The following is a 115,343-nucleotide window of genomic DNA, read 5'->3' as shown; positions in this document are numbered from 1 at the left end:
CCTCCCCTTTTTCGTTAATGTGACTCGATAGTAATTGTTAATATAAGGGGAGGCTAGGAGGGGTTGTAAATGATGAATTTGAATTTATCTGAATAGTGTAAATACAATATAACCAACCCCCCTCTAACTCCCCCTTAGATTGACTATATCGATCTCATAGCAATGGCGATAAAGGGGGAGAACCATTCTTTGTCGTTGTAATAACAACACCTACCTCTGAATTCTGCCAGCGAAGCGATCTGAACTCTGCACCACCCAAACATAAAAAAGACCGCAGACGATAATCATCTGCGGTCTTTTTTGTTTTTACTCGCTTTTAGATCTTCGCTTCTTCTTTTTCTTCTTCAAACACTTCACTGCTTGGAAGAATAATATTTAGAAGAATCGCTGTCACGCCACCTGCCGTTACACCAGATGAGAAAATGTTTTTAATCATCTCAGGCATAAATTGAAGGATTTCAGGTTGTTGCGCTAAACCAAGGCCCATAGAGAATGACATTGCCATGATAAGGATTGCACGACGATCTAATTCAACACGAGAGATGATACGCACACCAGCGGCAGCAATCGTGCCGAACATTACAATCGTAGCACCACCAAGTACAGGTTCTGGAATAACTTGAACCATGCTTGCTACACCAGGGAATAAACCAAGGATAACTAACATACCAGCAATGAAGTAACCGACGTAACGACTTGCAACACCAGTTAATAAGATTACTCCGTTGTTTTGACTAAACGTTGAGTTAGGGAAGCTGTTGAACGCTGCGGCAATAGCAGAGTTAAGGCCATCGGCTAATACGCCACCCTTGATGCGTTTGATGTATATCGGCCCTTTTACTGGCTGACCTGACACTTCTGACGTGGCAGTGATATCACCAATGGCCTCTAATGCTGTAATTAAGAAAATGAGAACTAGAGGAATAAATAAAGACCAATCAAAACCTAAGCCATATTGCATTGGAATTGGTAATGCGATTAAGGCTGCATCATGAGACATGTTTGTATTTAACATACCCAGAGCCCATGCGACCAATGTACCCACACCCATAGCAATCACGATAGATGCCATACGTAGGTAAGGGTTAGTCGCACGGTTAAGTACGACAATAATTAATAAAACAGTACCAGCAAGCGCTAACTTATCTAGGCTACCAAACGTGCCTTCCCCCATAGCTGAATAACCCCCCCCCATAGAAACTAAGCCTACTTGGATAAGCGTTAAACCAATTAAGGTAACAACAATACCTGAAACTAATGGAGTAATAATTTTTTGTGCGTATTCAAGAACGCGAGATAAGAATATTTCAGCAGTAGAGGCAACTAAGATAGTACCAAAAATCGCCGCCATCATCGTCGGAACATCAGCACCGCCAGCTTTAAGCGCCAGACCAGCACCAATGATTGGGCCTAAGAAGTTGAAACTTGTGCCTTGGACAGAAAGAAGGCCAGAACCAATAGGACCAAATGTTTTGATTTGAATAAAAGAAGAAATACCAGAAGCAAACAAAGACATACTAATGATGGTATTAGTTTCTGCTGCTGGAACACCAAGCGTCTGACAGATGATCAGAGAGGGAGTAATTATCGCAACAAACATCGCCAATAAGTGCTGAAGAGCAGCAAATAAAGTGTGCGGTAGCGGTGGACGATCATCTAACTGGTAAATAAGCTCAGATGGTTTTGTGGTGTTGTTTTTAACGGTCATGGCCGATATTCCTAATTGTATAACGTTGTCTTCATGGTTCGCTGAATGGGAGCATGAAGTGAGAAGGCGTCAATCTGTGATTGCTGTTAATCAGAACCTGTCTCGATAGGGTTGATCGATTAAAGAGTGTTTAATCAATTGGGACGGTATTCTATAGATAAAAAAACAAAAGGCAATCGTTTGCTAATTGTTTTTTAAAAGCAGAGGGAGAGCAGGGACGAGAGGCGAGGACGCTTCGCTCGAGATATGAGGAAGAGCAGATTTCAGAAGGGGGAGTTAGAGGGGGTTGTGATCTTATGTATTATCAACCCCTCCCAGCCTCCCCTTATATTAATCTTGGCAGCCAAGTAGCAATTTCGATAAAGGGGAGGAGCTAAAAGCCAGTACCTCTGAACTCTGCAAGCGAAGCGATCTGAATTCTAGTTCTTTAGCTCTTGCTCTTATAGAAGCGAAGCGTTCTAGTCTCTAGTTAGGCAGCCCCTAGCCCCTAACTCCGTCCTGTCCGGCAAACCGCATACACATCAATCCGTTCAACCCCCGCTTTCCTCAATTCCGCACACAGTAGATTAATTGTTGCGCCCGTAGTCACCACATCATCTACAATCGCAACATGCTTTTCATTAATTGGCTTCATAACTTTAAATGCACCAATAAGATTAGATCGGCGGAAAGAACGAGATAATCCTTGTTGAGGGCGAGTGGCTTTAATGCGCTTTAATATCTTAGTATCACATCGAACATGGTGTTCTCTACGGTTAAATTCTCTTTCTAATGTCCATCCTAAATGATCACTTTGGTTATAAGAACGCCACCAAAATCGTTTCCAATGCAAAGGGACAGGGAGAATGAGTGGTGCAGGATCTGGAATATAAGCACTTAGTAATACCCCCAAATCTTGAGCTAACCAAAATTGTTGAGCGTATTTAAGTTTGCCAACGTATTCTCTTAGTGGTTCAGAGTAATCACTGATGCAAAATAATCGATCCCATTGTGGTGGATGAATTAAGCAATCACCGCATACATCAGTTTCATGTTCGGTTTGTAAGCCGCATCTCTGGCAACGGGAAACATTCGCAATTAAATTCAAGCAAGGTTGGCACCAAATAGTATTAGACGGAGGCATTGCTAAGCCGCAATAATCACAGTGGCTGACGCCAAAATTTTGCATTGACCTTCTGAGTAACCTGATGAACACTTACTCCTCCATTATTAATTAAATACAAATAGGCAGTGTAGATGACAGCTCCTCTTTATTGGCAAACGGAAGGCGAAGGTTCCGATCTGGTTCTCATTCATGGATGGGGAATGAATGGAGCAGTATGGCAACCAATTGTTGAACAGCTACGTTCGCAATATCGAGTGCATACGGTTGATCTGTCAGGTTATGGGTACAGTGCTGACCTTGGTAGTGCCGATTTTGAGCAAATGGTGCAACAGGTATTAGCTCAAGCCCCAAAGAAAGCGGCGTGGTTAGGTTGGTCTTTAGGTGGGTTAATTGCGACTCAAGCTGCATTGGTTGCTCCTGAACGAGTGAGTCAACTCATTACGGTAGCGAGTTCACCGTGCTTTTCTGCTGGAAAAGGATGGCGTGGTATTAAACCTGCGGTATTGTCGTTATTTACAGAGCAACTGAAAGACGATTTCAAATTAACGGTTGAACGCTTTATGGCATTACAAGCCATGGGTAGCCCAAATGCGAAGCAAGATATCAAACAAGTCAAAAAAGCAGTTTTTTCAAGGCCTGCACCAAATCCTGCAGCTTTAGCTACAGGTTTAACTATTTTGGCCGATATAGACTTACGAGAGCATCTATCTCAATTAACCATGCCAGTATGCCGAATGTATGGTCGTTTAGATGGATTAGTGCCAATTAAAGTGGCTCATGATATGGATGAATTTATTCCACATTCAGTTAAAGTTGTTTTTGAACAAGCCTCTCATGCTCCATTTATTTCACATAGCGATGAATTCATTACAGAATTACATCGTTTTTTAGCTCGATAAGATTAACTTTTAATTTAACTCGCTTAGTTTTTCGATAAGGAAACGTTTTATGATCTTTTCACCTAACAGTGTCAGTGTGCCGCTTATCGCACCCTCTGTTAATTTGCCAACAGAACAAGTAGCACGTGAAAATCGTGTCAAAAAACCTGTTGTGCCAACGACAAAGATGAGTGAAACCACGTCAGAAAAAGCAATAAAAGGCGATGATAAACAGCATAAGCGTGATTCATGGGAGCCATCAGATCATCCCGGTTATGATGTAATGGAAGAGAAAGAAGACACAAAACCTCGTTTTGGAACCTTGTATGATATCGATGATGACTTGGCAAAATTGGCTAGATTGTTGTCGTTAGATACTTACGCTCAGGGTGAGGGTACGGGCTACACCATGCGTTTTAATTTGCCAAAAGAGCTATTAGAAAAATTAGCTGAGATGGGAAGAATGGTTCGCCGTCGAAGTGTGATCAGTTTTCATTATGATAAAGCGGTAGTGCCGAATAATCCGTCAGATATATTGGCGGTGCTTTGAAACTAGAAGCTATACGCTAGCGCTAACTAGACCGCTTCGCTTCTATAAGAGCAACAGCGAGGATTCAGGTCTCAGTGGTGATCGCTGTAATTGCAGCGATTATAATACTGTTCCCTCCCCTTAATAAGGGGAGGGTTAGGGAGGGGTTGTTGCGATATAGGTAGAGTTGAATACAAATCTACCTATATCATACGCTGTTAGTTCTTGACTCCCTCCCAGCCTCCCCCTTACTAAGGGGGAGGAGCTAAAAGCAAACGCCTCTGAACTCTGCAAGCGCAGCGCCCTTCAGCAACTTGTAGCGTCCTGCTCCTACTTCTTCGCCTTCGCAAATGCCGCAGCAAACGCTCCACCCATCGCCGCATTACCAACATCATTATTTGAATGCTGTTGTCTTGCAGAAGAGGAAGGTCTCGGTGCTTGAGTTCGCTCATTACGTTGTTGTGGTTTATTTGATTGGCGTTGAGGGCGATTATCTTCCCCAGGCTTATCATTCAAACGCATAGACAATGCAATACGCTTACGTTGAGCATCGACTTCCATTACTTTCACTTTCACGATATCACCTGCTTTAACCACTTCTCGCGGGTCAGAAACAAACGTATCACTTAATGCAGAGATATGAACTAAACCATCTTGGTGAACACCGATATCAACAAACGCACCAAAGTTTGCCACGTTAGATACTACACCTTCCAATATCATCCCTAATTCAAGATCAGATACCGTATTTACGCCATCAGCAAAGGTTGCTGTTTTAAATTCAGGACGTGGATCTCGTCCCGGCTTATCAAGCTCTGAAATAATATCAGTGACCGTTGGTAAGCCAAAATCAGCACTGATGTAGTCATTAGGCGCTACCGAGCGTAAGAACTCAGTGTTACCAATAATCGCATCAATTGCTTTGCCATTTTTCTCTGCCATCGCTTTGACTACAGGGTAGGCTTCAGGGTGAACCGCTGACGCATCCAGAGGGTTTTTACCATTCATTACACGTAAGAAACCAGCACACTGTTCAAATGCTTTTGGCCCTAAACGAGCGACTTTTTTCAAGGTAGTACGGTTTTCAAAGCGACCATTTTCGTCACGGTAATCTACAATATTTTGTGCAATCGTCGTCGATAAGCCAGCAACTCGCGTTAATAATGCAGAAGATGCTGTATTTACATCAACACCGACGGCATTTACACAGTCTTCAATTACAGCATCTAGCTTCTTCGCTAATTGGCTTTGGCTAACATCGTGTTGATATTGGCCCACACCGATCGCTTTAGGGTCAATTTTAACTAACTCAGCCAGTGGATCTTGTAGACGACGAGCGATAGACACCGCACCACGGATTGATACATCTAAATCTGGGAATTCTTTTGCCGCTAACTCAGACGCTGAATAGACAGAAGCACCAGCTTCACTCACGATAATCTTGGTTGCAGATAAACCTGATTTTTTAAGTAAATCACCCACAAAGGTATCGGTTTCACGTGAGGCAGTACCATTACCAATCGCAATCAAATCGACATTATGGCGCTTGATTAAGGTTTCAATAATCTGTGCAGATTGCGCTACTTTATTGTGAGGTTGGTTTTGATAAATAGTATCTGTAGCCAACACTTTACCAGTGGCATCGACTACTGCGACTTTAGTACCTGTACGTAAGCCGGGATCTAAGCCTAATGTCGTTTTCAGGCCAGCAGGAGCGGCCATTAATAGGTCTTTCAAGTTAGTCGCAAATACATCAATCGCTTCGTTTTCAGAGCGCTCTTTTAAGCCGCCCATTAATTCGGTCTCCATGTGCATTAAAATCTTAATACGCCATGTCCAGCTGATCACTTGCTTACGCCATAAATCGGCAGGTTGAGATCCTAGAGTGATACCGTAATGGTTAGCGATGATGATTTCACAATAAGAGCCACGAACGCCTTCTTCTTGATTTGGATCGGCATTAAGAGACAGTTGTAAAAAACCTTCATTACGGCCACGAAGCATCGCAAGAGCACGGTGAGAGGGAACGCGCGTTAGTTTTTCATTATGCTCAAAGTAATCTTTAAATTTCTCGCCAGCGTGTTCTTGGCCATCGACCATTTTAGAGCTTAGTTCTGCATTCGTAGTTAAGTAGTTACGTACTTTCTCTAATAAGTTAGCGTCTTCAGCCATACGCTCCATCAGGATGGCACGAGCACCATCAAGTACAGCTTTGGTATCAGCAAATCCATTATCCGCATTCACATATGATTGAGCTGCATCTTCAGGGTTATTCTCAGGTTGCGTCCACAGCAAATCAGCCAGTGGCTCAATACCTGCTTCAATTGCAATTTGGCCTTTAGTGCGGCGTTTACGTTTGAATGGTAAATATAGATCTTCAAGACGAGTTTTGCTGTCTGCACCTAAAATCTCACGCTCTAGTTCAGGCGTCAGTTTTTCTTGTTCATTGATCGACTTAAGAATAGTTTTACGGCGATCATCCAATTCTCGTAAGTAAGTTAAACGCGTATCAAGAGTACGAAGTTGAGTATCGTCGAGCCCTTCGGTTACTTCTTTACGGTAACGAGCAATAAATGGAATAGTGCTGCCTTCGTCAATCAATTGAACAGCAGCGGCAACTTGTTGAGGGCGAACGTTAAGTTCTTGGGCAATTATATTTATTATCATTTTGATTCTTTTATTTAATTAAAATTTATTGGATAGAAGTAAAGAGCAGGGTTCAGTTCGGTTGCAAGCTCCCTTGTAGGATCCAGAGGAGATCGTGGTAGTTCAAGCGATTACAATACCGTTCCTCCCCTTGTTCACAAATGCTGATTGATAGCAAATACCTATCTAAGGGGAGAGAACCTTCTTTGGTGCTGTTCTTCCTCGTCCCTGCCCCTAGTATCTAATCGAATTCACAAACCACTCTTTATCCCCCTCCGGTGTTCTTACTACCGCCTCTTCATCCACTTCTTTTTTGATGAGTGCGCGAGCCATTGGAGAATCTATGGAGATGTAATCATGGCGGCCAAAAATTTCATCTGGACCAACAATGCGAAAAGAGAGGGTGTCGCCTTGTTCGTTTTCAATTTCAACGAACGCACCGAAAAAGATTTTGCCATCTTGTTGAGGGGAATAATCGACCACTTTTACTTGGTCTAAACGCTTACGAAGGTAGCGTACACGGCGGTCGATTTCACGAAGACGCTTTTTGTTGTATTGATAATCTGCATTTTCACTGCGATCACCTAAGCTTGCCGCCCAAGTCACTTTTTTTGTGACTTCAGGGCGTTCTTCTTTCCATAGAAACGTGAGTTCATCTTGCAGCTTATTGAAGCCTTCACGTGTGATTAAATTGGTTTTCATTATTGCTGAATTAAACTCCGAATGACGATACGCTACTAATCATAGCGAATGCCTTTTTTAATGTTTGGATCTTCCATGGTTTTAAAACGTTTATGTAGCCACATCCATTGAGGAATACAGCGAAGAATAATACGTTCAACCGCTTGGTTCATGACAGTTGCAGAACCAACAGGGTCTTTCTGCGGGAATTGGTCACTAATATCATTATCAATTTGTAGGTGATAATTATTATAAGTCCTAAAGCCAGAAGCAGTGACAACAGCACATTTACTTGCACTGATTAAAATATCAGATCCGACGGTAGTACAAGCATCAGGAACGGCAAAGAAAGGCACAAAAACCGATTTATTACGGTTATAGTCATGGTCCGGCATGTACCAAAGACGTCCACCTTTACGTAGTACTCGGAGCATGCCTTTAATGTCTTTACGATCAATCATTTGATTTCCATTATTGGTACGACCCCAATATTGGATGAAATCATAAGCAGGGTTGTTATGTGGTCGATACACCCCATAACCAGGAGAGAAGAAGGTAAATGCACGAGCTGTTAATTCCAGATTAAGCGCATGCACACAAACAACAAGAACACCACGGCCTTCTTTTTCAAGATCTAACATGTGTTGTTTGTTTTCAAAGCTAAAATGCTTTTCGATACGCCAGTTTGGCCATACCCATGCCATTGCTGTTTCAAAGATAGCTAAGCCAGAGTTTTTGAAATTCTCAACGATGATGGCTTCGCGCTCTTTTGCTTCCATTTTAGGAAACGCCAACTCCAAGTTACGACGAGCAACATGAGAGCGAGATTTTCCCATTTTTAAACCCAGTAGACCAAGCCCTCTTCCGAGCTTATATGTCATTTTGTAAGGCAATAAAGTGACAGTAGCGAACAAAAGCCCAAAGCCAAACCATACCCCCCAATATTTAGGATGTAGAAGAGCGCTAGAGAACTGAGGGGCTTGGTATTTTGACATCGTAAACCTATTTAATTAAATGGATTTATTGGATCTGAGCACTAAGTAGCGCCCAATGTTCGTTGAAGTTTGCTGTTGGTTGATATTTAAAATCAGAACGCACAAAGCGACAGAAACATCCTTCTACTTGGCTAATAAGCTGTGCAGATAGAATGGCTTCATCAACGGGAAACGACTTTCCTTCACGTAACATACGCTCGCGTAGGATCTGCTTAAATTGAAGTTCAATACGTTCGAATATTTGGTTAATACGATTACGCAGACGCTCGTTTTCAAACATTAGTGCATGCCCGGTCATAATACGAGTAAGGCCCGGGTTACGTTCAGCAAATGCTAAAAGCAGTTTTAATAATAGCTCAATACGTTTTAAGGTATCTTTTTCTTCCTCGATAATGCGATTAATGCGCGAGAAAAGAGATTCTTCAATAAACTCAATCAAGCCTTCAAACATTTTTGCTTTACTTGGAAAATGGCGATATAACGCTGCTTCAGATACTCCCACCTGTTTCGCGAGTTTGGCTGTGGTAATGCGAGATGCACCTTCATTTGACTCTAGCATTTCGGCTAAAGCTTGTAATATTTCATCACGACGATTTGTTTTTTTTGTTGTCGTCATTGTTGTTCCTTTGTCTTTTTGATTTTTAAGTGCTGTTTTTATAAGAGTTCAGATCGCTTCGCTTGCAGAGTTCAGAGGAAAACGTTGGAATATCAGCGAATATAAAACAATTCCTCTCCTTGATAACAAATGCTAATTGATTGCATATGTTTATATAAGGGAAGGCTAGGAGGGGTTGTTTTTGAGATATTCAATACCAACCCATTCTAACTCCCCCTTGTATTTACTATATCACTTTCAATAGATGAGTGATGAAGGGGGAGAACTATCTTTATTGCTGTAATTTCTCCGATCGATCTGAATTCTGCTTCTATAGTTTCTAGTTAGCGCAGCGTATAGTCTCTAGTCTTTCAACTACTTCTAACATAATCGTTTTACCTAACTCCGATTTTGTCGTTAACGGTAAAGCTTTATCTCCATTTTTCCAATATAGGTGAAGAGCATTGTTATCGCTATTAAAACCTTGTCCCTTAATTGAGACATCATTAGCGCAGATCATATCTAGATTTTTACGCTCTAATTTACCACGTGAATACTTTTCAACATCTTGAGTTTCAGCCGCAAAACCAACGGTAAATGGGCGTTTTTCTGTCATTGCAGCAACAGAAGCAACAATGTCAGGGTTTTTAACCATGTGAATAGTCATACCATCATCATTTGATGTTTTCTTTAGCTTTTGTTCTGAAACTAAGCTTGGTCTGAAATCAGCTACTGCAGCACAGGCAATAAATATAGTGTGTGCTTTTGCCGTATCCATGACAGCGTTATGCATTTGGTCAGCACTTTCTATATCAATGCGTTCAACATTATCAGGTGTCGCTAAATTTACAGGGCCGCTAACAAGAGTGACTTTTGCCCCTAATTTTGCTGCGGCATCAGCAATCGCAAAGCCCATCTTTCCAGAACTATGATTCGAGATGTAGCGAACGGGATCAAGAGCTTCCCGAGTTGGTCCGGCAGTAATAAGTAAAGAGTGGCCTTGAAGTGGCTTCTTATCATTTGTGTGAAAGAAGTCCTCACATAAATGTACTAAATCCATTGGTTCAAGCATTCTGCCCATACCCACATCGCCACACGCTTGTTGACCTGCTGCTGGTCCCCAGATATTCATACCACGACGAGAAAGAGTCGCAATGTTCTCTTGTGTTGCAATGTTCGAATACATTTGTTGATTCATCGCAGGAGAAACCGCAATCGGAGAATCAGTCGCAAGTACTAGCGTCGATAACAAATCATTTCCCATCCCAGCGGCCATACGAGCAATTAAATCGGCAGTAGCAGGTGCTATTAGTACAATATCAGCCCATTTTGCTAATTCAATATGCCCCATTGAGGCTTCTGCAGCAGGATCTAATAAACTGTCAGCGACAGGGTGGCCAGAAACGGCTTGCATCGTTAAAGGGGTGATGAACTCTTTTGCTGCGGTTGTCATCACAACGCGAACTTCTGCGCCGCGTTCAATAAGTCGACGAGTTAGCTCTGCACATTTATATGCTGCAATGCCGCCACTAATACCAAGAAGGATTCGTTTCCCTGAGAGAGATGCCATGACACTAATAACCTTTAAGTGATTCATCGTAATGCGCTAACCATATCATAAATCTTTTTTATAGGGATGCACTTCAATCGGGAATTCACATGACAAAGCAAGTAAATGACGGAAAACATAATTGCAATCAAGGTTTGAACTAAGCCGAAGGGGAGGGAATGAAGAAGGCGGTCAATACATATTGATCGTAACCTGTATAAATATTATTCACAGTATGGGGCATTTATGTCTTTAATGAATTTACCAGAAGAATCCCGCCCCAGAGAGAAGTTACTCGCATTAGGGCCAAAATCATTAACCGACGCTGAGTTGTTAGCTATTTTTCTTCGCACCGGTATTAAGGGAATGAATGCGATTGAACTGGCTGACAAGTTATTAAAAGAGTTTGGATCCTTAAGAAAGTTATTAGGATCGAATGAAAGTGAATTTTGCAGTCATAAAGGATTGGGCTCTGCGAAATTTGCACAGCTACAAGCGGTAGTAGAAATGACCGAACGCTATTTGTTTGAAAAAATTGAAAAAGAAGATGCTTTGACAAGTCCTGAGCATACTAAGCGCTATTTAACTCGAATATTAAGAGATCGACATAGAGAAGCCTTTTATGTTCTTTTTCTCGATAATCAGCATCGAGTGCTTAAAGGAGAGGTATTATTTGAAGGAACAATTGATGCAGCAGCCGTTTATCCGAGAGAAGTTGTAAAAAGATCGATAGATTATAATGCAGCCGCCATCATTTTAGCGCATAATCACCCATCTGGTGTCGCAGAGCCAAGTCAAGCTGACAGAAGGATAACAAAACGTATCTCAGATGCAGTAGAATTGGTGGATATCCGAGTCCTCGATCATTTCGTGATTGGTGATGGAGAAATAGTCTCTTTTGCCGAAAGAGGATGGATTTGAGTGTTTTTTTAAGCAATTGAATAAAAAAAACACAAAAAACAGTAAAAATGACCCCTTAGGGTCTTGAGCAATGCGCATTCAGTTAGTATAATGCGCGACCTTTGATAGCCTTGAATTAGAACTTTCATATGAAATGCTCTAGTGGTTTTTTGCCACCAAGGTGATATCGAGCTGAAACGATTTGGAGAAGACAGCAATGTCCCGAGTATGCCAAGTAACTGGTAAGCGTCCTGCAGTTGGTAACAACCGCTCACACGCAAAAAATGCCACCAAGCGTCGTTTTCTGCCGAACCTACAAACTCATCGTTTCTGGGTAGAAAGCGAAAAACGCTTCGTTAAACTTCGTCTTACCGCTAAAGGTATGCGTATCATTGATAAGAAAGGCATCGATGCCGTTCTTTCTGACATGCGTGCTCGTGGCGAGAACGTTTAAGAGGAATCTGAAAAATGGCTAAAGGCGCACGTGAGAAAATCAAGTTAGTATCAACTGCTAACACTGGTCACTTCTACACAACTGATAAGAACAAACGTAACATGCCTGGCAAAATGGAGATCAAAAAATTTGATCCTGTTGTACGTCAGCACGTTCTTTACAAAGAAGCTAAAATCAAGTAATTCGATTACTGATTGCAACTTTGATATATTGAAAACCCAGCCTTGTTGCTGGGTTTTTTTTTGGTTTAAAATCAGGAAACGAGCAGGATTCAGGGCGCTGCACTTTCAAGTTTCAGAGGTATTTGCTTTTGATTTTACTGAAACCTGAAACCTCGCTCTAATCTTCATCGCACCTCGAGCGAAGCGTCCTAAACGCTAGTTACTGCTCTAAAAAAGGATTTAAAATGAAAAGACCATCACGTCGTAAATACAACAATATCCTCATGATTGCCGTTTTAGTTTTTATTGGCGTCCTACAAGCCCCTCAGTTAATTAAAACGTATCTATTAGAACCAGAGCAAGCAGTTACAGTTAATGCCGACGTACAGCCTTTATTTGAACGCATTAACCCGATTAAGAAAATGCACTTTGCGGACTATGATGTTGCTTCAAATACATCAGATCAAGATACTCAGTTTATTGAGCGTTGGTTTACTCTTGAGGGCACATTACTTACTGATGAATCAGTCAAAGTACTTAAAACTAAATTGCCTGCTCCAAGCTCTGTAGAGGTATGGTTTGAAAACCAAGAAGAGCCACAGCGTATAACTATCTATCAAGCTCCGAATTTTTGGATGATGCAGAATTGGCAAGGTGAGTGGATAGCGGTGAGTGCAGAGGAAGAGTATTTGTTTAGAAACTAGTTTCTAGTCTTGCAGCGATCACATCTGAGATCTGCAAGGGAGCTTGCGACCGAACTGAACCCTGAAAGCTTATTTATCAAAGGATCAAATATGCCAGAACTACCAGAAGTAGAAACCAGCCGCTTAGGAATAACACCGCACCTACAAGGTCAAATCATCAAAGCTATTATAGTTAGAACAGATAAACTGCGCTGGCTAATTCCTCAAGAATTACAATTACTCGTAGGACAACGAATTCAATCAATTCGTCGTCGTGCTAAATATCTAATGATAGATACCCCAAAAGGTACAGCCATTATTCATCTTGGTATGTCGGGTAGTTTACGGATACTTGATGAGGCGATCCCACCAGCGAAACACGATCATGTGGACCTTGTTTTAGATAGCGGTAAGCTTCTTCGTTATAACGATCCTCGTAAGTTTGGTGCTTGGCTATATTCTGAAGTAGGCGTATCACACGATGTGCTTGCTAAGCTTGGTCCAGAGCCACTTACTGATGTATTTAATACTAAATATCTAGCAGAAAAAGCAAAGAATAAAAAAGCTGTCGTAAAGCAGTTTATTATGAATAACGTCGTTGTGGTGGGAGTTGGTAACATCTACGCCAGTGAATCTCTTTTTATGGCAAAAATACACCCTAAAACACCAGTAGGCACATTGACGTTAGCCCAAATAGAACGATTAGTATCTGAAATTAAAAAAGTACTAGAAACGGCAATTAAGCAAGGCGGCACTACCTTAAAGGATTTTAATCAAGTTGATGGAAAGCCAGGATACTTTGCACAAGAATTGCATGTGTATGGACGTGCTGGAAAAGAGTGCTTAATTTGTCACTCACTCATTCAAGAAGAAAAAATTGGACAGAGAAATACATTTTGGTGTGAAAACTGCCAACCGTTTGACCTGTAAATTATTATCAAAATACAAATAACATAGAGAGTTAGATGAATTTTCAAGAAAATTATAAACAACTGAGTCGAGTCATTTGGTTATCTGTTTTTATCGCTGTGGCTATACTTTGTGTTGGGCGGTTGATCTTCTTATTTAATATTGCAGATAGTGCGGAGCTTGCTCAGCGAAGTACAGATCTGTGGCGTGCTTTGTTTATAGGCCTTCGTTTTGATTTGAAAGTTGTAGTTATCGGTTTTGCACCGTTATTACTTATTGGTTTAATTGTTGCCGCTTTTCCAAGACTCTATCGAATATTGGCAAAAATTTTCCCTTGGTATGCAGGGCTTATTTTCTTTTTAGTCACCGGTTTTTCAATTGGTAATTATTACTATTATCTTACTTATGGTAATCATATTGATGTCTTTATCTTTGGTTTAGCTGATGATGACACCAAAGCTGTATTAGCGAATGCATGGGCTGATTATCCTATTTTCTTATCTTTTATGAGTAGTGTCATTGTGGCTTTTCTTTCCGCGATTCTTGTTCGTTTCGCGATAAAGAAAATGGCGTTATGGTCGTGGAAGCCACAGCATAAAGGACTTACTGGCATCTCTGTTATTGCGATGATTGTAACTGTATTCTTTTTTGCTAGAGGTACATTAGGTTCTCATCCATTAAAACGTTACCACGCTCAAGTATCTGATTCTAAAATTTTAAATAGCATTACACCTAACGGCTTAGTTGCTCTTGAGTGGGCGAAAAGTGATTATAAAGAGCAAAATAAATTTCAGTCAGTCAGTAAAGACCTGCTTGAAGAGCAATTTAAAAAGGTGGTTGGTAATACTACAGGTCAATTTAGTACTCCTTATAATGCCTATTTAGCAGAGAATAAGCCTCATGTTGTCATGACTTTAATGGAAGGCATGGGAATGAACGTATTGGTTGAAGATAATTATCCAGAAAATGATCTTTTAGGTGCATTACGACCTGCTTTTGAATCTGATTTTGTGTTTACTCGATTTTTAGCTGAAACAACCGCAACCATTAACTCGTTAGTGAATATGTTAGGTCAAAGTAACGTTCCTACTATCAGTCATTCTTCTGCACAAAAAGTGCAAGTTGCAGCAGCAGCAGCTCGACCTTATAAAGAAGCGGGTTATAAAACTATTTTTATTACAGCAACTAATGGAATGTGGCGGAATGTGGCGAATTATTTACCATCTCAAGGGTTTGATGAAGTTCTTGATGAAAATGCGATATTAAAAGTATTTCCAGAAGCTGAAGAGTTTCGTGGAGAGTGGGGATTATCTGATGAATATACTTTTAAGTTAGCTGAGAAAGTATTAAAAGAAGCAAAACAACCATTAATGATTTATATCCTCACAATTACGAATCATACCCCTTACCAAGTACCTGCAAATTATGACGTAAAACCATTAAAAGTCAGTGATCGTTTGCTTAATCGAATGAAAAAGGGTGAGGAAGAAGCAACTCGATTATATGAGACTTATCAATATGCAAATAATGCATTAGGTCAGTTTGTGGCAGATATAAAAGCATCTTCATTAGGTAATTCAACATTAATAGCTGCTACTGGGGATCATAAGTTGCGAGGGTTTACGATGAAGTATCCTGAGGATCTTGCTGTTACTAATTCAGTGCCGTTTTATCTTTATATACCTGAAAAAATTAAAGAAAAAGTGGGGTACCAATACAATAAAGATCGTGTTGGCTCTCATAAAGATATTTTTCCTACGCTATATGCTTTTAGTTTATCTGGTGCTAATTATTACAGTTTAGGTGGTGCTAATTTACTAGGAGTGGATTCAACACCACGATTTGGTTATCACTCAGAAATGACATATACCGATAAAGGTGTGTATTTAAATGCATACCCTGAAAAATTATACTCTTGGGTATCTGAGCTTGAAGTGAAGAAAGCTTTTACATCTAATGAGAAAATACATATTGGGCCGGAGTACCATCAATTACAGACGTTGTATATTAATGGGCAGGTAAAAGGTACAAAGTAAAACAATAAAAATAAGACCACGCTCTTTATGCCGTTAAAGAGGTGGTCTTAATTTATTTAAATGGATTGTTGATCAAGTATACTATTTAGGGTGTATCTTACTCTGTAATGCATTATGGACAGTTTTTGGAACAAAACTTTCCACTGTTCCTCCATGTAGAGCCACTTCTCTCACTATCGTCGATGATAAAAATGCATACTCTTCAGAAGGCGTTAAAAATACACTTTCTAATTCAGGCATGAGTTTTCGGTACATATTAGTTAAACCGAATTCATATTCGAAATCCATCGTTGTTCGTAATCCACGAACTAATAAATTAGCCTGTTTTGCTTTTGCGAAATCTACCATTAACCCAGAAAACCCTTCAACAGAGACATTAGGTAGAGATTGAATAGAATCTCGAACTAACGCTACTCTTTCTTCAAGAGTAAATAAGGTTTTTTTACTTGGGCTTGCAGCAACGGCGACAATTATCTCATCAAACATAGCTGCTGAACGTTTAATTATGTCAAAGTGCCCATTTGTGATTGGATCAAAGGTACCTGGGTAAATTACACGAGTCGTCATGACGTTTTTCTTCCATCAATAATAGTTTGGTAAACATCACGATAAAGTGAGCTGGTATATTTGATATCAAACATCGCAAGCTTTTCTTGACCGCCTATAATTAACTTATTGCGTAAAGGCTTGTCTGTCGCTACTTGGTAAATTGCATCAGCAAGTGCTTGTGCATCTTTTGCTTCAACCAATAGGCCAGATTCCTGATCGTCAATAATATCAGGTATACCACCGGCATTACTGCCAATAACAGGGAGCTTAGCTCCCATCGCTTCTAAAATAACCGAACCTAAGCCCTCGCTATAAGAAGGGTGAATTAATAGATCCGCAGCAGCAAACCAATCACCCATGCGATTTTGTTTACCTAAAAAGCTGACATTATGTAAATCGTAGTCTTTTACTAAGCTTTCTAGTTTCTCACGCTCAGAGCCATCACCAAGTAGAGCAATATGAATATTAGAATCCATTTCTTGGAGTAATTTAGCGGCTTCAATAGTGGTCTCGTGCCCTTTATGATGCAATAAATTAGCCGCTTGAATAACTAGAAATTGATTAGAAAAACGTCGCCAAATTGTATCTACATTATCTTGTTCGACAGAGTAACTGACTGGAGAACTTGGGATTTTGTAAGTAACTTGATTTGGATGACGTTCTTTAATTTTATCGACGATTTCGTTACTTAAACCAATTAAAGCTGTTGCGTTTGAGTAAGCGAGGTTTGAAAGCCACTTATTTTTTAGTGGGTTATCAATTCGGCGAGTTACTATATAAGGAACGTTAAAGCGCTTAGATTGAATCAGAGCCCAGTAAATTGCACGGCCTTCATGTACATGAATAACATCACAATCTGCAGTAATCGTTTTCTTATGTTGTTTTGAAAAATGGCTAGCAAGTATTAACTTACAATTAAGCTTTTTGATTTCATCAACAAAAGGGCTTTTAGGATTAGCGACTACAGTTAGTTTATAGCCTTCTTTTAGCTGACGAGTGATCAGTTGTAAAGTTTGGCGTTCTCCACCACTAAAACCAGAAGCTAAATTCACATGACAAATATGCATAGTATTTACCAAACCTTATTAAAGTCTTCGTTTTCAAGAACTTTAGGATCACGTTGATACTCAAGTAATTTAGCATATTTTAAGTAGCTGTTAATCGCAGAGCTTAACGCTACCGTCATGCCATCAACGCCGCCTAAAAAACCTCTTTGGAAAATATATTTACGAATAAATGCATTTAAGCCATGAGTAAAAGGTGAGAAACTGTTTGCTCGTTTTCCTTTTTTATACATGATTTTTGCAGCTCGACCGCTGAAGTTACGTCCAGGTTTCGCAAATAATTGGCCTAAATTTTCAAAAGAATAATGAATAATATCAGCATTGATACGATCTGGATTTTTAGCTTGAACTGACGCATGTTGTTTTACATCAGCAAAGCGTGTTTTAGTTCGATCATAAAGGCGAATACAGAAGTCTGGGTACCAACCACACTGTTTAATCCAGCGACTACCAATGTAATTACGACGACGGAAAGCGAATGCGTCATGGGGGGTAGACGTTAAATCTAACGCTTCAATTGCTTTTACCATTTCGTCGGTTAAGCGCTCATCAGCATCTAGGCTTAATACCCAGTTATTAGTGGCGTAATCGAGTCCAACATTTTTTTGAATTCCATCGCCAAGGTAACTCTGAGTGACAACTTTCGCACCAAGTTGTTCTGCAAGTTCAACGGTATTATCCGTGCTGTTGGAATCCACAATAATCACTTCAGAACACACTTTCTGTAGCGATTGGATGCATTCAACAATATTTCTTGATTCGTTTAGAGTAATGACAATACCAGTGATCATAAGTGCGCCTTGTTTATTGTAATATGATGTAATTATTATAAATTAAGTAAGGATTTTAAGGGAGTTTTTACCATATCAAGACTAATATCTTGCATGATATGGTCGCCTTTAACGCGAGTACTCCACTTTAACTCATTAATTGATTTACTGTGTTGTGTAGCTGCGTGTTGTTCATACACACTAACGACATAAGATAAGCTATTATAAGGACCTGTTCGTTTGGGGTTACTGTGGCCATATAGTCCAACAACAGGTGTATTTTGTGTGGTAGCAATGTGAGCAGGCCCTGAATCTGGAGCAATCACAACTTGGGCTTTATTTAATATCGCAGTTAACTGTTTTAATGAGGTTTTACCGATTAAATTAATGATAGGTAACTGCGTTAAAGATTCAATATTCTCACCAAGTTGTTTTTCACGCTCACTAGGTGAACCACATAATACTACTTGGTAGTCATGTTCATTTAACCAATCTGCTAGTTGAGCATAACGCTCGGTTAACCAGTTACGCTCATCTTTACTTGCCGCAGGAGAAATAACAACATACGGTTTTTCTGCTGGAATATGTAAATCAATAAACGATAAATCATTGTTCGATAGGGGAATATGCCATACTGGTTTGCTTTTAGGTACGCCAAGATATTCAACAAAAGAATAGAAACTATCTAACACATGTGTTGAAGCAGTATCTTCAATTTTTCGATTAGTAAAAAGCCACTGACCTTCTTTAGCTCGCTTACGATTAAATCCCACTTTGTATTTAGCTTTAATGCCTGCGGTTAATACGCTCGCTCGTAGTGCCAATTGCATATGAACTAAAGCATCAAAATGTTGATCTTTTAATTGAGCCCAAATCGCTTTCATGCCTTTAAATCCCAATTTTTTATCAAAAGGGATGACTGTAATATTGGGTAAATCATGGATTAACTGTGCTTCTACTTTACCAACAATCCAAGTAATTTTAGTACTTGGCCATTCTTTTTGAATTGCTTGGACTGCGGCTATTGCATGGCAAACATCCCCAATTGCAGATAAGCGTAGGATACAGAGAGAGTTAGGGGCAGAAGTGAATAAAGCCATAGAGATGTTAACCCAAGAAGAATGAGTTAGAATTATGCTATTAACGGTCATAAATGTAAAATGACATAGAGCATAGGATTCAGATCGGTCGCAAGCTCCCTTAAAGGGTTCGGGGGAGCTGTTGTTATTTTTGTCATAACTGTGAATACCCCTGAATCCTGCAAGCGAAGCGACCTGACCCCTTGGTTTTTATATGAAAACAATTAGAAATAAAAAACAGATCATTTGGTACGATGACTCTATTCTTAGTGACTCACCAGAACAATGTTGTGAGCCCGAGTATTGGCTACAACAAGATAAAGTTATTGGTTCCGCGCAAGGGCGAGGAACTACATGGTTTGTTGCTCTTGATAAAATGGATGCGGCCTTGCGTCATTATCGCCGTGGTGGTTTATTTGGGAAACTAGTAAAAGATCATTATATTTTTACTGGTTGGGAAAAAACACGCAGCTATCAAGAGTTTCAGTTATTGAATACACTCATTGAAGCAGGCGTTAATGTACCAAAACCGATTGCAGCCAGAGCGGTAAAGCGAACGTTTTGTTACCAAGCCGATTTATTAAGCCAAAAGATCCCGAATGCGTGTGATTTAGTTGCTATTTTGCAAGAAAAATCTTTATCCAAAGAGATGTACCAGAAGATCGGTCGTGAAATTAGAAAAATGCATGCAGCTCAAGTCAATCATACAGATTTAAATATTCATAACATTTTGATTGATGATAAAGAGAATGTTTGGATTATTGATTTTGACAAATGCCATCAGCAAAAAGGCGATGATTGGAAACAAGGGAATTTAGAGAGACTAAAACGCTCATTTATAAAAGAGGCGGATAAAAGAAATATTCATTGGAGTGAAGATCAATGGGCCTCTTTAAATTAAATAGTAAAAAGACCCAATACTCTGTTGTTATCGCTTCAATTGAGCTAACGCTAATGAGCAAACTTTATCGACACTAATTGAATTAATGCATTTATCTTCTTCATTCGGAGTGATTGCCCAAGAGTTTTCATATGAATAAAACCATTCACGCATAGTACTATAAGGAGATGTTTTTTTATCTTTCCAGCCCCATAGTGTAATTAATGGTACGGTAAGCATTTGAAAGATATGAGTCGGGCCACAATCATTTGCTATAGATAATTTTGATGAAAGAGCTAAGTCTATTAATTCATAAACATTAGGACTGTGATGTAACTTTACAGGAACATTGACAATCTTGGTTGGTATAATCCCTTCATAATGCTTTTCATCAGGACCTAAAACCCAGTTGATAGCAGTTAAGTTAGGGTGCTCTATCGCAATTCTTTCTGCAGCGGCTAAATAATGCTCCAAAGACCATCTTTTATATTCACCAGCTCCGCCACCTGGTAATAAAGTGATTTCATTTCGATGAGTTGTTGATTGAACTAATGTACTAATAATACTTGGTTTATAACTGCAATCTTTAACTGTATTTAAGAGTGCTAAGTGGCTATTTGCAATGTATTGAACGCCTTTATTTATATGAAGATATTTGTGATAGCAGAATTTATGTAAGTTGTTACTACTGTGACCAAAAGATTGTCTAACATTAGCGAATTTTATTGCAGCGTGTACTTTGTCTGAACCTGAGTATAAATTATATACAACATCGTATTTTTGTTTTTTTAGTTCTTTCACTAAATGGATAAAGCTAAATTTTTTATAGTTTATGATTGAAGTTACAGCATCAACAGCAAGTAGAAGTTTACTTTGTTCAAACTTTGACCATACTTCAATTTTTGCTTCAGGGTACTCAGCTTTTAATGCGCAGAAAAAAGGTAATTGAGTTAGAATGTTACCAAAGTGTGGTCTACTTGGAACAAAGACCGCTATTTTCATTATGCTTTTCCTTTTATTTACACATATAAATCAACTCGATATTATATAACGTTTCCAATATTTACAGTACAGGCACTAGGGTTATACTGGTTAATTATGCTGAACACTTCTAATTTCAAACAAAAAATTCATAGCCATGGTTGGTTTATTTTAATTAATAGCCTTATTGCTATGGCTATTGCCACTCGTTATTTTGCTTTTCTACCTGAAATCCCAACCGATATTTTAGGACTGAGTTTCCTTCTGTCTGGCACATTTAGCCAGATGGTTTTACTCGCTAGCATTATTGGTTTGGTAACATTACCAGCGACTTTTATTAAGAATGCAAAAGTACGTAATGGCACTCAAGCGTTTGTAGCTTCGTTAGGTATTGCTGTACTGTTTATTGATACATTAGTGTTTGCTCAATACCGATTCCATATTAATGCAGTGGTACTTGAGTTAGTCTTATCTGGACAAGTCGTCAGTTTCCCATTAATCACTTGGATAACAGTTATTGGTGGCGTTATTGCACTGATTGTCGGTCAATATCTATTGATCTCATGGTTAGAAAAACCAGCAGCAGTAACACAACATAAATTGGGTCGTAAATTTGCCATCATTACCTTTTTTGCATTATTAGCAACGCATGGTATTCATATTTGGGCTGCAGCTAATGCCTACCAACCTGTGACAACGGTAAAGCGTTACTTACCGGTATTTTACCCAGCAACATCAACAAGTATGATGAAAAAATACGGTTGGGTTAATGAAGAAGCGATTGCTCGTCAAGATGCGATGAAAATGAACCGTAAGAGTGATTTAAATTATCCGCTAGCGCCATTACAAAAAGAGGTGGTTGAAAAGCCACTTAATATCATGATATTAGCGATAGATTCATGGCGTGCAGATACTTTTAATGCTGAAAATACCCCAAATATGTGGAAATACGCACAAGATGGAATGATCTTTAATAACCACATAGCAACAGGTAACGCGACTCGTACAGGTATTTTTGGCTTATTTTATGGTATTCCTGGTACGTATTGGCATGGATTCCTAGCGAATCAAAAATCACCGGTGCTGATTGATCGTCTGCAAGAATTAAACTATGAAATGGGCATTTTTACTGCTGCTCAATTAGAAAAACCTGAATTTAATCAAACAGTATTTAAAAACATTCCAAATTTACGTATCAAATCAGAAGGTAACTCACCATCGGAATTAGATAAAGATTTAACTAAAGATTGGCTAGAGTGGTATGGCAAACGTGATACTTCAAAACCTGCATTCTCATTTTTATTCTATGATGCACCACATGGCTATGATTTCCCTAAAGACTATGCGCATCGTTATGAGCCGATGTTAAATAACATTAATTATTTAGAATTGAATAATGACACGGATCCAACCCTGTTCTTTAATCGCTATAAAACCAGTGTCCATTTTGTTGATAGCGTAGCAAAAAAAGTGCTAGACAAATTAAAAGAAACAGGTGATTTAGATAACACGGTTGTGATAATTACAGGGGACCATGGCCAAGAAATGAATGATAATCGCATGAATTTCTGGGGGCATAATAGTAACTTTACCAATGCTCAAGTGAATGTGCCTTTCATTATTATTGCCCCAAAAGTAAACAGTAAAACAATAGATTGGAAGTCTGATGAGTTAACCAGTCATCAAGATGTAGTCCCAACGTTGATGAAAAACTACTTAGGCGTAACCAATAATATTAAAGATTATTCTGTTGGTGAGGATCTATTAGGTAAGCATGTAGATCGAAATTGGATCATGTCATCTAACTACAGTGGTTATGCAATTATAGAAAAAGAGTCTATTTTAGAAGTGGGTTCAACGGGGCAGTATCAATTATTAGATAAGAGAAATCGTCCCAAAAAAGATGCTGATTTGAATTATAAACACCTTCAAGAAGCGTTAGATCAGATTAGTCGTTTTAGTAAATAGGCTATATGAGGTATATATGGATAATTACAAATTAACCAAGTTACAAATAAAGCTTATTGATTGGATTGGATCCTATTTGATTCGAAAAAAACAAAAGAAAGTGCAATTTAATTTAATTAAAGAATTAATTTATTTTTATCTGAAAAAAACAGCGTATACGTTGCCTTATGGGCGATTTACAGAGGGCGAACGTTATATTAGTCAACGTTTCTTTGGCTTCAACGTCGGAATGTATAGTTATAGGTATCAACAATTTTGGAAAGAAGACACCTTAATTGAATCAATAGGTGCGTACTGTTCATTTGCGATAAATATAACAGTTGTTGGCGGTAATCATCCTATAAACTTGGTGTCATCACATCCATTTTTATTTGATAAAGAATACGGTTGTATTCATCAAAGTAAAGGTATTCTAAACCAAAAAATCACGATTGGTAATGATGTATGGATTGGGGCGAATGTAACATTACTTCCTGGGATATCTATAGGAGATGGCGCTATTATTGGTGCAGGTGCAGTTGTAAGTAAAAGTGTTCCTCCTTATGCTGTTGTTGTAGGTGTTCCTGCTAAAGTAATTCGGTATCGCTTTGAGAGTGACATCATTGATGGCATGATGGAATCTAAATGGTGGACTTGGGATGAGGAAAGGATAAAGAGAGCGACGCCACTAATGGATGATCCGAAAAACTTTCTTCAGTCGATTAAATCAGGTGCGATTTAAAGTAAGGCTTATGAACAATTCATACTTTGAATGTATGCCTTTCTTGATAATTTCTCTTATATATTGTGCTAGATATAGAAGATAATCTTTCTATAAACATTTCAATAACTAAGGTGAATGATTAAAGTATATTTATAGCTACAAAGTTATTTACTTGAAAGGAAGTTTTACCAGAAGGATTTAAATGGAAAATGTCAGAATTTAAAGTTATTATTGATTAAATATTCTAATAGAAGTGTAGTTTTAAGATGACAGTCAAGAGAACGGCAGTTTTTGCTTGTGATAATAATTATGCGGGATATCTTGCAACAACTATTGCATCATTAATTGACAATTTTGAATCATCACTTCAGCTTGAAATTATTATTTTTGATGCAGGTATAAAAAATAATTCTAAAGATAGCCTATTAAAATTATCTACGGATAATATCAGCATCCATTTTTTCCCAATTGAAGAGCAAATATTTTCAGACTTTCCATTAACAATTAGTCATATTTCTTTAGCTACTTATTTTCGATTAAAACTGCCTTCATTGTTAAATAAACACGATAAAGTTGTTTATTTAGATGTGGACGTATTAATCAATAAAGATATTTCTGATATGTGGAATATTGATTTACAAGGGCATAGTTTAGGGGCAGTTATTGAGCCAAGAATGTCTTTTACTCAATATGATTACCTAGAAAAAATAGGATTGACAGAAAAAAAACATCTTTATTTTAATGCTGGTGTTTTAATTATGGATCTTAATTGCTTAAGGGATATTAATTTCGAAGAAAAAGTGGCCAATTACTTATTCCAATATAAAGATGTAATTGAGTATCAAGACCAAGATATTTTAAATGGAGTTCTTCAAGGGAACGTTCATTATATTTCGCCAAAATATAATTTCATGCCTGAATATCGTACCATATTGAAGCCTAACCGTATCTGGATGTTAGATAAATTACCTTATACTAAGAGTGAAATCGAAAGCTTAAGAAGTAATGCAAATATTTACCATTATTGTGGTAAGCGTAAAGCTTGGATGTATAGTTGTACACATGATGGGGCCGATTTGTATATTAAATATCAAAATAGTACGGATTGGGCTGGTGATAGTTATTCCGATCTTCGTGAATTATCTATATTTAAAAAACTCTCTTTGTGGGCAAAGAAACGGTTTTATTAAAATTATTTTAGTAAAGAGGCTCCTTTTATGGGCCTTTTTATTTAAATTGTGTTTTCCATTCTCTAATATTTTCTGTCGGTATATTAATCTCAGTAGAAAAATTACTGTTAACTTTGTCTGCTAATTGTTCTTTTAATTTATCACGAGAGATAACTGTTAAATTAAAGTCTTTTTGCTTTTCTATAGCTCTATTATCCACACCAATAATGATAGAGCGTTTTTTGTTTTGTAATGCTTTAATTCCGGCATGTAAGCGAGTTCCAACAAAATCCATATCATCAGATGTTAATAGGTTTTCGTAAGCACTTAGGCGTGCAGGGAGAATAGTTAAGTTTGGTAGGTTAAGCTGTAAAGACGTTATATATTTTGCATCGCCATCACCTTGCAACCATAAATAGATATTGTCATAGTTTTTAGAAAGAGTGTTAAGTAAGAAGGTGTCTGAATCAATATCTTTACGGTAATCGGTTAATGTCACAGCTACATTTTTTGCTTTACTGGTTGGAATTTGACTACAATGATCATCAGTCAACTCCCACATGGTCGGACAGCCTGTATTGATCACATTATTGATTCCAATGCCGTTTAATTTTTGTTTGGTAAAATTATCACGAACGGAGTGAATTGCATTTGAGTCTAGTAAATGATGATAGAACCACTTTGTCATTGGCGAAATTTCTTTTTTTTCATAGCGTCCCCAACCAACGCCTAAAGCTATAATATCTTTCATACGTAATGTGTCGATTAAATCGATATTCCATTGATTTGAGTGCAACATATTACGACTAAAAATATTTGAACCACATACAAATCGATGCAAGCAGCGATTAAAATTATAAATACCAAATGAAGATGTACCGTCATGCGTAGAGGCGGTTAAATGTTGGTGCTTATTGAATAATTCAGTAATTACTTTTCGGGTAGCTTGGTTGATGATTTCATCACCAACATTTAAACTACCATAGCTAGTATCATATATCCCTATCAGACTAGGATCCGTTTCTTTAAAGAAGTATTTATTTAGAGCATATTTTTTTACTTTTTTATTTAATTTCTTAGACATTCCGTGTCCTTATTGCTTTTGTCAAAGTTAAGAAAACTTCTTATTTTTAAAGTCATTTCCATTTATTGAGATAAATACTTCATCTGCTTTAATGTGTGTTTGAAAGTAACTGTGGTTACCATAATATTGGTAATCATTTTTTTTGATTCTTTGATTAATCCAACGTTTTAGTTTTTTCTCAACTCTATCTTTAGAGCGTAAATCATGCATAGTATCAAAGGCGAGGACTTTTTCTTGTTGCTTTGAATATGATAATGAGTGGCTATAACAAGAGCTATCATTTAATAGTGCGCTATTTGAAAACCATGGTGGGAGCGCTGTTCTTGAATGCTCTGGACCATAAGGGAATAGTTTAATCCCTCGTAAATGGTTTACATAAAATAGAATATTTTCAGGAATAAACGTACTTTTTTGCAGAGCTAAGTGTAATGCATTCGCTGAGGCAATATGTTCATCATGTGGGTCAATTTCTGGGTGTGTAACTAAAATTGTTGTTGGTTTAATATGTTCAATTAATTCAATGAAATCTTGAATTAAAGCGGCACCACTATTTATATTATTAGTATCATTAGATAGCTTCACATGGTTCCATTGTCGGAAATCATGAGGTGAGATATCAGAAATTGAAGGGTGGAGTACCTTGTCTTTTGGGGTATTTAGTATAGATGAACTTGAAATGTTAAAGTAACCCAAACACAATAATTGCTGCATAGGAACCTTCGCAAGTAAAGGTGTTGTCATACTGTTCCAACTACGAATATAACCCTTTCGCTTTTCTGCGCTTGAAATCTCAACGTCTAAATTTTGAACATATTGTCGTTCTAAACTTTGTAAGTTTGAGCCAATATTAACTGTCGCAATCCAAATGTTAGGTGCATAGTCACTATATAAACCATATGCTGAGAGCTCAGCATCATCAGCATGAGGGGCAATAATTAATATTGGTCCTGACGATAAATCGGGGTTTTTAAAACCAAGCAATTGATTATTAGAAGATATTTTACAGTTTTTACATGTAATTGAGATGTCGTTTAAATTTTTAATCCCCGTAATATTTAAATACCTGATGCCTGTTTGATTTGCTTCAAAATATTGTTTATTAGATATTTTGCAACCATTTACAGATATGATACCTGGTTTCTTTTTACTTAAAGATGTGTAATCGAAACGTAGTAAAATAGTGTGATTTTCGGTTATGAATGAGTTTTGATCATCACACTTTAAAAAACCGTTTTCTGAAATGTTAGTATCACATTCCCAAGTTGCTTTTAATGGATATTCGTAATCAACTTTTTTCATACCGAGGCCTATATTTTATTTATTTGCTGTAATGTTTTTTCTACAGCACCTTTGTTCTTTTGTATAAAACTTAACGTATTTTTTTGTAGTTGTTCTTTGTATTGAGCATCTCTAAAAATCATCATAAGATTATCTGTTAGCTCTGTAGCATTGTGAGAAACTATAGCTGCATTATTGCTTATAAGTTGTTGTGTTATTTCTTGAAAATTAAAATAACTTGGACCAATTAAAGAAGGTTTACCTAATGCTGCGGGTTCCAATATGTTATGTCCACCTACTTTATCACCAAGTAAGCTTCCTCCCATAAAACAGATATCAGAGGCGCCAATAAGTGTCAGCATCTCTCCCATCGTATCTGCTAGATAAACTTGAGTATCCGCTGTTATCGTTTGATTTAGGGTACGCCTGATACAGTTAACATTGGATTGAAGGCAAAGTTCAAATACGGAATTGAATCGCTCTGGGTGGCGAGGAACTAAAATTAATAATGCAGTAGGAATTGTTAATAATAAGGATTTATGAGCAACTAATATTTGTTCATCTTCTCCCTTGTGTGTGCTCGCTGCAATCCAGATTGGACGAAACTCTCCAAGTTGCTTACGTAGTTCTACTCCCGATTCTTGTATTTGTTGAGTAATCATTACATCAAATTTTACAGATCCAGTAACATGTACTTTTTCACGGTTGATACCAAGTGCAAGGAATCGATCTGCGTCATCTTGATATTGACAACAAACATGAGTTAAGTGTTTACCAAGTAGATTAAATATCGGCTGTATTTTTTTATAGCCTAAAAACGATTTTTCAGAGAGACGAGCATTTAATACTGAAATAGGGATACCAAACTTTGAAACTGTATGTAGCGTATTTGGCCATAACTCTGTTTCCATGATTAGCATTTTTTCTGGTTTTGTTATTTTTAAAAAACCACGAACCGCAAAGCAAAAGTCAATCGGCATATACCTGTGTTCAACCAAATCACCTAGCTTTTCTATTTGTTCTGCGCCTGTGCTGGTTGTTGTTGTAACAAGAATTGGTTGTTCGGGTTTTTGTTTCTTTAAGGTTTTAATTATTGGTATAGCAGCAATCGCCTCACCAACAGAAACAGCATGGATCCAAATAGGGTTGATATTAGATTTTAAGGTAGGTGTAAAACCAAAATGTTCTTTCCAACGCAGGCCAAATGAAGGCTTTCCATCCTTCTTTTTATACAGAGAATAGAGTAAAAAAGGAGACAATAAAAAAAGAAAAATGGTATAGAAATAGCGAAGTATCATCACGTAAACTCGTTTATATATTTATTTACAATCGTTTTAGCATCAAAATTATGTAATGTTTTTTGGACAGAAATATCAAATGATTCATCCCACTCAGTATTTAAAGCCAAGTGTATTTTTTCGCTAAGAGATTTAGGTGTTTCTTGTGCTAAAAAATGCGCTAAATCACCATTCATAATTTGTCTAATTCCCCCCTTACAGTCTGTAGATATGACTTTTGTTTTACAAGCTAGAGCTTCAATTAACACCATTCCTAAACCTTCTGATTTAGAGCTTAGAATGAATAGATCTGCTTGTTTATACCAAGGAAAAGGATTGGATTGTTGTCCCTTTAAATAAACGCGCTCAGTAAGGTTAAGCTCTATGATTTTTTTCTTTATCGTATTTAAATCTTTTCCTGCCCCTACGATTAAGAGATCTTGTTTAATATCATAATGTTTAACTGCATGATTATAGGCATCAATAAGCAATGAAAAATTTTTATTCGGAACTAACCGACCTAAACCTAAAATGTATGAGTTCTGATGGAGTTGTTCATCGGAATGAGATTCTAGCTCGATTTGCTGAAAATCATTTGGATTTGAGATCATCAGGTGCTTTTCAGGAGTGATTGAATGCGTTTTAATTAAATCAGAGAAGCTATCGTAGGCGCCATCAGAAACACAAACTACTTTTCGGTTATCAAATAATTTGGAAAAAATATATTTAGAGAATTTTCCATATCTATACTTAGTTTGTACGCTCTCACAAACATAAACATAACGAGGATCATGTAGAGGCCATAGGTGCTCAAATGTTCCCTGACCTCTAAATATAATTAAATCAAATGGATGACCATTTTTTTCCTCTAAAGCCTTCAGTTTCTTTTTAAAGAAATAAGATTCAGCGTAAGCAAACCAAAGAGGAAATGTTTTTTTGAATACTATATTTAGAACTTTGCAAATTAAAAACCATATAAATCCAACTCCCGTCGATAACACTGATTTTTTTAAATTAAATAGATGAACGGGTAGATCTTTATTTCTTGGATTTACTTCTTTTTTTCGATTTTTTAAATAAATCAACTCAGAAGAATGACCATCACTATAAAAAGCATCTGCTAAATTTACAGCAACACGTTCCATGCCACCGATTTTTAAACAATTAACAACTACAGCAATGTTCATGCATATTCCTTATTGTTTAAGGTAGAATATTTTAGTATTAAGCTTATAGTAATAATGACTAGTAGATAGTCCCCACCGAGTAACACGGTATCAACTAAAGATATAAGAAGGTTGAAAGAAGAAAGAGATAAACCTAAAACCCAATGTTCACTACCTTTCAATATAAATAGAGGTAGGATAGTTAAAAAGATCGTGGCGATAAATCCTAATATGCCAAGTTTAGCCCAAGTATCGATATATACATTATGTAAAGTACCATAACTGTTAATTTCTTGGTTCTTCTTATCTTCTATTATAATTTTAGTTTTTTCCTGCTTATAGTTACTGCCGTGCCCAATAAGAGGCTTTTCGCTAATCATAGTCAGTCCAACATCGAGCATTTGAACACGAAGTCCAATTGATGAATTTAAATCACCTTCAATGATGCGCTGGTATTCATAAGCACTTTTATTATACAAGTCTTCAATTCTATTTTTATTCATAAAGCCAGAAAATATGACAATAGAAATTAGTGATAAAGTGATGATGATTTTGTGTTCATATTTTTTTAATTTATATATGAATAATATACAAAGAGAAAACATAGAGGCCGCGAGAACTCCACGAGATTGCATTAATATTACACATAGAAGTAAAGATAAGAATAAGAAGCAGCTAGTTATGGTTATGTAATTATGTTGATTAGGTTTAATAAAATAGAATGCTAAAATTGCGAAGCAACCAAATAAAGGTGCGTATATATTAGGGTTCATCATAGCTGTTGGGCGGGGTTGCCCTTCAATATATACGATGTAAAGAACGTATAATATATTTAATATTGCACCAAATATTATTGGTAGACTAATGCTTAAGTTATTAGTTCTATGTGAATATATGCAGATAAATAAAATGGAAAAAATAATACAACTTCTCATAAAGCTGCCATAAATTCCACCATAATATTCTTTTGTTATAATTACGATTGCTGTAAATAATAAGCTTAAAATGATTAGCTTATTATTCTTTATTCGTAATAATAACTCTTTTGGTGATGTAGTTACTAGGGTGAATACGAGGAATACAATACCTACGCCTGTAAGTGTTTTTAATCCATCTTCCAATAACCATAATCCAGCAGTGATCCATAAAATAGATATGCTTACTAGCAGATTATGAATATGTTTAATCATAGTTCAAACTCACTTTTTTCAGATAATAATCCATTTGAGAATAAGGGGAGCTTCTCTAGTGGAGTGTTTGTTTCGTTAATGCAAAATACCAATGGCGATAGCTGCTCAAAATTTGATGAAAAATACTCTATATTATTATTATTTATATATATGAATGTTGAAAAAAGATCAAAGAGTAAAGGTTTTTTAAGGTGTTTTTGATAAGTTATTGCTGATCTGTTTTTTGCAATTTCATAGAAAGTATATAGATAAAGTAGCGAGAATGGCGTTAACCTAAACTTCTCATTAAAATTAGATTGTAATACGTGATTAAATAAACAAGCTGATTCAGAAAAGTGTGACTTGTTTATTGGTCTAATTCCATGTCTTAATCCATAATTCAAGTTTGCTTTTATAATTTTCTTTACTTTATCTCTACTATTCTTTATAGAAAGCATATTATAAGTGGGTTTGTCTTTTACTTTTTTTCTTGATGGAAATATTGATGATGTGAATACCCTTGGCTTTTCGTTTTTAAAAAAGTCTGAAATTTTTGTTACTCTACCAATCATCATATCATCATTAAAATAGATAAAATTATCAGCTAAATTTGGGATTTTATGTAAAAAAGATTCGATAACACTAGAATTGAATGTAGGTAGAAACTCTTCTGGAATAATATCTTTATGATCAATGATAGTTATCTTATCTGTTTTCTTTAACCAATGCGGTGTTTGATTATCAGTAACAATATAAATATGGTTTACCCAAGATGCAAACTTACAAATAGAGCGCAGTGAATATTTTAATTCACAGTGCTCTATGTATCTGTCATCACTTATTTGACTATTTTGACATTGCAAATATTCTTGTTTCGAATTTAAATGATATTCTTTTTTTTCTTGCCAAATAGGATCTGTTCCATCGACCCAAGTATAAACAATATCTACTTTGTTAATTGTCATAAGTATACTTCTATAATCCAATTTTAGAGATGACATCTGTTGCTGGAAGATCTTTTAGGCACTTTAAATGTCCCAGTGGGCATTCACGCTTAAAACAAGGTCGACATTCAATATTAGTACTTACAATATCGACTTTTTTAGCCAAAGGCGGAGTGTATTTTGGTGAAGTTGAGCCATAAACTCCAACAACATGACAGCCTACAGCTGCAGCAACGTGCATTAATCCAGAGTCATTACTAACGACAGTTTGACAAGCTGCTAATAAATCAACGGCTTCAATTAAACTGGTTTCACCTGCAAGGTTAAAAATACAATGTTGGTTATTACTATCGACTAACGATTTAATGCTTTCTGTTGTCTCTTTATCTTTTGCGGAACCAAATAACCAAACTTGATAGCCTTGCTTAATCATTTCATTGGCAACGGACGCATAATGCTCAACAGGCCATTGTTTTGCCGGACCAAACTCGGCACCAGGGCATAATCCAAGTACTGGTTTTTTTGTAGATAAAGAAAATTTAGCAAACGTTGCTTGCTGGACATTCGCGTTAATAGCAAGCTTAGGATATGGTAAATTTTCTAACCCACCTAGTGATTTTGAATCAATCATCTCTAATTTTGGGTGAGCTAATGCGACATAACGCTCAACCATATATTGAAATGATTTTTTGTTTGGACGTAAATCATTTAACAACCCATAACGCATTTCACCTTTCCAGCCTGTTCGTGTTGGAATACCTGCAAACCAAGGGATTAAAGCTGATTTAGCAGAGTTAGGGCATATATAAGCATGGGTATAATTATTGGCTTTAAGTTGCTTACCTAAACGACGGCGTCCAAATAAATCAATATCTCCGTGACCTAATGGCATTTCGATGGCTTGATTCACTTCAGGCATTCGTTCTAGGATAGGCTTACACCAAGCAGGAGCCATAACATCAATAAGAGCTTCAGGGTGTAGTTGCTTTAAAGTGATATACAGTGATTGAGACATCACCATATCACCAACCCATGATGGGCCAATAATTAAAATCTTCATTTATTTATTAATAATATCCATGTACTCAGCAACACCATCAGCGACTGACTTAAATTCCACATCACAACCAGCAGCGCGTAGTTTAGTTAAATCCGCCTGAGTAAACTCTTGATATGCGCCTTTTAGGTGTTCAGGGAAAGGAATGCTTTGAACTTCGCCTTTATTGTGGTGCTTAATAACCGCATCAGCTACAGCGCGGAATGGTTCAGCACGGCCAGTACCACAATTATAAATACCTGATACGCCATTCTCTAAGAACCAAAGATTAACCGCTGCAACATCGCCTACATAAACGAAATCACGCTTAAATTGGTCACTGCCTTCAAATAATTTAGGGTCTTCGCCGGCATTCATTTGGTTATTTAAATGAAAAGCAACTGATGCCATAGAGCCTTTATGCTGTTCACGAGGACCATATACATTGAAGTAGCGGAAACCAGTAATTTGAGAAACAGTTTCACCATGCTCTTCAGCATCAGCCCATAGGCGACGAACGTAGTTATCAAACTGCTGTTTAGAATAACCATATACGTTTAATGCGCCTTCGTACTCACGCTCTTCAATAAAGGTATCAGTATCGCCATAAGTCGCGGCAGATGATGCGTAAAGGAATGGGATTTCACGTTCGATACAAAAATGAAGTACTTCTTTCGAGTATTCATAGTTGTTCATCATGATGTATTTACCATCCCACTCAGTCGTTGCAGAGCAAGCACCCTCATGGAAAATAGCTTCAATAGGACCAAAGTCATCACCCGCCATAATCTGCGTGATGAAATCTTCTTTATCCATGTAATCAGTGATATCAAGATCAACTAGGTTCTTGAATTTCTTGCCATCTTTAAGGTTATCAACTACTAAGATATCGTTGAAGCCCTTGTCATTTAAAGACTTAACAATGTTGCTGCCAATCATGCCAGCGCCGCCAGTTACAATGATCATTTTGATACCACGATTTATTAAGATAATTGGTTGAATTGTAGCAGAGAAGAAGTACAGACGCTACGGTGGTAGAGCAGGTTTCAGGGTGCTTTGATTTCAGGTTTCAGGACAAAACAGGAAGAGCGGAATTCAGGTTGATCGCAGGCTCCCTTGTCGAGTTCAGAAGCGATTGCTAAAGTTGCAGTGGCAAAGAATAGTTCCTCCCCTTGTATAGATAACTTATTGGGGTTGGGGATGTTGATAATAAGAGGAGGTTAGTAGGGGTTGCGAGTGAATAACTTTGAATATACTCGCAATTGTTTTAGCTCTTGAATTTAATGTTATTTTTTTCTTCTATTGTTGATGGAATATTTAGAAATGAAAGCAACAACCCCCTCTAACTCTAAAAAGGACCATCAATGCCAATACAATCACAAAACTCAAATTTTGAAATAACCCTAAAACATCATGGTGGAAAGCTCGGGGTTACTGGTTCTTGCCATGAATTAAACATTAACAATCACGGAATACTTATCGATTGCGGTTTATTTCAAGGAAAAGATGCGAAAGATAAACACGGTAATGAAAGAAAACTGGATATTGAATTTCCCATATCGCACCTTAAAGCGTTAATTCTTACTCATACCCATATTGATCATATAGGGCGGCTGCCTTGGTTATTAGCAAAAGGGTTCAAGCAACCCATATACTGCACACCAGCAACGGCCGAGCTAGTACCATTAATGCTAGATGATGGATTAAAATTGCAACTCGGGTTAAATAAAGGCCAAAGAGCAAGAGTATTAGAACTAATAAGAAAACAAATAAAACCCATTTCATACAATCAATGGCATCAAATTAAGCTCACCTCTAAAGCTAACCCTTCTCGCTCTAAAAGTTCTTGCTCTTCCCTGAAAGCGAAGCGTCCTGAATCCTTAAACCTGCTCTTAAGATTCCAACCTGCTGGCCATATCCTCGGCTCCGCCTATGTCGAAATAAAACTCCCCAACAATGACATCGTCGTGTTTTCAGGAGACTTAGGCCCCTCAAATACCCCATTATTACCAGATCCAATTTCACCTAAACGCGCAGATCTTTTAATAATAGAAAGTACCTACGGGAATAAAATTCACGATAGTGTAGAAACCAGAGGGAAGCGTCTACAAGACATTATTGAGCGTTCTTTAGAAGATGGTGGTGCAATTATTATTCCCGCATTTTCAGTCGGTCGAACTCAAGAACTTCTGTTTGATATAGAACATTTAATCCACCACCAAAAAATTGACTCAAAAATCCCCATCATTCTCGACTCTCAATTAGCTAATAAAGTCACTAAGCAATATCGACGCTTTAAAAAATTATGGAGTAAAGAAGCCAAGATCAAGCTAAACAACCAACGTCACCCACTAAACTTTGATCAATGCATCACCATAGAAAGCCATAAAGAACATATGCAAGTCGTTAACCGTTTAAAAAGTACCGCAGAGCCTTGTATTATCGTTGCCGCCAGTGGCATGTGTGCAGGTGGTCGGGTAATGAATTATCTAGAAGCATTATTACCAGATAAACGAACTGATATTATTCTTGCGGGTTATCAAGCTCATGGGACATTAGGGCGAGACCTTCAAAACCAAGAACACCAAGTATGGATAGATAACCAACCGATTGATGTTAATGCGCAAATCCACACCATGTCTGGGTATTCTGCTCACGCTGATCAAGCTGATTTAATTAATTTTTTTGAGGGAATAGAAGAGGGGAGAAAAGAGGTAGTTGTAGTACATGGAGAAAGAGAAGCGAGGGAGGCTTTATGCGCTGCGCTTACTTAGGTTTCAGGATTCAGGTCGCTTCGCTTGCAGGAGATAAGGATGAAATGTGAAAGTTTAGTTGTTTGGAAAAGGGCCTGCCGTTTATCGTGTAGTATTTATTAGTTAACTTCAGATATTAAAGATTATGGCTTTAGAGATCAGATTACTCGGTCAGGGTTATCGGTACCTAGCAAAACTGAAAAAACAAAGTAGATAAATGTTGAGATGCATAGAAAAGTGATATCAAACTATTTTCTTGAAACTTGAAACTTGAAACTTGAAACTTGAAACTTGAAACTTGAAACTTGAAACTTGAAATTATAGTTTCTAGTCTCATTTGTTTTTTTCAGTTACAATTTTAAATTATTCGAATTTATTTGGCACGGGAAAAGTAATGAAAACAAAAGACAGAATCATTCACGGTGCCTTAGAACTCTTCAATAAAAACGGTGAGCGTAACATCACCACCAACCACATTGCTGCATATCTTGAGATCAGTCCTGGTAATCTCTATTACCACTTTCGCAATAAAGAAGAGATCATCAATGGTATCTTTGATAATTATGCGCAAGAACTAAAAACACGATTCCAACCAATGGTAGAAAATGAACAACCAGTAATGCCAAGTGCACAAATTATGCTTAGTTACCTTGATTCTATTTTTGTATTGATGTGGAACTACCGTTTTTTTTACGCCAATCTACCTGATATTTTAAGCCGAGATTTTGGTTTAAAACAAAAATATACAAACGCACAAGAGTCTCTAAACGATAATCTAATTGGTATTATGAACGGGTTTAGAACCTCAGGGCTGATTACGCTTGAAGACGACGAGTTACTTGCGCTAACTAAGACACTACATCTAGTATCTTCATGTTGGATAAGCTACCAAACTGCGCAGTTATCAGATAAAGAAATAACAGAAGCCGTGGTTTATCAAGGCATGTTACAAATGCTAAATGTGGTTAGGCCAATGGCAACAGAGCAGGGCAGAAAGCAGATACTAGAGTTAGAAGCGCATTATAAGGGCAGGTTATAGAACGCTTCGCTCCGAGTGATGAGTAAGATAAAATCTTAGGATTCAGATCGGGCGCAAGCTCCCTTGCAGAGTTCAGAGGTATTAGTTGTAATTTACATACTTAAGTCAACACCTCTGCTTTCTGCTCTTCCTGCTCCTACTAGTCCCTAGCCCCTGTTCTTATCTAGTCCCTTAAAGCCCTTTTCTAGTAAACCACGGTGATCTCTCATCCGTTAAATTATATAATTCATGCTGTTTATTTAGCATTTGACCACCATCACGCGTTAGTGGTTGCCAGTTAAAGTTCGCACGGTTCTTACTTGGTTTTACCGTCATGATGTCGAACGGAATAGAAATATAGAACCCCTTGGTGTAGCTACCTTCACCAAACTCCTCAGCAGATAAATCCGTAAAGCTTGCATAGGCACCGGCGATAACTCCAGAATCAAACTGTTTAGAGAAATCAACACGCGTCCCTTTATCACCCGCTAAGAATTGACCAACGCCAACTTTAAGCAATGTATTCTTTAAGAAAGTCCATTGTGGCGCATAGTAAGCGGTAGCAAATCCCGTTACGCCACTAGAAACAACAGTATAATCTCGGCCATACTCTCCACCATCTTGTTGGTCTTGCTCGTAAAAACCAAACCAATCACCCGGTGTACGTTGTTTAATATAAGTCGCATCAACGCCGAACGCCCAATTTGAATTCAATGGACGATACATTACTTCTGAGCCAATACCACCAAACATACTTTCTAAATAACCAGCGTAAACTTGGCTATAAAAACCAGTACCGTATTCTTCAAACCAAGTCAGTTGAAGGCTATTCATACGAACTGGATTTTCATGAACATAAGCACGGAACATAGTACGAACACGAGGAACCGAAGTGCCATCTGGTGGTGTGATGTAATTAAACTGGTCATAGTTATCAACCAAATTAAAATACAAGCTGCCAGAAGCTTGCACCTTATCAGTTAACCACACCGAACCTGCTGTATTAATCCCAATAGCATAAAGATAAAAGTTTTCAGCACTGCCAATAGATTGCGATAACGTCGGCGAGATGGAGTAATCCCAACGTTCAAAATTATCGCTTTTAAGTTCATCATCTAAAGGCGAATAAGTAACTTCATTGGTTTGGCTTGCATCCGTAATATCCGCATCGAAATAGTCGTTATTAGCCACTTTCTTATACTGTTTAGCATCAATTACCGTTTCAGAAACTGGCATAGATTGATTCGTTTCTACAATACGATAAGTAGAAATAGTCGTTGGTACGTTGTTAGCTAAAATGCGAGAAGCACGGTCATGCGCTTCATTACTGTCACGGTATTTATTTTGATCGGCTACTATCGTTACTGAATCTTCATTCACGTAAATTTTGCTTTCTTCATAGCCAGCGTTGCCGTTCAATTGTTGATTAACGCGCTTCCAATCAACTTCATCAATAGAGCTATTTGTTGATTCGTCATAAGGTTCGATTGGTTCATCACGCCAAATCGCCTTCATACTATTGAAATTAGTGCTTAAGTTAACCCCAAGCGTAAGGGTATCTCCACGCTCGTAACTCACCTTAATGTCGCCCCAATCACCTAAACCATAAAGAATACCGAAGTTCCAAGGGGTGTGTTGAGTCATGTCTATATTGCCGCGAGTTACAGGGAAATCTTGGCTGTAATCATTACTGTCATACTCCACTTTTAAACGCAGTGGCTGATAAGGTGTTTGATATTCTAAACCCCCATAAATAGCCGCTGGGCCTTTAAACCAACGTTCAAAATCTACGCTGCCGCCTTTGCCTTTGTAATCACTTTGACGAGAACAAAAGGTATCCGACGCTTTACAGAAAGGGTTCGTAATATTGCCGCTTTGACCTAAGTAGCCCCAGCCCATACCGACAGTAACATCAAGGTTGCCGAAGCGTTTGGTTGCCGCCATAAACTCGCCATCAAACAGACCTGTACCACCAAAATCACGAACACCTATTGAGGTTTCAGGCAGCCATTTGCTTTCTTGCAATAAGCGGATTTTAAAATCAATGCCTTTATCTGTGTATTTAGTGCTGCCACTAAAGCTTTCGTCACTGCTATACAGTAAATCTTGCACCAAGGTGTAACGAATGGTGGTTTCTAACCATGGCATCACCTGTAAAGATACATTGTAGTGATGGTATTCATTATTAAGTGTTGCGCCAATATTGAACTTACCTTCAGGAGCCATACGGCCAGATGGCATTTGCATTAAGCCCACACCACCAAAATCTGTTTGTGAGGTAGATAATGTAACGGGTTCAAATTCAGTCGCAAAAATAGAATAAGGCAAAGAAGAGGCAATAACACCCGCAATAAGGGAGAGGGAAAATTTAGGAGCCATCATAATTAAAACGCCTTATTACGAAGCAGTTGAACAATAGAATCATTTAAAGAAGAGTAACCAGCAGGGAGATCGGCAAATGGGATAAACACAATTGCCCCAGGTGCTAAATACACTGGATTGTTTTGCCATACTGAAAACTCCGTGTGCTGAACCTCACCGTTAGGTTGAATGACATAAATAATGGAGGTGTCTGCAACAGAAGAAAGAGGCAGATTTTCAAGATAATCATCAATAATGGCATGTTCAATTAACGGTAATTGAATACTTTTATCTGAATTAATGGCACCAAAAAAAGAAACGCTAGTAGGACGAGGTCCTAAAAAAAGTTGATAGTAACCAGATAAAAGAGGGTTTGCTTTATCATTAATTCGCAGTAAATCGACATCAAATGAAGTAAAAATACGGTTAACAAACGATTCTTTCTTTAATTGTAAGGAGAGTTGCGTCGCAGATTTCTCATGTTTATTTTTAGACGAAAAGAGTGATGTCTCTCGAGAAAGTGAAAATAGCGAGTCAATCACTTCATTTCGAAGATCTTTATTGTTTTTCTGTTGATTTTCATCGCTTAATACGGCCCCTAAGTCATAAAACTTAGCATGAGTATTTGCATCAATGGCAACTTGAGACAGTCTAACTGGTTGGCTGTAATTTAGCTCTAAACCTTGTTTAATTAAGGTTACGGTGAGTGTTTTTTTTGCCTCAGAGATGTCCTCTGAAGTGTTTGCCATACTGTAGGCCGAGACCGACAATGTAAGCAGAATAAATAAAGATGAAAGGAAACGCATAATCACTCCGTGCTTATCTAACGCATTGATTGTATATAACTTATAAAGCGAAAGGTTTTAAAATTGTCATTTCAATATCACCCATGTCAGGGCCTAAATATTGATGAGATTTAACCACGTTCCCATCACCATCTATCCAATATTGATTAGTAAATGAGGCGCTCAAAGAAGGGATAGATACGACTTCTAAAACTTCAGTAATCTCTTTCTCCCACACTGTCGTTTTTAATTGTGATGTTTTTCTTAATACAGGCGTAATAGTCGCTTCATAATTGAATAAATAACGATTATCCGTCTGCCAATCATACTCTGCAGACCAAATGTGTTGTTTTTTGTTTATCGAAGCAAATGAAGGTAAAGAAGGGAGGTTTATAGGGGTAATCGCCGTCAGATTTTTTTGTGCCAAACCAAGCGTTTTAACTATACGACCATCCTCAGTAACAACCATCGCTTTATCTGAAGAAAGCCACTTTAATTGCATTACACCAGTTTTAGGGTTTGGTTCAGCAAACGCTAATACCATAAAGAGTTTAGCGCCACCGTTAATGCGCACAAAGCTGCTTGCATAAGGTAATTTAATGATTTCTTGCTGAGATAGAACCACGTCATCGGTACCAAAAAAAGCTTCATCAAGAGTGGCATTCACATCATTAAATTTTTGAGTACAAGCAGAGAGTGCAAAAGTGATAAGTAACGTATTAACAGTTTTGAATATAAATTGAGGCTTAAGAGCGGAAAACATGATCCTGAGGTCCTGTCGTATTTGCTGTAAAAAAACAGATAAATTAAAAGCTTATCTGAAGTTGACCATAGGACCATAGGACCATAGGACCGCAGTAATAAATACACAAAAACCATCAACCGAAGTTGATGGTTTTAATATACTTACAACAAAATAAGTGGATTATTTAGTCGTTACAGATGTTGTCGTTGAGTCAGAGCCTGAATCAGCAATAGCAACAACAGCAACAGCAGCAGCAACACCTACAGCGATAGCTGTAGTTGTAGCAGCGCCAGCAGCAGCAGCAGAAGCGCCAGCAGTACCAGCCGCAGAACCTGAAGTAGAAGCAGCAGTTGTTGTTGCTTCAGCGGCTGCAAATGCAGAACCAGCAGTCATAGCTAGCATAAGAGCGATAGCAGTCTTTTTCATGGAATAAACCTTATGTATTTTATATTTCATGGTGAATATTTACTCAATTGATGAGTAAACTTCGAGCAAAGTATCATATCCAGTTCTATATGGTAAATATAAAAATCATAGTGGATATAAAAATAAAATGCCTTATATCCTATAAAGTCTCAATAATGCTACCTTAATCACTACTATTGATAGATTTATCTATTGTTTTTTTGTGTAATTTGTGGTCGCAAAATAGTGTGGGGTATGTATAATGCCGCGCTTATAAATGAATATTAATTCAAGTATAAAATAAAGAACCAAAATAACTGTGAATGTATTTATAAAGCAGCATTAATGATAGTTATGTTATTAGCGAGGTTGGTTAAATATATTTTTACTTATAGATACATAATTATAGTTAAGAGTGTTTTTTTATTCATACATATCATCGCGCTGAGAGGGAATGTGCTTAACTACCTCTGGGCGGTAGCGTCTCTAAATCTTGTCACCTCTAAGTAGAAATCATGCTCATTAGTAAAACACATCAATCGTTAACCGCTGGCGTATTCCTGTTGCTGCTAAGTGGCTGTACTGTTTTTCCCGGCTCACATATGTCAACCTCAGACAAAAATAAAGTAGAAGAAGAGCAAAGCGAAGACGCTAAAGAAAACTATTCTACCGATGTAAATGTCTATGAATTAACTCCTCAAAAAGTGGCGCAATACCAAATTAAGCAAGCATCAGCACAAGCGAATGTTGAGCTTGAACAGCAAGTTGTTCGTTATGAATATCGTGTTGGCCCTGGTGATATCTTAAATGTGACGATTTGGGATCATCCAGAATTAACAATTCCTGCGGGTTCGTACCGTAGTTCAAGTGAATCTGGTAATTGGGTTCATGCTGATGGCACCATTTTTTACCCTTACATTGGCACCGTTCATGTTGCAGGTAAAACGGTTCGAGAAATTAGAACTGACATCGCAACCAAGCTAAGAAAATTTATTGAAAGCCCGCAAGTTGATGTCAACGTAGCGGCGTTTCGCGCACAAAAAGCGTACGTAACGGGTGAAGTGGATAAGCCAGGGCAACAAGCAATTACTAACATTCCACTAACCCTACTTGATGCAATTAACCGTGCGGGTGGATTAGCGGAAGAAGCCGATTGGCGTAACGTCACTTTGACTCGTAACGGCAAAGAAGAAACGATTTCTTTATACGCACTCATGCAACGCGGTGACCTAAAGCAAAACCGATTATTAGAATCAGGCGATATTATTCATGTGCCTCGTAATGACACTCAAAAAGTCTTTGTTATGGGAGAAGTGAAAGATCCTAAACTGCTTAAAATGGATCGTTCAGGCATGAGCCTAACCGAAGCACTAAGTAGTGTAGGTGGTATTAATGAGTTATCAGCAGACGCAACCGGCGTATTTGTTATTCGCTCATCAAGCCCTGAAGATAAAGCAACCAGCATGGCTGATATTTATCAATTAAATATCAAAGATGCATCGGCGCTTATTATTGGTACAGAATTCGATTTAAAACCTTATGACATCGTTTATGTAACCGCCGCACCAATCACTCGTTGGAACCGTCTAATCATGCAGTTAATGCCAACCATCTCAGGCTTTAATGAATTAACCGAAGGCGCATTACGAGTTAAGAATTGGCCATAAAAACGAAGTTTTTATGTAAGTTTCTAGGGAAGAAGGGACTAATAAAAGCAAAGTAAAAGCAAAAACTAGGAAAAGCAATAGCAAAAGAAATCATGGATGGTTTTATATGCGCTTTAAAGAACTAGAGGTATGGAAGAGAAGCTTTAAGGTTTCTCTCTATATCAATAAGCAAATGCGAGATTGCAAAGACTTTGGTTTTAAAGACCAAATATGTCGTTCGTCCGTATCTATTCCCTCGAATATTGCAGAAGGCTCCGAGAGAGGCTCAAATAAAGATAATATTCGTTTTCTTTATTATGCAAAAGGTTCATGCGCTGAGTTATTAACTCAAGTACTACTAGCAAAAGAATTTGGTTATTTACCTAAAGATTAAGCTAGCCGACTGACGATTGAATTAGATGAAATTAGTAGAATGTTAGCTGGTTATATTAATTATTTAAATAGAGGTAGGGGCTAGTATTTAGTCCCTAGCCCCTCGAAACTCATTAAAATCTCAAACTAAGGCGGATAGGTCGGAAACTATGTGTAAGTCGCTTTAAGCTCTTACTGGTCCCTAAAACCTAGTCCCTCGAAACTCAACAATGTTCAACAAAATCTTAGTCGTCTGCGTTGGCAACATCTGCCGCTCTCCAACAGGCGAACACATATTAAAACAACTACTCCCAAACAAAACGGTTGATTCAGCAGGCGTTGCAGCAGAGAAAAGTCGTTTAGTCGGTAAACCTGCAGATGCAATGGCAACCAAAGTCGCAGCAGAGCACGGAGTGAGTCTTGATTCACACCAAGCGCGTCAATTAACCAGTGATGTTTGTCGAGATTACGATTTAATTCTAGTTATGGAAGCGGGCCATAAAGAAGCGGTAACCAGTTTAGCCCCAGAAGCACGAAGCAAAACCATGTTATTTGGGCAATGGATAGGACAACAAGATATTCCCGATCCATACCGTCAAAGCCGTGAAGCATTCGACCATGCTTATGCACTAATAGAAAAAGCAGCCCAAGAGTGGGCGAAGAAGTTGTAAAAGTAAGGGCGTGAAGAACGGTTCTATGATCCTATGGCATTAGCCATGTTCGAGAATTGTATTTCTACTTTCCTATTTTTAGCATTCATATTTAGATTTAACAGACAGGGATAGTGATTAAACCTATCTAGAGCGCCCAAATCGGCGCTCTTTTTCATAGGACCGCACTTCCCGCTCTACACCTCAGGACCGCTCTTACCCATGTCACAATCAACAAAAAATACTCACGAGTCTTCTTCTTCCGACGAAATCGATTTAGCAAAGCTGTTTGGCCAACTTATTGATGGCCGTTGGTTAATTATTTCAATAACCACTGTATTTGCTATTGCTGGTATCGCGTTTGCTCTTTTATCTACACCAATTTATAAAGCCGATGCCCTTGTTCAAGTCGAGCAAAAAAGTAATGGCGGCATGTCTGCCCTTGTAGGTGATATGGGCGAAATGTTTGCGTCTGAATCGTCATCAACTACTGAAATTGAAATAATCAAATCTCGTATGATATTAGGTGAGACGGTTGATAAATTAAACTTAACCACAGTCGCTGCACCGCAATACATGCCTATTATTGGCAAAGGCTTATCTCGCTTAATGGGTGAAGATAAAGCCATTAACGTAAGCCGCTTTGATATTCCAAGATACATTGATGAACCAAACTTCACTCTAGTGTTAGAGGATGCAGAAAAGGGCACTTATACCCTATTTGATGCAAACGAACGCAAGGTATTAACAGGCAAAGTGGGTGAATTAGCTGATAACAAGGATTACCACTTATTTGTGATGCAATTAACGGGCAGCACAGGTGATGTATTTACTGTAGCTAAAATCTCTCGTTTTGATGCAATTTTAGCATTACAACAAACCTTATCTATTAGTGAGAAAGGCAAGCAATCAGGCGTATTACAGTTTTCTCTTGAGGGCGAAAATAAAGCTAAGATTGAAGCCATTATTAATGACATCAGTCAAAACTACTTTTTACAAAACATAGCTCGTAATAGTGCAGAAGCAGAGCAAAGCCTAGAGTTTTTAACTGCCCAGCTGCCTGCTATTAAAGATAAATTAACTGCATCAGAAAATGTATTAAATGATTACCGTTTAGAGCGTAAATCGGTTGATTTAAGCTTAGAAGCGCGTTCAGCTCTTGATGTATTAGTGAAGCTTGAATCGCAACTGAATGAACTGACCTTTAAAGAGAGTGAAATAAGCCAACGCTTTACTAAAGACCACCCGGCGTACAAATCATTAATTGATAAGCGCAGAGTACTATTAGGTGAAAAAGAACGCTTAAATGGCCAAGTGCAAAAATTGCCAAAAACACAACGTGAAGTACTGCGTATGCAGCGTGATGTTGAGTTAAACCAACAAATTTATATTCAACTGCTGAACAAAACTCAAGAGTTAAACATTGTTAAAGCAGGTACCGTGGGTAACGTACGTATTTTAGATACTGCACAAGCTTATTCACGTGCAGTGAAGCCGAAGAAGCCATTAATCGTAGTATTAGCCACGTTATTAGGTGGCATGTTAAGTGTGGCAATCGTATTGTTAAAAGCGGCATTCCACCGTGGTGTAGAAAACCCAGATGAGATTGAAGCACTAGGTATCCCTGTTTATGCGAGCATTCCAAAATCAAACTGGCAAGAAAAGTTGGATATTCGCTATAACAAAAAGAAAGTAAGACACTTAGAGACGTTATTGGCAGAATCTAACCCTGCCGATTTATCTATCGAAGCCCTGCGTGGTTTACGCACCAGCATGCACTTTGCCATGATGGAAGCAAAAAATAACGTAGTGATGATAACGGGCCCTGCGCCAAACATTGGTAAATCCTTTGTGGCAGTAAACTTTGCGGCGGTTATTGCAAAAACAGGCCAAAAGGTATTGGTTGTTGATGGCGACATGCGTAAAGGCTACATGCAACGCTACTTTGGTATGAAGTGGGATAACGGCTTATCTGATTACTTATCAGGTAAGCTGCCACTAGAGCAATCAATCCAAAAATCAGAAGTTGAAAACCTAGATGTTATGACGCGTGGCCAAGTGCCACCAAACCCATCTGAGTTATTAATGACAAAACGCTTTAGTGACTTTATTGATTGGGCATCAGCTAATTACGATTTAGTGCTGATTGATACACCACCAGTATTGGCAGTAACTGACCCAAGCATTGTAGGGGCACTAGTAGGCACAACATTAATGGTTGGGCGCTTTGACCAAACCTCAGTAAAAGAAATTGATGTGGCAAGACATAGATTCGAGCAAGCAGGGATAGAGGTAAAAGGCTTTATCTTGAATGCGGTAGAGAAGAAAGCAAGCAGCTCATATGGCTATGGGTATTATAACTACAGTTATGATAGTGATAAATGATATAACTTAATTGAGTTTTGATAATGAGTTTTTTTAAAATAATAAAAAAAGATTTTAAAACAAATAAGAATTTTATATCTAGATTATTTTTGCTAATCGTTCGACTAGAAAGGGTAAAGGTAATATCAAAAATAATTTTCCCACTAAGATTGGTTATTATTAATTTTATTTTCAATAGTGAGATACCTAAAAGTGTTGTTTTAGGTAGTGGGATTAGAGTACCACACCCATATAATATTATAATGCATGGGAATTCAAATATCGGTAATAATGCAACAATATACCAAGGTGTTACATTAGGTTCCAATGAGTTTTTAGGTAATAATAGCGCACCAAAAATATGTGATTACGTTGTTGTTGGTGCTAATAGTGTGATTATTGGACCGATTACAATAGGTAGAAATAGTATAATATCAGCGTGTTCTTTGGTTTCAAAGGATATAAATGAAAATACATTTTTTAAAAAAAAGGAATATGATAATAATATCGATGTTGTAAAGTATTTAGAATCTAGATAATGTACAAATATCGGAGTTAATTAAGTTGAAATCTTAGGTTTAGATAATGAGTACATTCGATAAATTAAAAAAAGCAATAATAAAAAGTGTTATAAGTAGATATAGTGTATATATAATCCAAGTTGGAACGCTAGCTATTTATTCTAGGTTGTTTACTCCTGAAGTTTTTGGTATTTTTGCTGCAATACAAGTGTTCTCTATATTTTTTTTGATGTTGGGAGAAGTTGGATTAGGGCCTGCTATCATTAATTTTAAAACGTTAAGTGAAAAAGACAAAAATGGCTTATTTTCACTAACGTTAGTGATAGGTATTATAATCTGTATTTTGTTTTATCTATTTTCTTTCTGGTTGAATTATTTTTATAACAGAGATGACTATCAATATATATCTATATTCATATGTATAAGTATCATTTTTAGTTGTATTAACACACTCCCAAACTCTTTTTTAATTAGAGAACGTTTTTTTTTCAGGTTAGCATTTAGTGATATCTTGTCTGAAATTATAGCATTTTTTATTGTGGTATACGTATATTATAATTTTGAACCGTTATATGCTTTAGCTGTTAGACCTTGTGTCGTTTCAATCTTTAGGTTTATTATAAATTATACAATCCACCTAAAGTGGACGGAGTTTGGTATACCCCGTTTATATTGGTATCCTAAAGCTGTTAAGCCAATATTGAAATTTTCATCATATCAATTTTCATTTAATGTTTTAAATTATTTCTCAAGAAATTTGGATAATATTCTTGTTGGTAAGTACTTTGGTTTAACTTCGTTAGGTGTTTATGATAAGTCTTATATGCTAATGAAATATCCACTTCAATTAGTTTCATTTGCTATCGGACCTGCACTTCAGCCTATTTTATCTTCAGAGTGTAAAGACATAAATGAAGTAAGAATTATTCATGATAAATTAATTTTTAATTTGTCATTTATCTCTTGTTTAATTGGCTTTCTCATTTACTCAAATTCTGATTTGATTGTTTTTATTATACTTGGTGAACAATGGGACTCTGTTGTTGGATTATTAACAATATTTAGTTTTTCTATTCCAATTCAAATAATTCTGAGCACTTCAGGAAGTGTTTTTCAGTCGTTAAATGAAACTAGACTGATGTTTATTTCTGGTGTTTTTTCATCTTTTGTTAATATTATAGGGATGATACTTTCAATTAACTTTGGTGATATATATATATTGGCAACAGTACTTTTTTTTACATTCTTAATTAATTTTATTCAGTGTTATTATTTAATGTATAAAAATATTTTTAATGAATCAGTTGTGAGGTTTTTATTTATATTAATTCCTTCTTTATTATCAATGTGTTTAAGTTTCCTTTTATATAATTGTTTAAACTATTATTTTTCTTTAAATATGATTTATAAATTGTTTTATTCGATCTCGTTATCTTTTTTGATTTTTTTTGTTGTTTATTGGTTGTGTGGATATATGAAAATTTATAAGAAGGTATCTTATGTTAGTTAGTGTGATTATTCCTGCATTCAATGTGGATTCATATATTGTTGAAACAATCGAATCAATACTTAACCAAACTTATCGTGAAATTGAAATTATAGTTATTAATGATGGTTCAACAGACAATACTTTAGATAAATTAAAATATTTATCTAATCAACATTCTAATATAAAAGTATTTAGTCGAAATAATTCTGGGTTATCAAGTACTCGTAATTTTGGAATGAAAAAAGCAGTTGGTAAGTATATTATATTTTTAGATGGGGATGATTTATTGACTAATATAGCTATAGAAAGTTGTATTGGGCAGTTTACTAAAGATGAAAGTATTGATGTTGTTTTGTTTGATGCTACTCCTTTTTTTGATGAGGATTGTTATGATACAGAAAAATCTAACTTTACTTATAGGAGAGATGAAAATCTTTATGGTAAAGTAATATTGGGCGATGATTTTTTTAATCAATGCATAAAATTAAATTGCTATATTCCATCAGCATGTCTTTATATGGTAAAAAGAAAAACGCTAATAAATTTAGAGTTTTATCCCGACATATATCATGAAGATCATTTATTTACAACATTATTACTTTTTCTTCAACCAAGAGTATACCTATTAGAGAAAGCATTATATCTCAGACGATTTAGGAATAATTCAATAACAACAATAAGAAAGAACTCTAAACATGCTAATGGATACTTAACGGTTGCAAAGCAGTTAATTGATATTCATGAAAATATAATTTGTAAAAATGAGCTTTTCAATAAATATATTTGTGATTTATTGTATGCAACGATTGAAATTTGTGATCTATTAGAGATGATAGATAAATCTTTAATTTATGAATCAAGAAGTTTATATAATGAAAAGATGAAAAAAAATCTTAAGTATAACATTAAAATAAATTACACAATGCTTTTCAAATTAATAAAAAGAATTCTGAAATGAAAAAAACAATTATATATTTGTCTGAGTTTGGCGAAATGGGAGGGGCTGAAAATAGTCTTATTAGATTAATTAAAGGAATGAAGGATTATTATAATGTTATACTCATTTCTCCTAGAGGTGAATTATCAACCTTATCTATAAGTGAAGGTGCTAAGTATTATGAGTTTGATATACCTACTATAAGATTATCTAGTTTTTTTCGTAACAGAAATAAGATTTTTTCTTTTATTAATTTATTGAGTTCTTTAGATAATAGTAATGTTATTTTTCATGCTAATACATTTAGAACAAGAGTATATTTGGGATTGCTTAAGTTTTTTTTAAAAGGGAAACTAATAGGTCATATTAGAGACTATAATTGTTCTGTTATGAATTCGCTTCTTGTTTTATGTTTAGATGAAACTATTGTTATCTCTGATTTTGTAAAAGACAGTTTAAAGAAATTTGTCCCAGATAAAAGAGTTAGCTTAGTTTATAATGGGGTGGAAAATTTATCACAATATAACTCTAATGGCTATTTTGATGATGAAAAAGGCAGATGCAAATATAATAAAAAAGTTGTTTTATTAGGAAGAATAGAAGAGTGGAAAAATCAACATAGATTTATAGAGTGCGCTAATTTACTATCTAAAACACGTAATGATATTGACTTTTATATTATCGGTTCGCCAATGAAAAAGGAACATGTCGATTATTATAATCAAATGTGTGAACTGGCAAAGATAGTCGATTCTGTTTTTATTTATAAATATACAGAAAAACCATTTGATGTTATTAAAGAAGCAGATCTTTTAGTTTGTCCATCAATAAATGAACCATTTGGTCGAGTGGTTATTGAAGCATTATCATTAAAGACTATGATTATAGGAAGTAATAATGGAGGGGTTAAAGAAATTCTAAGTGGATTTGACTCTGAAATGATGTTTGATCCTTTAAATGTATATGAAATGGCTAATAAAATTAATAAATATATTGATATTTTAAATAAGAATGAAATTATTGATGATGGATTCGAATTTTATATCGAAAATTTTTCCATTGATAAAAATATACAGTTAATTAAGAGTTTATATGAAAAATAAGGTAGTATTCTGCTCAACTTTTTTTGTTTTTATTATATGCTCTTTATTTCCAAATATACCGGTTTATATATCAGGAACACCAGTTAAGTTATATTGGGTTATTTTTATCTTATTTTTATTCGTCTTGATTTCTAAAGTGGATAAAATTCGGTTAGATAAGAATCATATAAAATTATTAATGTTTATTATATATGCATTTTTTATTCTTTTTTTTAATGATTTAAATTTAAATGACTATGCTAACTCTTTAATTCCTATGACTTGGTATGATATGAATTCTGTAAATGTTGACTCTTTTTATAGGAGCTTATTAATTTCGGGGTTTCAAGTTTTAAATTTTTGTATTTTCTTTATCTGTTTTTTGTTCTTTTCAAATTTTTCTAATGAAAATAATCAAACTAAGTTAAATGATATTTTATTTCTATCATTATTATTTCAATTAATCATATCTTCTTATCAAATATATGTCTTAGGTTATAATCGTGCATATGGTTCATTAGATAACCCTCAAGCTCTTGGTTTATATTCTGTATTAGTATCCTGTGTTTTTTTTCCAAGTGCAAGATTTAAGGTTTTAGATTTAATTTTTTGCTTTCTTATTGTATTGGTAACTTATCTTAGTGGAACCAAGAGTGCTATGTTTGTTCTCTTCGTTATATTATTTATTGTTATGTTTCCATACTTTAAAAAAACAATTTTCATATATTCTGCATTGTTGTTTAATATATTTTTTGCTGTTATTTTGTCTTATGATAAAGATATCATCGACTTGATTTTATTATGGTTATCTCAATTTACAAATACATTTAGTTTATATCTAAGATATATTCTATGGCATAGTTTTAATGAGGTAATATCTAATAATCTTCTATTTGGTGTTAGAGGTACAACGGTTCATTTTTCTGAGAATATTATTTGGTTTTTTATTCTTTCTTATGGCGTATTAGGGTTTTCATTATTTATGAACTTTTTCATTAGTATGATTGAATTCGCACAAAAAAATAAAACCTCTATCTTTTTATTGTTGACTGTTTTTACGATTCAAGGTTTTTCATATTATGGTGTAATGATCGGTTCTACAGGGGTTATATTTTGGTCTCTTTTAGGTATTCAATATGGGATGAGTAAGAATGAGGGGGAGTAATATAATTGATGATGTTAAAAGATATTCTTATAATGAAAAAAATAAGAGTCTGTTTTTATTGTTTTTTATTTCATTTTTTAAATTAGGTTTTTGGGCCTTATTGAATTATCGAATTGGTATATATTTAAGAAGAAAGACAAGGAACATATTTATATTACGAGAATTAATAAAATTTATTACTGCGATATCGAGGTTATTAATAGAAATACTCACTGGTATAAGTATTTCTTATTACGCAAAGATTGGTCCAGGAATGTTAATAGCTCATTTTTCAAACGTAATTATTGGAGATGGAGTAGAGATTGGAGCTAATGCAACTCTTCATCAAGGTGTCACTATTGGGGTTTCTGGTCGTGACGAAAAGCGAGGAGTGCCAAGTATTGGTGATGATTTTTTTGCTGGCGCGAATGCTGTTATTGCAGGCAAGATTAAAGTAGGGAACAAAGTAGCTGTATCTGCAAATTCATTTGTATATTGTGATATTGAAGATAACTCGGTTGTAAGTAGCTCCGTATTAAAAGTTATAAATAAAAATGGAACAGATCATGTCTAAAAAAAGAATTGCTTTTATTCATAATAATTGTAAGGACTTCAGGCACCCAGTTTTTTCAAATTTAGATTCTAATGAAGATTTTGATATCGATTTTTATCTTCTTGATGAGCCAGTAAAACCATTAAATAAGTATGATGTTCTTAAAAGTATTCGTATTCCTTTAATGCAAGACTTTATTATACCATTTGGATTGTGGAGTAAATTAAAATCTAAGGAATATGATTATGTTGTTAGTACTGATTTAGGATATGTTATTACATATGTCGGCTTCTTATATTCTTTATTATATAATTCAAAGTTTATTTTATGGAACGAGCAATGGCAACATATTAAGCATCCACGTCGTTATTTAACTCGGTTTTTTGAAAGAATAATTTGTAAAAAGAGTCATAAGATACTTGCATTTGGTCATAAGCATGAAAAATTTGCTTTATCTATGGGGGCAAGTAAAGAGCGTATTATTCATGTACCTAATGTTGTTCCTCATAAATATGAAAAAGTAATAGAAAAAGATTATATAGAATTTAAAGAAAATGAAAAATATATTTTATGTCTTGCTAGATTAATAAAAATAAAAGGCCATAAGAGCTTAATTAAAGCTTTTGCGAAAGTTGTAAAAGAAAAACCTAATTATAGGCTAATTATTGCAGGGAATGGGGTTGAATACTCTCGTTTGAAGGAATTAGTAGATGTATATAACTTACAAGATAAGGTATATATGCCGAATAGGGTAGTTATTCCCGAAGAAAAATTTAAATTAATGAGAGAATCAGAAATAGTCATTCTTCCATCAATTAAAACAAGAACTGTTGAAGCTTGGGGTCTAGTCGTAAATGAGGCTGCTCTTTTAAAGAAAACAATTATTGTAAGCTCTTCTACAGGTGTTGAGGGAGATATTGTTAAAGATTCTATTTCTGGGTATGTTTTTGAGCAGAATAATGAAGTTGAATTACAAAATAAAATATTAATGAGCATTAATGACCCTCAAAGATCATTAGAGTATGCTAATAATGCTTACTCTTTGATGAATAATTACTATAACTTAGATGTTCTTAATGAAAAACTTAAGGCTTGTTTTTATGATTAAAAATGTAACCGTAATATCAATTAATTCCCCTCAAGAATTAACTGGTGGAGGCCATTATTTAAGGTGTTTATTAAAAGGATACTCAAAAATATCTAATAATGTATTGGTTATAGGAAAGGAAATTAATGAGGTTCATTTTAAATTAGATTCTAATATTGAATGTAACTTATTTAGTAAAACTTTATTTTCTGATTTCTGTTCAAGACTATTATTATTGCCTTCTTTCCTGTTTGTTTACTTATTTAATATAATTAATCTTATTAAAGATAGTGATGTTATATCTTTTCATAGCTCAAGATTAGGAATGTTAGTTTTTGTGTTATCGAAAATTTATCCAGATAAAAAGATTTTATGTCATTTTGATAATGTTGAATTTCTTCTTTTGAAAGATAAAATATCTAAACCTAATTTTAGTTTTAAGTATTTTTTAAACGTTGTAGATTATTATTTAATTAGAATGTCGGAGTATTTGTGTATTAGGTATTCTAATAGTTGTTCATTTATAACAAAATCAGATGCTAATTACTTCTCTCAATCAAATTTCATCATTCCGATTTGTTACGATTTTTCAAGTAATAATAATTTTGATTCTCATGAAAATTATTACCTTTTTACTGCTTCATTTGATTTTGAACCAAATTTGATAGCATTAAATGAATTTAAAAATATAGCGAAGAACAATCCAGAAATAAAGTTTGTTGCAGCTGGTAGGAAATTGGATGCTCACAGTTGTAATGATTTAAATAACTTAAAGTACATAGATTCTCCATCTGTAGATGATATGGATTTAATATTTAAAAGAGCTTTTGGCTATATTTCTTGTGTAATAAATGGAAGTGGAATGAAGACAAAAGTAGCAGAGGCCATGAAATATGGTTTACCTATTTATGCAACTGAAAATTCACTTATTGGTTATGAATGTTTGACTGACAAATCTTATATATATAAGTATGAATGTGCTAATGATCTTGCGGGTAAATTGAATACTAATTTTCATGTAGATCGAAAAGTAATTATTGATGATTTTAATGCTTTTTTTTCAATTGAACGGGTTAAAAGTGAGCTAGAAAGGATTTTAAGTTTATGAAAGATAAAATACTTGTATTGACCCCACGATTTCCATATCCAGTTATTGGCGGCGATAGACTAAGAATCTTTGAATTATGTAAAGAGCTAGCTAAAAATTATTCATTAACATTAGTTAGTTTATGTGAAACGAAAGACGAAATGACATTGGATATACCTGATGATGGTGTTTTTTCTAATGTTCACCGTGTTTTTTTTCCTAAATACCGCTCTTATCTTAATTGTGTTTTTGCTCTTCCAAGTAAAACCCCGTTACAAGTAGCATATTATAAATCACATGAATTCTCTAAAGTGGTAAATAGGTTATCTAAAGATCATGACTTAGTTCTACCTCATTTGATAAGAATGGCTGATTACGCAAAAGATTTGCCAAATAAAAAAGTATTAGAAATGACTGATGCTATATCAATGAATTATTCAAGAGTATGTGAAACAAAGAATAATGCTGGTATTAAAGGTCTTATTTATAAATTAGAAAAAGAACGTTTAAATCGTTATGAGAAACAAACGGCAGAAAAGTTTGATTGTAATGTGTTAGTCTCAAAATTCGATAAAGATTTTTTATTTAAACCAAAGACTGATGTTTATGAAAAAACATTAGTTTGTTCGAATGGTGTAGATATATCAAAATTGACTTATGAATTTTCACCAAATAAAAAAGAAATTGTTTTCATTGGTAATATGTTTTCAGCACAAAATTTTGATGCCGCTATGTGGTTTGCAAAAGAGTGCCTTCCTTTATTACGAAAAAATGGTGATTATAAATTTAAGGTTATTGGAAGAATAAAGCCTGACGATGAAATAAAATTAAATCGTCATCAGGGTGTTGTTGTTACCGGTGCGGTTGATTGCATTATTTCTCATGCAAGAGGCTCTATTGCTGGTATTTGTTCTGTTAGGTTGGCTGCCGGAGTACAAAATAAGATTCTTGAATATATGGCTTTAGGTTTACCAACGATTACTACAAGTACAGGGCTTGAAGGGTTAGATTCTATTCCTGATAAAGATATTATCGTTGCTGATTCGCCACATGATTTTGTTCAAGCGATTCTTCGGTTAGAAAATGATGTGGATTACGCTGAAAATTTATCTGTCAATGCACTTCATTATGTAAAAGAATATCATTCATGGTCTGGTAAGTTAGCTCCTTTTACAGCTAAAATTAATCAAATTATTTCTAACTAAAGGTTATTATATGATCCTCCCTGTAATTATGGCTGGTGGTTCAGGCTCCCGCCTTTGGCCTCTATCTCGCACTCAATATCCAAAGCAATTCATCTCTTTAGTTAATAACGACTCAATGCTTCAGAATACTATTTCACGCCTAGAACAGCTTCCTAAAATTGACCCTATAATTATTTGCAATAATGATCATCGTTTTATGGTTGCAGAGCAAATGAGAGAGTTAGGTATTCACAATGCGGATATTATTTTAGAACCGGTTGGTAGAAATACTGCTCCTGCAATTGCTTTAGCTGCGTTTCAAGCGATCCGTGATGGGCAAGACCCTTTATTATTAGTTTTAGCTGCTGATCATGTGATAACAAATGAGCAAGCTTTTATTGAATCGGTAAATCGCTCGATACATGCGGCTGAGGGTGGGATGCTAGTAACGTTTGGTATCGTTCCTACTCATCCTGAAACTGGATATGGTTATATTAAACAAGGGCAAATATTTGATAATGATTTATATCATGTTGAAGCTTTTGTAGAAAAACCTAATTTTGAAACAGCTAAACAGTATTTAGATACAGGAAAGTATTCTTGGAATAGTGGGATGTTTTTGTTTAAGGCATCGACTTATCTAAACGAGCTGAAAAAATATAACTCTGCCATTTATGATACTTGTAAATTAGCGATGGATTCATCTTATTCAGATCTGGATTTTATTCGTATATCTAAAGAGTTATTTGCTGAGTGCCCTGATGATTCCATTGACTATGCAGTGATGGAGCAGACTGATAAAGCTGTTGTGTTACCTATGGATGCAGGATGGAGCGATGTTGGGTCATGGTCTGCATTATGGGATATTAATGCTAAAGATGATAACGGCAACGCTATCCGTGGTGACGTATTATTAGACTCAACTCAAAACAGTTATATTTATGCTCAAAATAAATTAGTAACAACCGTGGGTGTTGATAATTTAGTGATTGTTGAGACAAAAGACGCCGTTTTGGTAGCGCATAAAGATAAAGTGCAAGACGTTAAGAATATAGTTAACCAACTCAAACAAGATGATCGTTCTGAATATCGTCAGCATCAAGAAGTTTATCGTCCTTGGGGTAAGCATGATCAAATTGCTGAAGGTGAACGCTACCATGTTAAAAAAGTCGTTGTGCGCCCTGGTGAAAAAACAGCAACTCAAATTCATTATCATCGTGCTGAGCATTGGGTTGTTGTATCAGGAACAGCAAAAGTGGTAAATGGTAATGAAACATATTTAGTCTCAGAAAATCAATCAACTTATATTCCTGTTGGTGCGGCTCATTCATTTGAGAATCCAGGAAAAATGAATTTAGAATTAATTGAAGTGAGAACTGGTAGCTATTTAGCCGAAGATGATATTGAACGTACTTGTACAGAAGGAGAGGGATACTAAAATGAGTCTTCTAATAAGCGAAAATGTTATTAAAGAGTCAGGTATTCAGTTTGGTACCAGTGGCGCTCGTGGTCTTGTTGAGCAATTTACGCCAAATGTGTGTGCCGCTTTTGTTCATGCATTTATATCGTCAATTCAAGAACAATTTGAATTTAAGCAGGTTGCCATTGCCATCGATAATCGTCCTAGTAGCCCTGTAATGGCGCAAGCTTGTGCAAAAGCAGTACAACAGCTTGGCCTTGATGTTATTTACTATGGTGTTGTGCCAACACCGGCGCTAGCTTATGTTTCAATGCAAGATAATATTCCTTGTATTATGGTGACAGGTAGCCACATCCCATTTGACCGTAATGGACTTAAATTTTACCGACCAGATGGTGAAATCACAAAATCTGATGAGCAAGCTATTTTAAGTGCGACGATTAAATTTGAATCAATCTTAGATTTACCTGAATTAATGGTTAATACCGTTGCAGGTACTAAATATATTGAACGTTATACTTCACTATTTGATAGTCATATGTTGGTAGGTAAGCGTATTGGTATTTATGAGCATTCAAGTGCTGGTCGTGATTTATATGTGCCAATGTTTGAAGCACTAGGCGCTGAAGTTATTGCTCTTGAGCGTAGTGATGAGTTTGTTCCTATTGATACAGAAGCCGTTGCTGAATCAGACAAAGAGAAAGCACGCCAATGGTCAATTGAATATGGTTTTGATTTTATTTTTTCTACTGATGGCGATGGCGACCGCCCGCTTGTTGCTGATGAAAAGGGTGAATGGCTTCGAGGTGATACCTTAGGATTATTATGCGCAGAAGCGATGAATATTGAAGCGTTAGCTATTCCAATTAGCTGTAATACGATGATTGAGAAATCAACGCAATTTAAACAAGTATCTAAAACTAAGATTGGCTCACCTTATGTTATTGCTGAATTTGATGCTTTAAATACAACGTATTCTTCTGTTGCCGGTTTTGAAGCTAACGGTGGCTTTTTGTTAGGAAGTGATGTTGTGGTAAATAGTAAGGAACTGAAGGCATTACCAACTCGTGATGCCGTATTACCAGCTTTAATGTTACTTTTCTCTGCGGGAAAAAATGGAATATCGACGTTAGTGGATGCACTTCCTAAACGATTTACTCATAGTGATCGTATTCAAAACTTTGCTGTTGAAAAGAGCCAATCGATTATATCGCAAGGTAAGGATAATCCTGCATTGTTGTTACAAAGCTTAGGCTTGGTTAATGCGGAGTTACTTACTGTTGAGCTTACTGATGGATTAAGAATGATCTTAACTGATAATTTAGTTATTCATTTGCGACCTTCTGGTAATGCACCAGAGCTTCGTTGTTACGCTGAAGCGAGTACTGTTGAAAAAGCACAAGCATTAGTAAATAAAGTGCTTTTACAAGTTCAGAAATTATAATTGAATATATAATAAATCAAGTTTGATTTAACTGTACTAAGTTAAAGTCTTTCCATTTAGTGATAAAGAAAATGAATTTTTTTAAGTTACGAAATCCTATCCAGAATTATACGTGGGGCAGTAAGACGGCGATTCAAATGTTATTTGATATTGAGAATCCAAATCAAGAGCCACAAGCTGAAATTTGGATGGGATCGCATTCAAATGGGTGTTCAGAAGTCATAATTGATGAAAAATTGGTATTACTTTCTGAGGTAATCAACAAAGATAAAAGTGGAGTGCTATCTAAGGCAACCGCTAAGACGTTTGGTGAGTTGCCATATTTATTTAAGGTACTGGCAGCGGATTATGCATTGTCGATACAAGTACATCCAAATAAAAAAGAAGCAGAAAACGGATTTGCGTATGAAGACGCTCAAGGAATTGAGCGAACTGCCCCTAATCGAAACTATCGAGATCCGAATCACAAACCAGAACTGGTATATGCATTAACACCTTATAAAGCTATGAATGGTTTTCGTGCATTTGATGAAATTCTCGCGCGATTTACCCATATGGTCGATACTGTTGAGATGCCAATTATTCAAACACTAGTTGAGTCATTTAAGGTGAATGTTAGTTCGCAGGGATTAGAAGCTTTTTTTATTGGGTTATTATCATTACAAGGGGAGCATAAGCAGGAATCGTTGAGAGCCTTGCTTGAATACGCAACCATAAACCAACAACCAAGTGTTGCAAATGACGTAAGTAGCTTGATTTTGGAGTTAGCGGAAAATTATTCTGAGGATATTGGCCTTTTTTCGCCATTGATACTTAATGTTCTAACTCTTAAACCGGGTGAGGCCATGTATCTTGATGCTCGAACACCCCACGCTTATCTTAAAGGCACTGGTTTAGAGGTTATGGCAAACTCTGATAATGTGTTGCGTGCGGGCTTAACCTCAAAACATATTGATGTTATTGAACTTGCTCGTTGTACTTTATTCGAAGAAAAGACAGTCAGTTCATTACTATGCGTGCCAGTTGTTAAGAATAATCAACAGTGTTATCAGATTCCTGTACCAGACTTTAATTTCGATTGCTTTATTCAAGCTGATGATGAAATAGTTGAAGTAAATAGTGCTGAAATTATTTTCTCGATTGATTATGACACTATTATTTCACATATATCAGGTGAAAATATTACGATTAAAAAGGGTGAGTCGGTGTTTATCCCTGCGTATGCGAAGTCTTACACTATTTCTTCTGAAGGACGCATCGCTAGAGTATATAACTAGGAGGCGCAGATTCGTTGCGATATAAATTTACATTATTATTTATAGTATTATGGAATTATTTAAAATGAAAATTGCAATTGCTGGCACAGGCTATGTCGGCTTGTCTAATGCTATGTTATTGGCACAAAACAATGACGTTATTGCGGTTGATATTATTGAAGAGAAAATAAATCTTCTTAACGATAAAATATCACCGATAGTTGATACCGAGATTTCCGAGTTTTTAAATAATAAAGAATTATCATTCAGCGCAACGCTTGATAAAGAGTGTGCATATAAAGATGCCGATTTTGTTATTATCGCAACACCGACAGATTACGATGTAAAAACGAATTACTTTAATACCTCATCGGTCGAGTCGGTCATTAAAGACGTAATGGCTATTAATCCACAAGCGGTGATGATTATTAAATCAACCGTTCCTGTTGGTTATACAGCGCAAATTAAACAAGAGTTCGGCTGTGACAATATTATGTTCTCGCCTGAGTTCTTACGTGAAGGCCGTGCTTTATATGACAACTTATACCCTTCTCGTATTATTGTCGGTGAGCGTTCTGAGCGTGCACAAACTTTCGCTAATCTATTAGTTGAAGGTGCAATAAAAGAAGGCATTGATGTGCTGTTTACTGATTCAACAGAAGCAGAAGCAGTTAAGCTTTTCTCAAACACCTACCTAGCTTTACGTGTATCTTATTTTAATGAGTTAGATACTTATGCTGAGTCCCATGGACTAAATGCTCGCCAAATTATTGAAGGGGTAGGTTTAGACCCACGTATTGGTAATCACTACAATAATCCATCATTTGGTTATGGTGGTTACTGTTTACCAAAAGACACTAAGCAATTACGAGCAAACTACAGTGATGTACCAAATAATATTATTGGTGCCATTGTAGAGGCAAATACAACGCGTAAAGATTTTATTGCTGATAGTATTTTAAAGCGAAACCCTAAGCGTGTAGGTATTTACCGTTTAGTAATGAAGTCGGGTTCAGATAACTTCCGTGCTTCTAGTATTCAAGGGGTTATGAAGCGCTTAAAAGCAAAGGGCATTGAAGTTGTTATTTATGAGCCAGTATTTAAAGAGAAAGAATTTTTTAATTCATTAGTGATGACGGATTTAGAACAATTTAAATCAACTTGTGATGTTATAGTTTCTAACCGCATGGCTGAAGAACTGTCAGATGTTGAGGGTAAAGTGTATACCCGCGATTTATTTGGTTCTGATTAATTAATATACCCCCTAATGTTGAATATTATTGACGTTAGGGGGTTATTGTATACAATACTTCATTCTGATTTAGTTTAACTCATTTCCACTCGTATTTTACTTGTATGCTTACATTAGCAAAGCGAAAAAATGCGACTTAATATACTGCATAGAGATTATGTTGTATCACGCAATACCCATTTATATATACTTTTAAAATAATTACATTCCAACAGGAAGTCTATTTATGATTAACGCATATTTATTTGTGTTTCTCGTTTCATTCGTCAGTTTATTTATCATGCGCAAAGTGGCTAAGCGCGTAGGATTGGTTGATAAACCTAATGAGCGTAAACATCACAAAGGAGTGATCCCATTAATTGGTGGTATTTCTATTTTTACTACTTTATGTATTGGATTGCTTCTGTTTTTCCCTGCTAATGAAAACCTAATCATGTACTTAAGTTGTGCTGCAGTGCTTGTAGTATTAGGTGCATTTGATGATTTTTACGATATCAGCTTTAAAATCCGTTTAGTTGTTCAAGTTATCATTTCTCTTATTATTATCTTTGTGGGTGGGCATAGCTTACATCACTTAGGCTATTTAATGGGTAGTGAGACCATTATGTTGTCTTCCGCAGCAAGTGGCATCATTACTATTTTAGGGGTGATAGGGGCAATTAATGCCTTTAATATGGTTGACGGTATTGATGGCTTACTTGGTGGTTTGGCATCGGTAACGTTCGCAGCATTAGCGACAGTATTCCATTACAGTGGCAATGATTACTTAGCGCAGGTGTGTGCGTTAATTGTTGTCGCTATAGTGCCTTATATTATGCTTAACCTTGGTTTTCCATTAGGACGTCGTTTTAAAGTCTTTATGGGCGATGCGGGCAGTATGTTTATTGGCTTTACTGTGGTATGGATGCTTATTCGTGGTTCTCAAGAGCCATCGGTTATTGCATTTAAACCAGTAACCGCATTGTGGCTAATCGCTATTCCTCTTATGGATATGGCAACCATTATGATCCGTCGTGTTCGTAAGGGCCAATCGCCATTTAAACCAGACCGCGAGCATTTACATCATATTTGTCAACGTTTAGGTTTATCTTCACACATGACGTTGTTCCTTATTTGTACAGTAGCGACGATTTGTGCTTGTTACGGTATTTGGGCTGATCTAAATGGGGTACGAGAATCAGTCATGTTCTTTAGTTTCTTGGTATTTTTTGTTGTGTACTTCATGACTATCAGTTACATCTGGCGTATAACAACGTTTGTGCATAAGCTTTTTGGTAAGCGCATGTCTATACAACTTCAAGCTGAAGTTGGTAAGTAACTCTCTTTTGAGTGGCACTACAATTTGAATACATAAAAGCGGAGATAACTGGCTAGGTTATCTCCGCTTTTTTTTGTCTAATTGTTGGTTGGTTAGGTACAGCATGGGCTTATAATTTATCAATTGATAATGCTAAGTTATTGGTGTTTTGATACGATATGAGGCGTTAAAACGCATGTTGTTAAGGTTTTATGCACATTTAAACAATAGTTTGATAGCTATCATGGATGATTTTCATAATTATGTTTTAATAGGATTTAAAGGTAATAAGTGATAAGGCGTAACTAAATGCTCACATTTAGTTGTTTCTTGTTGGAATAAATATTAGACAAGTCTTACTTTCTTACAAAGACATAACAGAAAATATTATTTATCAAGGCATGCTAAAAATGTTAAATATTACAAGGCTAATAGCGACAGAGTAACGGTGATTTAATCCCTTTTATTACAGGGGTAGGTTATAGCCATTAATTAATATAGTGGCATATAATTTGCTGAGAAAACAACAAAATTGTAATACAATGGCAACCGCCAAAAAACAGACATATCAATGCTAACGCGATGGGGATGCGTATAACCTCTGGGCGGTAGCGTACCTAAATGGACTCTTTCATGAAAACTCAACATTCACCACAAGTAAAAAACTTCCCACAGCCACCTTCGTTTGAATTATATAATGATGAGATAGACCTTAAAGAGCTATTTATGGCTCTTTGGAAAGGTAAAGTCACTATCATTTTATGTACAGTCGTATTCGCTATTGGTGCTGTGATATACGCATTAACAGCTCAAGAGTGGTGGTCATCTAAAGCGAAGATAATGATCCCGCAAGTTCATAATTTTTCAGAGTATCAAGAGCAAGTAAAGCAGTACCAACCAATCTTCGATATTTATCAAGATGATGGGACAGTACTTGTTAGTGACGCTTTGGATTCATTAGTTGATAGTGAAGTACTATTTCAAAATTTCATAAGTGCTTATAATTCATCAAATAATAAAAAGAAATTTTTAGATGGAAATGCTGAGTTTCAAGCATTTAAAGCTCAACTTGACACAGACACAAATACAGACACAAATACAGACACAAATACAGACATAAATAAGAAAGAAGCGACTCGTAAGTTATATTCAGGATGGTTTCAAAAAATTAGTGCAGTAGCGACGGATAAAAAATCAATTATGTCGCCATACTCTATTCGCCTACAAGCAACGACAAAAGAAAGCAGTTATACACTATTAAATGAATATATTACTTCAGTAAAAAGTGTTGTATTTAATGATGCTTTAAATAACCTTCAAGCGATGGTAAATGGCAAACGTCATGAATTACGCCAACAGAAAACTATCTTAGAAACTCAAGCAAGGAACCGACTAGCGGTTGAAATTGAACGTTCTCAATACGCATTAGATATAGCGAAAGCAGCAGAAGTAAATAAGCCTATCCAAAATATGGGAAGTAATGAATTATTTGCTATTGAGTTAGGGGCGCAGGCGTTGAACGCAAAGATTAAAGCTCTAAAGTCAGTAAAAAACTTAACGGTGATAGAACCAAGATTACAGCAAATTGATGCTAAGCTTGAAATGCTGAAGAGTATGAATATTGACCGTGATATTAAATTTCAAACCTTTCGTTACTTAGAAAATGTAGAGCAGCCATTCAGTCGTGATAAACCAAATCGTGTATCAATAGTAGTTTTCTGGACTTTATTGGGCGGTATATTAGGTGTCGCTATTGTGCTTGTTAGATTTGCCTTTAGAAAAGAAAGTGAAATTGATTCGTAAAAAATGGCAGTTACTTTTTACAAAATATCGCTCGAGATAGTGCTGAGGCAGAGAAAAGCCTTATATTTTTAAGTACTTAACGTCCGTCGATTAAAGACAAACTAACACTCTCTGAGAATACATCAAATGACTTTAGATTAGACCGTTAATCGGTAGACCTTAGTCTAGAAGCTCGGTCTGCTTTGGATGTTATTGTAAAACTTGAAGCGCACTTAAATGAGTTAATCTTTTAAAGAGAGTGAAATAATATTAGGAATTAAAATATGATCACTCCTGTAATTTTGGCTGGCGGTACAGGTTCTCGTTTATGGCCTCTTTCTCGTGAACTTTATCCTAAACAATTTTTGAGTGTCACCGGAGATATGTCGATGCTGCAACAAACGACAGCTCGACTTTCTGGTATTGAGCATTCCGCACCTATTCTTATATGCAATGAAGAGCATCGTTTTATTGCGGCAGAACAAATGCGATTAGGTGGTTTTAAGCATAGCGGTATTATCCTTGAGCCAGTAGGCCGAAATACAGCACCAGCAATAGCACTTGCTGCGCTACAAGCTATAAATGTAACCGGTGATGAAGGAGATCCATTATTACTCGTTTTAGCTGCTGATCATATTATAGATAATGAGTTCGCTTTTATTGAGTCAGTAAAAAAAGCATTACCATTTGCATTGAATGATAAATTAGTCACTTTCGGCATTGTTCCTAACGCTCCTGAAACGGGTTATGGATATATAAAAGCAGGTAAAAAAGATGGTAATGCATTTTCTGTTAGTGAGTTTGTTGAAAAGCCTGACATAACGACAGCAAAAAAATATTTAGAGTCAAATGACTATTATTGGAATAGTGGTATGTTTATCTTTAAAGCGAGTCGTTATCTTGAAGAGTTAGCTAAATTTGAACCAGAAATTCTTGAGATGTGTAAAAAAGCTATTGCAACACCTTCACAAGATGTGGAATTTACGCGTGTTGATCCAACAATCTTTGAAACTTGCCCTGATAAATCTATCGATTATGCAATAATGGAAAAGACAGATTCTGCAATGGTTGTCCCTATGGATGCAGGTTGGAGTGATGTTGGTTCATTTTCTGCTTTGTGGGATGTATCAGAGAAAGATAAGGATCAAAATGTAATTAAAGGCGATGTAATTGCTGTTGATTCAACAAATAATTATATCTTTGCTGAGAATAAATTAGTCTCAACGCTTGGTGTTGATAATTTAGTTATCATTGAAACCAAAGATGCTATCTTGGTTGCTAATAAAGATAAAGTGCAGGATGTTAAGTCTATTGTAAATAAATTACACGAAGCGGATCGCACAGAGCAAAAGTTACATCGAGAAGTTTACCGCCCTTGGGGTAAATATGATTCCATTGATTTTGGTGCAAGAGATCAAGTAAAGCGAATCACAGTGAAACCAGGAGAGAAACTTTCGATTCAAAAACATTATCATCGCTCAGAGCATTGGATTGTTGTATCAGGTACAGCAAGTGTGCTTAATGGGGATAAGACGATCATCGTTACAGAAAATGAATCAACCTACATTCCTTTAGGTACGATTCATGCTTTAGAAAATCCAGGTAAAATTCCGTTAGAAATGATTGAAGTTCAAACTGGCAGTTATCTTGGTGAGGATGATATTGTTCGTTTTGAAGATAGATACGGAAGAAGTTAAGGATAAATATGTCAATTAAATTAGTTAGTTCAACCGTTATAAAAGAGAGTGGAGTAGCTTTTGGTACAAGCGGTGCCAGAGGGCTAGTAACTCAGTTTACTTCGGATGTATGCGCTGCATTTAGTTCGGCTTTTATAGCGGCAATAAGACCACATTTCGCATTCAAAAAAGTCGCTATTGCGATTGATAACCGACCAAGCAGTTATGCAATGGCCCAAGCATGTGCATCTGTATTAACTCAATTTGATATTGAAGTTGTTTATTACGGTGTTGTACCAACCCCTGCACTGGCTTATGTTGCTCAAGAAAAGGCTATTCCTGCCATTATGATTACGGGAAGCCACATTCCATTTGATAGAAATGGTCTGAAATTTTATCGTCCAGATGGTGAAATTAGTAAAATTGATGAGCAAACTATTTTAAAAGGAGCAGTAGAGTTTATAGCTGTTTCTAAATTACCTGAGTTAACGGTGAGTAACCAAGCTGCGGATGATTATGTTGAACGTTATACTTCATTGTTTGATACGCTTTGGCTAACAGGTAAACGAATTGGTGTTTATGAACACTCAAGCGCAGGACGAGATTTATATTATAAGATATTTGAAGCGTTTGGTGCTGAGGTTATTAGGTTAGAGCGCACAGACCATTTTGTTCCTATTGATACTGAAGCAGTATCTGAAGAAGATAGATTAAAAGCAATTAACTGGTCGGAAAAATATAATTTAGATTTGGTATTCTCAACGGATGGTGATGGTGATCGTCCTCTAGTCTCCGATGAGAAGGGTAACTGGTTAAGAGGTGATATACTTGGCTTATTAACTTCAGATGCATTAAATATTGAAGCGTTAGCTGTACCAGTAAGTTGTAACACTGCTATAGAATTATCTGGGCGCTTTTCTTATGTCGAGAGAACTAAAATTGGCTCACCATATGTAATTGCAGCTTTTGCAAAGCTAGCTAAAAAATATAACTCGGTTGCAGGTTTTGAAGCAAATGGGGGGTATTTGCTTGGTAGTGACATCTTACTAAATAATAAGATACTGAAAGCTCTGCCAACGAGAGATGCTGTTTTACCTGCAATCATGTTATTATGCGCTGCGCAAAATAGAGCTATATCGAGTCTAGTGAGCAAATTACCAAAACGCTTTACTCACAGTGATCGTATTCAAAATTTCATGACAGAAAAAAGCAGTGTTATTATGGCACAAGGCAAGCAGAATCCGGCAGAATTATTAGAGAAATTAGGTTTTGATAATACTGATATAGAGTGTGTTGATGAAACTGATGGTTTGAGAATTACATTATCTGATGGTTTAATTGTGCACCTACGTCCATCTGGTAATGCTCCAGAACTTCGCTGTTATGGAGAAGCTGATAGTTATTTTGAGGCCTGTCAATATGTTAATATGAGTCTTAACAGTATCCAAAACTTATAATTAATTGAAATAATTATAAAGAATTTTCCCTAGTGGTATTATTTGGTTCTTAAGTAGCTAGCTAATATTGTTTTACATTATTTTTAACTCGCGTGTAAGCCGTAGCACTTTCCAGAAACCGCTCGATGCATAATGAGTTTATTAAATTGGAGGCTGAGTGATAGAGACCCTATACTTATTATCACTACTATTTACTTTACTTATCTTAAAAGCACATCCCGCGAGCATGGTTTTTGTTTTTTTAGTAAATATGTTAAGTGGATTCACCCCATTAATTACTACGTTAATGAGGTATGATCTTGTTTTATTTGATAAACACCTTGTTTTATCAATGTTATTGATCTTTAATTTTTCAATTTTCATTTTACATATAATATATTTATTATTAAAAAATAAGAAAGTAATACTTTTTAGCGTTAAAAATTATAAATATTCACGCTTTATTTTTTATGTATTTTCATTATTTACTTTATTCTTGGTATATCAAAATATAAGTCAAGGGTTTCAAGTAATAAATAATGGATATATTGCCGGTTATCAAGATGCTTCTGAGCAAACTATTAAAGCGACATCTTTCTTTCCTTTTCTTTTGATTTTTTATTTTTTACTTTTTGTTTTTTACTTGAAAGATAGAAGGAAAATATATCTTGTATTAATGGGATGTATAATTGCTAGCTATTTAATGTATGGAGGTCGATCTTTTTTACTTTATACCTCTATTTCAAGTGTGGTATTTTTGATACTAATAAAAAGAATTACATATAAACAGTTTGCGATCGTATCTATATGTGCTCTTCCTTTAATTGTGCTCGCTGGTGCTCTTAGAGAGGGGGGGAGTGGCGCCCTGGATTCGACAATACTTTTTAGGATGTCAATGGAAATGGCAAATATTCCAATGATCATTTCTAATTTAAATGTACTTGATGATATAAATCAACCTCTAATAATAGTTGCTCTCAGTACACTGCCTCACTCTATAATACTGTCTTTAGGAATTGAGCCAATAAATTCATTGTCTACAGAGTTTGTGACTAACTATGACCCTGGTTGGGCAAAGGCCGGTGGAGGTTTTGGTTTTTCGATAATTGGAGAAATTTATTATCGATTTGGTTATTTTGGCTTAATGACCGTTCCTTATTGTATTGTTTTGTTATTACATAACCTAGAAAGAAAGTTTATTAAAGGCGATGAGTTTGATAAGGCATTAATATTGACGTTTTATTACGGAATGATAATGTGGGTTCGAGGTGATTTTATCGAAATATCTAGACTGTTAATGATTGTGTTATTTTTTTATTATGTAAAAAGGTTTGCGTATCGTAATGGAAAGTAAAAAATTTATTGCGGTGACGGTTGTCCTATATTTAAGTTCATTGATATCATATTATTCTCAAATAAAGATTATTGATATTTATGGTTTAGAGGTTAAGTATTATCTGGACTTATATACTAGTTATTTTCAAATAACACTAACACTAGTTATACTTGGCCTTCCAAATGCTATATCAATAATGGTTAGTAGGGACAAAAAGATACCTAGGCATATAAAAAGATATTCATTTTTCTTTGCTGTTTTGTCTTCTAGCATATTAAATTTTTTCTTTTTAGATGGTAATTTACTAATTCAATTTTTTATATTTGTATTTGTATTTGTATCGCTATTTAATGACTTGAATACAGGTGTAATGAGTTCTATTGGTATGTTTGAGTATCCTAGAATTTGGCAGTTGGTTGGTAATGTTGTTTTATTGTGTTTTGTATTTATAGATCCATTAACCATCCTATCTTTAGAAAATAAAACCAGTTCATGGTATGCATTGATTTTTATTATTATTCCTATTTTACCATTATTCATGGCTTTAACCTTTGGTAAGAGGTTTAAAGGTACTTTGGCTAAATATGAATCTGTGAACTTGAGTGTTGTATTTAAATATTTAAGTTATATTTACCTTTTTTCAATATTATCAATTATTTTAACTCGAGTCCCTTATATAAATCTTTCTGCCTTTATTGATAAACATTCTTTGGCTCAGTATACATTATCTGTGTCTTTATCAAACTTTATGGTTATACCTTTAAGTATATTTACTTTGAAAGTTTTGAGTTCAAATATGGAGAAAAAGATAAATATAAAGTTAATAAATTTAACCTTAATATTATTTATGATAGTTAGTTCATTTTCTCTTTATTATATAAGTTCAAATTTCGATTTTTTAAATCAATTAACTAATATTTCATCAAGTGAGATACTGACTTCTACTTACCTTGTAATCGGCGGAACCGCTATTTCAAGTATTAACTTATCTGTTTCATTAAGGCTACAAAAAAGTCTTAAGGCTTTTTTTATTCTAGATCTAATTTTAGTAGCTATAACTTTTTTAATAACACTTAATATTGTTTACTCCTTCCAATATGTAAGTGAGTATAATTATCTTATTGCGAGTGTTATTTTATTAAAAATATTATTTCAAACTTATCTTTTAAGAGAGAGAAATGTACACGATTATAATTGCGAACTATAATAGAATAAGTGAACTAAATAGATGTTTAGATTCTATTGAAATAGCTTTTGATGGTTTTGAAGAGCCTGAAATTATTGTTGTTGAGGATGCTTCAGAAAAAAAATTGACAGATAGCAGAATTACAAAACATATTTTATTAAGCAAAAATGGAGGCCCAGTTAGGGCTAGGTTAGAAGGTGTTAAAAGCGCAAGCTTTGAATATATCCTTTTATTGGATAGTGATGATACTCTACTAAGAAGTGCTGTTGAGACGATTCAAAAAATTACAAATAACAACCCAAACTATGATTTATATGGTTTTACATATAAAGGTGGGGAGAGTTTAATTGATTTCGAAATTAAATCAATTAAGGATTATTGTGATTTTGTGTCATATGAAGGTAGAACATCGGATTATATCATGCTAATTAAAGCTGATGTTCTTAGTCAGTATGTTTCTAGTCATAGCTTCAGGATATCTGAAATCTGGTTGTTTAGTGAGATTTTTGTTAAGTATATTGGTTTCTATAGTAGAGAGTGTATATTCAATTACCATCAAGATGCACAAGAGCAGTTATCTAAAAAGAAAGTTTTTCGGTTTAGTTTGGATAATTATGAGTACCAAAGTGTATCTAGGTCGGTTAAATTTTTTGTTTCTTTTATGTCGGTATGCAAGTGTAAAATTTTACGTAATGCTTGGCGTAGAAGGTTAATAAAAGAAAGTGTATTGCATTTTAATTTTAAGGCTTTGATAAAGGTATTATGTTTAAAAAAATAATAAAGTTTTTATACTTGAAAGTGAAATACAAAAGTAAAAATCTGAAGATTAAGTCAGTGAATATCCCAATTAAGTCCGTATTTGGTCATTCCAATACTATAGAATCAGGAGTTTACATTGATGGTTTATTTGAAATAGGTGATTTTTCTTATATTAATAAAAACACTTTTTTATCAAATGTTAAGATTGGTAAGTTTACATCTATATCATCTAATTGCAGTATTGGTGGTTCTGAGCATCCAACTGATTACTTTACAACACACCCGATATTATTTAATAGCTACTACGGAGCAAAAAAAATCATAGAAAACAATCCAAAAGAAACCTTAATCGGAAATGATGTTTGGATAGGACATGGTGCTATTTTAAAGCAAGGGATAATAATATCTGATGGTGCTGTTATTGCAGCAGGAGCCGTAGTTACAAAAAATGTACCTTGCTATGAAATATGGGCAGGCATACCAGCTAAAAAAATTAAAACTAGGCCTATCTGCAAACTGCCTTATGGTGTGAAGGAGTGGTGGAATATTGATATAAAAAGGATACAAGCATGGGACGAATACTGATTATTACAATTAGAGCAAAAGGGGGAGGGGCTGAAAAAATTATTCAAAATATAATCAACTTAGATACGAATGAATTCAAATGGATAAATATGGAGTCATTCCTAGGTACTTCATTTTTATATAGATATGCTAAATTCATGCTATTAATTTGCAAGAATATAGGTGATTCTGACAAAATATTACTTGGCTCTGAAGGTATTTTGGGTTTTTTAGTACTCCCTTTTAAAATTTTTTACAAAAAAAAATTCATATTGTGGAATCATTGTTATTTTAATGATTACAAAGAGTTTTTGAGTAAAAAAAATAAAATTTTGTATCGTATTTCTTATGCCCTTTATCCATTAAGGATTAATGCATCTCCTGCAAGTGAAAGTGGTACTTTCATTCCTAACCCCTACTCTTTTCTCGATTTTTGTTCAGCTAATATGTTCCTGAGTAAAAAAGAAATTATCTTGTTATCAATATCAAGTCTAGCTGAATTAAAAAGAGTTGATTTAACAATAGAGTTATTACGTAGTTTACCTGCTAATATTAGGTTAAATATTTATGGTGAAGGAATAGAAAAAAATAACTTAGAAAATTTAGTTAATCAGTACGACATTTCTGATAGGGCTAGATTTTTAGGATTTAGACAAAACCCATTCGATTTTGATGCTAATGATGCACGTATTTTAATCATTAATTCAAAAACAGAGGCTCTCCCAACAATAATTTTGGAATCTGTAGAGCGCTTTGTTCCTGTAATTGTCTGTTCTTATACTGGTGTTGAGTATTGGCAGAATTTAAAATCTGTATTTGTTCTTGAAAAAATCACATCTGAAAAAATATTAGAAATTATTGATTGTTTGAAAAAACTGAGTGATTCTGAATATGCTGATCTTTTTATTTCTGATATTAACAAACTAAAAAAACAACATAGCTATGATAACTTTATTGATCTCTTGGAGACGTTTTGAAATTTAAATTAGTAGTTACTTATTCCGATGAAAAAATAGATGTATTTAAACGGCTATTAAATTCATTAAAAAATCAAAAAGAACAATTTCTTATTGTTTGCGTTTATCAAGGTCAGCAATCAATTGATGAACATTACTCTATGATTAAAGAGTATGTTGAAGATAAATTTGTTTTATTACAGTCTGAGAGATGTTCCTTATCAAAAGCTCGAAATAAAGCTTTAGAATATATCTATGAAAACTATCATATTAATGAAGATGATTTAATTTTGTTTCCAGATGATGACTGCTGGTATGAAAATGATTTTTTCGAAAAAATATCCAATTTAGATTGGAGGGCTAACGAGTTTTATTCATTTAGAGTTTTTGACCCGTATGAGAAAAAAGAGTTTGGGAAACGAAAGAAAGACATATCAGTCAATTTAAATTATTTAAATTCATTTAGACTTCCAATCTCGGTTGGGTTAGTCATTAAACTTAATGTATTCCGTGAAAACGTTAATTATTTTAATGAGTTATTAGGTGTTGGAGCTCCTGTAGGTTCTGGTGAAGAAACTGAAGTTGTTTTAAAGTTATTGCATAATAAATGCAAAGGTAACTACTATGGCTTTATTGATGTGTACCATGAAGTTTACAAGGTTGATGAGGTATTTATTCTTAAATATGCCAAATATGCAATAGGACAAGGATACTGTTTAAAGATTTTTGCAAGACGATTTTCTCCAGTGATCTGGTTGGTATTTATTGAGCTTTTAATAAGGAGCTTAGTCGGTTATTTGATTTCATCAAAGAATTTATCTGTGATGTACAAAATTAGGTTTATCTCACTTGTAAAAGGTATCTTTCATAACTACGACAAATAAAAAATGTAAAGTATCCATTAGAAGGTAAACGAATTGGTGGTTTATTATTAGTATTGTAAAATTGCTCAAATGAAATCATTAATTAGTGATAAATATATAAAGTAGTTGTTATTTGGTTAAAGAGATTTCATACGTTTATCGTGACCTGATTGGTCCTGATTAAAATAAAGTGTTTTATGATTTAACTCTGAATTCAACGAGGAGTCACAGTGAAAATATTATTAACAGGTGGAGCCGGATTTATTGGCTCGGCGGTTGTCCGTCACATTATTCAAGAAACTGAGGATTCAGTATTAAATCTGGATAAACTTACTTATGCTGGTAATCTCGAGTCATTATTAAATGTATCTGGATCTCCGAAATATACTTTTGAACAGGTTGATATTTGTAACCGAACTGAATTAGATCGTGTTTTTTCTGAGTATAAACCAGACGCTGTTATGCATCTTGCTGCAGAATCTCATGTTGATCGCTCCATTGACGGCCCTGCTGCTTTTGTTGAAACTAACATTGTCGGTACTTATACTTTACTTGAAGCTGCTCGTAAATATTGGTTAGGCCTGAATAAACAACAAAAACAAAGCTTTCGTTTCCACCATATATCAACAGATGAAGTTTATGGTGATTTAGAAGGAACAACGGATTTGTTTACAGAAACGACATCTTATAAGCCAAGTAGCCCGTATTCCGCTTCAAAAGCATCAAGTGACCACTTGGTCCGTGCATGGTTACGTACTTATGGCTTCCCTACTATTATTACAAATTGTTCTAATAATTATGGACCATACCATTTTCCTGAGAAACTAATTCCTTTAGTTATTTTAAATGCATTAGAAGGTAAGCCTTTGCCTATATATGGTAGAGGTGATCAAGTTCGTGATTGGTTGTATGTAGAGGACCATGCTAGAGCCTTACACAAGGTTGTTACGGACGGTATTATTGGTGAAACTTATAATATTGGTGGACACAATGAGAAACAGAACATTGAAGTGGTAGAGACTCTTTGCCAGATCTTAAATGAATTAGTCCCTCAAAAATTTGATTATAAAGAACTGATTACTTTTGTTTCCGATAGACCTGGACACGATGTTCGCTATGCAATCAATGCAACAAAAATTGAAAGGGAGTTAGGTTGGACACCTAATGAAACGTTTGAAACTGGCTTGAGAAAAACAGTTGAATGGTATTTATCAAATAGCGAATGGTGCAAAAGAGTGCAAGATGGTTCTTATCAGCGAGAACGCTTAGGAGTTGAATAATGAAAGGTATTATATTAGCCGGTGGATCTGGTAGTAGGTTATATCCAATCACGTTAGGGACTTCTAAACAGTTACTTCCTATTTACGATAAGCCAATGATTTTCTATCCTTTATCTGTTTTGATGTTATCAGGTATAAGAGAGATTCTTATCATATCAACACCTGATGATCTCCCAAATTTTGAACGTATGCTAGGTGATGGAAGCCAGTTTGGTCTTGAACTTAGTTATGCAGAGCAGCCTACACCAGATGGCTTAGCTCAAGCATTTATTATTGGGGAAGAGTTTATCGGAGATAGTAGCGTTGCTTTGGTTCTTGGGGATAATATCTTCTATGGACAACATTTCTCTGACAAACTTATATCAGCATATAATCAAAAAAGTGGAGCAACTGTATTCGGTTATCAAGTACGAGATCCTGAGCGTTTTGGAGTGGTTGAATTTGATACTGATGGAAATGCATTGAGCCTTGAAGAGAAGCCAGAAAGAGCGAAATCTAATTATGCAGTTACTGGATTGTACTTTTACGATAATGATGTAATTAATATTGCTAAATCTATTAAACCATCACATCGTGGTGAACTAGAAATCACAGATATCAACATTGAGTATCTAAAGCGTGGTGATTTAAAGGTTGAGTTATTAGGTCGTGGGTTTGCTTGGCTAGATACAGGAACCCATGATTCCTTGTTAGAAGCAGGGCAATTTGTTCAGACTATAGAGCATAGGCAAGGTTTAAAAGTTGCTTGCTTAGAAGAAATTGCATATCACAAAGGCTGGCTTACGGAAGCTAAAGTACTAGAGCAAGCCGATAAGCTTTCTAAAACAGGATACGGTCAATACTTGAAAGCTATTATTGAGGATGAATAATGAAAGTAATTCCAACTAAGCTGAAGGATTGTATTATTATTGAGCCTACTGTTTTTGGTGATGATCGCGGTTTCTTTATGGAAATCTTCCAAGAGACTCGATACGCAGAAACTGCAAATATTAAATTAAAATTTGTGCAGGATAATCGCTCAAAATCTCAAAAGAACGTATTACGAGGATTACATTTTCAAAAGCATAAACCACAAGGTAAACTTGTTAGTGTAACTGACGGTGAGGTTTTTGACGTAGCTGTCGATTTACGCTCAGACTCTGAAACATTTGGGCAATGGGAAGCCGTTATTTTATCTGGTGAGAATAAGCGCCAATTTTGGGTACCACCAGGTTTTGCTCATGGATTTTGTGTCTTGAGTGAAAGTGCTGATTTCCAGTATAAATGTACTGATTATTATGATCCGAACGATGAGTCTGGTTTGTTATGGAATGATCCTGAAATTGGTATTGAATGGCCTATAAAAAAACCATTATTATCAGATAAAGATTCAGTGCAGCCGCTATTATCAGATATTAAAGAAAAGATTAAATCAGGATGGAAAGATAATGGCTAAGTATACAGTTGTTGGTGGGCAGGGCTTTATTGGTGCTGAAGTTGTAAAACAACTGGAAGAACAATCACATAATGTATTTATTCCTAAAAAGAATGATAGTCGTTTATTTACGGATGATTTAGGGATTTTAATTTACTGTGCTGGCCATGGTGATTGTAATAATAACCCTTTTAAAGTTTTCCACTCTAATTCAGTATTGCTAGCTGAGATATTAGAGAATGCAGCGTTTAATAAATTGATTTATGTTTCATCAACTCGATTATATATGGGGCAGGAATGTGCCTCAGAACGTGACGACTTAACGGTATTAACGTCTGATAGTAGACGCTTATTTAATTTAACTAAGTTGGTGTCAGAAGAATTATGTTTATTGAGCAATAAAGACGTTATTGTTATTCGTCCGTCGAATGTTTATGGCTTAGCTTTAAACAGTCCATTATTTCTTCCTGCGATAACACGTAATGCCATTAATAATAGTCAAGTTGATATGTATGTAACGCCAGATTATAAAAAGGATTATGTGTCTGTCATTGATGTAGCCTATGCAATTTGTGAATTATCTGGCAAGTCAGAGTTATCTCATAGAGTTTTTAATGTTGCTTCTGGAGTCAATACATCAGCTGGTGATATCGCTAACTTATTAAATAAAGAGACTGGTTGCGATATTAATTGGCATAAAGGTAGTGTTGATGAGATTTTTCCTAAAAATGATATTTCAGCACTTCAAAATGAGATTGTATTTAATCCAAAAAATGTTTTAGACGACTTGAGAATAATGGTCGATAAGTTCAAAAAGGCGCTCTGAAAGAGAATAAAATGATTATTCAATCGTGAAGGATTTAATAATAAATATGTTGATGTAGTTAAATTATTATATTGTAAAAGTAACTTTTTATTATTGATGATTGTTTTATTTAGTAAATTTAAACGCTCAATGTAAAAGAGCAAAAAAAGAGAACTAGCATGCATTTAGTTGTTGATGGAATTATTGAAAAACTGCAAACCGGAGGGGGGTGTAGTGTATATTTTTCTGAAATATTACAGCGTTATATAAGAGATGGGTATGACTTGCGTTATTTAGATTTTTTAGTCGATGGTTCGCAGTTAGTCAAAGGAAGTGAAAAAGTAATATTTGATAAATATCCTTCTCGGCAGTTAGAGCGATGGAGAGATGTCAATTGTAAGTCACTAACGTCTGATGCCATTTTTCACTCAACCCATTACAGGCTGCCTGTCGAAAAAGCCCAAATAGTGACCACTGTGCACGACTTTACTTATGAATTATACCGTAAAGGTCCAGGACAATGGATGCATACTTGGCAGAAGAATAGAGCAATTAGGAATAGTGATTTAGTGCTTTGTGTTTCTAATAATACAGCGAAAGATTTATTAAAGTTTTGCCCGATATCTGAAGATAAAATCCGTGTTGTGCATAATGGTGTTTCGGACACTTACCATTGTTTAGAAGATGTAAGTAGCAGTAACGAAGTTGTTTTTATTGGTGCTCGCGGCGGGTATAAAAACTTTATTTTAGCCGTAAAAGCTGTAGCTCGTGTTGCTGAATTATCTCTGAGTATTGTTGGCGGTGGTCAGTTGACAGAAACAGAGTTGAAATATTTGCAAACATATTTACCTGGTCGTCATCAATGGTTGGGGCGTTTATCTGATGAGCAATTAAATGTGGTTTACAACAGAGCTTTTTGTTTGCTCTATCCGTCAAGCTATGAAGGGTTTGGTATTCCAGTTGCAGAAGCGATGCGTGCGGGGTGCCCTGTTATTGCGGTTAATTCGTCATCTATTCCTGAAGTTGCTGGTGATGCAGGCTTATTAGTTAAGATGGCTGAGGTTTCGCTATTTTCAGATGCGCTACAGCAGTTATTAATTGAAAGAAACAGAGAAAGACTGATTAAGCAAGGACTATTACAAGCTCAGAAATTTTCCTGGGAGAATTGTTATCAAGAAACTTTAAAAGTCTATGAAGAGCTTATTTAAGATGAAAAAGCTATATATTCACTACGGTGTAGCCGGTATTCTTCGCTTATTCATAGAAAAAATCATTTCTATGCTAGTATATCCGGGCTCAAAAATAATTAGAAGACCATTTGAGTGTAGAGGACGCCGCTATATTAAATTTGGTAGTGGTTTTACTACTGGCCGTTATTGTCGTATTGAAGCGCATAATTATAGTGGAGAAGATGTAACATTAATCATTGGCAATAATTGCCAAATTAATGATTCGGTACATATAGCATCTGCGCAAAAGGTGATTATTGGTGATAATGTGTTGATTGCCAGTCGTGTATTTATAACCGATTTAAGCCATGGCTGTTATACAGGAAAACTACAATCACCAGTTGACTCCATTGTTAGTGAGCGTCCATTGGTTACAATCCCTGTCACTATTGCAGATAATGTCTGGTTGGGGGAAGGTGTTGTTATTTTACCTGGTGTTAGTTTAGGTGAAAACTGTATTGTTGGCGCAAATTCAGTGGTAACAAAGTCTTATCCGAATGATGTTATTATCGCAGGAAACCCTGCTCGAATTATTAAGAAATATGATGCAACACAAGGAGTATGGGAGCGTCCTATTAATCAGTGAGTATATACCCTAATAGCCTTCATATTTAATTATTTTAAAGTCTTCTTGATTGTGCTTTTGTGCCTCGGGCAGTTTGAGCTACCGTTCTGGCATCGGTGTGGTTTGAATATTGAGTCATAGTATATTTCAAGATTTAAGCGTCTATTGAACTTAAAATGCAATTCTTCCAATTAATGATAAATATCTGCTTTCTCAACGCCTTTGAAGTTAGCTAAAGCATCATAAATAACCAATGATTTATAGCTAACTGTATTTATCATGATTACAATTGTCGCAATGATAACCATCAGTCATCGCTCATGGAATTAATCTTCTCTTCCTAGTTGTGAAATAAACTCTTGTATTGAAACTGAAATTTATTTTTATCTATGAAGTTAACCTCACGGGTTGTTTTGTTTTAAGTTCCGTTTAATGAGTGGAATTTGAGGCGTAATTAGGACGTCTTTTGTAAATTTAAATGAAAAGTCAATTGTCTTTTTGATGGTTATATTAATTTAATAATGTTTTACAATGAAAATTTATTCTGGAACTATCTATTTAGTTAAATGGTTTTTCAGTCAATAGAAAAGTTTTAGTGAGTATTATGAAGGATTTAACAGGTAAGAAAGTTTTATTTATAGGCCCGTCTTTTTTTGGATATGAGGATGATATAAAGAATGAATTAATAGTTCAAGGTGCTGAAGTCGATTATTTTGATGAGCGCCCTTTTACGTCTTCAATTGGAAAAATACTTATACGACTTGGCATTAAACTTTTAATAAAAAAAGCAATAAACGAGTACTATAACAATATAATAGAACAGGCTAAAATAGTTAAATATGATTACTTTTTTGTTATTTCTCCAGAAACTATAAGTAATGAAATAGTAGAAAAAATAAAAGCAACAAACCCTAATATGAAAAGTATTATTTATATGTGGGATGCTATTGGAAATAAAAATAACGCGAATAAATTGATAAATAGTACTAGCTTTGATTGTTGTTATTCATTTGACCGTAATGAAGTGGGATTATTTCCTAATTTGCAGTTTTTACCACTATTCTTTAGTGAAAATTTTGATGTTAACTATATTAATGAACAGTTGAGAAAGTACTCGATTATATTTATAGGTACAGTTCATAGTGATAGGTATACATTGGTTAATAAAATAATAAATCAAGTTGATGGTAATTTATTACCATTTTATTCTTTTTTTTATTGCCCGAGTAAGCTGTTGTTTTTATTTAGAAAGATTCAAAGTAAGGAGTTTAGTAATATATCTCTAAGAGATGTTTCTTTTTCTTCATTAGATAAAACATCGATTAGGAAGCTAATTTGTGAGTCTGATATTATTCTAGATATAGAACACCCTTCGCAGACAGGGTTAACTATGCGAACGATCGAAGCGTTGGGTTTACGTAAAAAATTAATTACTACAAACGAAGATATCAAATATTATGACTTTTATTCAAGTAATAATGTCTGTGTGATTGATAGAAATAAACCTGTAATAAGTAAAAGTTTTCTAAATAGTATGTATATTCCTCCCTCTGAAGATATTATTAATAAATATTCTTTAAGAGAGTGGATAAGAACAATATTTTCGTAGCTCGATTAAGAGAAAATAAAGAAATTTGCTGTATTAATAATGAGAGGTTAATTTGAAAATACTTGTAACTGGAGGTAGTGGGTTTATAGGTGATTGTTTGTTGAATTCACTTTCCAGCGCATATACTTTGATAGGGCAGGGTCGGTCAATGCGTCGAGATAACTTTAATTTAAAGCAATTTTTTGAGTTTGATATTAATAGCCAATCAGTATGGAATCCATGTTTGCAAGATGTAAATGTTGTTATTCATCTGGCAGCAGTTGCTCATAATAATTCCACAGATCCTAACTATATTAATGAGGTAAATGTTCATGGAACAGTTAATCTTGCACGACAAGCTGTTGAGCATGGAGTAAAGCGATTTGTATTTATTAGTTCTATCAGTGTATTGGGTAATAGTACACATAAAGGAAAAACTCTTAATGAAGATTCAGAATATTTACCCCATTCAAAGTGCGCACAATCAAAGCTTGATGCTGAAATAGCACTATTAAATATAGCAAAAGAGACTGGCCTTGAAGTTGTTATTCTCCGTCCTGTACTTGTTTATGGTGCGGACTGCCCTGGTAATTTCGGTAAATTAGTTAACTTAGTAAAAAAAATGCCAATGTTACCTTTTGCTTTATGTGATAATAAGCGTAGTTTTATTTCGCTAGATAATTTAGTCGATTTTATTGCTGTTTGTATTGAGCATCCAAAAGCTAAAAATGAGATTTTTTGTATTTCAGATGGCGTGGATGTTTCTATAAAAGAGTTGACTAATAGTATTGCTAAAGGATTAGGGAAAACTTTAATTCAGTGCCCTGTTCCGGAGTTTGTATTTTCTCTACTTGGAAAAATTTCTGGTAAGCAAGATCAAATAGAACAGTTAACTGGTGATTTACAAATTGATTCAAGCAAAGCTCGATCACTCTTGGGCTGGAAGCCTCCTTTTACTATGACTGATACACTTAGCCGTTTATCAGAATAACGTTAAGATACTTATGAATATCTCATTAATTCGAATTATTGATTTTCTCGCAGCCTTTTTCGGCTTACTTTTCTTATGGCCAATTTTAGTTATCGTCACAATTGTTGGTTTGTTTGATACAGGCTCTCCAATCTTTATTCAAGAACGAGTTGGGCGTAATAAAAAACCATTTAAGTTGATCAAGTTTCGTACTATGTCGGTAGAAACGAAATCTGTGGCTAGTCACTTAGCAAATAACGCGTCAATCACTAAACTTGGTAATTTTCTACGTAAAACTAAAATTGATGAATTGCCACAATTGATTAATGTTGTAAAAGGTGAGATGAGTTTAGTTGGTCCTCGTCCGAATTTGTTTAATCAAGAAGAACTAATTGAAGAACGTGATGCTTTGGGTATCTATGATGTTTTACCTGGCGTTACAGGTTTAGCGCAAGTGCAAAATATTGATATGTCTACACCTGCACTACTTGCTAAAACTGATAAGAAAATGATTGAGACATTAACAGTAAAAGATTATTTTAAATATATTTTAATGACTGCTACGGGTAGTGGTTCTGGCGACGCTGTTAAATAATAAGAGAATAATCATGCAATTTTTACAACCGATTTGGGGTATGCCAAGGCCATTAAAACGTACTGTTAGCGTCGTTGTGGATGTTTTTTTTATTGTTATTGCGTTTTGGGCTGCTTTTGCTACTCGTTTAGATAATATTACTGACGATCTTTTTTTTAATATTGATTATTGGCAGCTGCTTGCTTTCTTGGTGCCTTGTACTCTGCTTGTATTCACTAAAAGTGGTTTATATCGCGCAATCTTACGTTATTTAAGTTTGCATGCAGTATTAAGCATTACTATTTCTGCAGTTATTTCTTCTGCTTTTATTGTTTTCTTTTCATATTTTAATTATCTGTTTATGCCTCGTTCAATCCCTGTGCTATATGCGACTTATTTAGTCGTTTTATGTGGGGGGTCGCGTTTACTTGTTCGTTTGTTGTTGTCAGATATTTTGGGTAAACAAAAAAAGAAAGTGCTTATCTATGGCGCTGGCTCGGCTGGATTACAGTTGGCTAATATGCTGCGTCAGGGCAAAGAATATCATCCAGTCGCATTTATTGATGATGATAGAAAAAAACATAAAACCACGATACAAGGCATTACTATATTTCGCCCTAAGTATTTGGATTATTTGATAAAAAAGCACAGTGTTAGTACTGTTTTATTAGCTATCCCATCAGTAAAGCAAAGTCAGAAAAAGCAGATTATTGAATCATTAGCCTTGCGTCATATCGAGGTGTTAACAATTCCTAATTTGGATGATTTAGTGAATGGAAAGCTTTCTATTGGTCAGTTGAAAGAAGTTTCTATTGATGATTTGCTAGGGCGTGATCCTGTTGCCCCTCGGCCAATGCTTATGGAAGCCAATATTAAAGATAAAGTGGTAATGGTGACGGGAGCTGGAGGGTCTATTGGTTCTGAACTTTGCAGACAAATTATTCTTCATAATCCAAAGATTCTTGTTTTATTTGAACTGTCTGAATTTGGTTTATATCAGATAGAGCGAGAGTTATCTCAATTGGCCATTACTGAAGGATTATCTGTTCAAATTATCCCTTTATTAGGATCGGTACAGCGCTTAAATCGCCTAACCACTACGATGAGTTCCTTTCAAGTTCAAACTGTTTATCATGCAGCTGCTTATAAACATGTTCCGTTAGTCGAATATAATGTGGTTGAAGGAATTCGTAATAATATCTTTGGGACCAATTATACAGCAAGGGCTGCTATTGAGGCGAAAGTTGAATCTTTTGTTCTGATTTCAACAGATAAAGCGGTTCGTCCTACTAATGTTATGGGAACGACTAAGAGAATGGCAGAGCTTGGATTGCAAGCTTTAGCTGAGCAAGAGAATAAGAAAGAGAATGGTACTCGTTTTTGTATGGTTCGTTTTGGTAATGTTCTTGGTTCTTCTGGCTCTGTTATTCCTTTATTTAAGAAACAGATAGCGAAAGGTGGGCCAGTAACATTAACGCACCCTGATATTACTCGTTATTTTATGACAATCCCAGAGGCTGCGCAGTTGGTAATTCAAGCTGGAGCTATGGGGAAAGGCGGAGATGTATTTGTTTTAGATATGGGAGAGTCAGTGAAGATAGCTGATTTGGCTCGAAATTTAATTCATTTATCTGATTTAGACGTTAAAGATGACAACAATCCTGACGGAGATATTGAGATATTATGTACAGGTCTTCGCCCGGGAGAAAAGCTTTATGAAGAACTGCTTATTGGTGAGGATGTTGGAAATACAGAGCATGAGCGCATAATGACTGCCCGTGAAGACTTTTTACCGCTAAATGAATATAACGATCTTCTTGATAAGTTAGATTTGGCTTGTTATGAGCTTGACCATGAAACTATTCGCCAATTATTAATTGATGCACCTACGGGCTTTGCTCCGGTTGATGGCATTGGTGATTTAGTTTGGAAGGCTCAAGAGCAGGACACTTTTCAGCGAGACTAGAAACTATACACTACGTTGACTAAAGACTATAAGATCAAAAGCGAGTACTGTGTTTGCTTTTGATCTTATAAGAGCGAAGCGGTCTAGTTTCTAGTTAGCAAAGCGTATAGTCCCCAGTTTCCTCGCATCTCGTTTCTTTCACCCTTATAATTCCCTAAGATAAACTCCCCTACAAGGATAACAAGAATGAAAATTGCTATTGCAGGTACAGGTTACGTTGGCCTTTCAAATGCGGTGCTATTAGCTCAACATAATGAAGTAATTGCAGTTGATATCATGGCTGAAAAGGTTGAGTTGATTAATAATAAGAAATCACCGATTTCAGATGTGGAGATTGAAGATTTTCTGGCTAATAAGGAACTGAATCTTACTGCTACCTTAGATAAAGAGTTAGCTTATAAAAATGCTGAATACGTAGTGATTGCAACACCTACGGATTATGACCCTACGACAAATTACTTTAATACAAGCTCAGTTGAAGCGGTAATTAAAGAAGTCATGACGATTAATTCAAATGCGATAATGGTGATTAAGTCTACTGTTCCGGTTGGTTATACTGAGCGTATTAAACAAGAATTAGATTGTGACAATATTATTTTCTCTCCTGAGTTTTTACGTGAAGGCCGTGCGCTGTTTGATAATCTTCATCCGTCTCGCATTATTGTTGGTGAGCAATCTGAGCGTGCTGAAGTCTTCGCGAACTTGCTTGTTCAAGGTGCAATTAAAGAAAATATTGAAGTATTACTCACTCATTCTACAGAAGCAGAAGCGGTTAAGTTGTTCTCTAACACTTACCTCGCTTTGCGTGTAGCGTATTTTAATGAGCTGGATTCTTATGCTGAAGCTCATGGATTGAATGCTCGTCAGATCATTGAAGGCGTAGGTTTAGATCCTCGTATTGGCAATCACTACAATAATCCATCGTTTGGTTATGGTGGCTACTGTTTACCAAAAGATACCAAGCAGTTATTGGCTAATTACCAAGAAGTACCAAATAACATCATTGGTGCAATTGTGGATGCTAACCGCACACGTAAGGATTTTATTGCTGACTCTATCATGAAGCGTAATCCAAAAGTTGTGGGTATTTACCGCTTAATTATGAAAGCGGGTTCTGATAACTTCCGTGCTTCCTCAATTCAAGGCATCATGAAACGCTTGAAAGCCAAAGGCATTGAAGTGGTTGTTTATGAACCGGTCTTAAAAGAAACAGATTTCTTTAACTCTCGTGTTATTGAAGATTTGAATGAATTTAAGCAAGTGTCTGATGTGATTGTCTCAAATCGTATGATGGAAGAGCTAGCAGATGTTGAGGGTAAGGTTTATACCCGCGATTTGTTTGGTAGTGATTGATTTAAGAGCGGGAAGATTGGATTAAGAGCGATCCTGTAGTAAATAAAATAGAGGGCGGATATGACTGGTTTGGTTGTGTCCGTTTTTTTGCTTTTATAGGAGCGAAGCGGTCTCAACCTAACCTTGACTCCCAATCAGGACCGTAGGACCATAGGAGTGCTCTTCCGTTCTTAAAAAAGGATTTTCATGGACTACGATATTTTCAACGGTGACGCTGACGGCATCATCGCACTTCTTCAACTTCGTCTGGCTAACCCTAAAGAGTCAACCTTAATTACTGGCGTTAAGCGTGACATCAACTTAATGGCTAAAATTAATGCTAAAGCAGGTGATAATCTCACTGTATTAGACATATCCATGGAAAAGAACATGGTAGCCCTAAAGCTCGCTTTGGACTCTGGCGCAGAGGTGTTTTATGCCGATCACCATCGTTCTGGTGATATTTTGGAACACGAGTATTTATCTGCTCATATCGATTTAGATGCCAATACCTGTACTGCCTTAATTATTGATAACCTATTAGATGGCCAGTTTCACGCATGGGCCATTACGGCTGCTTATGGTGATAATTTAATTGCTAAAGCTGACGGGTTGGCGGATATAGCTGGTTTATCTGTTGAGCAAAAAACACAGTTAAAAGAGCTTGGGACATTAATAAACTATAATGGGTATGGGGCGAGTGTTGAGGATTTACATTTTTCTCCGGCGGTTTTATATCAAATGTTGTTAAAATACGCCTCCCCATTTGATGTTATTGCCGATAAAGCATCCCCTTTTTATCAGCTACAAGCGGCGTATCAATCAGATATGGATAGTGCTCTTGCGATTAAAGCGCAGTACAAAAGTGAGAAATTGGGTTTATTTGAATTACCAAATGAAGCATGGGCTCGCCGAATTAGTGGGGTGTATGGTAATCTTTTGGCTAATTTATTACCAAATTCAGCTCATGCGGTTTTAACGAAAAATGCAGATGGAACATATATGGTTTCGCTACGCGCACCGCTGAATAATAAACAAGGTGCGGGTGAGATCTGTAGCTCGTTTGATACGGGTGGCGGGCGTGAAGCGGCGGCGGGAATTGATGCGTTGCCGAAAACGTCTATTGCTGAGTTTATTGAAGTGGTTGAAGGGAAGTATTAAGAGCAGAATTCAGAGGTGATCGTGGTTGTTACAATTATCACAATCCTCTTACTCCCCCTTGTATTAACTATGTCGATCACATAGCTATAGCGATTAAAGGGGAGAACCTTCTTTGGTGCTGTTTGTTCAGCGATCTGAACTTTATTTAACTGATTTACAATATCTTGAATGTAGAAGCCGATAGTACTCGCTTCTGAATATAATAATTAGGATACATAATGAACATATTAGTCACTGGCGGAATGGGTTACATCGGTAGCCACACATGTGTACAAATGATTGAAGCGGGCTTAACGCCGATCATTCTAGATAACTTATACAACAGTAAAGAAGTGGTGCTTGATCGCATTGAAGCTTTGGTTGGTGTAAAACCTAAATTCTATGAGGGTGATATTCGTGATCCTCAAATCTTAGCGACCATCTTTGCTGAAAACAAAATTGATAGCGTGATCCACTTTGCAGGCTTGAAAGCGGTGGGTGAGTCGGTTGAAAAACCAATCATGTATTACGATAACAATGTATCGGGCACTTTGGTGTTAGTTGAAGCGATGCGTAAAGCGGGTGTGAACAGTATTGTATTTAGTTCATCTGCAACCGTTTATGGCGATCCGGCATCTGTGCCAATTAATGAAAATTTCCCAACATCAGCAACCAATCCTTATGGTCGTAGTAAGTTGATTGTTGAAGAGTGCCTAACGGATATTCAAAAAGCACATCCAGAAATGAGTGTAACTCTACTTCGTTACTTTAACCCTGTAGGTTCTCATAAATCAGGAACTATGGGTGAAGATCCACAAGGTATTCCAAATAACCTAATGCCATTTATTTCACAAGTGGCTGTTGGCCGTCGTGAATTTTTATCAGTTTTTGGTGATGATTACCCAACAGTAGATGGTACTGGAGTTCGTGATTATATCCATGTAGTGGACTTGGCTGATGGCCATTTAGCTGCACTGAAATACAAAGGTAAAGAAGCGGGTCTTCATATCTATAACTTGGGTACAGGTAAAGGCTACAGTGTTTTACAGATGGCTGAAGCGTTCTCGAAAACTGCGGGTGTTCCTGTTCCTCATAAAATTGCACCACGTCGCCCAGGTGATATTGCTGAATGTTGGGCTGACCCAGCTAAAGCACGTGAAGAGCTGAAGTGGGAGGCTAAATTGTCTCTTGATGATATGACAGAAGATACATGGCGCTGGCAGTCAAATAATCCGGAAGGGTATTAAGAGTGGAAGGGCAAAGGCGGGGTAAGCGCGGTCCTTTGGTCCTATGGTAAAGGCTTAAAGAAAGTGCGGGGTTCAGATCGGTTGCTGGCTCCCTTAAAAGGTTCAGGGGGGATCGCTTTTGATCTTCTTTAAATCTGAAACCTAAGATCAAAAAAATGCCCACAGGCTATAAACCTGTGGGCATTTTTATTTGATCGACGATTTAAAGCTCTTCCTCGCTCCTCGAGCAAAGTGTCCTCGCCTCTCGTCCCTAATTCTTATTTAAAAAGAATTTCACCAGACATCTCAGCAGGAATCGCTGTATCAGTTAGTGCTAGCATAGTAGGCGCTAGGTCAGACAGTTTACCGCCTTCTTTAAATTCAATCTCTTTACTACCAACGTAGATAAGAGGAACTGGAAGGTTAGTGTGAGCAGTATGAACGCCGCCTGTTTCAGGGTTGATCATCATTTCAGCATTACCGTGGTCAGCAGTGATTAGCATTTGGCCATCAACTTCTTTGATAGCTTCTACTACTTTACCGATACACTTATCTAATGCTTCCATTGCTTTAACTGCGGCTTCGTATACGCCAGTGTGGCCAACCATGTCACAGTTAGGGAAGTTACAAACGATAGCGTCATATTTACCAGATTTGATTGCAGCAACTAATTTCTCAGTCAGTTCAGGAGCGCTCATTTCAGGTTGCAGATCGTAAGTCGCTACTTTTGGAGAAGCAACTAGTTGACGTTCTTCGCCTTCAAATTCGTCTTCGATGCCACCATTGAAGAAGAAAGTCACGTGTGCATATTTTTCAGTTTCAGAAATACGTAGCTGAGTTTTACCTTCTTTAGATAACCACTCTCCGTATGTGTTTTCTAGAGACGCAGGAGCGAATGCACAAAGAAGAGGGATGTTTGCAGCGTATTGAGTCAGCATAACAAAATCGATTGCTGGGAATACGTTACGAGCAAAGCCATCGAAATCAGGAACGAATGTACGTGTAATTTCACGAGCACGGTCAGCACGGTAGTTCATGAAGATAACCGCATCGCCATCAACGATTGCTGCTGATTCTTCGCCTTCCGCTTTGATTTCAGTTGCTTGTACAAACTCATCGTTCTCTTCACGAGCGTAAGCCGCTTCAAGACCTTCAACAGCCGTATCAAAAGTGAATTCACCTTTTGCTTCTGTCATTAGCTCGTAAGATTTTTGTACGCGATCCCAGTTGTTGTCACGGTCCATTGCGTAGTAACGACCAATTAGAGAAGCAACACGGCCTTTGCCTAGTTTAGCGAATAGCTCTTGGAAGTTTTTCAGAGAGTTTTCAGCTGAACGAGGTGGAGTATCACGTCCGTCTAAGAAGCAATGTAGGTAGATTTTTTCTGCGCCACGTGCCGCTGCCATTTCTACTGCTGCGTAGATATGATCTTCATGAGAGTGAACGCCACCTGGAGACATAAGGCCCATGATGTGAACAGCTTTGTCTGCTTTAACTGCTTTGTCGATAGCGTTAACAAGTGTTTCGTTCTCTTGGAACTCACCATCAGAGATAGCTTTAGTGATGCGAGTAAGATCTTGATAAACAATACGACCAGCGCCGATGTTAGTGTGACCTACTTCTGAGTTACCCATTTGACCATCAGGTAGACCAACGTCCATACCAGATGCAGAAATTAGTGTGTTTGGTTGAGTAGCCATTAGGCCATCAAGAACTGGAGTGTTTGCGTTTGTGATTGCGTTATCTGCTTGAGCTTCACGGTGACCGTAACCATCAAGAATAACTAGAGCCATAGGCTTTTTAGCTGACATAAAGGTGTTCCTCGTCAATAACTTAATAAATTCGAATAAATAACTTTGTGTAATTTTACTACAAAGTGAGTAAAGGAGCCAGAGACTATACGCTGGGCTAACTAGAGACTAGATCGCTTCGCTTCTATAAAAGCAAAAGCTAAGAGCATGGAGTTCAGAGGTGATTGCTGTTGCTTTTAGCTCCTCCCCCTTACTAAGGGGGAGGCTGGGAGGGGGTCAAGAACTAACAGCGTATAATCAAGTTAGATTTGTATTCAATTCAACCATCATCACAACAACCCCTCCCCTTGTTAAGGGGAGGGAACTGTATATTACTCGCTATAATTCCAACTATCACCTCTGAACCCTAAGATCTTATAGTTTCTAGTTAGCGAAGCGTATAGTCTCCAACAACTTACTATGCTTCACAAATATCCACGCACTAATCCCACCCATCACATTTCCAACCGCAATGCCTACAAACAATCCTTCCATTCCATAAAAGTGACTGCCAATCCATGCCGTCGGTAAGGTAAACACAAACAACCTCATGAAGCTCCAACTGAAAGAATGTAACGGTTTTTGCATCGCATTTAAGCTGCTCACAAGCACCATCACAATCCCTTGGAATCCATAACTGAATGGTACACAAATTAAGTACATCCATAGGCCATGTTGCACGGCGTCATCTTGGCTAAATAGATGAGAGAGCGGAATGCTCAATGGAACAATCAAAATATAAAGAAACAGTTGGAAGAAGACAGAGAACTTCATCGCTAAGAAAATCGCTTCTTTGACTCGCTCTGGTTGTTTAGCTCCAAGGTTTTGCGCCACAAATGGGCTTAATGAAGAAGTCAGTGCCATCATCACTAATAGCATTAATGATTCGACTCGTTGCGCCGCACCATAAGAAGCAACCGCAACCGTACCTTGGTTGGCAAGCATCATCATTAAAATTGCACCAGATATTGGGTTTAATGCATTTGATAGTGCGGCTGGCGAGCCGATTTTTAATATCTGATGCCAATCTTGTTTCATCTCTGATGGTTTTGGTGGGGCAAGTAATTTTACTTTTCGAGTTAAGACATAAAAAGACGCACATAATGCCCCAAACCAACTGATGCCACTGGCAATCGCAGCGCCTTGAATACCCAGTTCAGGAAAAGGACCATAACCAAAGATAAGCAATGGATCGAGTACGCCATTGATTAGCCCTGCCAGCATCATGATTTTTGCGGGCGTGGTGGTATCTCCGGTGGCTCGAATAGCACTGTTGCTCGACATTGGAATAACCAACAGCGGAATGGTGAGATACCAAATCGACATATATTCGTGAATAAGAGGAAGTAGCTTATCTTCAGCACCCAATAATCTAAATAAGGGATCTATGGTGAAAAAACCGATACAACAAGCGATAAGGATAAGCATGACGGCTAAGATTAATCCATGAGTCGTCAATTGCCCCGCGTGCTTGCTGTTACCTTGTCCGAGTAAACGTCCAATAGAGGCTGATAATCCAACCCCAACGCCCATCGTAATGCAGTTAACAGCGAAAGTGACGGGAAAGGTAAAGCTCACTGCGGCAAGAGCATCTGTACCAAGCAGTGAGATAAAGAAGGTATCCACCAAGTTGAACAGAAGAATCGCAACCATACCGAACACCATTGGGGTGGTTAGTTTTTGTAATACGTCGGCGATAGGTTGGGTTAGTAAACCGTGTTTATCTAGCATGGTTTTCTCGAATGGTGGTGGGACGGGTAGTGTAGCGGAAATAGGGACGAGATTCGAGGACGCTTCGCTCGAGGGGGGAGTAAAAGCTAAGAGCTAAGAAGGGGAGACTTCAGAGGCGATCGTTGTGGTGGCAACACTTGTAATACGGTTCCTCTCCTTGAGTGATAAGTTATTGGGAGCGGTAATGCTGATAATAAGAGGAGGCTAGGAGGGGTTGCTAGTGACGAGGTGAATTTATCTTCATAATTAAAAAAATATGAGCAACCCCCTCTAACTCCCCCTTGTATTGATTATTTCGATCTCATGAGCATTAACGCTAAAGGGGGAGAACCATCCTTGTCGCTGTAATCACAGCGATCACCTCTGAATTCTACAAGGGAGCCTGCGACCGATCTGAACTCTGCTCTTTCCTTTAAATATTTACATCATAAACCCTTGCAATCCCCCCCTAAAAACCCCATTAATAAATCAAAGCCAAATCATGGCACTTTATTCTTAAATGGAAAATTATCAGGAGACGCCCAATGAATATCCGTCCTTTACATGACCGTGTGATCGTTGAACGCCAAGAAGTTGAATCAAAATCTGCAGGTGGCATCGTGCTAACTGGTTCAGCGGCTGAAAAATCAACGCGCGGTACTGTTCTAGCTGTTGGCAAAGGCCGCATCCTAGAGAATGGTTCTGTACAGCCATTAGACGTAAAAGTTGGCGATTCAGTAATCTTTGCAGAAGGTAATATCAAAGCAGAGAAGATCGAAGGTAAAGAAGTGTTGATCATGTCTGAATTTAACATCCTAGCGATTGTTGAATAATAGCACTCGTTGAGTAATTCGTTTTTCGAACTCAACTACTCTCGATATTAATAAGCGATATAAAGACAGATTTAAAAAGGAAAATAAAGATGGCTGCTAAAGACGTTAAATTTGGTAATGACGCACGAATCAAAATGCTAGAAGGTGTAAACGTTCTGGCTGACGCGGTTAAAGTAACTTTAGGTCCTAAAGGCCGTAATGTTGTTTTAGATAAATCATTTGGCGCACCAACGATCACTAAAGATGGTGTTTCTGTTGCTCGTGAAATCGAACTTGAAGACAAGTTCCAAAACATGGGTGCACAAATGGTTAAAGAAGTGGCTTCGCAAGCGAATGACGCGGCGGGCGACGGAACAACTACCGCAACCGTTCTTGCTCAAGCTATCATTGCTGAAGGCCTAAAAGCCGTTGCTGCTGGCATGAACCCAATGGATCTTAAACGTGGTATCGACAAAGCCGTTGTTGCTGCGGTTGAAGCACTTAAAGAGCTTTCTGTTCCATGTGCTGATACAAAAGCTATCGCACAAGTAGGTACTATCTCTGCAAACTCTGACTCTACTGTTGGTAATCTTATTGCTGAAGCAATGGAAAAAGTAGGTCGTGACGGTGTTATCACTGTTGAAGAGGGTCAAGCACTTCAAGACGAACTAGATGTTGTTGAAGGTATGCAGTTTGACCGCGGTTACCTATCTCCATATTTCGTAAACAACCAAGAAGCGGGTTCTGTTGATCTAGAAAGCCCATTTATCTTGCTGGTTGATAAAAAAGTATCAAACATCCGTGAATTGCTTCCAACTCTTGAAGCAGTAGCTAAGGCTTCTCGTCCTCTTCTTATCATCGCTGAAGATGTTGAAGGCGAAGCACTTGCTACTCTAGTTGTGAACAACATGCGTGGTATCGTTAAAGTTGCTGCGGTTAAAGCGCCTGGTTTTGGTGATCGTCGCAAAGCAATGCTACAAGACATCGCGGTTCTAACTGCGGGTTCTGTGATTTCAGAAGAGATTGGTCTAGAGCTTGAAAAAGTAGTTCTTGAAGATCTTGGTCAAGCGAAGCGTGTAACTATCACAAAAGAAACAACAACTATCATCGATGGTTCTGGTGAAGAGACAATCATTTCTGGTCGTGTTACTCAAATTCGTCAACAAATCGAAGACGCAACGTCTGACTACGATAAAGAAAAACTTCAAGAGCGTGTAGCTAAACTGGCTGGCGGTGTTGCAGTAATCAAAGTTGGTGCTGCTACTGAAGTTGAGATGAAAGAGAAGAAAGATCGTGTTGAAGATGCACTTCATGCAACTCGCGCTGCAGTTGAAGAGGGTGTTGTTGCTGGTGGTGGTGTTGCTCTTATCCGTGCTGCATCTAAAGTTGCTGGCCTTGAAGGCGACAACGAAGAGCAAAACGTAGGTATCCGTGTAGCACTTCGTGCAATGGAAGCGCCTATCCGTCAAATCACTAAGAATGCGGGTGAAGAAGATTCAGTAGTTGCTAACAACGTTCGCGCTGGTGAAGGTAACTACGGTTACAACGCTGCAACTGGCGTTTACGGTGACATGATCGAGATGGGTATTCTTGACCCAACTAAAGTAACGCGTTCTGCACTTCAGTTCGCTGCATCTGTTGCGGGTCTTATGATCACAACTGAAGCGATGATCACTGATAAGCCACAAGATTCTGGTCCTGCTATGCCTGATATGGGCGGCATGGGTGGAATGGGTGGCATGATGTAATCATCCCCATAAACTGATTCGCTTTATAGTGTAATTTGTTTGAAAAGCCGAGGCAGAGATGTCTCGGCTTTTTTGTGCGTAGGAAAGAGCACCCCCTCCCAGCCTCCCCCTTAGTAAAGGGAGGAGCCGATTGTAGTTGCTGTAATTTCAGCGATCACAATACAGTTCCTCCCTTTACTAAGGGGGGGGTTAGGGGGGCTGCTGCGATGATGGTGGAATTAAATTCATAGTGAGCTTGGTCATGTTTTGTTGGTTATTTACCTCCTCCCAGCCGCCTCCTTATTAAGGGGGAGGTGCTGATTGTAGTTGTTGTAATTTCAGCGTTCACAATACAGTCCCCTCCCTTTACTAAGGGGAGGGTTAGGGAGGGGCTATTGCGATGATGGTAGAAGTTATTCTGATTTTAATTGTTCTATATGCATTAAAATAAATTCGAGGACACCATCAATATTGCTCATGACATCCTGGTTTGTGAAGCGCAATACTGACATACCAAGATTGTGCATATATTCATTTCGAATAGCATCGTAGTTTTCAGCTTCCGGATTAAAGTGACTATCACCATCGAGTTCAATGACTAATTTATATTCAGCATTATAAAAATCACAAACATACCGACCAATACCATATTGGCGTCGAAATTTCACATTGAGTTGATTTCGTCGAAGTTTATTCCACAATATACGTTCTGCAGTTGGTACATCAGATCTCAGCTTTTGCCTGAGTGTTTTGTGTTTTGATTTATTATAAATAAGCGTCATTAGAATTCAGGTTTACTTAGTAAATGCTATAAACCATAGAAGTTCTAAATGGTAAAAGATAATGAAGAGTAAAGAGTTTCGATAGAGTTCAAAATTAACGTTTTTGCTTTTATAGTCTCCAATAATCATCCTCAACTCCGCTCTAAAAACAAAAAAGACCACAGGCTAATTAAATCCTGTGGTCTTTTTATTCTCAAGGACGAAGTCCGTCTAAAGCGAAGCGCTCTTAAGCAACTTGCTTGCGTCTTCGTTCTTTAATTAAGCTTTTGCTTCAGCTGCTGCTTTAGCGATAGCTGCAAAGCTTTTCGCGTCAAGAGCTGCGCCGCCAACTAGAGCACCATCGATGTCTGGTTGAGCGAAGTAAGCTGCAGCGTTTTCAGGCTTAACAGAACCGCCGTATTGGATAACAACGTTCTTAGCAACTTCTTCAGATTTCTCAGCAATGTGAGCACGGATTTGAGCGTGAATGCGTTGTGCATCGTCAGCTGTAGCCGCTTTACCAGTACCGATAGCCCAGATTGGTTCGTAAGCGATGATCGCGCCTTCAAGAGCTTCAACGCCTTGAGTGTTGATAACAGCGTCAAGTTGACGTGCACAAACTGCTACAGTTTCGCCAGCTTCGTTTTGAGCTTCAGATTCACCGATACAAAGAACAGGAGTTAGGCCGTTCTCTTTTAGGAATGCAAATTTCTTAGCAACAAACTCGTCTGATTCGTTGTGGTATTCACGACGCTCAGAGTGACCGATGATGATGTGAGTAGCGCCGAATTCTTTAAGCATAGCTGGAGACATGTCGCCAGTGAATGCACCGCTGTTGTTTAGGTCAGAGTTTTGAGCACCTAGGATGATCGCGCTGCCTGCTTCAGTAAGCGTACGCTCAGCAAGGTCAACAAAAAGTGCTGGTGGAGCAACTGCAACGTCTACGCCTGTAACGCCTTCAAGTTCAGCGTTAAGACCATTTAGTAGATCAACAACCATTTCTTTGCTGCCGTTTAGTTTCCAGTTACCCATAACTACAGGATGACGCATAGGATTCTCTCCAATTCAAATTAATGTAAAAAACTTTGCGTAAAAATATAACAGATTTTGCGACAGATTTAGTGTCTAAAATCATTTTTATGCATAATTTTAATGCTTTTATTTCGAAGTGCGAAAGATTATTAACTGAATAGGAGGTATTTATGACTGTTCTTAAGTGTGATTCATTAGGCACTTTTCTATTGAGGAGATTGTAACTAATTCCCTTTACCTTAATGATGGAAAAGTAATCACTTAATCAGCCGTATAAAAGGAAGTAACGATGCCGCATTTAGTTATGGAATATTCAAATTCAGCCGAAGAGCGCTTAAATATGCAAGGTCTACTAGAAGATTTGCATCAAGTAGCGATTGATTCGGAATTGTTCTCAACTAAAGATGTGAAATCCAGAGCGATTCGAGTGCACTCTTGGTTGGTGGGAGATAAGGGAAATAGTGTTGACTTTATTCATCTCACGTTGGAATTATTATCAGGTCGCACAACGGAGCAAAAAAGAGATCTAAGTCGTGCTTTGATGGAGGTATTGGCAGATCAGGCAAGTCACATTGATAGCTTAACTATCAATGTGCGTGATATGGAGCAAGAGAGCTTTCAAAAAATAGGGTAATACCTAAATTTATTTAAGACTATATTATTAATGTTTAGTGTGGTTATTGGTGTTTGGAAATTGAATAACCTCTGCTGCTTGATGTTCATTAATCGGTTTATTTAATGAATTTGCAAAACGAACAAATTGCTTCCCTAATTCATGCCCTAATAATATGTTGATGTGATTAGGGTTATTACCTCGTTCAATGATTCTATCAATGTGACTTTGTTGTGCAAGTAACGGTCCTTGGTGATCTTTCGGTACGCTCTCGATGAACTCCATACTAAGTTGACGACGTAATGCTTCCAACTGTTCAGGATCTTTTTCTGCTAATGCTTTGAGTTCGTCAAATGAAGGTAAGACTGTTTGATGATATGAATGCGGCATTGGCTGACTCCTTGTCTTTTGAACAATATAATCAGCTTAGTTGGCGTTTTCAGATTTTGAGAAAGTGGAATAGGGGATATTGAAGGGCTGTCTCTATTTTGAGAGGGGAGGTCAGGGTTCGGAGGTGAACGCTGTAATTACAGCGTTCACAATACAGTTCCTCCCCTTGATAGGTATATTTTTGAGATTAGTGATGTTGATATAAGGGGAGGCTAGGAGGGATTGTTAATGATGAATCTTGGTTTATCTGAATAACATAAATATTATATAAGAAACCCCCTCTAACTCCCCCTTGTTATTGAGTGTGTCTATCTCATAAATAAAGTGTTCAAGGGGGAGAACCGTTCTTTGGTTACTGTAACTACAACGAATATATCTGAATCTTTTACTCGCTTTTGTTCTTATAGAAGCTGCGCTAGTTAGCGCTGTGTATAGTATTTAGTCTAACCACGAGCACCTCTGAACTCAGCAAGGGAGTCTGCGACCGATCTGAAACCGAACTCTCTAAAACAAAAAACCGCAGATGCTTTCGCATCCACGGTTTCAAATTTACGTCACAGGAGCTAGGCCAATAGGACCGCTCTTCCCGCTTTTAATTAAAGGATAAAATCTCTAACTTCTTTGTCTTTACGCTCTAGATAATGAATCGATTTAATACGACGAATTGTACGACAGCGACCACGGATAAGCAGTGTCTCAGTTGTCGCAATATTACCTTGGCGAGTAATACCTTCTAGTAAGTCACCTTTCGTGATCCCCGTTGCTGCGAAAACAACATCATCGCTGCGTGCCATGTCTGTCATTTTTAAGATAACGTTCGCTTTCACGCCCATTTCTTCACAACGCTTTAATTCTTCTTCACCGTGAATACGGTTTTCTTCTGTATCGCCTTTTACTTCATGACGAGGAAGAAGGCGAGCTTGCATGTCACCATCTAAAGCTCGAATAACCGCAGCAGAAACCACCCCTTCAGGTGCGCCACCGATGCAATACATTACGTCAACTTCGCTATCTGGCATACACGTTAAGATCGATGCTGCTACATCACCATCAGGCACAGCAAATACGCGAACACCCATCTTCTGCATTTTAGCAATCGTCTCGTCATGACGAGGTTTAGCAAGCGTGGTTACGACTAGCGTATCCAGTGTTTTTCCTAGTGCTTTAGCGATGTTTTCTAGATTTTCTTCTAGAGAAAGAGCCAAGTCGATAGCGCCTTTAGCACCAGGACCAACAACCAACTTCTCCATATACATATCAGGTGCTTTTAAGAAGCTACCTTTTTCACCAGCCGCCAATACAGCAAGAGCATTTGATTGGCCCATTGCTGTCATGCGAGTGCCTTCGATAGGGTCAACCGCGATATCAACCGCGTCGCCACCAGTACCAACGTGCTCGCCAATATATAGCATAGGTGCATCATCGATCTCACCTTCACCAATAACAATCTCGCCACTGATATCAGTTTTGTTCAGAAGTGTACGCATTACTTCAACAGCAGCACCATCAGCAGCGTTTTTATCGCCACGGCCAAGCCATTTGTAACCTGCCAGTGCGGCACCTTCAGTAACTCGAGAAAAAGCCATTGCTAAATCGCGTTTCATATTTGCTCCGAATAAATCGATGAATTTAAAAATCGCGGAGATTTTATCACAACAAAAAGGGAAACGTTTGCTTTTTGGGTTAAGAATCTTATATTTTAAAAATTATCACTCTACGTGATAGATGGTAAGTTGTGCTTTAACTCAAATAATGTATTGAAATTTCTAGTTTTGGTATGAAGTTCGTTTTAATCTTAAGAAAGTAAGTTAGATGTTGGTAAAAATTGCTGTTTTTTTGTTCATATAATGCATTTTAATGAATAACACTATGGCAGAATTACAATTGCTGAGTAGAATAGAAAATAAGTCGGCAGAGAATATATATTTTCTGCATCTCAATGAATATTACAGTTAAGGTGGCAGGAATGTCTTTAGAAATATTAGAACAACTAGAAGCTAAAGTTCAGATGGCAGTAGATACAATCGCACTGCTACAAATGGAAGTTGAAGAATTAAAAGAAACGAACGCTGAGCTAACTCAAAATCTTGAGCAAGCAAACAACGGTCGTTCTGAAGTTGAGCAAGAAGCTCAAAAAGCACGTGATGACCAAGCTCAGTTTGAAGCTCGCATCCGTGGTCTACTAGGTAAGATGGAAGAAGTAGAGTAATTCTATTTTTGTCGTCATAGCTTTCATTATTTCTGCGTTGTCGATGCTCACTTACTATCGTAAGCTCCGCGTCTCCGCCTTGAACTAATGGAATCTATTTAGCCAAAATTTAGAATTGGTTAAAATGAAATGAATTTGAACCGTAGGTGTGAAAGCACCTGCGGTTTTTTTTGATCCTAGAAACTATACGCTGCGCTGACTAGATCGCTTTGTTTCTATAAGAGCAAAAAGCGAGGGTTCAGGTATCAGGAGGAGATGCAGTGGTGCTTTTGCTTTTAGCTCCTCCCCTTTATCGCAGCTGTTACTTGGTTGTGAGTATCAATATAAGGGGAGAACCATTTTTTATCGCTGTAATCTCAACGATCACCTCTGAACTCTAGCTCTACTCTTCTTCACCCATCTCTTCCAACGGCTCTTGAGATATTACTATTCCCGTAGAATCCGCATACAGATGATCTTCAGGTAAGAAAGTCACACTACCAAAGTTAACCGCTACATCAATTTCACCGATATTCTTCTTTGCTGCACCAACAGGGATAGATGCGAGTGCTTGGATACCGATATTAATTTCTTCTAGGTAATCGACTTCACGAATACAACCATAAATCACCAAGCCTTCCCAACCATTGTGAGCGGCTTTTGCGGCTAAGTCGGCATCAATAAGAGCGCGACGTAATGAACCTCCGCCATCAACTAATAATACTCGGCCTTCGCCTTTTTCATCCAATAGTCGGCTGATCAGTCCATTATCTTCAAAACATTTAATAGTCGTAATTTGCCCAGAAAACGAACTTTTAGCACCATAGTGGCTGAACATTGGTTCAACAACATCAACGAGATCTAAATAAATGTCACAAAGTGCAGAAGTATTGTATTCCATGATGATGCCTACCTTTTTTTGGTGTTAGTTCTCTCTAGAGCTTCTTAATATACGGGCTTAATAAGTCATTACTATGATAAATAACAAGCTTATATGGATAAATAAAGACCGATTGAAAACAAAATATTAGTGAACAGCGCGCATTGCACTACCGTTCCCATCATTGGTCTGATGGCTTCACCGTTTGGTGCACGTATAACTGACACGACATGATTAAGCACGAATGGGGTAATTGCTAAAAATAACCACCCCGTTAATGAATGGATTTGAGTCGCACTGAAAATGGCAAGACAGATAAAGCTGACTGCTATAATAATCGCGTGATATTTACGACCCCAAGCCGCTCCCATACGAACTACAAGCGTCATTTTTCCACACGCTTCATCATTTTCAATATCTCGTAAATTATTAATATTTAAGACAGCAACTGCTAATAGACCACAAGCAACAGCGGGTAAAAATAATGCGGTAGATAAATGACCTGTATGCAAGTAATAAGTACCTGCAACACCAAGTAAGCCAAAGAAGATAAAGACTGAAATATCACCTAAACCACGATAGCCATAAGGTTTATCTCCCATTGTATAAGCAATAGCAGCCCCAATAGCTAATAAACCAAGAGCAATAAAGCCAATGATATCCATCGCTTGGTTAAGAGAAATAAACACTAATGTTAAGCCACTAATAATCGTAAGAATGATATTAATGCCAATGGCTTTTTTCATTGTTTCTTGAGTCACTAACCCCGATTGCATTGCTCGTTGTGGACCAAGGCGATCATCATTATCAGTGCCTTTTACTGCGTCACCATAATCATTAGCAAGGTTAGATAAAATTTGTAATAAGGTTGCAGTAACAAATGCCATGAGGGTGATGGTTGCAGAAGCATGGTTATTCCAATATGCCAATGCCGAGCCTGTCATAATAGATGCAAGCGCAAGGGGAAGTGTTTTAGGTCGAGCAGCACTGAGCCAAATAGCAAAAGGAGAAGTTTTCATAGCATCGCAAAAATAGTGAATAGACTCTCTATTATTCACTATTTTTGGAAGAACCCCAAATTTGAAAGTAAAAGAGGGGAAGGATTACCCTATTTTTCCAGTTTCAATCAGTTGCTGAAGTAATGGACGAATGATTAATTCCATCGCAAAACTCATTTTCCCCCCCGGAACCACAAGTGTGTTATGGCGAGACATAAAAGACCCATCAATCATGGCTAGCAGGTAAGGGAAATCAACATTACGTATGCCACGGAAACGGATCACCACAAAGCTTTCATCTAAGCTTGGAATGCCTTTGGCGTTAAGTGGGTTTGATGTATCGACCGTTGGTACTCGTTGGAAGTTAATATGGGTGCGTGAAAACTGTGGCGTAATGTAATTAAGATAATCATCCATTGAGCGAACAATTGAGTCCATTACCGCTTCTCGTGAATGACCACGATCACGAGTATCTCGAACGAATTTTTGGATCCACTCAAGGTTTACAATCGGTACCATGCCAATCAATAAGTCAACGTGCTGAGAAACATCAATCTCACCGTCCATAACGCCGCCGTGTAATCCTTCATAAAAAAGAACATCGGTATTATCTGGAAGATCTTGCCATGGAGTAAAGGTGCCTGGCATTTGATTAAATGGAACGGCCTCGTCAAAGGTGTGTAAGTAACGGCGATACTGTCCTGTGCCATCAAGACCATATTGACGGAAGAACTGTTCAAGAGCTGGAAAATCATTCGCTTGAGGACCAAAGTAGCTGATGTGTTTACCTTGTTCTTTGGCTTTACGGATTTCGACGTCCATCTCAGGACGAGTGAATCGATGGAAACTATCTCCTTCAAGCCACGATGCTTTGATGTCCATCATATTGAACATCTTACGGAAGGCTTCAGAGGTGGTGGTGGTACCAGCACCAGAGGAGCCAGTAACGGCAATAATTGGATGTTTAGCGGACATGACAAACCCTGTCTATAATTCTTGGCATCAAGCCTTGATAGCGAAGATGTTATAACAGGGTTGCCGTAAATGATACGTTATCGTTTAAAATTTGTGAGTGATTGAAAGTGATTATTCAAACTCATGATTCGTTAGATTAGGGTTAAAACGTGCTTTGGTTTGAATATCAACGGTTTCATGTAACTCTGAGAAAACAACCATTGCCTCACCATTTTTTAATAACAGTGCGATTTGAGCTATTTTATCCTGATGGCTGCATTCCATTTCACCGTAATCGGTGCCTTCACGAAGAACAAATTCTGATATTAAGTTTTCTAGGGTTTCTGGTGCGATATCTTGCCAAGGAATGATCATACTACTTACTCATCCATTTTATTAACGATTAGGGTTAGATGATTTTTTGAAACCACTGGTTTACGGTTGTCTCTAACCAAAAGTTTGGTTTGGTAAATGAGCCATTAATAAAGCCCACATGACCGCCATTTTCTGTTAGTTGATAGTGTACACAGTTAGGCAGGGTATGAGTAGGGATCACGGCTGTCGTCATAAAAGGATCATCTTTAGAGTGGATAATTCGGGTCGGAATATCGATGTTATCTAAAAACTGTAAACCGCTGCATTGTTGATAATAATCTTGTGCGTTTTGATAGCCATGCATTGGTGCAGTAAGTAAATTATCAAACTGCAATAAGTCAGGAATTGCAGCTATCATTGCTTTATCTAAACCAACAATCGCTTTTCTATTTCCGTTTATCTTACGGATACTACTGGCTTTTAATGAGCGTAATAAATACGTTTGATAAATACGAGAAAAACCGTGCTGAATACGTTCTGAGCAGGCAGCCAAGTCTAATGGTGCAGAAATAACGGTTGCTGCATTCAATAATGTGTTTGTTTTGTACTTGGCGAGATAATTGACTAGCATATTACCACCCAGAGAGATCCCAGTAGCAACTTTAACTTGTTGTGGAAAGCGGTTATCTAACATTTGAATAAAGAAACGAGCGTCTTCGGTTTCACCTGAGTGATATGCCCTAGCTAAACGGTTTGGTACGTCACTGCAGCCTCGAAAGTGCATCATTACGCCTAACCAACCTTGTTCTTTGGCGGCGGCGAGTAATCCATTCGCGTATGGGCTTTCAAAGCTGCCTTCTAAACCATGAAATAAAATGAAGATGGGTTTATCTCCGGCTTTATTCGGATTTTCGCTCCATGCTAAATCGACAAAATCACCATCAGGTAGCTCTAAACGCTGCCAATATGCATTAAACAGAGGGTTTCTACGCAATAAACGTGGTAATAAGGTTTGGATATGTGCGTTGGATAATCCTGAGGCAGGAATGAATGAGTCCATCATGAATTAGGATCCCTTTTTAGCTTGTAGAGAAAGATATAATGAATCGGCATTGAGTGAGGAGCAATAAGTCTGTAATAAACTGCCGTGTTGGTTTGCTTGCATCAATTCAATACGTAGAACCGTATCAATAAGATCAGCTTGTTGTTGTTTTTCTAATTGCAGTTCAAACTGAAGAGCTTGTTGATAAAGAGATATGTCCACCGTTTGTTTGATCTGTTTTCTTAATGATCGATAAGAGGTAAGTAGGGTATCTGTTGTAATTAGTGCTTTCTTAAAATAGGGAATATGCACTGACGGGAATGCAATATAAAGGGAATCAAGCCAGTGTAAAAGTAGAGCAAGATTCACATTGCCTTGATACTGATCCTGTAAGATGAGAGCGGCTGATTGTACATCTTGATTCTTATAATGGGATAACGAGAAAGTCCAAAAGGCTTCGCAAGTAAGCAAAGCCTTTTGTTGTTTACTGATTGGAAGGTTATAGCTGAGAGGCATTCTCTTTTTCTTCAATTTGTTCTTGAAGATCCATCCATTCCATTTCGACTTCTTCAAGCTCCGATTTTGCAGATGCTTGAATGGCTAATACTTCAGTTAAGCGTTTTTTGTTTTCGGCTTCATACAAAGACACATCACCCAGTTCTTCTTCAGATTGGCTTAGCGCTTCATTTAGCTTATCCATTTTCTTTTCAAGCTTAGTCACTTCTTTACGTAGTGGTGCTATTTGCTTTCTGAATTCGGCTTCTTTACGTTTTTGCTCTTTTTTATCTGCCGCACTTAAACTGGTAGAGGTGCTTGGGCTATCTTGTTTATCTTGTTGCAGTTGTTCTTTACGCTCGGTCTTATTTTGTTCTGTTAGCCATTTGTAGTAATCCGTTAAGTCACCATCAAAAGGCACGACTTGGCGATCATGAACTAAATACAAGTCATCAGTAGTTGCACGCAGCAAATATCTATCATGGCTTACGATAACCATTGCACCTTCAAAGGTTTGCAGTGCCATAGTTAAGGCTTGGCGCATATCCAAATCAAGGTGGTTGGTTGGTTCATCGAGTAGCAGCATGTTTGGTTTTTGCCATACAACAAGTGCTAATACTAAACGTGCTTTTTCGCCACCAGAGAAAGGCCCAATTTTATCGAGCGCTTTTTCACCTTGGAAACCAAAACTCCCTAAATAGTCTCGTAATTGTTGCTCTGTGTGATTAGGTGCAATTTGCATAAGGTGTTGCAGTGGTGTTTCTTCTACATGCAGAGTTTCTAATTGGTGCTGTGCAAAGTAACCAATTTTTACGCCTTGAGAATAATTAAATACGCCACTTTGTGGTGCTAACTCTCCAGAGAGTAATTTTATTAGTGTTGATTTACCTGCGCCATTGCGGCCTAGTAGACCAATGCGGCTACCCGGAACAAGGTTCAAACGAATTTGCTCTAGAATAGTGTTGTTTTCGTAGCCGGCACTCACTTCATCCATCATTAAGATTGGGTTTGGCAGAGCATCAGGTTCTCTAAAGTTAAAACTGAATGGGTTATCTAATTGTGCTGGTAGCACTTTTTCCATTTTCTCTAATGCTTTAATACGGCTTTGTGCTTGGCGAGCTTTTGAGGCTTTATAACGGAAGCGGTCGATATATGACTGCATGTGTGACATGTTCTTTTGTTGCTTCTGATATTTAGCTTGTTGCAGTACCAGTTTCTCAGCACGTTGCACTTCAAATGACGAGTAGTTACCTGTGTATTCGTTTAATTGCTGATTCTCAACATGAATAATACGGTTGATAACAGGATCAAGAAAATCACGGTCATGAGAAATTAGCATTAAAGTGCCAGGGTAGTTTTGTAACCAACGCTCTAACCACATTACCGCATCTAAATCTAAGTGGTTGGTAGGTTCATCAAGTAACAATAGGTCTGAGCGACAAATTAGGGCTTGAGCCAAGTTTAATCGCATACGCCAACCACCAGAGAACTGAGTTAGATTCCACTCCATCTGCTGTTGTGAAAAGCCTAAACCATTAAGTAACTCAGCGGCGCGTGAGTTAATTGTATAACCACCAGCAATGTCTATTTTGCTATGAAGTTCAGCAACCAAGGTGCCGTTATCTGCGGCTTCTGCTTTCAGTAGCTGTTCTTCTAAACCACGGAATTCTCTATCACCATCAATAACGTAATCAATCGCTTTGCGTTCTAGTGCTGGAGTTTCTTGAGCAACCCATGCCATTTCCCAGTTTTGAGGTACGCGGTTTGAACCGGCATCAACACTCAATTCGCCTTTAATAAGTGCAAAAAGAGTGGATTTACCACAGCCATTTTTTCCGACTAAACCAACTTTGTCACCGGGATGAATGGTGGCAGAGGCTTGTTCTAGTAATGGCTTTCCGCCACGAAGTAATTGAATGTCTGAAAACGTAATCATGCTGTGGTGTTCTTCTCTTGTTGGCAAAATGGTGAATACGGAGAGCATAGTAGGCGGAAGAGCGAAGATTGTCGATATAGAAATAGTCTGTATGATGAGAGGATAGTAGGGTATGTTGATATTTTGTGATAATTTTTAATTGTGAAAGCCCAATTCATCCTAATCTAAAATAATAAGAAGAGAAGTCTAGAAAGGAATTTATGACTCAGTTGCCTAGAATATTAGTTATCCTCGCTCATCCTGATCCGGAACATTCGATTGCCAATAAGGCGATCTTATCCGTATATCAAAATTTACCGCATGTCACTGTGCATGATCTTTATGCTCATTATCCTGAATTTTTTATTGATGTTATTTATGAGCATGAATTATTAGCACAGCACGATATCATCGTTTTTCAACACCCTCTTTATCTTTATTCTTGCCCTTCATTATTAAAAGAGTGGATGGATTGTGTGCTTGGAAAGGGATTCGCCTATGGTGAGGGTAATGCTTTAAAGGGTAAACAGTGGCGCAGTGTAATTACTGCCGGTGGTATTGAAGAGGCTTTTTCTGAAACGGGTTATAACCAATATTCAATGGATGATATTTTAATTCCTTTTAAGATCACCGCAGCTTTGTGTCAAATGGAGTGGTTAACCCCATCAATTCAATATTGGGCTCGAAAAATCACGATAGAGAAACGTCAGCAATTTATTGATGAATATAGACAATGGCTAGTAAACCCTAAAGGAGAAAGCTAATGGCAGGAGATTGGCTACATACCAGTTCTATATTTTTAGCGGCGGCTGTTGTAACTGTTCCTTTAGCCCAACGATTTGGCCTAGGTGCCGTACTTGGTTATTTACTTGCAGGGATTGCGATTGGTCCTTGGGGATTACAACTCATATCAGATGTTGATGCGATCTTGCACTTTTCTGAGTTTGGCGTTGTGTTACTTCTCTTTTTGATTGGACTAGAGTTAAATCCAAATAAATTATGGAAGATGCGAAAACCTATTATTGGGCTTGGTGGTAGCCAGGTTGTTGTGACGTCTTGTGTGATTACCGCAACCATGATGTTTTATGGTTTAACGTGGCAAGTGAGTGTTGTTATAGGCATGGGGTTGGCTTTGTCATCTACCGCGATTGCATTGCGAGTAATTGAAGAACGTAAATTGTCGGGTTCTGAAAGTGGCCAATCTGGTTTTGCCGTTTTGTTATTTCAAGATATCGCAGTGATCCCTATGCTTGCGATATTGCCTGTACTTGCTGGTGGTGCGAGTGGCAATTGGCTAGACGGTTTATGGATTTTGGTTGGTGTAATAGGTATTTTCACTCTTGGTCATTTTTTACTGAGACCGTTGTTTAGTTATGTAGTAAAAAGTGGTGCTAGAGAACTGTTTACAGTTGCCGCATTGCTTTTGGTTATTGGTGTTTCTGCTGCGATGAAACAACTGGGTTTATCGATGGCTCTCGGTGCATTTCTGGCTGGGGTGTTGCTGGCTGAGAGTGAGTTTCGCCATGAATTAGAAGTGGCGATTGAGCCATTCAAAGGTTTGTTATTAGGCTTGTTCTTTATTGCGGTAGGAATGTCGGTAAATTTAGGATTATTACTGCAATACCCATTAGAGATATTGGCTGCTGTTGCTTTGTTAGTATCATCAAAAGGGTTATTGCTTTATGGATTAGCGCGTTTGTTTGGTACTCAAGCTAAAGCTCGTAGCCAGATGGCAATGATATTAAGTCAAGGTGGGGAGTTTGCTTTTGTGCTTTTTACAGCGGCGCAAATGGAAGGGTTATTAAGTCGAGAGTTAACCGCCTTTTTATTAGTCGTAGTGAGCTTGTCTATGATGACAACGCCATTATTACTGATTGCTCAAGATAAGTGGTTTGCGAGAACATTAAACAGTGAAGAGGAAATGCCACAATCAGATTTTACTCATGCGACTCAGCCTAAAGTGATTATCGCGGGCTTTGGCCGTTTTGGACAAATCGTCGGGCGTTTGCTGTTTGCAAATAAAATTAAACTGACAATTTTAGAAAGCGACCCAAGCCAAATCCGTTTATTGAGAAAATTTGGTTATAAAGTGTATTACGGTGATGCTACTCAAGTTGAGCTATTACGAGCAGCTGGCGCAGAAAAAGCAGAGGCGATTGTAGTATGTAAGACAGACCCACAAAAAGTGATGGATGTGGTGGCATTGTGCAAACAACATTTTCCACATCTAAAAATATTAGCAAGGGCGAGAAGTCGAGTTGAGGCTTATGAGTTACTAAATGAAGGGGTAGATCACTTTTCACGAGAAACTTTTTATGGTGCCCTTGATTTAGGCCGACAAACCCTCACATCTTTGGGTATGCATCCTTATCAGGCCAAACGTGCAGAATCGCATTTTAAAAAGTTAGATGTTGCTATGCTAAAAGAATTGTTACCATTGCATTCAGATGACAAGGTTCTGGCTTCTAAAGCAAAAGCAGCTCGAATAGAGTTAGAAGAAATTTTTGGCTTGGAAATGGAAAACGAGCGTACTGCCCAAAATCATTGGGACTAATTTCTATACTGACTTTGAAAGGTATAGCTAGCACAAGGATATTAGCCGTGAAAAAACGATTTATTGCGGGTGCGATTTGTCCATCATGTAGCACAACAGATACGCTACGTTGGTGGGAAGAAAGTAATATTGAACATGTCGAGTGTGTGGAATGTGGTCATACAGACCGTAAAACACCAAAATCGATAGAAAAAACCAAACATGCGCAAGATGATGTTATTGGTGTTTTTAAGCCTGAATAGTATTATGTTGCAACACTGAATACCATCCACTAGTGCCAAGTGCATCCGGAGTTAAAATGAAAATTGAAAAGAATGTTGTTGTAAGCCTTGCATACCAAGTAAAAACTGAAGAAGGCGTAGTTGTTGATCAATCAACAGTAGAAGCTCCTCTTGATTACCTACATGGTCACAACAACCTAATCGTTGGTCTTGAAAAAGCACTTGAAGGTAAAGTTGCAGGCGATAAATTCAGCATCACTGTTACTCCTGAAGAAGCATACGGCGAGCACATGGATGAGATGGTTCAACGTGTTCCTGCGAACGTATTCCAAGGTGTTGAGCAAATCGAAGTTGGTATGCGTTTCCTTGCTGATACAGATCAAGGTCCAATCCCTGTAGAAGTTACTGAAGTTGACGGCGACGAAGTTGTTGTTGATGGTAACCACATGCTTGCTGGCCAAACACTAGGCTTTGAAGTTGAAGTTGTAGCACTACGTGAAGCAACTGAAGAAGAAGCGGCGCACGGCCATATTCACCAAGAAGGTGGCTGTGGTCACGATCACGGACACGACCATGATCACGAAGGCGGTTGTTGTGGTGGCGAAGGCCATTCTCACGAGCACAAAGAAGATCACGAATGTTGTGGTAGCGGTAACTGTTCTAAGTAATTTTTTAAGAACAGGGTTCAGCTCGCTACGCTAAAGGGCGGACTTCGTCTTTAAGAATTAAGAAGATCACAGGTGTTGAGCCTGTGGTCTTTTTTTTTGAGTTTAAGTAAGAGGGTTGTAGGATTCAGCGGGGAGCTTTTGACTTTAGCTCCTCCCCCTTATTAAGGGGAGGGAACAGTGTATTACTCGCTGTAATTACAACGATCACTTTGTTTATGCTTTTCTCAAACGAAGCGTCTCAAGGCGAAGCCGTCTTGAGCATTGCGTCCTTCTTCTTCCTGAAACCTGCTCTTAATAATGCGGTGGTGGTGTTTCTTCTGAGGCATCCGCCATACTTGATGTATCCATCGTTTTCATTTTACCAACCATGAACTTCATCTGAACTTGCATATTAGTGATCAGTAATTGTTGCTGAGATAACGCATCGTTTAACTCTTCAACGGTTTGTTCTTGAAACGCCATTTGACACTCCAAATCACTGATCTTATCTTCTAATCTTTTAATATCTGTTGTCATTATCTTATCAACCAAGCTTGAGCGATTCCGGCTGAGGTGGCAGAAATGACTCTTTGTTTTTTATCAATGGCGACATCATACACTACCGCTGTTGGTGGGCGTGCATCTTTTAATGGCTCGGCGCGCCATTGTTCTTGTTTCTTACCTGAGAGAGTATCCCATAACATGATGCTGCCAGCGGGTGAGCCTGTGATTAGATACTTTCCATCATCGCTAAAACGAGCACTAGAAAAAACTTGTTGGCGAGCAAAGGTACTGAGTTCTGTAATTTTATCCCCAGTTTTTAAATCCCAAATAAAGGCTTCATTACCACCATCAGCTGTGAGTGCGTATTTTCCGTCTCGTTGTAGAGCGATTTGACTAACGCGTTTTTCATGCTCGAATGTACGTAGAATTTGACCTGTTTGAGTATCCCAAAAATATGCAAAGTGATCGTTACCACCTGAGAGAGCAAATTTTCCATTAGCTGATAAAGCGACTGAGTTTACTTTTTCTTGATGAGCGAGAAATTCAAGTCTGCGTCCTGTTGCTAAATCAATATAAATGGCTTTACCGTTAGATAAGCCAAGCAATATTTGTTGGCCATTACTCGATATGTCGACATCACGAATAATACCATCAGAAATAGACCATAACCCCTCGGAGACTCCCATGCCTAAATCCCAGACGGCAAAATTAGTTTGAGTTGCTGTAATGGCAAAGCGCGAGTTATCAGAAATGGTTATATGAGAAACGGTCGAATCATGCTGATCTTGAGCACCAAAATAGGTTAACTCTTTATTATCGACGAGATCCCAAAAATGCAGTCCGCTTTTTATTTCGCTGTCAGTATTTGCAGCATTTGATCCTTCTTTGACGAAGAAAAGCCCAAAGCGAGCATCGCGGCTTAAAGCAAAACTGGTTGTGCCTTGTGTTGCCATTTCCCATCGTTGAACGTCAGAATTGTTAAAGAAACAACCCACTAATGTCAACGTAATGACAAAAATTGCAGTGTATTGAGAGATAACGCGCATCAAATTGAACTACTCGTTTGTAATGTGTCTATAAGTACTAGTATATTGTGATGAATGTTATTTCGCATCTTTATCTAAAAAATTGAATAAAAAATTGAGGCAAGACCTCAAATAATCGGAGTTTTGAAATGAAATCTATCTTTAAAGTATCGCTACTTGCTGCAACTGTTGCATTCGTTGTTGGTTGTCAGAAAGAAGAAGCACCAAAAACAGAAGCAACTACGTTACCTGCAAAAATTGAAGCACCAGCAGAAGGTGCAACGGCATCAACATTTGCATCTGAAGATGAAAAAGCAGGTTATGCAATTGGTGCATCACTAGCTAAATACCTAAACTCTAATTTAGAGAAACAAACAGAACTTGGTTTAGACCTTAAAAAAGCAGATGTACTTGCAGGTGTTACTGACGTATTCAACGGCAAAGAACGTCTAACCGATGAAGAAATTCAAGGTGCTCTACAAGCGCTAGATCAACGTGTTGCTGAAATCGCACAGAAGAAAGCCGCTGCTGAATCTGAAGCAAACATTAAAGCCGGTGCTGATTACCGTGCAGAGTTTGAAAAACAAGACGGTGTAATGAAAACTGAATCAGGTCTTCTATACCAAGTAATTACTCCAGCTGAAGGCCCTAAACCAAAAGCGACAGATACTGTAGTTGTTCATTACTCAGGTACGCTAATCGATGGCACTAAGTTTGATAGCTCTTATGATCGTAACCAACCAGCTACTTTCCCTCTAAATGCAGTAATTCCTGGTTGGACAGAAGGTGTTCAACTTATGAATGTTGGTTCTAAGTATAAGTTTGTTATCCCTGCTGAGTTAGGTTATGGCGCTCAAGGTAACCAAGCGATCCCTGCAAACTCAACATTAGTATTCGATGTTGAATTGCTAGAAATTAAAGATGCAGCAAAACCTGCAAAATAATCTTAGCAATAAATAATCTAAACTTTGTTTTAGATCACTGAATTAACCCCAGCACTGGCTGGGGTTTTTTATTTTCATGCAAATATTCTGATAAACTTGATGGAATTATTTTAAGCAACTGGCTTTTTTGCTCGTTGGATAAATGGATATTAAGTTGGTGTATATGAATATTGAGAATATCGCAGAAGAAAGTTTATCTGAGGTAGTACCATTTACAGAGTTTGATCATCATATTTTACGCTCGTATGAAGCCGTTGTTGATGGTATCGCTAGTTTAATTGGTAGCTATTGTGAAATTGTTCTGCACTCATTAGAAGATATCAATAAATCAGCGATTAGAATTGCTAATGGTGAGAATACAGGCCGAAAAGTGGGTTCTCCTATTACCGATTTGGCTTTGCAAATGCTGAAAGATATTCAGCGTTCGAAACGTAATTTTTCACGTTCATACTTCACTCGAGCTAAAGGTGGAGTGCTGATGAAATCGATCACAGTAGCTATTCGCAATGGTGATGAACGTATAATTGGTTTGTTATGTATTAATATCAATTTAGATGCGCCTTTCTCTCAAGTCTTACATTCTTTTATGCCAAGTGAAGAAGCAAATGAAGCGGCTTCAAGTGTTAATTTTGCTAGTGATGTTGATGAACTAGTAGATCAAACCGTTAAACGTACTATTGATGAAATTAATGCAGATAAAGAAGTCGGCAATAATGCTAAAAATAAGCAAATTGTAATGGATTTATACGATAAGGGTATTTTTGACATTAAAGATGCTATTAATCGTGTTGCGGATCAATTGAATATTTCTAAACATACTGTGTACCTTTATATTCGTCAGAGAAAAACTGAGGATGGTGAAAAGTGAGTTTGCGCTATGGACTTGTTGTTAATGGACCTGCTTATGGAACTCAAGCGTCTAGACAAGCTTTTCAGTTTGCACAATCGCTTGTTAAGCAAGGTCACCAGTTAGAAAAAGTCTTCTTTTATCAAGATGGGGTGCTTAATGCCTCATCATTAATTTTACCTGCTAACGATGAGTTTGATCTTACTAAAGCTTGGCAAGCATTGGCACAAGAACACAATGTAGAATTAGAGACTTGTGTTGCGGCTGCATTACGCCGTGGCGTCATCGGTCAAGAAGAAGCTGAACAACATAAGATAGAACAGCATAACCTAGCGCAAGGCTTTCAACAGGCTGGTTTAGGTGGTCTAGCTACGGCATTGCTGAAGTTTGATCGTGTGATTCAATTTTAATTTTTGAGTATTAGTATAATAGGCAAGTCATGAATCGTATTGGATTTGTATTTCAAAGTTCACCGCACTCAACGACGAAGGGCAGGGAAGGGCTAGATGCTATTCTTGCGGCTTCTGCATACAGTGAAGATATTCAAATTTTCTTTATTGGGGATGGGGTATTCCAATTATTAGAAAATCAGCAACCAGAACTTGTATTGTCACGTGATTATGTTGCTGGATTTAAAATGTTGTCGTTATATGATCTTGAAGAGACATATGTATGTCAAACTGCATTACAGAATCGAGGTTTGAAAGACAATAACTTATTGATTGATGCAGATGTTATAACAAATCAAGAGATTAATGAGAAATTATCACGATGTGCTCAAGTGATGGTGTTTTAAATTATGCTGCATATTTTAACGAAAAAAGAGAACATCCAAGCGCTCTATTGTAATGAGTTACCAATAAATACCACACATGATGTGCTTTTATTAACGCAAGAGAGTGTTTATGCGGGAATATTGGATCATAAAGATCATGCATTGATCCTTTCGTTTAAACAATGCTATTTATTGCAAGAAGATGTAGAGGCTAGAGGGGTTAAATCATTAATTGATGATAAAATTCAACTGGTTAATTATGACTTCTTTGTATCGTTAACCCAAGATCATTCACCTATAATGACTTGGTAATCATGTGTTATGTTCGAGAAACATAAATTATTTTTAAATTGTTTATTAATAGTGCTGTATATTTCTTGACACATATCACGTTCAGCCTTAGAATTTCGCGTCCCTATTTCCATAGGGATATAGATTTTTCAAAAGTTTTCGAACCTCTAATCAGGAGCTATTTTAATGGCAACTATTAACCAGTTGGTACGCAAGCCACGTGCAAAGCAAGTTGTTAAAAGCAACGTGCCTGCGCTAGAAGCGTGTCCACAAAAACGTGGTGTATGTACTCGCGTATATACTACTACTCCAAAAAAACCGAACTCAGCTTTACGTAAAGTATGTCGTGTTCGTTTAACTAACGGCTTTGAAGTTACTTCATACATCGGCGGCGAAGGTCACAACCTTCAGGAGCACTCAGTTGTTCTTATCCGTGGTGGTCGTGTTAAAGATTTACCAGGTGTGCGTTACCACACTGTTCGTGGTGCACTTGACTGTGCAGGCGTAAACGATCGTAAGAAAGGTCGTTCTAAGTACGGTGTGAAACGTCCTAAGTCTTAATGGAATCCGTTAAGTAAGGCCAAACACTAAATATTTGTAATTTGAAGAAACTGAAAAGTTTTGGATAACCTGAAGACAACAACGGAGATATTCCATGCCACGTCGTCGCGTAATAGGCCAACGTAAGATCCTTCCAGATCCTAAGTTCAAATCTGAGCTGTTGGCAAAATTTGTAAACATCGTAATGGTTGACGGTAAGAAATCAACTGCTGAAAAAATCGTTTACGGTGCACTAGAATTAATGGCTGAGAAATCTGGTAAAGATCACTTAGCTGTATTCGAAGAAGCTCTTGAAAATGTTCGTCCATCGGTGGAAGTTAAATCTCGCCGTGTGGGTGGTTCAACTTACCAAGTTCCTGTAGAAGTACGTCCGGTTCGCCGTAACGCACTTGCTATGCGTTGGATGGTTGAAGCTGCGCGTAAGCGTGGTGAAAAATCTATGGCTCAACGTCTTGCTAACGAAATGTTAGACGCGTCTGAGAACAAAGGTACTGCGGTTAAGAAACGTGAAGACGTTCACCGTATGGCTGATGCTAACAAAGCATTCGCTCATTACCGCTGGTAATACCGAAGGTGCAGCAGTCCTTGCTGCACCTTACTTCTTTCTTTCCCATTTAGTAAAACACTTAGCCATTATCGCTATTTCAATGCATTTGCGTTGGGAAATAGCAATAATCCCTAAGATAAGAGGATACAACCGTGGCTCGAAATACACCTATTGAGCGCTACCGTAATATCGGTATCTGTGCTCACGTAGATGCAGGTAAAACTACTACTACTGAGCGTATTCTATTCTATACTGGCCTTTCTCATAAAATCGGCGAAGTTCACGATGGTGCTGCTACCATGGACTGGATGGAGCAAGAGCAAGAGCGTGGTATCACTATTACCTCTGCGGCAACTACGACTTTCTGGCGTGGTATGGATGCCCAATTTGACGATCACCGTATTAATATCATCGATACTCCTGGACACGTTGACTTCACAATCGAAGTAGAACGTTCTTTGCGTGTACTTGATGGTGCGGTTGTTGTGTTCTGTGGCTCATCGGGTGTAGAACCTCAATCTGAAACAGTATGGCGCCAAGCGAATAAATACGGAGTTCCTCGTATTGTATTCGTAAATAAGATGGACCGTGCTGGAGCTGATTTCTTACGTGTTGTAGGCCAAATTAAAAATCGTCTTGGTGCTAATCCTGTTCCTATCCAACTAAATATTGGTGCAGAAGAAGATTTCAGAGGTGTTGTTGACCTTATCAAGATGAAAACAATCAACTGGAATGAAGCCGACCAAGGCATGACCTTCACTTATGAAGACATTCCTGCTGATATGCAAGAACTTGCAGATGAATGGCGTCAAAACCTAGTTGAAGAAGCTGCTGAAGCCTCTGAAGAACTGATGGACAAATACCTTGAAGGTGAAGAGCTGTCAGAAGAAGAGATTAAAGGCGCATTACGTACTCGTACATTAAATAACGAGATTGTATTAGCAACTTGTGGTTCTGCATTCAAAAACAAAGGCGTTCAAGCGGTTCTTGATGCTGTTATTGAATTTTTACCTGCACCAGTTGATGTTCCTGCAATTAAAGGCATCGATGAAAACGACAATGAAGTTGAGCGTCATGCAGACGACAACGAACCATTTGCAGCGTTAGCATTCAAAATTGCAACTGACCCATTCGTAGGTACGTTGACTTTCATGCGTGTTTATTCTGGTGTTGTTAATACTGGTGACGGTGTTTATAACTCAGTAAAACAAAAGCGTGAACGTTTTGGCCGTATTGTTCAGCTTCATGCTAATAAGCGTGAAGAAGTGAAAGAGATACGTGCTGGTGATATTGCTGCGGCGATTGGTTTAAAAGACGTAACGACAGGTGACACACTGTGTGATCAAAACGCAAAAGTAATTCTTGAGCGTATGGAATTCCCAGAACCGGTTATTCAAATCGCAGTTGAACCAAGAACACTCGCTGACCAAGAAAAAATGGGTATCGCACTAGGTAAACTAGCGGCAGAAGACCCATCTTTCCGTGTAGAAACGGACAAAGAATCAGGACAAACACTGATTTCTGGCATGGGTGAGCTACACTTAGATATTATCGTTGATCGTATGAAACGTGAATTCAGTGTTGAATGTAACGTTGGTAAGCCTCAAGTAGCATATCGTGAAACTATCCGTGGAAGTGCGGAAGTGGAAGGTAAGTTCGTACGTCAATCTGGTGGTCGCGGTCAATACGGCCACGTATGGCTAAAAATCGAACCATCACAACCTGATGAAGGTTTCGTGTTTGTTGACGAAATCGTAGGTGGTGCTGTTCCTCGTGAATACATCAGCTCAGTAGCAAAAGGTATCGAAGAGCAAATGAATAACGGCGTGTTAGCAGGCTATCCTGTACTCGACGTTAAAGCTACGCTGTTTGATGGCTCATACCACGATGTTGACTCCAATGAAATGGCGTTCAGGATCGCTGGTTCAATGGCATTCAAGAAAGGTGCGCTTGAAGCACAACCTGTTATTCTTGAACCAATGATGAAAGTTGAAGTAACCACTCCAGAAGACTGGATGGGTGATGTTGTTGGTGATTTAAATCGTCGCCGTGGCATGATTGAAGGTATGGACGATGGCATTGCTGGATTGAAAACAATCCGTGCTCAAGTTCCACTTTCTGAAATGTTTGGTTATGCAACATCTCTACGTTCTGCGACACAAGGTCGAGCATCTTATTCTATGGAATTCTCCGAATATGGCGAAGTTTCGAAGAATGTAGCCGACAGAATCATCGCTGAACGCGGATAAAATACTCAATACCCTTGCGTCAAGAGCAATTGACGCATAAAATAGCAAATTCTGGCGCGCCTTATCACTGTTCGATAAGGCGAATCATAACTAGGAAGGAACACGATCGTG

Annotated in this window: 109 protein-coding genes and 1 pseudogene; 71 read left to right on the top strand and 39 right to left on the bottom strand. The window is 37.1% G+C overall.

The annotated features are described in order from the left end of the window. Window positions 1–316: 316 nt before the first annotated feature. Window positions 317–1,708: a nucleobase:cation symporter-2 family protein gene (locus BTO23_RS19400; RefSeq protein WP_105064369.1), complete on the bottom strand. Its 1,392-nt coding sequence runs from the start codon at window positions 1,706–1,708 to the stop codon at window positions 317–319. Between the two features lie 487 nt (window positions 1,709–2,195). Then, window positions 2,196–2,876 carry a ComF family protein gene (locus BTO23_RS19395; RefSeq protein ID WP_060993364.1) on the bottom strand — a complete coding sequence of 227 codons (681 nt, stop codon included), beginning with the start codon at window positions 2,874–2,876 and terminating at the stop codon, window positions 2,196–2,198. Window positions 2,877–2,944: 68 nt separating this feature from the next. Between BTO23_RS19395 and bioH the strand changes: the two genes are divergently transcribed. Together bioH and BTO23_RS19385 are read left to right on the top strand one after the other, a co-directional pair. After that, window positions 2,945–3,712: a pimeloyl-ACP methyl ester esterase BioH gene (gene bioH / locus BTO23_RS19390; RefSeq protein WP_105064368.1), complete on the top strand. Its 768-nt coding sequence runs from the start codon at window positions 2,945–2,947 to the stop codon at window positions 3,710–3,712. Window positions 3,713–3,761: 49 nt separating this feature from the next. Next, window positions 3,762–4,241 (top strand): hypothetical protein, encoded by a 480-nt coding sequence (locus BTO23_RS19385; RefSeq protein WP_060993362.1) that lies wholly within the window; start codon window positions 3,762–3,764, stop codon window positions 4,239–4,241. A 309-nt stretch (window positions 4,242–4,550) separates the two neighbouring features. On the opposite strand, the gene BTO23_RS19380 is transcribed toward BTO23_RS19385, so the two are convergent. The 5 genes from BTO23_RS19380 to coaBC all read right to left on the bottom strand — a co-directional run bounded on the left by BTO23_RS19380 (window position 4,551) and on the right by coaBC (window position 10,707). Then, the gene (locus BTO23_RS19380) at window positions 4,551–6,887 is read right to left on the bottom strand and encodes a Tex family protein (RefSeq protein WP_105064367.1); all 2,337 of its coding nucleotides are present in this window, start codon (window positions 6,885–6,887) and stop codon (window positions 4,551–4,553) included. A 213-nt stretch (window positions 6,888–7,100) separates the two neighbouring features. Further along, the gene (gene greB, locus BTO23_RS19375; RefSeq protein WP_060993360.1) at window positions 7,101–7,568 is read right to left on the bottom strand and encodes a transcription elongation factor GreB; all 468 of its coding nucleotides are present in this window, start codon (window positions 7,566–7,568) and stop codon (window positions 7,101–7,103) included. A gap of 35 nt (window positions 7,569–7,603) precedes the next feature. Continuing rightward, window positions 7,604–8,542 (bottom strand): LpxL/LpxP family Kdo(2)-lipid IV(A) lauroyl/palmitoleoyl acyltransferase, encoded by a 939-nt coding sequence (lpxL, locus tag BTO23_RS19370; RefSeq protein ID WP_060993359.1) that lies wholly within the window; start codon window positions 8,540–8,542, stop codon window positions 7,604–7,606. A gap of 25 nt (window positions 8,543–8,567) precedes the next feature. After that, window positions 8,568–9,158: a nucleoid occlusion factor SlmA gene (slmA, locus tag BTO23_RS19365; RefSeq protein ID WP_060993358.1), complete on the bottom strand. Its 591-nt coding sequence runs from the start codon at window positions 9,156–9,158 to the stop codon at window positions 8,568–8,570. A 319-nt stretch (window positions 9,159–9,477) separates the two neighbouring features. Next, window positions 9,478–10,707: a bifunctional phosphopantothenoylcysteine decarboxylase/phosphopantothenate--cysteine ligase CoaBC gene (gene coaBC, locus BTO23_RS19360; RefSeq protein ID WP_060993357.1), complete on the bottom strand. Its 1,230-nt coding sequence runs from the start codon at window positions 10,705–10,707 to the stop codon at window positions 9,478–9,480. A 225-nt stretch (window positions 10,708–10,932) separates the two neighbouring features. Here coaBC and radC point away from each other — a divergent pair, with 225 nt between their 5' ends. The 6 genes from radC to BTO23_RS19330 all read left to right on the top strand — a co-directional run bounded on the left by radC (window position 10,933) and on the right by BTO23_RS19330 (window position 15,829). Next, the gene (gene radC / locus BTO23_RS19355; protein WP_060993356.1) at window positions 10,933–11,607 is read left to right on the top strand and encodes a RadC family protein; all 675 of its coding nucleotides are present in this window, start codon (window positions 10,933–10,935) and stop codon (window positions 11,605–11,607) included. A 196-nt stretch (window positions 11,608–11,803) separates the two neighbouring features. Beyond that, a complete protein-coding gene (rpmB, locus tag BTO23_RS19350) occupies window positions 11,804–12,040 on the top strand; it encodes a 50S ribosomal protein L28 (protein WP_045100943.1) in 237 nt (78 codons plus the stop codon). A 14-nt stretch (window positions 12,041–12,054) separates the two neighbouring features. Continuing rightward, complete coding sequence (rpmG, locus tag BTO23_RS19345; protein ID WP_012549068.1) at window positions 12,055–12,222, top strand: 50S ribosomal protein L33; 168 nt, start codon at window positions 12,055–12,057, stop codon at window positions 12,220–12,222. Window positions 12,223–12,446: 224 nt separating this feature from the next. Next, a complete protein-coding gene (locus BTO23_RS19340) occupies window positions 12,447–12,905 on the top strand; it encodes a hypothetical protein (RefSeq protein WP_060993355.1) in 459 nt (152 codons plus the stop codon). A 90-nt stretch (window positions 12,906–12,995) separates the two neighbouring features. After that, complete coding sequence (mutM, locus tag BTO23_RS19335) at window positions 12,996–13,814, top strand: bifunctional DNA-formamidopyrimidine glycosylase/DNA-(apurinic or apyrimidinic site) lyase (protein WP_060993354.1); 819 nt, start codon at window positions 12,996–12,998, stop codon at window positions 13,812–13,814. A 35-nt stretch (window positions 13,815–13,849) separates the two neighbouring features. Then, complete coding sequence (locus BTO23_RS19330; RefSeq protein WP_105064366.1) at window positions 13,850–15,829, top strand: LTA synthase family protein; 1,980 nt, start codon at window positions 13,850–13,852, stop codon at window positions 15,827–15,829. An 81-nt stretch (window positions 15,830–15,910) separates the two neighbouring features. On the opposite strand, the gene coaD is transcribed toward BTO23_RS19330, so the two are convergent. The 4 genes from coaD to BTO23_RS19310 are packed head-to-tail and all read right to left on the bottom strand — an operon-like array spanning window position 15,911 to window position 19,312. Next, on the bottom strand, window positions 15,911–16,396 hold the full coding sequence (gene coaD / locus BTO23_RS19325) for a pantetheine-phosphate adenylyltransferase (protein WP_060993352.1): 486 nt from the start codon (window positions 16,394–16,396) through the stop codon (window positions 15,911–15,913). After that, window positions 16,393–17,445 (bottom strand): glycosyltransferase family 4 protein, encoded by a 1,053-nt coding sequence (locus BTO23_RS19320; protein ID WP_105064365.1) that lies wholly within the window; start codon window positions 17,443–17,445, stop codon window positions 16,393–16,395. The genes coaD and BTO23_RS19320 overlap by 4 nt, the downstream gene beginning before the upstream one ends. Before the next feature lie 5 nt (window positions 17,446–17,450). After that, complete coding sequence (locus BTO23_RS19315) at window positions 17,451–18,233, bottom strand: glycosyltransferase family 2 protein (protein WP_061004947.1); 783 nt, start codon at window positions 18,231–18,233, stop codon at window positions 17,451–17,453. A 35-nt stretch (window positions 18,234–18,268) separates the two neighbouring features. Then, entirely contained in the window at window positions 18,269–19,312 is a 1,044-nt protein-coding gene (locus BTO23_RS19310) for a glycosyltransferase family 9 protein (RefSeq protein ID WP_105064364.1), read from the bottom strand. A gap of 193 nt (window positions 19,313–19,505) precedes the next feature. Here BTO23_RS19310 and BTO23_RS19305 point away from each other — a divergent pair, with 193 nt between their 5' ends. After that, window positions 19,506–20,192, top strand: coding sequence for a 3-deoxy-D-manno-octulosonic acid kinase (locus BTO23_RS19305; protein WP_105064363.1), 687 nt, complete (start codon window positions 19,506–19,508; stop codon window positions 20,190–20,192). Between the two features lie 27 nt (window positions 20,193–20,219). Here BTO23_RS19305 and BTO23_RS19300 read toward each other — a convergent pair whose 3' ends face one another. After that, on the bottom strand, window positions 20,220–21,173 hold the full coding sequence (locus tag BTO23_RS19300) for a glycosyltransferase family 9 protein (protein ID WP_105064362.1): 954 nt from the start codon (window positions 21,171–21,173) through the stop codon (window positions 20,220–20,222). A gap of 96 nt (window positions 21,174–21,269) precedes the next feature. On the opposite strand from BTO23_RS19300, the gene BTO23_RS19295 reads away from it, so the two are divergent. The 3 genes from BTO23_RS19295 (at window position 21,270) to BTO23_RS19285 (ending at window position 25,013) form a co-directional block, all read left to right on the top strand. Continuing rightward, a complete protein-coding gene (locus tag BTO23_RS19295) occupies window positions 21,270–23,120 on the top strand; it encodes a DUF3413 domain-containing protein (RefSeq protein ID WP_060993346.1) in 1,851 nt (616 codons plus the stop codon). 16 nt (window positions 23,121–23,136) lie between these two features. Next, window positions 23,137–23,841 carry a CatB-related O-acetyltransferase gene (locus BTO23_RS21615; protein ID WP_281260290.1) on the top strand — a complete coding sequence of 235 codons (705 nt, stop codon included), beginning with the start codon at window positions 23,137–23,139 and terminating at the stop codon, window positions 23,839–23,841. 248 nt (window positions 23,842–24,089) lie between these two features. Further along, on the top strand, window positions 24,090–25,013 hold the full coding sequence (locus BTO23_RS19285) for a glycosyltransferase family 8 protein (RefSeq protein WP_061013243.1): 924 nt from the start codon (window positions 24,090–24,092) through the stop codon (window positions 25,011–25,013). Window positions 25,014–25,050: 37 nt separating this feature from the next. Here BTO23_RS19285 and BTO23_RS19280 read toward each other — a convergent pair whose 3' ends face one another. From BTO23_RS19280 to rfaD, 8 genes are read right to left on the bottom strand one after another with little or no spacing between them, the layout of a single operon-like run. Beyond that, window positions 25,051–26,076, bottom strand: coding sequence for a polysaccharide pyruvyl transferase family protein (locus BTO23_RS19280; protein ID WP_061013241.1), 1,026 nt, complete (start codon window positions 26,074–26,076; stop codon window positions 25,051–25,053). Between the two features lie 27 nt (window positions 26,077–26,103). Next, window positions 26,104–27,375 (bottom strand): PIG-L deacetylase family protein, encoded by a 1,272-nt coding sequence (locus tag BTO23_RS19275; protein WP_061013239.1) that lies wholly within the window; start codon window positions 27,373–27,375, stop codon window positions 26,104–26,106. An 8-nt stretch (window positions 27,376–27,383) separates the two neighbouring features. Further along, window positions 27,384–28,652, bottom strand: coding sequence for a lipid IV(A) 3-deoxy-D-manno-octulosonic acid transferase (gene waaA, locus BTO23_RS19270; RefSeq protein ID WP_170066789.1), 1,269 nt, complete (start codon window positions 28,650–28,652; stop codon window positions 27,384–27,386). After that, window positions 28,652–29,818 (bottom strand): glycosyltransferase, encoded by a 1,167-nt coding sequence (locus tag BTO23_RS19265; RefSeq protein WP_105064361.1) that lies wholly within the window; start codon window positions 29,816–29,818, stop codon window positions 28,652–28,654. The genes waaA and BTO23_RS19265 overlap by 1 nt, the downstream gene beginning before the upstream one ends. Further along, window positions 29,815–30,987 (bottom strand): O-antigen ligase family protein, encoded by a 1,173-nt coding sequence (locus tag BTO23_RS19260; protein ID WP_061013236.1) that lies wholly within the window; start codon window positions 30,985–30,987, stop codon window positions 29,815–29,817. Before BTO23_RS19260 ends, BTO23_RS19265 begins: the two co-directional genes overlap by 4 nt. Then, window positions 30,984–31,931, bottom strand: coding sequence for a stealth family protein (locus BTO23_RS19255; protein WP_211295950.1), 948 nt, complete (start codon window positions 31,929–31,931; stop codon window positions 30,984–30,986). Before BTO23_RS19255 ends, BTO23_RS19260 begins: the two co-directional genes overlap by 4 nt. A gap of 10 nt (window positions 31,932–31,941) precedes the next feature. Beyond that, window positions 31,942–32,970, bottom strand: a complete 1,029-nt coding sequence (gene waaF / locus BTO23_RS19250) for a lipopolysaccharide heptosyltransferase II (protein WP_105064360.1) — start codon at window positions 32,968–32,970, stop codon at window positions 31,942–31,944. Continuing rightward, on the bottom strand, window positions 32,971–33,912 hold the full coding sequence (rfaD, locus tag BTO23_RS19245; protein ID WP_061013231.1) for an ADP-glyceromanno-heptose 6-epimerase: 942 nt from the start codon (window positions 33,910–33,912) through the stop codon (window positions 32,971–32,973). A 398-nt stretch (window positions 33,913–34,310) separates the two neighbouring features. Between rfaD and BTO23_RS19240 the strand changes: the two genes are divergently transcribed. Further along, the gene (locus BTO23_RS19240) at window positions 34,311–35,720 is read left to right on the top strand and encodes an MBL fold metallo-hydrolase RNA specificity domain-containing protein (RefSeq protein WP_105064359.1); all 1,410 of its coding nucleotides are present in this window, start codon (window positions 34,311–34,313) and stop codon (window positions 35,718–35,720) included. Between the two features lie 373 nt (window positions 35,721–36,093). Continuing rightward, window positions 36,094–36,738, top strand: a complete 645-nt coding sequence (locus BTO23_RS19230) for a TetR/AcrR family transcriptional regulator (protein WP_061004930.1) — start codon at window positions 36,094–36,096, stop codon at window positions 36,736–36,738. Window positions 36,739–36,909: 171 nt separating this feature from the next. Here BTO23_RS19230 and BTO23_RS19225 read toward each other — a convergent pair whose 3' ends face one another. The 4 genes from BTO23_RS19225 to BTO23_RS19210 form a co-directional block, all read right to left on the bottom strand. After that, window positions 36,910–39,099 (bottom strand): YjbH domain-containing protein, encoded by a 2,190-nt coding sequence (locus tag BTO23_RS19225; RefSeq protein ID WP_105064358.1) that lies wholly within the window; start codon window positions 39,097–39,099, stop codon window positions 36,910–36,912. Between the two features lie 2 nt (window positions 39,100–39,101). Next, on the bottom strand, window positions 39,102–39,884 hold the full coding sequence (locus BTO23_RS19220; protein ID WP_061013225.1) for a capsule biosynthesis GfcC family protein: 783 nt from the start codon (window positions 39,882–39,884) through the stop codon (window positions 39,102–39,104). A 40-nt stretch (window positions 39,885–39,924) separates the two neighbouring features. After that, on the bottom strand, window positions 39,925–40,626 hold the full coding sequence (locus tag BTO23_RS19215) for a YjbF family lipoprotein (RefSeq protein WP_105064357.1): 702 nt from the start codon (window positions 40,624–40,626) through the stop codon (window positions 39,925–39,927). A gap of 162 nt (window positions 40,627–40,788) precedes the next feature. Next, entirely contained in the window at window positions 40,789–41,034 is a 246-nt protein-coding gene (locus BTO23_RS19210; protein ID WP_105064356.1) for a hypothetical protein, read from the bottom strand. Between the two features lie 494 nt (window positions 41,035–41,528). Between BTO23_RS19210 and BTO23_RS19205 the strand changes: the two genes are divergently transcribed. The 41 genes and pseudogenes from BTO23_RS19205 to galE all read left to right on the top strand — a co-directional run bounded on the left by BTO23_RS19205 (window position 41,529) and on the right by galE (window position 86,466). Then, the gene (locus BTO23_RS19205) at window positions 41,529–42,680 is read left to right on the top strand and encodes a polysaccharide export protein (protein ID WP_061013223.1); all 1,152 of its coding nucleotides are present in this window, start codon (window positions 41,529–41,531) and stop codon (window positions 42,678–42,680) included. A gap of 106 nt (window positions 42,681–42,786) precedes the next feature. Then, window positions 42,787–43,053 (top strand): four helix bundle protein, encoded by a 267-nt coding sequence (locus BTO23_RS19200; protein ID WP_170066786.1) that lies wholly within the window; start codon window positions 42,787–42,789, stop codon window positions 43,051–43,053. A 208-nt stretch (window positions 43,054–43,261) separates the two neighbouring features. Continuing rightward, window positions 43,262–43,702, top strand: a complete 441-nt coding sequence (locus tag BTO23_RS19195; RefSeq protein WP_061013219.1) for an arsenate reductase/protein-tyrosine-phosphatase family protein — start codon at window positions 43,262–43,264, stop codon at window positions 43,700–43,702. Between the two features lie 201 nt (window positions 43,703–43,903). Continuing rightward, entirely contained in the window at window positions 43,904–46,066 is a 2,163-nt protein-coding gene (locus BTO23_RS19190) for a polysaccharide biosynthesis tyrosine autokinase (RefSeq protein WP_105064355.1), read from the top strand. 23 nt (window positions 46,067–46,089) lie between these two features. Beyond that, window positions 46,090–46,584 carry an LbetaH domain-containing protein gene (locus tag BTO23_RS19185; protein ID WP_105064354.1) on the top strand — a complete coding sequence of 165 codons (495 nt, stop codon included), beginning with the start codon at window positions 46,090–46,092 and terminating at the stop codon, window positions 46,582–46,584. Window positions 46,585–46,630: 46 nt separating this feature from the next. After that, on the top strand, window positions 46,631–48,076 hold the full coding sequence (locus tag BTO23_RS19180; protein WP_105064353.1) for an oligosaccharide flippase family protein: 1,446 nt from the start codon (window positions 46,631–46,633) through the stop codon (window positions 48,074–48,076). Further along, complete coding sequence (locus BTO23_RS19175) at window positions 48,066–49,013, top strand: glycosyltransferase family 2 protein (protein ID WP_105064352.1); 948 nt, start codon at window positions 48,066–48,068, stop codon at window positions 49,011–49,013. Before BTO23_RS19180 ends, BTO23_RS19175 begins: the two co-directional genes overlap by 11 nt. Further along, on the top strand, window positions 49,010–50,095 hold the full coding sequence (locus BTO23_RS19170) for a glycosyltransferase family 4 protein (protein WP_105064351.1): 1,086 nt from the start codon (window positions 49,010–49,012) through the stop codon (window positions 50,093–50,095). The genes BTO23_RS19175 and BTO23_RS19170 overlap by 4 nt, the downstream gene beginning before the upstream one ends. Next, window positions 50,085–51,239, top strand: coding sequence for a hypothetical protein (locus BTO23_RS19165; protein WP_105064350.1), 1,155 nt, complete (start codon window positions 50,085–50,087; stop codon window positions 51,237–51,239). Before BTO23_RS19170 ends, BTO23_RS19165 begins: the two co-directional genes overlap by 11 nt. Next, window positions 51,226–51,792 (top strand): serine O-acetyltransferase, encoded by a 567-nt coding sequence (locus BTO23_RS19160; protein ID WP_105064349.1) that lies wholly within the window; start codon window positions 51,226–51,228, stop codon window positions 51,790–51,792. The genes BTO23_RS19165 and BTO23_RS19160 overlap by 14 nt, the downstream gene beginning before the upstream one ends. Further along, window positions 51,785–52,879, top strand: a complete 1,095-nt coding sequence (locus tag BTO23_RS19155) for a glycosyltransferase family 4 protein (protein WP_170066785.1) — start codon at window positions 51,785–51,787, stop codon at window positions 52,877–52,879. Before BTO23_RS19160 ends, BTO23_RS19155 begins: the two co-directional genes overlap by 8 nt. Further along, entirely contained in the window at window positions 52,872–53,966 is a 1,095-nt protein-coding gene (locus BTO23_RS19150) for a glycosyltransferase (protein ID WP_105064347.1), read from the top strand. The genes BTO23_RS19155 and BTO23_RS19150 overlap by 8 nt, the downstream gene beginning before the upstream one ends. Next, complete coding sequence (locus BTO23_RS19145; protein WP_105064346.1) at window positions 53,963–55,150, top strand: glycosyltransferase family 4 protein; 1,188 nt, start codon at window positions 53,963–53,965, stop codon at window positions 55,148–55,150. Before BTO23_RS19150 ends, BTO23_RS19145 begins: the two co-directional genes overlap by 4 nt. A gap of 10 nt (window positions 55,151–55,160) precedes the next feature. Then, the gene (locus BTO23_RS19140; protein ID WP_105064345.1) at window positions 55,161–56,567 is read left to right on the top strand and encodes a mannose-1-phosphate guanylyltransferase/mannose-6-phosphate isomerase; all 1,407 of its coding nucleotides are present in this window, start codon (window positions 55,161–55,163) and stop codon (window positions 56,565–56,567) included. 1 nt (window position 56,568) lies between these two features. Next, window positions 56,569–57,993 (top strand): phosphomannomutase, encoded by a 1,425-nt coding sequence (locus BTO23_RS19135; RefSeq protein WP_105064344.1) that lies wholly within the window; start codon window positions 56,569–56,571, stop codon window positions 57,991–57,993. A 71-nt stretch (window positions 57,994–58,064) separates the two neighbouring features. After that, complete coding sequence (gene manA / locus BTO23_RS19130) at window positions 58,065–59,270, top strand: mannose-6-phosphate isomerase, class I (RefSeq protein ID WP_105064343.1); 1,206 nt, start codon at window positions 58,065–58,067, stop codon at window positions 59,268–59,270. A 64-nt stretch (window positions 59,271–59,334) separates the two neighbouring features. After that, window positions 59,335–60,501, top strand: a complete 1,167-nt coding sequence (locus BTO23_RS19125) for a nucleotide sugar dehydrogenase (RefSeq protein WP_105064342.1) — start codon at window positions 59,335–59,337, stop codon at window positions 60,499–60,501. A 226-nt stretch (window positions 60,502–60,727) separates the two neighbouring features. After that, window positions 60,728–61,819, top strand: coding sequence for a UDP-N-acetylglucosamine--undecaprenyl-phosphate N-acetylglucosaminephosphotransferase (gene wecA / locus BTO23_RS19120; protein WP_105064341.1), 1,092 nt, complete (start codon window positions 60,728–60,730; stop codon window positions 61,817–61,819). A 612-nt stretch (window positions 61,820–62,431) separates the two neighbouring features. Further along, entirely contained in the window at window positions 62,432–63,601 is a 1,170-nt protein-coding gene (locus tag BTO23_RS19115; RefSeq protein ID WP_105064340.1) for an LPS O-antigen chain length determinant protein WzzB, read from the top strand. Between the two features lie 8 nt (window positions 63,602–63,609). Beyond that, a pseudogene (locus BTO23_RS21550) lies at window positions 63,610–63,847 on the top strand (tyrosine-protein kinase); the annotation flags it as partial. A 17-nt stretch (window positions 63,848–63,864) separates the two neighbouring features. Beyond that, window positions 63,865–65,277 carry a mannose-1-phosphate guanylyltransferase/mannose-6-phosphate isomerase gene (locus tag BTO23_RS19105; protein ID WP_061013188.1) on the top strand — a complete coding sequence of 471 codons (1,413 nt, stop codon included), beginning with the start codon at window positions 63,865–63,867 and terminating at the stop codon, window positions 65,275–65,277. 8 nt (window positions 65,278–65,285) lie between these two features. Further along, a complete protein-coding gene (locus BTO23_RS19100; RefSeq protein ID WP_061013186.1) occupies window positions 65,286–66,713 on the top strand; it encodes a phosphomannomutase in 1,428 nt (475 codons plus the stop codon). Window positions 66,714–66,870: 157 nt separating this feature from the next. Next, window positions 66,871–68,046, top strand: a complete 1,176-nt coding sequence (gene wzy, locus BTO23_RS19095; protein WP_061013184.1) for an O-antigen polysaccharide polymerase Wzy — start codon at window positions 66,871–66,873, stop codon at window positions 68,044–68,046. Continuing rightward, entirely contained in the window at window positions 68,036–69,235 is a 1,200-nt protein-coding gene (locus BTO23_RS19090; RefSeq protein ID WP_105064339.1) for a hypothetical protein, read from the top strand. Before wzy ends, BTO23_RS19090 begins: the two co-directional genes overlap by 11 nt. After that, window positions 69,207–69,992 carry a glycosyltransferase family 2 protein gene (locus tag BTO23_RS19085; protein ID WP_061013179.1) on the top strand — a complete coding sequence of 262 codons (786 nt, stop codon included), beginning with the start codon at window positions 69,207–69,209 and terminating at the stop codon, window positions 69,990–69,992. Before BTO23_RS19090 ends, BTO23_RS19085 begins: the two co-directional genes overlap by 29 nt. Beyond that, the gene (locus BTO23_RS21610) at window positions 69,977–70,558 is read left to right on the top strand and encodes a CatB-related O-acetyltransferase (protein ID WP_061013177.1); all 582 of its coding nucleotides are present in this window, start codon (window positions 69,977–69,979) and stop codon (window positions 70,556–70,558) included. The genes BTO23_RS19085 and BTO23_RS21610 overlap by 16 nt, the downstream gene beginning before the upstream one ends. Beyond that, a complete protein-coding gene (locus BTO23_RS19075; RefSeq protein WP_105064338.1) occupies window positions 70,543–71,514 on the top strand; it encodes a glycosyltransferase in 972 nt (323 codons plus the stop codon). The genes BTO23_RS21610 and BTO23_RS19075 overlap by 16 nt, the downstream gene beginning before the upstream one ends. After that, entirely contained in the window at window positions 71,511–72,377 is an 867-nt protein-coding gene (locus BTO23_RS19070; protein WP_105064337.1) for a glycosyltransferase family A protein, read from the top strand. The genes BTO23_RS19075 and BTO23_RS19070 overlap by 4 nt, the downstream gene beginning before the upstream one ends. A gap of 209 nt (window positions 72,378–72,586) precedes the next feature. Next, window positions 72,587–73,636, top strand: coding sequence for a dTDP-glucose 4,6-dehydratase (rfbB, locus tag BTO23_RS19065; protein WP_061013172.1), 1,050 nt, complete (start codon window positions 72,587–72,589; stop codon window positions 73,634–73,636). After that, complete coding sequence (gene rfbA, locus BTO23_RS19060; protein WP_061013171.1) at window positions 73,636–74,505, top strand: glucose-1-phosphate thymidylyltransferase RfbA; 870 nt, start codon at window positions 73,636–73,638, stop codon at window positions 74,503–74,505. Before rfbB ends, rfbA begins: the two co-directional genes overlap by 1 nt. Next, on the top strand, window positions 74,505–75,071 hold the full coding sequence (rfbC, locus tag BTO23_RS19055) for a dTDP-4-dehydrorhamnose 3,5-epimerase (RefSeq protein WP_061013169.1): 567 nt from the start codon (window positions 74,505–74,507) through the stop codon (window positions 75,069–75,071). The genes rfbA and rfbC overlap by 1 nt, the downstream gene beginning before the upstream one ends. Further along, window positions 75,064–75,876, top strand: coding sequence for an NAD-dependent epimerase/dehydratase family protein (locus BTO23_RS19050; protein WP_061013167.1), 813 nt, complete (start codon window positions 75,064–75,066; stop codon window positions 75,874–75,876). The genes rfbC and BTO23_RS19050 overlap by 8 nt, the downstream gene beginning before the upstream one ends. A 158-nt stretch (window positions 75,877–76,034) precedes the next feature. Then, entirely contained in the window at window positions 76,035–77,063 is a 1,029-nt protein-coding gene (locus BTO23_RS19045; protein ID WP_061013165.1) for a glycosyltransferase family 4 protein, read from the top strand. Window position 77,064: 1 nt separating this feature from the next. Next, a complete protein-coding gene (locus BTO23_RS21605; protein WP_061013318.1) occupies window positions 77,065–77,670 on the top strand; it encodes a DapH/DapD/GlmU-related protein in 606 nt (201 codons plus the stop codon). Between the two features lie 583 nt (window positions 77,671–78,253). Beyond that, on the top strand, window positions 78,254–79,258 hold the full coding sequence (locus BTO23_RS19035; protein ID WP_105064336.1) for a WaaS/CpsH family glycosyltransferase: 1,005 nt from the start codon (window positions 78,254–78,256) through the stop codon (window positions 79,256–79,258). Window positions 79,259–79,310: 52 nt separating this feature from the next. Further along, window positions 79,311–80,228, top strand: coding sequence for an NAD-dependent epimerase/dehydratase family protein (locus BTO23_RS19030; RefSeq protein WP_061013161.1), 918 nt, complete (start codon window positions 79,311–79,313; stop codon window positions 80,226–80,228). A gap of 13 nt (window positions 80,229–80,241) precedes the next feature. Next, the gene (locus BTO23_RS19025) at window positions 80,242–80,802 is read left to right on the top strand and encodes a sugar transferase (protein WP_105064335.1); all 561 of its coding nucleotides are present in this window, start codon (window positions 80,242–80,244) and stop codon (window positions 80,800–80,802) included. A 13-nt stretch (window positions 80,803–80,815) separates the two neighbouring features. Next, a complete protein-coding gene (locus tag BTO23_RS19020) occupies window positions 80,816–82,747 on the top strand; it encodes a nucleoside-diphosphate sugar epimerase/dehydratase (protein ID WP_105064334.1) in 1,932 nt (643 codons plus the stop codon). A gap of 186 nt (window positions 82,748–82,933) precedes the next feature. Continuing rightward, complete coding sequence (locus tag BTO23_RS19015; protein WP_105064333.1) at window positions 82,934–84,100, top strand: nucleotide sugar dehydrogenase; 1,167 nt, start codon at window positions 82,934–82,936, stop codon at window positions 84,098–84,100. Window positions 84,101–84,286: 186 nt separating this feature from the next. Next, window positions 84,287–85,240 carry an acetyltransferase gene (locus BTO23_RS19010; protein WP_105064332.1) on the top strand — a complete coding sequence of 318 codons (954 nt, stop codon included), beginning with the start codon at window positions 84,287–84,289 and terminating at the stop codon, window positions 85,238–85,240. Between the two features lie 218 nt (window positions 85,241–85,458). Beyond that, window positions 85,459–86,466, top strand: coding sequence for a UDP-glucose 4-epimerase GalE (galE, locus tag BTO23_RS19005; protein WP_061004850.1), 1,008 nt, complete (start codon window positions 85,459–85,461; stop codon window positions 86,464–86,466). A gap of 257 nt (window positions 86,467–86,723) precedes the next feature. Here galE and gpmM read toward each other — a convergent pair whose 3' ends face one another. Both gpmM and BTO23_RS18995 read right to left on the bottom strand, forming a co-directional pair. Then, window positions 86,724–88,256, bottom strand: a complete 1,533-nt coding sequence (gene gpmM, locus BTO23_RS19000; protein WP_105064331.1) for a 2,3-bisphosphoglycerate-independent phosphoglycerate mutase — start codon at window positions 88,254–88,256, stop codon at window positions 86,724–86,726. Window positions 88,257–88,619: 363 nt separating this feature from the next. Continuing rightward, window positions 88,620–89,966 carry an MATE family efflux transporter gene (locus tag BTO23_RS18995; RefSeq protein ID WP_060993309.1) on the bottom strand — a complete coding sequence of 449 codons (1,347 nt, stop codon included), beginning with the start codon at window positions 89,964–89,966 and terminating at the stop codon, window positions 88,620–88,622. Between the two features lie 524 nt (window positions 89,967–90,490). On the opposite strand from BTO23_RS18995, the gene BTO23_RS18990 reads away from it, so the two are divergent. Both BTO23_RS18990 and groL read left to right on the top strand, forming a co-directional pair. After that, window positions 90,491–90,778 (top strand): co-chaperone GroES, encoded by a 288-nt coding sequence (locus BTO23_RS18990; RefSeq protein ID WP_060993308.1) that lies wholly within the window; start codon window positions 90,491–90,493, stop codon window positions 90,776–90,778. Between the two features lie 89 nt (window positions 90,779–90,867). Further along, window positions 90,868–92,505, top strand: a complete 1,638-nt coding sequence (groL, locus tag BTO23_RS18985) for a chaperonin GroEL (protein ID WP_060993307.1) — start codon at window positions 90,868–90,870, stop codon at window positions 92,503–92,505. A 392-nt stretch (window positions 92,506–92,897) separates the two neighbouring features. Here the strand turns inward: groL and BTO23_RS18980 are convergent, their stop codons facing one another. Beyond that, window positions 92,898–93,266: an endonuclease domain-containing protein gene (locus tag BTO23_RS18980; RefSeq protein ID WP_060993306.1), complete on the bottom strand. Its 369-nt coding sequence runs from the start codon at window positions 93,264–93,266 to the stop codon at window positions 92,898–92,900. A 258-nt stretch (window positions 93,267–93,524) separates the two neighbouring features. Next, window positions 93,525–94,295 (bottom strand): triose-phosphate isomerase, encoded by a 771-nt coding sequence (gene tpiA, locus BTO23_RS18975; protein WP_060993305.1) that lies wholly within the window; start codon window positions 94,293–94,295, stop codon window positions 93,525–93,527. Between the two features lie 271 nt (window positions 94,296–94,566). Between tpiA and BTO23_RS18970 the strand changes: the two genes are divergently transcribed. Beyond that, entirely contained in the window at window positions 94,567–94,911 is a 345-nt protein-coding gene (locus BTO23_RS18970; protein WP_060993304.1) for a 5-carboxymethyl-2-hydroxymuconate Delta-isomerase, read from the top strand. Window positions 94,912–94,938: 27 nt separating this feature from the next. Here the strand turns inward: BTO23_RS18970 and BTO23_RS18965 are convergent, their stop codons facing one another. Both BTO23_RS18965 and glpX read right to left on the bottom strand, forming a co-directional pair. Then, on the bottom strand, window positions 94,939–95,280 hold the full coding sequence (locus BTO23_RS18965) for a DUF3135 domain-containing protein (RefSeq protein WP_060993303.1): 342 nt from the start codon (window positions 95,278–95,280) through the stop codon (window positions 94,939–94,941). Between the two features lie 596 nt (window positions 95,281–95,876). Next, window positions 95,877–96,884, bottom strand: a complete 1,008-nt coding sequence (glpX, locus tag BTO23_RS18960) for a class II fructose-bisphosphatase (protein ID WP_060993302.1) — start codon at window positions 96,882–96,884, stop codon at window positions 95,877–95,879. Window positions 96,885–97,246: 362 nt separating this feature from the next. On the opposite strand from glpX, the gene zapB reads away from it, so the two are divergent. Then, on the top strand, window positions 97,247–97,489 hold the full coding sequence (zapB, locus tag BTO23_RS18955) for a cell division protein ZapB (RefSeq protein ID WP_060993301.1): 243 nt from the start codon (window positions 97,247–97,249) through the stop codon (window positions 97,487–97,489). 382 nt (window positions 97,490–97,871) lie between these two features. Here zapB and rraA read toward each other — a convergent pair whose 3' ends face one another. The 7 genes from rraA to BTO23_RS18920 form a co-directional block, all read right to left on the bottom strand. Beyond that, complete coding sequence (gene rraA / locus BTO23_RS18950) at window positions 97,872–98,369, bottom strand: ribonuclease E activity regulator RraA (protein WP_060993300.1); 498 nt, start codon at window positions 98,367–98,369, stop codon at window positions 97,872–97,874. An 89-nt stretch (window positions 98,370–98,458) separates the two neighbouring features. Beyond that, entirely contained in the window at window positions 98,459–99,367 is a 909-nt protein-coding gene (locus BTO23_RS18945; protein WP_061004834.1) for a 1,4-dihydroxy-2-naphthoate polyprenyltransferase, read from the bottom strand. Window positions 99,368–99,451: 84 nt separating this feature from the next. Then, complete coding sequence (locus BTO23_RS18940; protein ID WP_060993298.1) at window positions 99,452–100,321, bottom strand: phosphoribulokinase; 870 nt, start codon at window positions 100,319–100,321, stop codon at window positions 99,452–99,454. A 111-nt stretch (window positions 100,322–100,432) separates the two neighbouring features. Then, window positions 100,433–100,675, bottom strand: coding sequence for a YheU family protein (locus BTO23_RS18935; protein WP_060993297.1), 243 nt, complete (start codon window positions 100,673–100,675; stop codon window positions 100,433–100,435). 34 nt (window positions 100,676–100,709) lie between these two features. Further along, the gene (locus BTO23_RS18930; protein ID WP_105064330.1) at window positions 100,710–101,678 is read right to left on the bottom strand and encodes a hydrolase; all 969 of its coding nucleotides are present in this window, start codon (window positions 101,676–101,678) and stop codon (window positions 100,710–100,712) included. 3 nt (window positions 101,679–101,681) lie between these two features. Then, window positions 101,682–102,173: a TIGR02444 family protein gene (locus BTO23_RS18925; RefSeq protein ID WP_105064329.1), complete on the bottom strand. Its 492-nt coding sequence runs from the start codon at window positions 102,171–102,173 to the stop codon at window positions 101,682–101,684. Further along, window positions 102,157–104,088, bottom strand: coding sequence for an ABC transporter ATP-binding protein (locus BTO23_RS18920; RefSeq protein WP_105064328.1), 1,932 nt, complete (start codon window positions 104,086–104,088; stop codon window positions 102,157–102,159). Before BTO23_RS18920 ends, BTO23_RS18925 begins: the two co-directional genes overlap by 17 nt. A gap of 200 nt (window positions 104,089–104,288) precedes the next feature. Here BTO23_RS18920 and kefG point away from each other — a divergent pair, with 200 nt between their 5' ends. The 4 genes from kefG to slyD are packed head-to-tail and all read left to right on the top strand — an operon-like array spanning window position 104,289 to window position 107,510. Next, window positions 104,289–104,831, top strand: a complete 543-nt coding sequence (gene kefG, locus BTO23_RS18915) for a glutathione-regulated potassium-efflux system ancillary protein KefG (protein ID WP_105064327.1) — start codon at window positions 104,289–104,291, stop codon at window positions 104,829–104,831. Further along, window positions 104,831–106,621 carry a glutathione-regulated potassium-efflux system protein KefB gene (kefB, locus tag BTO23_RS18910; RefSeq protein WP_061004825.1) on the top strand — a complete coding sequence of 597 codons (1,791 nt, stop codon included), beginning with the start codon at window positions 104,831–104,833 and terminating at the stop codon, window positions 106,619–106,621. The genes kefG and kefB overlap by 1 nt, the downstream gene beginning before the upstream one ends. A gap of 47 nt (window positions 106,622–106,668) precedes the next feature. After that, entirely contained in the window at window positions 106,669–106,863 is a 195-nt protein-coding gene (locus BTO23_RS18905; protein WP_060993292.1) for a YheV family putative zinc ribbon protein, read from the top strand. 56 nt (window positions 106,864–106,919) lie between these two features. Continuing rightward, window positions 106,920–107,510, top strand: a complete 591-nt coding sequence (gene slyD, locus BTO23_RS18900) for a peptidylprolyl isomerase (RefSeq protein WP_060993291.1) — start codon at window positions 106,920–106,922, stop codon at window positions 107,508–107,510. A gap of 291 nt (window positions 107,511–107,801) precedes the next feature. Here the strand turns inward: slyD and BTO23_RS18895 are convergent, their stop codons facing one another. Both BTO23_RS18895 and BTO23_RS18890 read right to left on the bottom strand, forming a co-directional pair. After that, window positions 107,802–108,026: a SlyX family protein gene (locus tag BTO23_RS18895; RefSeq protein WP_060993290.1), complete on the bottom strand. Its 225-nt coding sequence runs from the start codon at window positions 108,024–108,026 to the stop codon at window positions 107,802–107,804. Beyond that, the gene (locus BTO23_RS18890; RefSeq protein ID WP_105064326.1) at window positions 108,026–109,039 is read right to left on the bottom strand and encodes a WD40 repeat domain-containing protein; all 1,014 of its coding nucleotides are present in this window, start codon (window positions 109,037–109,039) and stop codon (window positions 108,026–108,028) included. The genes BTO23_RS18895 and BTO23_RS18890 overlap by 1 nt, the downstream gene beginning before the upstream one ends. A 128-nt stretch (window positions 109,040–109,167) precedes the next feature. Between BTO23_RS18890 and fkpA the strand changes: the two genes are divergently transcribed. The 8 genes from fkpA (at window position 109,168) to fusA (ending at window position 115,232) form a co-directional block, all read left to right on the top strand. Beyond that, entirely contained in the window at window positions 109,168–109,962 is a 795-nt protein-coding gene (gene fkpA / locus BTO23_RS18885) for an FKBP-type peptidyl-prolyl cis-trans isomerase (RefSeq protein ID WP_060993288.1), read from the top strand. A gap of 163 nt (window positions 109,963–110,125) precedes the next feature. After that, window positions 110,126–110,830: a helix-turn-helix transcriptional regulator gene (locus tag BTO23_RS18880; RefSeq protein WP_060993508.1), complete on the top strand. Its 705-nt coding sequence runs from the start codon at window positions 110,126–110,128 to the stop codon at window positions 110,828–110,830. After that, window positions 110,827–111,219 carry a sulfurtransferase complex subunit TusD gene (tusD, locus tag BTO23_RS18875; protein WP_061004819.1) on the top strand — a complete coding sequence of 131 codons (393 nt, stop codon included), beginning with the start codon at window positions 110,827–110,829 and terminating at the stop codon, window positions 111,217–111,219. The genes BTO23_RS18880 and tusD overlap by 4 nt, the downstream gene beginning before the upstream one ends. A gap of 29 nt (window positions 111,220–111,248) precedes the next feature. Continuing rightward, complete coding sequence (tusC, locus tag BTO23_RS18870) at window positions 111,249–111,605, top strand: sulfurtransferase complex subunit TusC (RefSeq protein WP_060993286.1); 357 nt, start codon at window positions 111,249–111,251, stop codon at window positions 111,603–111,605. A 3-nt stretch (window positions 111,606–111,608) separates the two neighbouring features. Then, window positions 111,609–111,896: a sulfurtransferase complex subunit TusB gene (gene tusB / locus BTO23_RS18865; RefSeq protein ID WP_105064325.1), complete on the top strand. Its 288-nt coding sequence runs from the start codon at window positions 111,609–111,611 to the stop codon at window positions 111,894–111,896. A gap of 165 nt (window positions 111,897–112,061) precedes the next feature. After that, window positions 112,062–112,436 (top strand): 30S ribosomal protein S12, encoded by a 375-nt coding sequence (gene rpsL / locus BTO23_RS18860; protein WP_005417208.1) that lies wholly within the window; start codon window positions 112,062–112,064, stop codon window positions 112,434–112,436. A gap of 94 nt (window positions 112,437–112,530) precedes the next feature. Further along, window positions 112,531–113,001, top strand: a complete 471-nt coding sequence (rpsG, locus tag BTO23_RS18855) for a 30S ribosomal protein S7 (RefSeq protein ID WP_060993284.1) — start codon at window positions 112,531–112,533, stop codon at window positions 112,999–113,001. A 134-nt stretch (window positions 113,002–113,135) separates the two neighbouring features. Then, complete coding sequence (gene fusA / locus BTO23_RS18845) at window positions 113,136–115,232, top strand: elongation factor G (protein ID WP_060993283.1); 2,097 nt, start codon at window positions 113,136–113,138, stop codon at window positions 115,230–115,232. Window positions 115,233–115,343: the final 111 nt, after the last annotated feature.

This window comes from Aliivibrio sifiae, assembly GCF_002954715.1.
In the GTDB taxonomy this organism is placed as follows: domain Bacteria; phylum Pseudomonadota; class Gammaproteobacteria; order Enterobacterales; family Vibrionaceae; genus Aliivibrio; species Aliivibrio sifiae.
This window is presented reverse-complemented; position numbering and strand designations above follow the sequence as displayed.

Bases quoted from the DNA above. Each gene is read 5' to 3' on its own strand.
- wecA (WP_105064341.1), top strand. From the start codon at position 60,728: ATGATTAACGCATATTTATTTGTGTTTCTCGTTTCATTCGTCAGTTTA.
- BTO23_RS21610 (WP_061013177.1), top strand. From the start codon at position 69,977: ATGTTTAAAAAAATAATAAAGTTTTTATACTTGAAAGTGAAATACAAA.
- BTO23_RS18920 (WP_105064328.1), bottom strand. From the start codon at position 104,088: ATGATTACGTTTTCAGACATTCAATTACTTCGTGGCGGAAAGCCATTA.
- BTO23_RS18980 (WP_060993306.1), bottom strand. From the start codon at position 93,266: ATGACGCTTATTTATAATAAATCAAAACACAAAACACTCAGGCAAAAG.
- BTO23_RS19225 (WP_105064358.1), bottom strand. From the start codon at position 39,099: ATGATGGCTCCTAAATTTTCCCTCTCCCTTATTGCGGGTGTTATTGCC.
- BTO23_RS19105 (WP_061013188.1), top strand. From the start codon at position 63,865: ATGATCACTCCTGTAATTTTGGCTGGCGGTACAGGTTCTCGTTTATGG.
- BTO23_RS19150 (WP_105064347.1), top strand. From the start codon at position 52,872: ATGATTAAAAATGTAACCGTAATATCAATTAATTCCCCTCAAGAATTA.
- BTO23_RS19305 (WP_105064363.1), top strand. From the start codon at position 19,506: ATGAAAACAATTAGAAATAAAAAACAGATCATTTGGTACGATGACTCT.
- BTO23_RS19085 (WP_061013179.1), top strand. From the start codon at position 69,207: ATGTACACGATTATAATTGCGAACTATAATAGAATAAGTGAACTAAAT.
- BTO23_RS19190 (WP_105064355.1), top strand. From the start codon at position 43,904: ATGTCACAATCAACAAAAAATACTCACGAGTCTTCTTCTTCCGACGAA.
- BTO23_RS19015 (WP_105064333.1), top strand. From the start codon at position 82,934: ATGAAAATTGCTATTGCAGGTACAGGTTACGTTGGCCTTTCAAATGCG.
- BTO23_RS18990 (WP_060993308.1), top strand. From the start codon at position 90,491: ATGAATATCCGTCCTTTACATGACCGTGTGATCGTTGAACGCCAAGAA.
- BTO23_RS18880 (WP_060993508.1), top strand. From the start codon at position 110,126: ATGAATATTGAGAATATCGCAGAAGAAAGTTTATCTGAGGTAGTACCA.
- BTO23_RS19295 (WP_060993346.1), top strand. From the start codon at position 21,270: ATGCTGAACACTTCTAATTTCAAACAAAAAATTCATAGCCATGGTTGG.
- BTO23_RS19200 (WP_170066786.1), top strand. From the start codon at position 42,787: ATGCGCTTTAAAGAACTAGAGGTATGGAAGAGAAGCTTTAAGGTTTCT.
- BTO23_RS19310 (WP_105064364.1), bottom strand. From the start codon at position 19,312: ATGGCTTTATTCACTTCTGCCCCTAACTCTCTCTGTATCCTACGCTTA.
- slyD (WP_060993291.1), top strand. From the start codon at position 106,920: ATGAAAATTGAAAAGAATGTTGTTGTAAGCCTTGCATACCAAGTAAAA.
- BTO23_RS19125 (WP_105064342.1), top strand. From the start codon at position 59,335: ATGAAAATTGCAATTGCTGGCACAGGCTATGTCGGCTTGTCTAATGCT.
- waaF (WP_105064360.1), bottom strand. From the start codon at position 32,970: ATGAAGATTTTAATTATTGGCCCATCATGGGTTGGTGATATGGTGATG.
- BTO23_RS18890 (WP_105064326.1), bottom strand. From the start codon at position 109,039: ATGCGCGTTATCTCTCAATACACTGCAATTTTTGTCATTACGTTGACA.
- BTO23_RS21615 (WP_281260290.1), top strand. From the start codon at position 23,137: ATGGATAATTACAAATTAACCAAGTTACAAATAAAGCTTATTGATTGG.
- kefB (WP_061004825.1), top strand. From the start codon at position 104,831: ATGGCAGGAGATTGGCTACATACCAGTTCTATATTTTTAGCGGCGGCT.
- BTO23_RS19165 (WP_105064350.1), top strand. From the start codon at position 50,085: ATGAAAAATAAGGTAGTATTCTGCTCAACTTTTTTTGTTTTTATTATA.
- BTO23_RS19220 (WP_061013225.1), bottom strand. From the start codon at position 39,884: ATGCGTTTCCTTTCATCTTTATTTATTCTGCTTACATTGTCGGTCTCG.
- BTO23_RS19380 (WP_105064367.1), bottom strand. From the start codon at position 6,887: ATGATAATAAATATAATTGCCCAAGAACTTAACGTTCGCCCTCAACAA.
- BTO23_RS19230 (WP_061004930.1), top strand. From the start codon at position 36,094: ATGAAAACAAAAGACAGAATCATTCACGGTGCCTTAGAACTCTTCAAT.
- radC (WP_060993356.1), top strand. From the start codon at position 10,933: ATGTCTTTAATGAATTTACCAGAAGAATCCCGCCCCAGAGAGAAGTTA.
- BTO23_RS19275 (WP_061013239.1), bottom strand. From the start codon at position 27,375: ATGAAAAAAGTTGATTACGAATATCCATTAAAAGCAACTTGGGAATGT.
- BTO23_RS19280 (WP_061013241.1), bottom strand. From the start codon at position 26,076: ATGTCTAAGAAATTAAATAAAAAAGTAAAAAAATATGCTCTAAATAAA.
- gpmM (WP_105064331.1), bottom strand. From the start codon at position 88,256: ATGTCAGCTAAAAAGCCTATGGCTCTAGTTATTCTTGATGGTTACGGT.
- BTO23_RS19155 (WP_170066785.1), top strand. From the start codon at position 51,785: ATGTCTAAAAAAAGAATTGCTTTTATTCATAATAATTGTAAGGACTTC.
- rfbA (WP_061013171.1), top strand. From the start codon at position 73,636: ATGAAAGGTATTATATTAGCCGGTGGATCTGGTAGTAGGTTATATCCA.
- mutM (WP_060993354.1), top strand. From the start codon at position 12,996: ATGCCAGAACTACCAGAAGTAGAAACCAGCCGCTTAGGAATAACACCG.
- slmA (WP_060993358.1), bottom strand. From the start codon at position 9,158: ATGACGACAACAAAAAAAACAAATCGTCGTGATGAAATATTACAAGCT.
- manA (WP_105064343.1), top strand. From the start codon at position 58,065: ATGAATTTTTTTAAGTTACGAAATCCTATCCAGAATTATACGTGGGGC.
- BTO23_RS19170 (WP_105064351.1), top strand. From the start codon at position 49,010: ATGAAAAAAACAATTATATATTTGTCTGAGTTTGGCGAAATGGGAGGG.
- fkpA (WP_060993288.1), top strand. From the start codon at position 109,168: ATGAAATCTATCTTTAAAGTATCGCTACTTGCTGCAACTGTTGCATTC.
- zapB (WP_060993301.1), top strand. From the start codon at position 97,247: ATGTCTTTAGAAATATTAGAACAACTAGAAGCTAAAGTTCAGATGGCA.
- BTO23_RS21605 (WP_061013318.1), top strand. From the start codon at position 77,065: ATGAAAAAGCTATATATTCACTACGGTGTAGCCGGTATTCTTCGCTTA.
- BTO23_RS19205 (WP_061013223.1), top strand. From the start codon at position 41,529: ATGCTCATTAGTAAAACACATCAATCGTTAACCGCTGGCGTATTCCTG.
- BTO23_RS19020 (WP_105064334.1), top strand. From the start codon at position 80,816: ATGCAATTTTTACAACCGATTTGGGGTATGCCAAGGCCATTAAAACGT.
- BTO23_RS18930 (WP_105064330.1), bottom strand. From the start codon at position 101,678: ATGATGGACTCATTCATTCCTGCCTCAGGATTATCCAACGCACATATC.
- BTO23_RS19320 (WP_105064365.1), bottom strand. From the start codon at position 17,445: ATGCATATTTGTCATGTGAATTTAGCTTCTGGTTTTAGTGGTGGAGAA.
- BTO23_RS18970 (WP_060993304.1), top strand. From the start codon at position 94,567: ATGCCGCATTTAGTTATGGAATATTCAAATTCAGCCGAAGAGCGCTTA.
- BTO23_RS19195 (WP_061013219.1), top strand. From the start codon at position 43,262: ATGTTCAACAAAATCTTAGTCGTCTGCGTTGGCAACATCTGCCGCTCT.
- BTO23_RS19185 (WP_105064354.1), top strand. From the start codon at position 46,090: ATGAGTTTTTTTAAAATAATAAAAAAAGATTTTAAAACAAATAAGAAT.
- BTO23_RS19090 (WP_105064339.1), top strand. From the start codon at position 68,036: ATGGAAAGTAAAAAATTTATTGCGGTGACGGTTGTCCTATATTTAAGT.
- BTO23_RS19265 (WP_105064361.1), bottom strand. From the start codon at position 29,818: ATGAACATTGCTGTAGTTGTTAATTGTTTAAAAATCGGTGGCATGGAA.
- BTO23_RS19075 (WP_105064338.1), top strand. From the start codon at position 70,543: ATGGGACGAATACTGATTATTACAATTAGAGCAAAAGGGGGAGGGGCT.
- BTO23_RS19240 (WP_105064359.1), top strand. From the start codon at position 34,311: ATGCCAATACAATCACAAAACTCAAATTTTGAAATAACCCTAAAACAT.
- BTO23_RS19400 (WP_105064369.1), bottom strand. From the start codon at position 1,708: ATGACCGTTAAAAACAACACCACAAAACCATCTGAGCTTATTTACCAG.
- BTO23_RS18965 (WP_060993303.1), bottom strand. From the start codon at position 95,280: ATGCCGCATTCATATCATCAAACAGTCTTACCTTCATTTGACGAACTC.
- rpmB (WP_045100943.1), top strand. From the start codon at position 11,804: ATGTCCCGAGTATGCCAAGTAACTGGTAAGCGTCCTGCAGTTGGTAAC.
- BTO23_RS19395 (WP_060993364.1), bottom strand. From the start codon at position 2,876: ATGCAAAATTTTGGCGTCAGCCACTGTGATTATTGCGGCTTAGCAATG.
- BTO23_RS19140 (WP_105064345.1), top strand. From the start codon at position 55,161: ATGATCCTCCCTGTAATTATGGCTGGTGGTTCAGGCTCCCGCCTTTGG.
- BTO23_RS19145 (WP_105064346.1), top strand. From the start codon at position 53,963: ATGAAAGATAAAATACTTGTATTGACCCCACGATTTCCATATCCAGTT.
- BTO23_RS19010 (WP_105064332.1), top strand. From the start codon at position 84,287: ATGGACTACGATATTTTCAACGGTGACGCTGACGGCATCATCGCACTT.
- BTO23_RS18935 (WP_060993297.1), bottom strand. From the start codon at position 100,675: ATGATCATTCCTTGGCAAGATATCGCACCAGAAACCCTAGAAAACTTA.
- BTO23_RS19315 (WP_061004947.1), bottom strand. From the start codon at position 18,233: ATGATCACTGGTATTGTCATTACTCTAAACGAATCAAGAAATATTGTT.
- rpsG (WP_060993284.1), top strand. From the start codon at position 112,531: ATGCCACGTCGTCGCGTAATAGGCCAACGTAAGATCCTTCCAGATCCT.
- coaD (WP_060993352.1), bottom strand. From the start codon at position 16,396: ATGACGACTCGTGTAATTTACCCAGGTACCTTTGATCCAATCACAAAT.
- BTO23_RS19025 (WP_105064335.1), top strand. From the start codon at position 80,242: ATGAATATCTCATTAATTCGAATTATTGATTTTCTCGCAGCCTTTTTC.
- BTO23_RS19385 (WP_060993362.1), top strand. From the start codon at position 3,762: ATGATCTTTTCACCTAACAGTGTCAGTGTGCCGCTTATCGCACCCTCT.
- rpmG (WP_012549068.1), top strand. From the start codon at position 12,055: ATGGCTAAAGGCGCACGTGAGAAAATCAAGTTAGTATCAACTGCTAAC.
- BTO23_RS18895 (WP_060993290.1), bottom strand. From the start codon at position 108,026: ATGACAACAGATATTAAAAGATTAGAAGATAAGATCAGTGATTTGGAG.
- BTO23_RS19180 (WP_105064353.1), top strand. From the start codon at position 46,631: ATGAGTACATTCGATAAATTAAAAAAAGCAATAATAAAAAGTGTTATA.
- greB (WP_060993360.1), bottom strand. From the start codon at position 7,568: ATGAAAACCAATTTAATCACACGTGAAGGCTTCAATAAGCTGCAAGAT.
- tusB (WP_105064325.1), top strand. From the start codon at position 111,609: ATGCTGCATATTTTAACGAAAAAAGAGAACATCCAAGCGCTCTATTGT.
- galE (WP_061004850.1), top strand. From the start codon at position 85,459: ATGAACATATTAGTCACTGGCGGAATGGGTTACATCGGTAGCCACACA.
- BTO23_RS19330 (WP_105064366.1), top strand. From the start codon at position 13,850: ATGAATTTTCAAGAAAATTATAAACAACTGAGTCGAGTCATTTGGTTA.
- rraA (WP_060993300.1), bottom strand. From the start codon at position 98,369: ATGGAATACAATACTTCTGCACTTTGTGACATTTATTTAGATCTCGTT.
- BTO23_RS19050 (WP_061013167.1), top strand. From the start codon at position 75,064: ATGGCTAAGTATACAGTTGTTGGTGGGCAGGGCTTTATTGGTGCTGAA.
- tusC (WP_060993286.1), top strand. From the start codon at position 111,249: ATGAATCGTATTGGATTTGTATTTCAAAGTTCACCGCACTCAACGACG.
- rfaD (WP_061013231.1), bottom strand. From the start codon at position 33,912: ATGATCATTGTAACTGGCGGCGCTGGCATGATTGGCAGCAACATTGTT.
- coaBC (WP_060993357.1), bottom strand. From the start codon at position 10,707: ATGGCATCTCTCTCAGGGAAACGAATCCTTCTTGGTATTAGTGGCGGC.
- BTO23_RS18995 (WP_060993309.1), bottom strand. From the start codon at position 89,966: ATGCTAGATAAACACGGTTTACTAACCCAACCTATCGCCGACGTATTA.
- BTO23_RS19260 (WP_061013236.1), bottom strand. From the start codon at position 30,987: ATGATTAAACATATTCATAATCTGCTAGTAAGCATATCTATTTTATGG.
- BTO23_RS18925 (WP_105064329.1), bottom strand. From the start codon at position 102,173: ATGCCTCTCAGCTATAACCTTCCAATCAGTAAACAACAAAAGGCTTTG.
- BTO23_RS19300 (WP_105064362.1), bottom strand. From the start codon at position 21,173: ATGAAAATAGCGGTCTTTGTTCCAAGTAGACCACACTTTGGTAACATT.
- rpsL (WP_005417208.1), top strand. From the start codon at position 112,062: ATGGCAACTATTAACCAGTTGGTACGCAAGCCACGTGCAAAGCAAGTT.
- BTO23_RS19215 (WP_105064357.1), bottom strand. From the start codon at position 40,626: ATGTTTTCCGCTCTTAAGCCTCAATTTATATTCAAAACTGTTAATACG.
- BTO23_RS19115 (WP_105064340.1), top strand. From the start codon at position 62,432: ATGAAAACTCAACATTCACCACAAGTAAAAAACTTCCCACAGCCACCT.
- BTO23_RS19035 (WP_105064336.1), top strand. From the start codon at position 78,254: ATGAAGGATTTAACAGGTAAGAAAGTTTTATTTATAGGCCCGTCTTTT.
- groL (WP_060993307.1), top strand. From the start codon at position 90,868: ATGGCTGCTAAAGACGTTAAATTTGGTAATGACGCACGAATCAAAATG.
- BTO23_RS19135 (WP_105064344.1), top strand. From the start codon at position 56,569: ATGAGTCTTCTAATAAGCGAAAATGTTATTAAAGAGTCAGGTATTCAG.
- waaA (WP_170066789.1), bottom strand. From the start codon at position 28,652: ATGATACTTCGCTATTTCTATACCATTTTTCTTTTTTTATTGTCTCCT.
- glpX (WP_060993302.1), bottom strand. From the start codon at position 96,884: ATGAAACGCGATTTAGCAATGGCTTTTTCTCGAGTTACTGAAGGTGCC.
- BTO23_RS19160 (WP_105064349.1), top strand. From the start codon at position 51,226: ATGAGGGGGAGTAATATAATTGATGATGTTAAAAGATATTCTTATAAT.
- tpiA (WP_060993305.1), bottom strand. From the start codon at position 94,295: ATGCGTCATCCTGTAGTTATGGGTAACTGGAAACTAAACGGCAGCAAA.
- BTO23_RS19175 (WP_105064352.1), top strand. From the start codon at position 48,066: ATGTTAGTTAGTGTGATTATTCCTGCATTCAATGTGGATTCATATATT.
- BTO23_RS19100 (WP_061013186.1), top strand. From the start codon at position 65,286: ATGTCAATTAAATTAGTTAGTTCAACCGTTATAAAAGAGAGTGGAGTA.
- BTO23_RS18940 (WP_060993298.1), bottom strand. From the start codon at position 100,321: ATGTCCGCTAAACATCCAATTATTGCCGTTACTGGCTCCTCTGGTGCT.
- BTO23_RS19340 (WP_060993355.1), top strand. From the start codon at position 12,447: ATGAAAAGACCATCACGTCGTAAATACAACAATATCCTCATGATTGCC.
- lpxL (WP_060993359.1), bottom strand. From the start codon at position 8,542: ATGTCAAAATACCAAGCCCCTCAGTTCTCTAGCGCTCTTCTACATCCT.
- BTO23_RS18945 (WP_061004834.1), bottom strand. From the start codon at position 99,367: ATGAAAACTTCTCCTTTTGCTATTTGGCTCAGTGCTGCTCGACCTAAA.
- BTO23_RS19285 (WP_061013243.1), top strand. From the start codon at position 24,090: ATGACAGTCAAGAGAACGGCAGTTTTTGCTTGTGATAATAATTATGCG.
- BTO23_RS19210 (WP_105064356.1), bottom strand. From the start codon at position 41,034: ATGAAAAAGACTGCTATCGCTCTTATGCTAGCTATGACTGCTGGTTCT.
- rfbC (WP_061013169.1), top strand. From the start codon at position 74,505: ATGAAAGTAATTCCAACTAAGCTGAAGGATTGTATTATTATTGAGCCT.
- bioH (WP_105064368.1), top strand. From the start codon at position 2,945: ATGACAGCTCCTCTTTATTGGCAAACGGAAGGCGAAGGTTCCGATCTG.
- BTO23_RS19255 (WP_211295950.1), bottom strand. From the start codon at position 31,931: ATGACAATTAACAAAGTAGATATTGTTTATACTTGGGTCGATGGAACA.
- BTO23_RS19045 (WP_061013165.1), top strand. From the start codon at position 76,035: ATGCATTTAGTTGTTGATGGAATTATTGAAAAACTGCAAACCGGAGGG.
- kefG (WP_105064327.1), top strand. From the start codon at position 104,289: ATGACTCAGTTGCCTAGAATATTAGTTATCCTCGCTCATCCTGATCCG.